Source organism: Luteolibacter algae, assembly GCF_042683045.1.
GTDB classification, from domain to species: Bacteria; Verrucomicrobiota; Verrucomicrobiia; order Verrucomicrobiales; family Akkermansiaceae; genus Luteolibacter; species Luteolibacter algae.
On the sequence record NZ_JBHUIT010000001.1, the window covers coordinates 57,114 to 172,456 of the forward strand.

Annotated in this window: 105 protein-coding genes and 2 tRNA genes (2 of these 107 cut by a window edge); 58 read left to right on the plus strand and 49 right to left on the minus strand. The window is 53.2% G+C overall.

From position 1 onward, the window contains the following. The 3 genes from ACFSSA_RS00280 to sucD all read left to right on the plus strand — a co-directional run. Window positions 1-1,800 carry the 3' portion of a 4-alpha-glucanotransferase gene (locus ACFSSA_RS00280; RefSeq protein WP_386817760.1) on the plus strand. Its footprint begins 891 nt before the window's first position, so the window shows 1,800 of its 2,691 coding nt (coding positions 892-2,691); its start codon lies beyond the left edge, outside the window; its stop codon occupies window positions 1,798-1,800. 110 nt (window positions 1,801-1,910) lie between these two features. Next, on the plus strand, window positions 1,911-3,092 hold the full coding sequence (gene sucC, locus ACFSSA_RS00285; RefSeq protein WP_386817761.1) for an ADP-forming succinate--CoA ligase subunit beta: 1,182 nt from the start codon (window positions 1,911-1,913) through the stop codon (window positions 3,090-3,092). 35 nt (window positions 3,093-3,127) lie between these two features. Next, window positions 3,128-4,024 (plus strand): succinate--CoA ligase subunit alpha, encoded by an 897-nt coding sequence (sucD, locus tag ACFSSA_RS00290; RefSeq protein WP_386817762.1) that lies wholly within the window; start codon window positions 3,128-3,130, stop codon window positions 4,022-4,024. 77 nt (window positions 4,025-4,101) lie between these two features. Here the strand turns inward: sucD and kdsA are convergent, their stop codons facing one another. Both kdsA and ACFSSA_RS00300 read right to left on the minus strand, forming a co-directional pair. Beyond that, window positions 4,102-4,923 (minus strand): 3-deoxy-8-phosphooctulonate synthase, encoded by an 822-nt coding sequence (kdsA, locus tag ACFSSA_RS00295; RefSeq protein ID WP_386817763.1) that lies wholly within the window; start codon window positions 4,921-4,923, stop codon window positions 4,102-4,104. 8 nt (window positions 4,924-4,931) lie between these two features. Then, window positions 4,932-5,207: a DUF1844 domain-containing protein gene (locus ACFSSA_RS00300; RefSeq protein ID WP_386817764.1), complete on the minus strand. Its 276-nt coding sequence runs from the start codon at window positions 5,205-5,207 to the stop codon at window positions 4,932-4,934. Window positions 5,208-5,368: 161 nt separating this feature from the next. Here ACFSSA_RS00300 and accB point away from each other — a divergent pair, with 161 nt between their 5' ends. The 5 genes from accB to ACFSSA_RS00325 all read left to right on the plus strand — a co-directional run bounded on the left by accB (window position 5,369) and on the right by ACFSSA_RS00325 (window position 11,673). Continuing rightward, window positions 5,369-5,848: an acetyl-CoA carboxylase biotin carboxyl carrier protein gene (gene accB, locus ACFSSA_RS00305; RefSeq protein WP_386817765.1), complete on the plus strand. Its 480-nt coding sequence runs from the start codon at window positions 5,369-5,371 to the stop codon at window positions 5,846-5,848. A gap of 29 nt (window positions 5,849-5,877) precedes the next feature. Next, window positions 5,878-7,230, plus strand: a complete 1,353-nt coding sequence (accC, locus tag ACFSSA_RS00310) for an acetyl-CoA carboxylase biotin carboxylase subunit (protein WP_386817766.1) — start codon at window positions 5,878-5,880, stop codon at window positions 7,228-7,230. Beyond that, a complete protein-coding gene (gene thiE, locus ACFSSA_RS00315; protein ID WP_386817767.1) occupies window positions 7,227-7,883 on the plus strand; it encodes a thiamine phosphate synthase in 657 nt (218 codons plus the stop codon). The genes accC and thiE overlap by 4 nt, the downstream gene beginning before the upstream one ends. Before the next feature lie 122 nt (window positions 7,884-8,005). Further along, the gene (locus tag ACFSSA_RS00320) at window positions 8,006-11,491 is read left to right on the plus strand and encodes a hypothetical protein (protein ID WP_386817768.1); all 3,486 of its coding nucleotides are present in this window, start codon (window positions 8,006-8,008) and stop codon (window positions 11,489-11,491) included. Continuing rightward, window positions 11,488-11,673: a hypothetical protein gene (locus ACFSSA_RS00325; RefSeq protein WP_386817769.1), complete on the plus strand. Its 186-nt coding sequence runs from the start codon at window positions 11,488-11,490 to the stop codon at window positions 11,671-11,673. Before ACFSSA_RS00320 ends, ACFSSA_RS00325 begins: the two co-directional genes overlap by 4 nt. A 116-nt stretch (window positions 11,674-11,789) precedes the next feature. On the opposite strand, the gene ACFSSA_RS00330 is transcribed toward ACFSSA_RS00325, so the two are convergent. Then, on the minus strand, window positions 11,790-12,683 hold the full coding sequence (locus ACFSSA_RS00330) for a LysR family transcriptional regulator (protein WP_386817770.1): 894 nt from the start codon (window positions 12,681-12,683) through the stop codon (window positions 11,790-11,792). A gap of 115 nt (window positions 12,684-12,798) precedes the next feature. On the opposite strand from ACFSSA_RS00330, the gene ACFSSA_RS00335 reads away from it, so the two are divergent. From ACFSSA_RS00335 to ACFSSA_RS00370, 8 genes are all read left to right on the plus strand, one after another. Further along, window positions 12,799-13,515: a pirin family protein gene (locus ACFSSA_RS00335; RefSeq protein ID WP_386817771.1), complete on the plus strand. Its 717-nt coding sequence runs from the start codon at window positions 12,799-12,801 to the stop codon at window positions 13,513-13,515. Between the two features lie 48 nt (window positions 13,516-13,563). Next, window positions 13,564-13,950, plus strand: a complete 387-nt coding sequence (locus tag ACFSSA_RS00340) for a hypothetical protein (protein ID WP_386817772.1) — start codon at window positions 13,564-13,566, stop codon at window positions 13,948-13,950. 105 nt (window positions 13,951-14,055) lie between these two features. Beyond that, window positions 14,056-14,580, plus strand: coding sequence for a sigma-70 family RNA polymerase sigma factor (locus tag ACFSSA_RS00345; protein WP_386817773.1), 525 nt, complete (start codon window positions 14,056-14,058; stop codon window positions 14,578-14,580). Beyond that, the gene (locus ACFSSA_RS00350) at window positions 14,577-15,887 is read left to right on the plus strand and encodes a discoidin domain-containing protein (protein ID WP_386817774.1); all 1,311 of its coding nucleotides are present in this window, start codon (window positions 14,577-14,579) and stop codon (window positions 15,885-15,887) included. The genes ACFSSA_RS00345 and ACFSSA_RS00350 overlap by 4 nt, the downstream gene beginning before the upstream one ends. A gap of 31 nt (window positions 15,888-15,918) precedes the next feature. Next, the gene (locus ACFSSA_RS00355) at window positions 15,919-18,810 is read left to right on the plus strand and encodes a PSD1 and planctomycete cytochrome C domain-containing protein (RefSeq protein ID WP_386817775.1); all 2,892 of its coding nucleotides are present in this window, start codon (window positions 15,919-15,921) and stop codon (window positions 18,808-18,810) included. 27 nt (window positions 18,811-18,837) lie between these two features. Beyond that, window positions 18,838-20,316, plus strand: a complete 1,479-nt coding sequence (locus ACFSSA_RS00360) for a DUF1501 domain-containing protein (protein WP_386817776.1) — start codon at window positions 18,838-18,840, stop codon at window positions 20,314-20,316. 28 nt (window positions 20,317-20,344) lie between these two features. Next, window positions 20,345-21,628 carry an adenosylmethionine--8-amino-7-oxononanoate transaminase gene (gene bioA / locus ACFSSA_RS00365; RefSeq protein WP_386817777.1) on the plus strand — a complete coding sequence of 428 codons (1,284 nt, stop codon included), beginning with the start codon at window positions 20,345-20,347 and terminating at the stop codon, window positions 21,626-21,628. Between the two features lie 37 nt (window positions 21,629-21,665). Continuing rightward, window positions 21,666-22,784: a redoxin domain-containing protein gene (locus ACFSSA_RS00370; protein WP_386817778.1), complete on the plus strand. Its 1,119-nt coding sequence runs from the start codon at window positions 21,666-21,668 to the stop codon at window positions 22,782-22,784. A gap of 36 nt (window positions 22,785-22,820) precedes the next feature. On the opposite strand, the gene metE is transcribed toward ACFSSA_RS00370, so the two are convergent. After that, complete coding sequence (metE, locus tag ACFSSA_RS00375; protein ID WP_386817779.1) at window positions 22,821-25,166, minus strand: 5-methyltetrahydropteroyltriglutamate--homocysteine S-methyltransferase; 2,346 nt, start codon at window positions 25,164-25,166, stop codon at window positions 22,821-22,823. A gap of 92 nt (window positions 25,167-25,258) precedes the next feature. On the opposite strand from metE, the gene ACFSSA_RS00380 reads away from it, so the two are divergent. Beyond that, the gene (locus ACFSSA_RS00380; RefSeq protein ID WP_386817780.1) at window positions 25,259-26,173 is read left to right on the plus strand and encodes a LysR family transcriptional regulator; all 915 of its coding nucleotides are present in this window, start codon (window positions 25,259-25,261) and stop codon (window positions 26,171-26,173) included. Window positions 26,174-26,250: 77 nt separating this feature from the next. On the opposite strand, the gene ilvD is transcribed toward ACFSSA_RS00380, so the two are convergent. From ilvD to ACFSSA_RS00415, 7 genes are all read right to left on the minus strand, one after another. Next, window positions 26,251-27,951: a dihydroxy-acid dehydratase gene (gene ilvD / locus ACFSSA_RS00385; protein WP_386817781.1), complete on the minus strand. Its 1,701-nt coding sequence runs from the start codon at window positions 27,949-27,951 to the stop codon at window positions 26,251-26,253. Between the two features lie 158 nt (window positions 27,952-28,109). Beyond that, complete coding sequence (locus ACFSSA_RS00390) at window positions 28,110-31,121, minus strand: DUF5060 domain-containing protein (protein ID WP_386817782.1); 3,012 nt, start codon at window positions 31,119-31,121, stop codon at window positions 28,110-28,112. A gap of 143 nt (window positions 31,122-31,264) precedes the next feature. Next, the gene (locus tag ACFSSA_RS00395) at window positions 31,265-32,026 is read right to left on the minus strand and encodes a glycerophosphodiester phosphodiesterase (RefSeq protein WP_386817783.1); all 762 of its coding nucleotides are present in this window, start codon (window positions 32,024-32,026) and stop codon (window positions 31,265-31,267) included. Continuing rightward, entirely contained in the window at window positions 32,023-32,601 is a 579-nt protein-coding gene (locus ACFSSA_RS00400; RefSeq protein WP_386817784.1) for a thioredoxin family protein, read from the minus strand. The genes ACFSSA_RS00395 and ACFSSA_RS00400 overlap by 4 nt, the downstream gene beginning before the upstream one ends. A 103-nt stretch (window positions 32,602-32,704) precedes the next feature. Then, on the minus strand, window positions 32,705-34,252 hold the full coding sequence (locus ACFSSA_RS00405) for a hypothetical protein (protein WP_386817785.1): 1,548 nt from the start codon (window positions 34,250-34,252) through the stop codon (window positions 32,705-32,707). Further along, on the minus strand, window positions 34,249-35,781 hold the full coding sequence (locus ACFSSA_RS00410) for a sulfatase family protein (RefSeq protein ID WP_386817786.1): 1,533 nt from the start codon (window positions 35,779-35,781) through the stop codon (window positions 34,249-34,251). Before ACFSSA_RS00410 ends, ACFSSA_RS00405 begins: the two co-directional genes overlap by 4 nt. A gap of 46 nt (window positions 35,782-35,827) precedes the next feature. Continuing rightward, the gene (locus ACFSSA_RS00415; RefSeq protein ID WP_386817787.1) at window positions 35,828-37,324 is read right to left on the minus strand and encodes a sulfatase; all 1,497 of its coding nucleotides are present in this window, start codon (window positions 37,322-37,324) and stop codon (window positions 35,828-35,830) included. Between the two features lie 266 nt (window positions 37,325-37,590). Between ACFSSA_RS00415 and ACFSSA_RS00420 the strand changes: the two genes are divergently transcribed. After that, window positions 37,591-39,348 carry a sulfatase-like hydrolase/transferase gene (locus ACFSSA_RS00420; protein WP_386817788.1) on the plus strand — a complete coding sequence of 586 codons (1,758 nt, stop codon included), beginning with the start codon at window positions 37,591-37,593 and terminating at the stop codon, window positions 39,346-39,348. Between the two features lie 73 nt (window positions 39,349-39,421). On the opposite strand, the gene ACFSSA_RS00425 is transcribed toward ACFSSA_RS00420, so the two are convergent. Continuing rightward, window positions 39,422-41,110, minus strand: a complete 1,689-nt coding sequence (locus ACFSSA_RS00425) for a sulfatase-like hydrolase/transferase (protein ID WP_386817789.1) — start codon at window positions 41,108-41,110, stop codon at window positions 39,422-39,424. Window positions 41,111-41,144: 34 nt separating this feature from the next. After that, entirely contained in the window at window positions 41,145-42,500 is a 1,356-nt protein-coding gene (locus ACFSSA_RS00430; protein WP_386817790.1) for a sulfatase family protein, read from the minus strand. 297 nt (window positions 42,501-42,797) lie between these two features. Between ACFSSA_RS00430 and ACFSSA_RS00435 the strand changes: the two genes are divergently transcribed. Then, entirely contained in the window at window positions 42,798-43,529 is a 732-nt protein-coding gene (locus ACFSSA_RS00435) for a PEP-CTERM sorting domain-containing protein (RefSeq protein ID WP_386817791.1), read from the plus strand. 102 nt (window positions 43,530-43,631) lie between these two features. Here ACFSSA_RS00435 and priA read toward each other — a convergent pair whose 3' ends face one another. Continuing rightward, window positions 43,632-45,953: a replication restart helicase PriA gene (priA, locus tag ACFSSA_RS00440; RefSeq protein WP_386817792.1), complete on the minus strand. Its 2,322-nt coding sequence runs from the start codon at window positions 45,951-45,953 to the stop codon at window positions 43,632-43,634. A gap of 137 nt (window positions 45,954-46,090) precedes the next feature. Here priA and ACFSSA_RS00445 point away from each other — a divergent pair, with 137 nt between their 5' ends. The 6 genes from ACFSSA_RS00445 (at window position 46,091) to ACFSSA_RS00470 (ending at window position 53,154) form a co-directional block, all read left to right on the plus strand. Further along, the gene (locus tag ACFSSA_RS00445) at window positions 46,091-47,347 is read left to right on the plus strand and encodes an aspartate aminotransferase family protein (RefSeq protein ID WP_386817793.1); all 1,257 of its coding nucleotides are present in this window, start codon (window positions 46,091-46,093) and stop codon (window positions 47,345-47,347) included. 72 nt (window positions 47,348-47,419) lie between these two features. Then, the gene (gene mutL, locus ACFSSA_RS00450; protein WP_386817794.1) at window positions 47,420-49,162 is read left to right on the plus strand and encodes a DNA mismatch repair endonuclease MutL; all 1,743 of its coding nucleotides are present in this window, start codon (window positions 47,420-47,422) and stop codon (window positions 49,160-49,162) included. Between the two features lie 329 nt (window positions 49,163-49,491). After that, a complete protein-coding gene (locus ACFSSA_RS00455) occupies window positions 49,492-50,289 on the plus strand; it encodes a hypothetical protein (protein WP_386817795.1) in 798 nt (265 codons plus the stop codon). A gap of 276 nt (window positions 50,290-50,565) precedes the next feature. Then, a complete protein-coding gene (locus ACFSSA_RS00460; RefSeq protein ID WP_386817796.1) occupies window positions 50,566-51,504 on the plus strand; it encodes a hypothetical protein in 939 nt (312 codons plus the stop codon). 54 nt (window positions 51,505-51,558) lie between these two features. Further along, complete coding sequence (locus ACFSSA_RS00465; protein WP_386817797.1) at window positions 51,559-52,107, plus strand: hypothetical protein; 549 nt, start codon at window positions 51,559-51,561, stop codon at window positions 52,105-52,107. Between the two features lie 9 nt (window positions 52,108-52,116). Then, entirely contained in the window at window positions 52,117-53,154 is a 1,038-nt protein-coding gene (locus tag ACFSSA_RS00470) for a hypothetical protein (RefSeq protein ID WP_386817798.1), read from the plus strand. 8 nt (window positions 53,155-53,162) lie between these two features. Here ACFSSA_RS00470 and ACFSSA_RS00475 read toward each other — a convergent pair whose 3' ends face one another. Continuing rightward, window positions 53,163-53,564, minus strand: coding sequence for a hypothetical protein (locus ACFSSA_RS00475; protein ID WP_386817799.1), 402 nt, complete (start codon window positions 53,562-53,564; stop codon window positions 53,163-53,165). A gap of 213 nt (window positions 53,565-53,777) precedes the next feature. On the opposite strand from ACFSSA_RS00475, the gene ACFSSA_RS00480 reads away from it, so the two are divergent. Genes ACFSSA_RS00480 through ACFSSA_RS00490 form a run of 3 tightly spaced genes read left to right on the plus strand, consistent with a single transcriptional unit; the run spans window position 53,778 to window position 57,006 of the window. After that, window positions 53,778-54,287: a hypothetical protein gene (locus ACFSSA_RS00480; RefSeq protein WP_386817800.1), complete on the plus strand. Its 510-nt coding sequence runs from the start codon at window positions 53,778-53,780 to the stop codon at window positions 54,285-54,287. Beyond that, entirely contained in the window at window positions 54,284-54,811 is a 528-nt protein-coding gene (locus tag ACFSSA_RS00485) for a type II secretion system protein (protein WP_386817801.1), read from the plus strand. Before ACFSSA_RS00480 ends, ACFSSA_RS00485 begins: the two co-directional genes overlap by 4 nt. Further along, the gene (locus ACFSSA_RS00490; RefSeq protein WP_386817802.1) at window positions 54,808-57,006 is read left to right on the plus strand and encodes a hypothetical protein; all 2,199 of its coding nucleotides are present in this window, start codon (window positions 54,808-54,810) and stop codon (window positions 57,004-57,006) included. The genes ACFSSA_RS00485 and ACFSSA_RS00490 overlap by 4 nt, the downstream gene beginning before the upstream one ends. Window positions 57,007-57,114: 108 nt before the next feature. Here ACFSSA_RS00490 and ACFSSA_RS00495 read toward each other — a convergent pair. Continuing rightward, window positions 57,115-57,189 (minus strand) — tRNA-Val (locus ACFSSA_RS00495). Window positions 57,190-57,440: 251 nt separating this feature from the next. Between ACFSSA_RS00495 and ACFSSA_RS00500 the strand changes: the two genes are divergently transcribed. From ACFSSA_RS00500 to ACFSSA_RS00520, 5 genes are all read left to right on the plus strand, one after another. Continuing rightward, on the plus strand, window positions 57,441-57,818 hold the full coding sequence (locus ACFSSA_RS00500; RefSeq protein ID WP_386817803.1) for a hypothetical protein: 378 nt from the start codon (window positions 57,441-57,443) through the stop codon (window positions 57,816-57,818). A 230-nt stretch (window positions 57,819-58,048) separates the two neighbouring features. Beyond that, window positions 58,049-59,152: a ribosome small subunit-dependent GTPase A gene (rsgA, locus tag ACFSSA_RS00505; protein WP_386817804.1), complete on the plus strand. Its 1,104-nt coding sequence runs from the start codon at window positions 58,049-58,051 to the stop codon at window positions 59,150-59,152. Then, window positions 59,142-61,523 (plus strand): mechanosensitive ion channel domain-containing protein, encoded by a 2,382-nt coding sequence (locus ACFSSA_RS00510; protein WP_386817805.1) that lies wholly within the window; start codon window positions 59,142-59,144, stop codon window positions 61,521-61,523. Before rsgA ends, ACFSSA_RS00510 begins: the two co-directional genes overlap by 11 nt. Window positions 61,524-61,551: 28 nt before the next feature. Further along, a complete protein-coding gene (locus ACFSSA_RS00515) occupies window positions 61,552-62,508 on the plus strand; it encodes a YheT family hydrolase (protein WP_386817806.1) in 957 nt (318 codons plus the stop codon). A gap of 43 nt (window positions 62,509-62,551) precedes the next feature. Then, window positions 62,552-62,626 (plus strand) — tRNA-Arg (locus ACFSSA_RS00520). 144 nt (window positions 62,627-62,770) lie between these two features. Here ACFSSA_RS00520 and ACFSSA_RS00525 read toward each other — a convergent pair. From ACFSSA_RS00525 to ACFSSA_RS00535, 3 genes are all read right to left on the minus strand, one after another. After that, a complete protein-coding gene (locus ACFSSA_RS00525) occupies window positions 62,771-63,583 on the minus strand; it encodes a PEP-CTERM sorting domain-containing protein (RefSeq protein WP_386817807.1) in 813 nt (270 codons plus the stop codon). Window positions 63,584-63,717: 134 nt separating this feature from the next. Further along, a complete protein-coding gene (locus ACFSSA_RS00530) occupies window positions 63,718-66,090 on the minus strand; it encodes a substrate-binding domain-containing protein (RefSeq protein ID WP_386817808.1) in 2,373 nt (790 codons plus the stop codon). 92 nt (window positions 66,091-66,182) lie between these two features. Next, entirely contained in the window at window positions 66,183-67,703 is a 1,521-nt protein-coding gene (locus tag ACFSSA_RS00535) for a sulfatase family protein (protein WP_386817809.1), read from the minus strand. Window positions 67,704-68,173: 470 nt separating this feature from the next. Here ACFSSA_RS00535 and ACFSSA_RS00540 point away from each other — a divergent pair, with 470 nt between their 5' ends. After that, window positions 68,174-68,488, plus strand: coding sequence for a hypothetical protein (locus ACFSSA_RS00540; RefSeq protein WP_386817810.1), 315 nt, complete (start codon window positions 68,174-68,176; stop codon window positions 68,486-68,488). Window positions 68,489-68,599: 111 nt separating this feature from the next. Here ACFSSA_RS00540 and ACFSSA_RS00545 read toward each other — a convergent pair whose 3' ends face one another. The 5 genes from ACFSSA_RS00545 to ACFSSA_RS00565 form a co-directional block, all read right to left on the minus strand. After that, the gene (locus ACFSSA_RS00545; RefSeq protein ID WP_386817811.1) at window positions 68,600-69,415 is read right to left on the minus strand and encodes a hypothetical protein; all 816 of its coding nucleotides are present in this window, start codon (window positions 69,413-69,415) and stop codon (window positions 68,600-68,602) included. A 43-nt stretch (window positions 69,416-69,458) separates the two neighbouring features. Beyond that, complete coding sequence (locus ACFSSA_RS00550; protein WP_386817812.1) at window positions 69,459-69,683, minus strand: hypothetical protein; 225 nt, start codon at window positions 69,681-69,683, stop codon at window positions 69,459-69,461. Then, a complete protein-coding gene (locus tag ACFSSA_RS00555) occupies window positions 69,684-70,118 on the minus strand; it encodes an esterase/lipase family protein (RefSeq protein WP_386817813.1) in 435 nt (144 codons plus the stop codon). It lies immediately after the preceding gene. 15 nt (window positions 70,119-70,133) lie between these two features. Next, on the minus strand, window positions 70,134-70,475 hold the full coding sequence (locus ACFSSA_RS00560) for a histidine triad nucleotide-binding protein (protein ID WP_386817814.1): 342 nt from the start codon (window positions 70,473-70,475) through the stop codon (window positions 70,134-70,136). A gap of 126 nt (window positions 70,476-70,601) precedes the next feature. Beyond that, window positions 70,602-71,561 (minus strand): choice-of-anchor A family protein, encoded by a 960-nt coding sequence (locus tag ACFSSA_RS00565; RefSeq protein ID WP_386817815.1) that lies wholly within the window; start codon window positions 71,559-71,561, stop codon window positions 70,602-70,604. A gap of 161 nt (window positions 71,562-71,722) precedes the next feature. Between ACFSSA_RS00565 and ACFSSA_RS00570 the strand changes: the two genes are divergently transcribed. Further along, window positions 71,723-72,364 (plus strand): hypothetical protein, encoded by a 642-nt coding sequence (locus tag ACFSSA_RS00570; protein ID WP_386817816.1) that lies wholly within the window; start codon window positions 71,723-71,725, stop codon window positions 72,362-72,364. Continuing rightward, complete coding sequence (locus ACFSSA_RS00575; protein ID WP_386817817.1) at window positions 72,365-73,540, plus strand: lysophospholipid acyltransferase family protein; 1,176 nt, start codon at window positions 72,365-72,367, stop codon at window positions 73,538-73,540. On the opposite strand, the gene rnhC is transcribed toward ACFSSA_RS00575, so the two are convergent. The 6 genes from rnhC to ACFSSA_RS00605 are packed head-to-tail and all read right to left on the minus strand — an operon-like array spanning window position 73,532 to window position 78,893. Then, entirely contained in the window at window positions 73,532-74,455 is a 924-nt protein-coding gene (gene rnhC, locus ACFSSA_RS00580) for a ribonuclease HIII (RefSeq protein ID WP_386817818.1), read from the minus strand. The two genes, ACFSSA_RS00575 and rnhC, sit on opposite strands and share 9 nt — an antisense overlap. A 10-nt stretch (window positions 74,456-74,465) precedes the next feature. Further along, window positions 74,466-75,347 (minus strand): helix-turn-helix domain-containing protein, encoded by an 882-nt coding sequence (locus ACFSSA_RS00585; protein WP_386817819.1) that lies wholly within the window; start codon window positions 75,345-75,347, stop codon window positions 74,466-74,468. 56 nt (window positions 75,348-75,403) lie between these two features. Further along, entirely contained in the window at window positions 75,404-76,225 is an 822-nt protein-coding gene (locus tag ACFSSA_RS00590; protein ID WP_386817820.1) for a type IV pilin protein, read from the minus strand. Continuing rightward, the gene (locus tag ACFSSA_RS00595; RefSeq protein WP_386817821.1) at window positions 76,222-77,298 is read right to left on the minus strand and encodes a hypothetical protein; all 1,077 of its coding nucleotides are present in this window, start codon (window positions 77,296-77,298) and stop codon (window positions 76,222-76,224) included. The genes ACFSSA_RS00590 and ACFSSA_RS00595 overlap by 4 nt, the downstream gene beginning before the upstream one ends. Next, complete coding sequence (locus ACFSSA_RS00600) at window positions 77,279-77,965, minus strand: hypothetical protein (RefSeq protein WP_386817822.1); 687 nt, start codon at window positions 77,963-77,965, stop codon at window positions 77,279-77,281. The genes ACFSSA_RS00595 and ACFSSA_RS00600 overlap by 20 nt, the downstream gene beginning before the upstream one ends. Window positions 77,966-77,975: 10 nt before the next feature. Beyond that, the gene (locus tag ACFSSA_RS00605) at window positions 77,976-78,893 is read right to left on the minus strand and encodes a DUF6607 family protein (protein WP_386817823.1); all 918 of its coding nucleotides are present in this window, start codon (window positions 78,891-78,893) and stop codon (window positions 77,976-77,978) included. Between the two features lie 117 nt (window positions 78,894-79,010). On the opposite strand from ACFSSA_RS00605, the gene ACFSSA_RS00610 reads away from it, so the two are divergent. The 6 genes from ACFSSA_RS00610 to ACFSSA_RS00635 all read left to right on the plus strand — a co-directional run bounded on the left by ACFSSA_RS00610 (window position 79,011) and on the right by ACFSSA_RS00635 (window position 84,033). Continuing rightward, the gene (locus ACFSSA_RS00610) at window positions 79,011-79,784 is read left to right on the plus strand and encodes a hypothetical protein (RefSeq protein WP_386817824.1); all 774 of its coding nucleotides are present in this window, start codon (window positions 79,011-79,013) and stop codon (window positions 79,782-79,784) included. Window positions 79,785-79,848: 64 nt separating this feature from the next. Beyond that, on the plus strand, window positions 79,849-80,355 hold the full coding sequence (locus tag ACFSSA_RS00615; RefSeq protein ID WP_386817825.1) for a hypothetical protein: 507 nt from the start codon (window positions 79,849-79,851) through the stop codon (window positions 80,353-80,355). Between the two features lie 39 nt (window positions 80,356-80,394). Beyond that, on the plus strand, window positions 80,395-81,606 hold the full coding sequence (locus ACFSSA_RS00620; protein WP_386817826.1) for a class I SAM-dependent methyltransferase: 1,212 nt from the start codon (window positions 80,395-80,397) through the stop codon (window positions 81,604-81,606). A 50-nt stretch (window positions 81,607-81,656) separates the two neighbouring features. Then, on the plus strand, window positions 81,657-82,526 hold the full coding sequence (locus ACFSSA_RS00625) for a rhomboid family intramembrane serine protease (RefSeq protein ID WP_386817827.1): 870 nt from the start codon (window positions 81,657-81,659) through the stop codon (window positions 82,524-82,526). Window positions 82,527-82,529: 3 nt separating this feature from the next. Continuing rightward, the gene (gene mazG, locus ACFSSA_RS00630; protein WP_386817828.1) at window positions 82,530-83,339 is read left to right on the plus strand and encodes a nucleoside triphosphate pyrophosphohydrolase; all 810 of its coding nucleotides are present in this window, start codon (window positions 82,530-82,532) and stop codon (window positions 83,337-83,339) included. A gap of 82 nt (window positions 83,340-83,421) precedes the next feature. Beyond that, window positions 83,422-84,033: an HNH endonuclease gene (locus ACFSSA_RS00635; protein WP_386817829.1), complete on the plus strand. Its 612-nt coding sequence runs from the start codon at window positions 83,422-83,424 to the stop codon at window positions 84,031-84,033. On the opposite strand, the gene ACFSSA_RS00640 is transcribed toward ACFSSA_RS00635, so the two are convergent. Next, window positions 84,034-85,041, minus strand: coding sequence for a polyprenyl synthetase family protein (locus ACFSSA_RS00640; protein ID WP_386817830.1), 1,008 nt, complete (start codon window positions 85,039-85,041; stop codon window positions 84,034-84,036). Window positions 85,042-85,150: 109 nt separating this feature from the next. Between ACFSSA_RS00640 and ACFSSA_RS00645 the strand changes: the two genes are divergently transcribed. The 3 genes from ACFSSA_RS00645 (at window position 85,151) to ACFSSA_RS00655 (ending at window position 87,589) form a co-directional block, all read left to right on the plus strand. After that, entirely contained in the window at window positions 85,151-85,942 is a 792-nt protein-coding gene (locus ACFSSA_RS00645; protein WP_386817831.1) for a 3-keto-disaccharide hydrolase, read from the plus strand. Window positions 85,943-86,022: 80 nt separating this feature from the next. Further along, on the plus strand, window positions 86,023-86,895 hold the full coding sequence (locus ACFSSA_RS00650; RefSeq protein ID WP_386817832.1) for a hypothetical protein: 873 nt from the start codon (window positions 86,023-86,025) through the stop codon (window positions 86,893-86,895). Window positions 86,896-86,992: 97 nt separating this feature from the next. Beyond that, window positions 86,993-87,589, plus strand: coding sequence for an N-acetylmuramoyl-L-alanine amidase (locus ACFSSA_RS00655; protein WP_386817833.1), 597 nt, complete (start codon window positions 86,993-86,995; stop codon window positions 87,587-87,589). A gap of 372 nt (window positions 87,590-87,961) precedes the next feature. Here ACFSSA_RS00655 and ACFSSA_RS00660 read toward each other — a convergent pair whose 3' ends face one another. Further along, window positions 87,962-88,309, minus strand: a complete 348-nt coding sequence (locus tag ACFSSA_RS00660) for a P-II family nitrogen regulator (protein WP_386817834.1) — start codon at window positions 88,307-88,309, stop codon at window positions 87,962-87,964. Window positions 88,310-88,512: 203 nt separating this feature from the next. Here ACFSSA_RS00660 and ACFSSA_RS00665 point away from each other — a divergent pair, with 203 nt between their 5' ends. After that, on the plus strand, window positions 88,513-88,959 hold the full coding sequence (locus ACFSSA_RS00665; RefSeq protein ID WP_386817835.1) for a plastocyanin/azurin family copper-binding protein: 447 nt from the start codon (window positions 88,513-88,515) through the stop codon (window positions 88,957-88,959). A gap of 96 nt (window positions 88,960-89,055) precedes the next feature. Here ACFSSA_RS00665 and ACFSSA_RS00670 read toward each other — a convergent pair whose 3' ends face one another. The 4 genes from ACFSSA_RS00670 to ACFSSA_RS00685 all read right to left on the minus strand — a co-directional run bounded on the left by ACFSSA_RS00670 (window position 89,056) and on the right by ACFSSA_RS00685 (window position 92,974). Beyond that, window positions 89,056-90,318 (minus strand): Glu/Leu/Phe/Val family dehydrogenase, encoded by a 1,263-nt coding sequence (locus tag ACFSSA_RS00670; RefSeq protein WP_386817836.1) that lies wholly within the window; start codon window positions 90,316-90,318, stop codon window positions 89,056-89,058. A 46-nt stretch (window positions 90,319-90,364) separates the two neighbouring features. After that, complete coding sequence (locus ACFSSA_RS00675) at window positions 90,365-90,886, minus strand: tetratricopeptide repeat protein (RefSeq protein ID WP_386817837.1); 522 nt, start codon at window positions 90,884-90,886, stop codon at window positions 90,365-90,367. A gap of 59 nt (window positions 90,887-90,945) precedes the next feature. Continuing rightward, complete coding sequence (locus ACFSSA_RS00680) at window positions 90,946-91,887, minus strand: UDP-glucuronic acid decarboxylase family protein (RefSeq protein WP_386817838.1); 942 nt, start codon at window positions 91,885-91,887, stop codon at window positions 90,946-90,948. A gap of 298 nt (window positions 91,888-92,185) precedes the next feature. Next, window positions 92,186-92,974 (minus strand): SDR family NAD(P)-dependent oxidoreductase, encoded by a 789-nt coding sequence (locus ACFSSA_RS00685; protein ID WP_386817839.1) that lies wholly within the window; start codon window positions 92,972-92,974, stop codon window positions 92,186-92,188. Window positions 92,975-93,099: 125 nt separating this feature from the next. Between ACFSSA_RS00685 and ACFSSA_RS00690 the strand changes: the two genes are divergently transcribed. The 7 genes from ACFSSA_RS00690 to ACFSSA_RS00720 all read left to right on the plus strand — a co-directional run bounded on the left by ACFSSA_RS00690 (window position 93,100) and on the right by ACFSSA_RS00720 (window position 99,831). Further along, window positions 93,100-93,987 (plus strand): LysR family transcriptional regulator, encoded by an 888-nt coding sequence (locus ACFSSA_RS00690; RefSeq protein ID WP_386817840.1) that lies wholly within the window; start codon window positions 93,100-93,102, stop codon window positions 93,985-93,987. 201 nt (window positions 93,988-94,188) lie between these two features. Continuing rightward, window positions 94,189-95,154, plus strand: coding sequence for a tryptophan--tRNA ligase (gene trpS / locus ACFSSA_RS00695; protein WP_386817841.1), 966 nt, complete (start codon window positions 94,189-94,191; stop codon window positions 95,152-95,154). Between the two features lie 40 nt (window positions 95,155-95,194). Next, a complete protein-coding gene (locus ACFSSA_RS00700) occupies window positions 95,195-96,274 on the plus strand; it encodes a lactonase family protein (protein ID WP_386817842.1) in 1,080 nt (359 codons plus the stop codon). A gap of 58 nt (window positions 96,275-96,332) precedes the next feature. Further along, window positions 96,333-97,385, plus strand: a complete 1,053-nt coding sequence (locus ACFSSA_RS00705; protein ID WP_386817843.1) for a ThuA domain-containing protein — start codon at window positions 96,333-96,335, stop codon at window positions 97,383-97,385. Window positions 97,386-97,432: 47 nt separating this feature from the next. Next, on the plus strand, window positions 97,433-97,966 hold the full coding sequence (locus tag ACFSSA_RS00710) for a DJ-1 family glyoxalase III (protein ID WP_386817844.1): 534 nt from the start codon (window positions 97,433-97,435) through the stop codon (window positions 97,964-97,966). A gap of 102 nt (window positions 97,967-98,068) precedes the next feature. Continuing rightward, entirely contained in the window at window positions 98,069-99,016 is a 948-nt protein-coding gene (locus ACFSSA_RS00715) for a permease (protein ID WP_386817845.1), read from the plus strand. Continuing rightward, on the plus strand, window positions 99,016-99,831 hold the full coding sequence (locus ACFSSA_RS00720) for a TIGR03943 family putative permease subunit (RefSeq protein ID WP_386817846.1): 816 nt from the start codon (window positions 99,016-99,018) through the stop codon (window positions 99,829-99,831). The genes ACFSSA_RS00715 and ACFSSA_RS00720 overlap by 1 nt, the downstream gene beginning before the upstream one ends. Window positions 99,832-99,863: 32 nt before the next feature. Here ACFSSA_RS00720 and ACFSSA_RS00725 read toward each other — a convergent pair whose 3' ends face one another. From ACFSSA_RS00725 to ACFSSA_RS00755, 7 genes are all read right to left on the minus strand, one after another. Then, window positions 99,864-101,747, minus strand: a complete 1,884-nt coding sequence (locus ACFSSA_RS00725) for a DUF4340 domain-containing protein (RefSeq protein ID WP_386817847.1) — start codon at window positions 101,745-101,747, stop codon at window positions 99,864-99,866. A gap of 6 nt (window positions 101,748-101,753) precedes the next feature. Next, entirely contained in the window at window positions 101,754-103,304 is a 1,551-nt protein-coding gene (locus tag ACFSSA_RS00730; RefSeq protein WP_386817848.1) for a DUF7088 domain-containing protein, read from the minus strand. 48 nt (window positions 103,305-103,352) lie between these two features. Next, window positions 103,353-104,105, minus strand: a complete 753-nt coding sequence (locus ACFSSA_RS00735; RefSeq protein ID WP_386817849.1) for an ABC transporter permease — start codon at window positions 104,103-104,105, stop codon at window positions 103,353-103,355. 241 nt (window positions 104,106-104,346) lie between these two features. Next, complete coding sequence (sufD, locus tag ACFSSA_RS00740; protein WP_386817850.1) at window positions 104,347-105,591, minus strand: Fe-S cluster assembly protein SufD; 1,245 nt, start codon at window positions 105,589-105,591, stop codon at window positions 104,347-104,349. Between the two features lie 69 nt (window positions 105,592-105,660). Next, complete coding sequence (gene sufB, locus ACFSSA_RS00745) at window positions 105,661-107,103, minus strand: Fe-S cluster assembly protein SufB (protein WP_386817851.1); 1,443 nt, start codon at window positions 107,101-107,103, stop codon at window positions 105,661-105,663. Window positions 107,104-107,149: 46 nt separating this feature from the next. Beyond that, entirely contained in the window at window positions 107,150-107,902 is a 753-nt protein-coding gene (gene sufC / locus ACFSSA_RS00750; protein ID WP_386817852.1) for a Fe-S cluster assembly ATPase SufC, read from the minus strand. 70 nt (window positions 107,903-107,972) lie between these two features. Next, on the minus strand, window positions 107,973-108,392 hold the full coding sequence (locus ACFSSA_RS00755; protein WP_386817853.1) for a Fur family transcriptional regulator: 420 nt from the start codon (window positions 108,390-108,392) through the stop codon (window positions 107,973-107,975). A 271-nt stretch (window positions 108,393-108,663) separates the two neighbouring features. Here ACFSSA_RS00755 and rplU point away from each other — a divergent pair, with 271 nt between their 5' ends. Both rplU and rpmA read left to right on the plus strand, forming a co-directional pair. Continuing rightward, on the plus strand, window positions 108,664-108,975 hold the full coding sequence (rplU, locus tag ACFSSA_RS00760) for a 50S ribosomal protein L21 (protein WP_386817854.1): 312 nt from the start codon (window positions 108,664-108,666) through the stop codon (window positions 108,973-108,975). Between the two features lie 28 nt (window positions 108,976-109,003). Continuing rightward, window positions 109,004-109,252, plus strand: coding sequence for a 50S ribosomal protein L27 (gene rpmA, locus ACFSSA_RS00765; RefSeq protein WP_386817855.1), 249 nt, complete (start codon window positions 109,004-109,006; stop codon window positions 109,250-109,252). A 97-nt stretch (window positions 109,253-109,349) separates the two neighbouring features. On the opposite strand, the gene ACFSSA_RS00770 is transcribed toward rpmA, so the two are convergent. The 6 genes from ACFSSA_RS00770 to ACFSSA_RS00795 all read right to left on the minus strand — a co-directional run bounded on the left by ACFSSA_RS00770 (window position 109,350) and on the right by ACFSSA_RS00795 (window position 113,509). Further along, window positions 109,350-109,760, minus strand: coding sequence for a DUF2452 domain-containing protein (locus ACFSSA_RS00770; protein ID WP_386817856.1), 411 nt, complete (start codon window positions 109,758-109,760; stop codon window positions 109,350-109,352). Between the two features lie 118 nt (window positions 109,761-109,878). Further along, window positions 109,879-110,568 carry a type II secretion system protein gene (locus ACFSSA_RS00775; RefSeq protein WP_386817857.1) on the minus strand — a complete coding sequence of 230 codons (690 nt, stop codon included), beginning with the start codon at window positions 110,566-110,568 and terminating at the stop codon, window positions 109,879-109,881. A gap of 157 nt (window positions 110,569-110,725) precedes the next feature. Continuing rightward, window positions 110,726-111,154, minus strand: coding sequence for a hypothetical protein (locus ACFSSA_RS00780; protein ID WP_386817858.1), 429 nt, complete (start codon window positions 111,152-111,154; stop codon window positions 110,726-110,728). Between the two features lie 9 nt (window positions 111,155-111,163). Next, window positions 111,164-111,883, minus strand: a complete 720-nt coding sequence (locus ACFSSA_RS00785) for a S1 family peptidase (protein WP_386817859.1) — start codon at window positions 111,881-111,883, stop codon at window positions 111,164-111,166. Window positions 111,884-111,977: 94 nt separating this feature from the next. After that, the gene (locus ACFSSA_RS00790; RefSeq protein WP_386817860.1) at window positions 111,978-113,012 is read right to left on the minus strand and encodes an A/G-specific adenine glycosylase; all 1,035 of its coding nucleotides are present in this window, start codon (window positions 113,010-113,012) and stop codon (window positions 111,978-111,980) included. Beyond that, window positions 113,012-113,509, minus strand: coding sequence for a Fur family transcriptional regulator (locus ACFSSA_RS00795; protein ID WP_386817861.1), 498 nt, complete (start codon window positions 113,507-113,509; stop codon window positions 113,012-113,014). Before ACFSSA_RS00795 ends, ACFSSA_RS00790 begins: the two co-directional genes overlap by 1 nt. Before the next feature lie 141 nt (window positions 113,510-113,650). On the opposite strand from ACFSSA_RS00795, the gene ACFSSA_RS00800 reads away from it, so the two are divergent. The 3 genes in view from ACFSSA_RS00800 to ACFSSA_RS00810 are tightly spaced (each overlapping or abutting the next) and all read left to right on the plus strand, a layout consistent with a single transcriptional unit that may run on beyond the window. Then, window positions 113,651-114,313, plus strand: coding sequence for an RNA polymerase sigma factor (locus ACFSSA_RS00800; RefSeq protein ID WP_386817862.1), 663 nt, complete (start codon window positions 113,651-113,653; stop codon window positions 114,311-114,313). Continuing rightward, window positions 114,300-114,911: an anti-sigma factor gene (locus ACFSSA_RS00805; protein ID WP_386817863.1), complete on the plus strand. Its 612-nt coding sequence runs from the start codon at window positions 114,300-114,302 to the stop codon at window positions 114,909-114,911. Before ACFSSA_RS00800 ends, ACFSSA_RS00805 begins: the two co-directional genes overlap by 14 nt. Then, window positions 114,908-115,343, plus strand: partial view of a hypothetical protein gene (locus tag ACFSSA_RS00810; RefSeq protein ID WP_386817864.1) — the 5' portion only. 71 nt of this gene lie beyond the right edge of the window; the window shows 436 of its 507 coding nt (coding positions 1-436); the start codon lies at window positions 114,908-114,910; the stop codon falls past the right edge of the window. The genes ACFSSA_RS00805 and ACFSSA_RS00810 overlap by 4 nt, the downstream gene beginning before the upstream one ends.

Below are 115,343 nucleotides of genomic sequence, written 5' to 3' on the forward strand. Positions count from 1 at the left end.
ACCTGGACCGATAGCTACCCCTATTCCGCAATCAGTGTCTATGCGTTGCATCCGCTATATCTGCGGATAGATGAAATGAGTTTCCCGCTCACTGATCCCGAGGCTTTTACCGAGGAAAAATGCGCTTTGAATAAAGCCAGGCGGGTTGATTACGAGGCGGTAATGGAAGTGAAATGGCGCCGCACGCGGGAAGTTTTCGAGAAAAATCACGATGCGATTCTGCGGGATCCGGGCTTCGTATCCTTTCTACAGCGGAATCGTGACTGGGTGCTGGACTACGCGGTTTTTTCGGTGAAACGCGATGAGTTCGGCACAGCGGTTTTCTCCGAATGGGGCGATTGGGCGGTGTATCAGAAGGCAAAGGCCGACTCTTTCGCAATGAACCCGGACGTGATGTATTACGTCTGGTTGCAATTCGAGCTGGATCTCCAGCTGTCCGCTGCGGTGGATTACCTGCACTCGCTGGGAGTGGGCCTGAAAGGGGATTTACCAATCGGTGTGGACCGGGATTCAGTGGATGCATGGGTGGCACCCCACCTTTTCAAGATGAATGCCCAGACAGGGGCGCCACCGGATGCGTTTGCGGTAAAGGGCCAGAACTGGGGATTTCCGACTTATGATTGGGATGAGATGGCGAAGGACGGCTACGCATGGTGGAGATCCCGTTTTGAAAAGCTCAGCCGTTATTTCGATGCCTATCGAATCGATCACATCCTGGGATTTTTCCGGATCTGGCAGGTCCCCTTCGAGCACCTGGATGGCATCATGGGCTGGTTTGATCCAGCATTGCCGGTCACCTTGGAGGAGTTTGAAAGGCGTGGAATAGCATTTGATTACGATAGGTTCTGCAAGCCGTTCATACGTGAAAAGATGCTCAAGGAAAAGTTCGGCAAGTTTGCGGACGGCGTGCTTCAGGACTTCCTCAAGGATTACGGGCTTGGCTGCTATGGAATGAAGCCGCAGTTCGCTACCCAAAAGGGAATCATGGAGTTTTTCTCTGAACTGAAACCCGGCGATTGGGCGAATCAGGAATGGTTGCGGGATGGCCTGCTGGATCTCGTGAGCGAAGTGCTTTTCTTCGAGGTGGAAGGCTCCGGAGGGACGGAGTTTCATCCGCGGATGAGGATGGAGGACACCCTGTCTTTCAAGGATTTGGATGAAGGAACCCGGATCCGGCTAAAGGAACTTTACGAGGATTACTTCTTCAGCCGCCAGGAAGCTTACTGGGAGGAAAAGGCTTATGAAAAACTTCCCGCGATGCGTGCCGCTAGCGACATGCTGCTCTGTGGCGAGGATTTGGGGATGGTGCCTGCCTGCGTGCCGGGTGTGATGAGCTCGATGGGTATGCTTTCCCTGGAAATCCAGCGCTGGCCGAAGGTCTACGGCTCGGCGTTTTTTCACCCGGCGCACGCTCCCTACATGAGCGTGGTCTCCACAGGCACTCACGATATGGAAACGTTGCGCAGTTGGTGGCGGAGTGATGAGAAGGTTCGCGCGAATTTTGCCTGGGCGATGTTTGGCGTGGCCTTTCCTGAAAAGGATCTCAGCGGTGAAATGGCGCGCCGGATCATCGAGCAGCACCTATGGTCTCCGGCAATGTGGGCGGTCTTTCCGTTTCAGGATCTGCTGGCGATGGACGAGGAGCTCCGCAGTAATGATGTGGAGGGGGAACGTATCAACGTGCCGGCAATCATCCCTTTTTATTGGAGGTGGAGGATGGAAATGACGGTTGAAAAACTTTCCAAAGCCGCAGAGTTCAATGCGAAGCTACGGGATCTCATTTCAACAGCTGGGCGATAAAAACGCCAACATCCGCGTATGAAGGGAAGTCATGCAAGTTTTTCACCGCGTTGCTTGACCCCCTGCCCTGACGGCAGCTACGTTTGCGCGGTTTTTGCCTGCCTTAATTTATGAATATTCACGAATACCAAGCGAAGGAGCTGTTTGATCGTTTCCAAGTGCCAAGCCCGAAGGGCAAAGTCGCCGGATCACCTGAGGAAGCTGCTGCGGCAGCGAAAGAATTCGCCGGTGCCAAGCTGGTGATCAAAGCCCAGGTTCACGCCGGTGGCCGTGGCAAAGGTCATTTTAAAAATGGCTTCCAAGGCGGTGTCCACCTGATCGAGAGCCCCGAGCAGGCTTCCGAAATCGCAGGCAAAATGCTCAACGAAACGCTCGTCACCGTCCAAACCGGCGATGCTGGCCGGCTGGTCCGTAAGGTAATGGTGGCGGAGGCTGTCGACATCACCCACGAGTATTACCTCGCGATCCTTATGGACCGCGCCACGTGCGCTCCTGTGATCGTTGCTTCCACAGAAGGCGGAATGAGCATCGAGGATGTCGCGCACGATACTCCGGAGAAAATTTTTCGCCAGGTGGTTCATCCACTGCTCGGTCTGCAGGGCTATGAGATCCGTAAGATTTCCGCAGAGCTAGGCCTCAGTGGAGACATTGCCAAACAATTCGGCAAGCTTCTGAAAAACCTCTACAAGCTATTTGTTGATTGCGATTGCTCAATGCTCGAGATCAACCCGCTTGTTACCACTCCAGATGGCCGCGTGCTGGCCTTGGATGCGAAGTTCGGCTTTGATGACAATGCGCTCTATCGCCACCCGGATATCGTGGCAATGCGCGATAAGGAAGAAGAAGATCCACGCGAGGTGGCTGCTTCCGAGTATGATCTCAATTACATCGGCCTGGATGGTAATATTGCCTGTCTCGTGAACGGAGCAGGTCTCGCGATGGCGACGATGGATATCATCAAACATTACGGCGGGGAGCCTGCCAACTTCCTCGACGTAGGTGGCGGTGCGACCAAAGAACAGGTGACCGCAGCTTTCAAAATCATCCTGGGAGATCCGAACGTCAAAGGTATCCTGATCAACATTTTCGGCGGTATCATGGATTGCAACGTCATCGCGGAAGGTGTGATCGCCGCCGCGAAGGAAACCGGCCTGCCCATCCCGCTGGTCGTCCGTCTGGAAGGAAATAACGTGGAAGCTGGAAAGGCAACTCTCGCAGCCTCCGGCCTGAATATTGTAGCCGCGGACGATATGGCGGATGGAGCCCGGAAGATCGTCCAAGCCGTCGGATAAAAACCTGAACCAAACAATTTTAAAGAAATACTCTTATGGCCATTCTCATTGATGAAAATACCAAGGTTCTCGTGCAAGGTATCACCGGCAGCTTCGGTGGCAGACACGCACAGCTCTCCCTCGACTACGGGACAAAACTCGTCGCCGGTGTGACACCGGGGAAAGGCGGGCAGAAGTTTGGAGACATCGTGCCCATCTTCGATACCGTTTCCCAGGCGGTGAACGAAACCGGAGCGACAGCTTCCGCGATTTTCGTCCCACCTCCGTTCGCCGCGGATGCGATTCTTGAGGCAATGGATGCCGGCGTGGAGCTGATTGTAGCAATCACAGAAGGGATCCCGGTCATGGATATGATGCGGGTGAAAGAGGCGCTGAAAGGCTCAAAATCACGCCTCATCGGTCCGAACTGCCCTGGCGTCGTAACGCCGGGCCATGGGGAAAAAAGCCACGGCGGTTGCCGCATCGGCATCGCTCCCGGATATATTCATAAACGGGGCAACGTCGGTGTTGTTTCCCGCTCCGGCACCCTCACCTACGAAGCTGTTTTCCAGCTTACGCAGATGGGCTACGGGCAGAGCACCTGCGTTGGCATCGGCGGGGATCCTATCAATGGAACCTCCCATCTTGATGTGTTGGAAATGTTCAATAATGATCCGGAAACCGAAGCGATTATTATGATTGGAGAAATCGGCGGCACGGCCGAAGTCGAAGCCGCGCGCTGGGCAAAGGAAAATTGCAAGAAGCCGATTGCTGGGTTCATCGCGGGTGCGACAGCGCCTCCGGGTCGCCGCATGGGTCACGCCGGTGCGATCGTCGGCGGAGAGGAAGACACTGCGGAAGCTAAGAAAAAGATCCTTGCCGAATGCGGAATCGGCGTTGCCGAAACTCCTAGCGAGATGGCTACCAAACTGATGGAAGTTTGGGGTAAATAGTCTTCTTGCCCAAATCCTTCCAATAAAAAGGCAGCCGTTCGATCGAAGGGCTGCCTTTTTACGTTTTCCGCAGATTCTTAATGACTTGCGTGATGAATGGCGAGGAGTTTGATCAAGAGATCCTCGATGAACTCTAGGGGAATTTGGTTTGGTCCATCGGAAAGGGCGTTCTCTGGATCCGAGTGGACTTCCATGAAAAGCCCGTCGACGCCGGTGGCGACAGCGGCACGTGCTAGCACAGGGGCCAGCTCACCATCGCCGCCGGTGGCTCCGCCGAGGCCGCCGGGCCGTTGGACGGAATGGGTCGCATCGAAAATAACAGGGATACCTTCTTTGCGCAGAATGTGCAAAGAGCGCATATCGACCACCAGATTGTTGTAGCCGAAAGTTGTGCCCCGTTCCGTGATAAGGAATCTTTCACAGCCAAAGGCTCGCATTTTATCGGCGATGTTCACGCAATCCCACGGAGCGAGGAACTGACCCTTCTTAACGTTCACAACGCGACCGGTCTTTGCAGCTGCCTCCAGAAGATCTGTCTGGCGGCAGAGAAATGCGGGGATCTGCAGGAGATCGATATGTTCTGCCGCGATCTCCGCTTGCTCGGAAGTATGAATGTCCGTGGTGACAGGAATTTTCAATTCCTTGGAAATTTCACCGAGAATGCGGCAGCCTTCCTCAATGCCCGGACCACGGAAAGACCCGACCGAGGTGCGGTTTGCTTTGTCAAAGGATGCTTTGAAAACAAAAGGAATGCCGGTGCGATCCGCAATTTCCTTGAGGGAGCGGGCCATTTCCCAGGCGAAGGTCTCTGTCTCGAGCGCACAGGGGCCGAGAATGAAAAACGGAGCCGGTCCGCCTACCGGAACGTTGGAGATTTGGAAGGGTTGGAAAGATTTCATAACGTAACTTATTCGGAATCGGAATTATCGAGAGCGGTTTTATACAGCGGAATGAGATTTTTTAACGCCATTTCCAAAAGTTTCTCTTCTTTTTCAGTGAGGTTTCCCACGGTTTTTGCTCTCAGCATGCCCAGCGAATCGATGACAGATTTCGCGGCACGAAGATTTACGGTGGGTTTCCCTGTCTGGGGGTTCGGAATTTGGCCGAGAAAAAGACCGGCATTCTGCGCTTGGAGAAGGACGAATTCATTGAAGCGTGGATCGGCTTCGGGACTATGGGGCATGGCTGGAATTTTGCTTATTGATACGGGAAGGTCAAACACGGAACCGCAACTCCCTGCAGGGATGATGCTTGACGAAGATTGCAGTGCGTTTCTAACCTTCGCAAGTGTCGGAGTCGCGGTGATTCCCTCACGCCAATTAATAATTTAAGAACTTACTCTCCGTGGACCTCCAAGAAATCCGTCGCATTGTGGAATTGATGAATGAGCATGGGCTCACCCATTTCGATCTATCCAAGAAGGATTTTCATCTGAAATTGAAAAAGGGTCCGGATTTGGAGGAGTTGAGCGGCCTACTTGCCAGTCTTCCGTCCGCACCTGCCGCAGGCGCTGCTCCCGCGCAGTCCTATGCCGCTCCTGCTCCAGCTTCTTCATCAGCTGCGGCTCCTGCAGCCGCTCCAGCTTCCGAAGGCACGGAGATAAGCTCTCCGATGGTCGGCACCTTCTATCGGAAGCCCGCACCGGACGCGCCGAATTTTGTGGAAGTAGGCACGACGGTCTCTGAGGGGCAGACACTCTGCATCATTGAGGCGATGAAAGTGATGAATGAAATCAAAGCGGAAAAATCCGGCACCATCTGTGCGATCGTGGCAGAGGATTCGAATCCTGTGCAATTCGGTGACGTGCTTTTCCGCATCAAATAATATTTTCCGGCCAATTCCATTTTACTGAAATGTTCAAAAAAGTCCTGGTAGCAAACCGCGGAGAAATCGCTCTTAGAATCATCCGTGCATGCCGTGAGCTGGATGTGCAGTCGGTGGCTGTTTATTCTGAAGCAGACATAGACTCCATGCACGTGCAGCTTGCGGATGAAGCTGTTTGTATCGGGCCCGGTCCTAGCAAAGACAGCTATCTCAAGCCGGATCGCATCATCGCAGCGGCTGAAATCACCGGTGCGGATGCCATCCATCCCGGTTATGGATTTCTTTCTGAGAACGCCCGTTTCGCTGATATCTGCACCAGTGCGGGGATCACGTTCATCGGTCCCTCCGCGGATGTGATCCGCATGATGGGCGATAAGGCGACCGCTCGGGCAAGCGCCGTGGCAAATGGCGTGCCTATCACTCCTGGCTCGGATTTGCTCACCGATGAAGATGAAGCCTACGCAAAGGCGATGGAAATCGGTCTGCCAGTGATGATCAAGGCAACTGCCGGCGGCGGCGGCCGCGGGATGCGCCCTTGCTTCAAAGCGGAGGAGTTTCGCTCGCTTTTCAAAGCTGCATCAAACGAAGCCCAGGCATGTTTTGGCAATGGCGACTGTTATCTCGAAAAGCTGGTTCTCAATCCTCACCATATTGAGTTTCAGATCATCGCGGATTCCCATGGGAATTACATTCATCTGGGCGAGCGCGATTGCTCAATGCAGCGCAGAAACCAAAAAATCATCGAGGAATGTCCTTCCCCATTAATCTCCCAGGAAATGCGCGAGCGCATGGGAGAAGCTTCCGTTTCTTTGATCAAGGCGATCAATTACCAGAATGCGGGCACAATCGAATATCTGGTCGATGAAGCGGGTGAGAATTTCTACTTCATGGAAATGAATACCCGGATCCAGGTGGAACATCCTGTGACCGAGGAAGTCATGGGTTGTGAGCTGATCAAGGAGCAAATCCGGGTGGCCGCAGGAGAACCGTTATCCCGCCACGTTCTTGAAGCAAATCCACGTGGGCATTCGATTGAGTGTCGCATCAATGCCGAGGATCCATACAACAAGTTCATGCCGAGTCCCGGCACGATTTCCCTCTGGTATGCACCGGGCGGAAAGGGAGTCCGCGTCGATACCCATGTTTACTCCGGCTACTCTGTGCCGCCGTATTATGATTCGATGATTGCGAAGCTGATCGTCACCGGTGCCACCCGGGAAATTGCTATTGCCCGCATGAAGCGTGCGCTTGGAGAATTCATGATCAAAGGCATCAAAACCACGATCCCTTTCCAGCAGGAAATTCTTAATCATCCGGATTTCGCAGCTGGTAAATATGACATCGGATGGGTGGCAAGATTTCTCGAAGAAAAAGGTCTGTGACGCTCGATCAACGCAGGAATCTTTTGGCTGAGGCGGTTCTCTACGGAATCGTCGATTTCGGCTACGTCTCGGAAAAAGACATCCTGGCTGTTACCCGTGGCCTCCTTGATGGAGGCGCGGATATTATTCAGTTGCGCGCCAAAGGTATCGGTCTGGAGACGATACGCGCCGCCGCTGAAGCCATGATTCCGCTGTGTAAGGCTGCGAAAATCCCATTTGTGCTCAACGATTTCCCAGACCTGGCCGTCGAGCTGGGTGCGGATGGAGTCCACATTGGCCAGGATGACGGAAAAATTTTCGAGGTAAGGGAGCAGGTGGGCGAGGAGATGCTGATCGGCAGATCCACCCATAGTCTGGAGCAGGCGGAGAAGGCCATGCTGGACGGTGCGGATTACATAGGCTTCGGGCCACTTTTTCCCACACCTACCAAAGCTGGCAGGCCGGCGATCGGCTTGGAAGAAGTCGCGAAGATGGAGGCAAAGGTCGGAAAGCATCTGGCGGCATTTTGTATCGGAGGAATCAAACCGGAAAATCTCAGGCAAATCATCCACGCAGGAGCCAGAAGGTGCGTGGTGGTCTCATATTTGCTTACTTCTCCCGATATTTGTCGCGCGACTCGCTTTATCCGCGCGGAATTGGAGGCCAATCCGTAACGATGTATCTTTTCCGGTTGATCCCATCTTTCTCAATTTCCCCACAGCCTATGGTTGCCGCTCCGGCTTGTAGCCACTAGTCTCCGCACGCCCTCGGAAGGGCAGAAAACTCGAATCATATTATGCAAACTCTTAAAGACCGAATCGGTTTCACCCCTGAGGGCCCGGCAACCTCTTCTGTAGATGAAGAAAATCGCCTGCGCGAATTTGTGAATCTCAAGCTGGCAGCCAGAGGATATCCGATCGTCGGAAAAGAGGAGGATTACCCGTTTCTTGATCTGGGGCGTTCTTTGATTGCGAATTTTCAGGAAAAATCCCGTCTGCTTTCCGATTATCTTTGCCCGGTGGATCATTCCATCGATGCATTTCTCCGCTCATATCTCGGCGATGAGATCATCAACGAAGTTTTCCCGGAACATCAGTCGCTGTTACCTGCCGGAGCTTTGATCACAGAGCGCCACGGGATATCCCGTATGCTTTCGCTTCCTCCGGACAAAGATGAGTTCAAGTCATCGATTCTTAGCTCATACCGCGTCAATCAAGGAGTCTGTCACAATCCTGCTTCTGATCGACGCACAACCGAGGGAGTTTTCCACGTTGCCGAAGGTGGCCTGCCAGTCCCGGCCGACAAAAAAGAAGTTCCGAAGATTACTTTCGCAAAACTCCTACGCGCTGCCTTGAATCCACCGGAGGAAATCATGACTCTGCCATTCACCGGCACAAGTGAAGCTCCGGCAAAGGTTTTCGTTTCATTGCTTCTTCGTCCGATGGTCATGACGGAAGTCCCTGGCTTTTCTCCCGAGAAATCCATGGAAGTCCGCTTCTTTGCCCCGGGAAATCTAGTAAGTAATCTGGATTTTGTGGAAAGCATTTTTGGAAATGCCGGTGATCCGTATCTTCCGGACAATGACGCCCGGCTCGATACGGTCCATTGGTCCGGACACAGTGGCTGTGTGATTCTCGCTCCCCACCTGGTGACAATGACGAAAAAGGAGCTCGGGCTTCCGAATATTGCGGATGCGACAGACCGACAGAAGGCAGATGGCATGTGTTGGTCTTCACCGGATGAAAAATACAACGACGGTGGAGCTTTCAAGATCACCTGCCGCGACAAACGCGGGGTGGTGGTGACGCTCATCGCGGACAACTACTACGGTTACTGCAAAAAAGAGGTCAAAACCCAGCTCTCCTATGCGGCAAACCTTTTCGGCAATGCCGAGGAAGAGCATGCTGGCGGAGCCATCGCATTCCCGAGCTTCGACTTGGGGGAGGATTTCACACTCAGCCAATATTCCCGCGAAGTGGATCACCGTTTCTCCGATGTCGTGGAGCTATATGGAGATCTTTTTGATCTTCAACCGGAAGGTTATGGAATTGATAAGAAATTCCGGAATCTTTTCTATGTGCCGGAAGATGTTCATATCGATCTTCACAATCAGTCCGTCGAGTGGACAAACAATGATGGCCCGCAGAAAATTTCCCTGCAACCGGGTGTCACCTACATCCTCCCGTCCGGCTATAAAGTGGAAATGGTCAAGCCATCCACCGGCCAGCGTTGGCGCCTGATTGGCACGAACGCCGAGGGCACCTTCTGCCACAAGCCATGCACAGTATCGGGTGGCGGCAAGTCCGAGATTTCGAAATCCCTTTCGGACGCGATGATTTCCGGGCCAGTCCTCGTCGGTGATATCCGCAAGGATCTCGATGCTGCTGAAGCGATCATCAATTACGATTTTTCCAATCGATACAAAGTCCGCCACGATCCATCGAAGGCCGGGCGCCCTCTCCTTAGTGAAGAGCGGTCATTGGGATCCGTGCTGAGGCTCTTCACTCAGAATCCTGCCTACACAGATGAATATAATGCTTGGATCGAGACGATCGATCGATCGGTGCGCGATCTGGTGCTGGTCATCAAGCGCTTCTACAAATCCGATTGGGGCAGCGACTGGAAAAAACGCTTCACGGTTGATCTCATCAACGGCAGGCCTGGCCATGAACTAAGCTACCGCCGCCAACGTTTGGTCTCCCAATACCTACGGGTCGGTTTTACAGAAGATGACTCCTGGCGGACTTTCGGGATCCGCAAAGATTTCGCACCAGCAAAGAAAATCCAGACAGAGGATGATATTTCCGCCTCAATCGTGGTTCCCAGAAAAGCGATTCCGGGGCTTCATCCGGGTCTGAGGAATGAGTCGATCAAGTTTGTGAAAAACTGTGAATTCCGCCTTTTCCAGCGTCCCGACGATGCAATTCACCGTGGATATGATAAAAAGACAGAGAGTGATTTCTCCCAGTTCGGCACATTCTTTTCCAACTACGAGCCGATCAATCGCCCGGATGCGAATACGATGGTCAAAGACGCAATCCGCTTCGAGCAATTCACAAAGCCTATGCGGAAAATGCTGCGTGAATTCACCCGCAAGCAAAGCCCGGACTATGTCATCAGCTCCCACCAGCCGCGTATCGTCGATGGCAAGCCAACCAAGAATCCACGCTACCTGCAGAATCGTCCGGATCTCGAAGATCCACGCTCTGGGTATCTGGCTGAGTTAGGTGCACGTTTCATCCGCCGTTTGCCACTGGACGCACCAGTGCCGATGCCGGTGAATTCCGTTCTTGCAGGCCGCCGCAACAATCCACCGGATGAAGCAGCTGGAATCCGCGCTCTGGCGGTTTACAACCCGATTCACTATCAGGAACTTCCCGAGTTGTTCATGGATTTCATTGCTTCCCTCACCGGCAAAAGCCCGTCAACGACCGGGGCCGGCAGCGAAGGAGCACTGACGAAGGGTCCTTTCAACGCAATCCTCCCGATTCACGATGTCAATGCCGCATTGGTTTCCTACCTTCTCACCGGCTACTCTGGCTTTACCTCGGCGGCTGGCCACATTGGCAGGAAATATCGGGTAGATCACGATATTTCACTGCTGGTCCCCGAGGTTTGGTCCCGGATGTTTATCGAAGAACGGGAGCCCGCTTATCTTATCGAGAACGGCTTCTTGGAGAAAATCGAAGACTTCGAGCACGAAGGTAAGAATATCGAAGCCAGCCGCCTCGGTTATCGTATCACAGAGAGCTTCGTGACCACATTCTTCGGACGGATGTTTTCCGCGCCGGGAAGCGTCTTCACTGAAGATATGCTCAAGCCTGAGCTGCAATCCATGGATGACTATATCGATGGTATCGATAACATCACCAGCACCCAAAGAAAAGTCGCTCTGAACTACTTCAAGGATGGTAGTATCGATGTCGCCTGCCCGCCTCTGAAGGCTCTGCTAAATATCATGGCGTATGGAAACTATGAGGGTAAAACGCTCAATGATTCGTCCATCCGCAGTATGTTCACCTATGAATCCCTGATTGCATCGGATTGGTATCAGGCCCGGATTGATGCAAAGGTGGTTGTTGATCGTTCCCTCTGGGAAAGACATATCGCTTACCTTACAGATTTCCTCAAAAAGCCGAATTACCAGAGTGAACTGGAGCGTTTGAAAGTCTCCGAGAGACTCTCAAATGCCCGGGAAGAGCTGAAAAAGATTAACACGCCGGATTACCGCGAGAGCCTTATCGGCACCTTGGGCGCGGATCCCGCACTCGTCCAATTATGATAAAGCTCGAACAAGGTCAGCTCTGGAAACAGGGCGAAAAATACTTCCGTATCGTCATCTGGGAGCGTCTCGCGATCCAATATAAGGAGACTGCAAGCCCGGATGCCGCAGAGGGCACACTGCATGCGGTTTCCAAAAAGGAATTCTGCCGTCTGATCAAAGGCGCGGAATTGGTGGAGTAGTCAGGCAGGGTAATTACGATCGCTCTAATTTTATAGCCGGCGCTTGAAAATACCGGCAGCCGATTCGGAGGTTTCATCGGGCCCGGAATCCAAACGATTTCGGGCTGGATGGACGATCAAAGTTTGGTAGCACGCTCCATGAGTAAAGCTGCCAAGCTCTCCATTTCTTTGGAAGTGTTGGATTTTGGTCGCACCAAAAGAAGCTCGGAGTGGATTGCCGGGGTAGCCAGCGGAATTAGAGCGCAACCAGCGTGAGGCAATTTCGCAGCATGCGCAGGCATGAGTCCGACCCCTCCCCCGGTGCCGATTTCCGCGAGCATCATCGGCAGGGAATCAGCTTCGGAGACGATGTTTGGAAGGAATCCAGCCGCCTCGCAGATCGAGAGGAGAAATTCACGGCGTTTTGGGAAAAAAGCGTTTGAGAGCGATACCCAATTGTCTTTCTTCAATTCGGCAAGTTTGATGGATTTTCGTTTTGCAAACCGATGATTATCCGGAAGGACAGAGATGAAGCGGTGCTTTGAGAGCCGTTTCACATGGAAGAGGGATTTCTCGTCATCCTCCAGGTCTCCTAGGATCACGGCATCCAATTCGCCCAGGCGAAGCCGATCAAGCTGTGCGCGTGGAGGCAGATCGAAGAGGCTGACTTTTGATTTCGGATGACGTTGTTGGAACTCGCGGACAACAGGTGCGACCAAGTCATCGAGAAAAGGCGAGAGAAAGCCCAGGCGCAGGGTTCTTCGAACATCGCCAAAATTTTCCTGCGTCTGCTGCACCGCGAGTTCCGCATCGCAGAGAAGCTGTCTGGCCTTCAATAAAAAGAAGCGTCCCGCTTCGGTGAGATGGATCCGTTGTTTGATCCGATCAAACAAGAGGAGTTCGATTTCCTCCTCCAGCAAGCGGATCTGGCGGCTTAGCGCAGGTTGGGAAATATGAACTCTCTCTGCGGCACGTGAAATACTCATTTCCTCTGCCGCTGCCACGAAATACCTCAGCTGGTGGAATTCCATATCCGGCAACATGCTTATCAGAAAGATATATAGCAAGGTTATAACCTTAAGGCATCAAGTTCGGAGCTAAGTGATATTATGCGAAACCATCAGCCCGTGACATTCTGATCCCGTTATGAAAACGAATACTCCTTCACTCCTTATCCGTAGATCAGAAGAACGTGGGCATGCCCGCCATGGCTGGCTCGATAGTTATCACACATTCAGTTTTGCGGATTACTACGATCCCGGACACATGGGCTTCCGCAGCCTGCGCGTGATCAATCAGGATACCGTCAGCGCTGGAGCCGGATTTCCCACTCATCCTCACCGGGATATGGAAATCTTCAGCTATGTGCTCTCCGGCGTGCTCGCTCACAAGGATAGCATGGGAAACGGCAGGGAGCTCAAGCCAGGGCAGATCCAGCTCATGAGCGCAGGCTCCGGTGTGTCGCATTCCGAGTTCAATCCATCGAAAAGCGATCCGCTCCATTTCCTGCAAATTTGGATCAAGCCGGAATCGACCGGTCTCCAACCGAACTACACGGAATGGCATCCGGGGAAAGATACCGAAGACGCGGCGAAGGTCTTGGTCATTTCCCCGGACGGCCGCGAGAACTCCGCAACGATCCGCCAGGATGCGGATGTTTATCGTCTGCGGGTGAAGGCAGGGGAAAGCGTGAGCCACGAGCTCCGGGAAGGACGTGGGCTGTGGATTCAGCTTATCAAAGGAACCTTGGCGAGTGGAGGAGACAAACTACTGGCAGGTGATGCCGCCAGCTCTGAAACCGCAGGAAACATCGCTTTCACTGCTGTGGAGGATGCCGAGGCGTTATTGTTCGATCTCGCTTAAGCCACACCCGGAGATCCAAGAAAAATGATCAACAGAAATATCAAAATTATGAAAAATATATCAAATGTCATCGGTGGCCTACTGGGCTTGTTATTCCTCACCTTCGGGATGAATTTCTTTCTGAAATTCATCCCGTTACCGCCGCCGGAGGAAGGATCCGCAGCCGCGTTATTCATGAGCGCTATGTATACCACAGGTTATCTGGCGTTTGTGAAGTGCTTGGAAATCGTCGGTGGTATCCTCGTGGCTATACCGAAGACCAGAAACTACGGGCTCCTTGTTCTTGGTCCGATCATCATCAATATTCTGGCCTTCCATGTCTTTCTGGCAAAGGGCGGCGGCTTGTTCGACCCTCCGGTCGTGCTGATCTCACTGCTTTCGCTTTTTCTGCTATGGAGCGGCCGCAGAGCGTTTCTTGGGCTTTTGAATCCATAAGGAAGCTCATGTTGTCGTCCACTCATTGGAGTTATTCCAGTGGGCGGATTTTTTTTGCACCAAAGTGGAAAGATTTCGGCTGAAGCTGGTAAGACTTAGTAGAGAATGGTAGCGAAAGACCCACATCCCGAGGACCACATTGTCAATCTGATCGTCCAGCATCAGCGTGATCTGAAGCACTATATACTTTCGCTGCTGCCGGATGCCGCGCTGGCCGCGGATGTGCTGCAGGAGACGAATCTCGTGCTGTGGAACAAAGCGGATGAGTATGATCGCGGCCGACCTTTTCTGCCTTGGGCGTTAACGATTGCGTGGTTCCAGGTGAAAGCCGCCCGACGCGATAGCGCACGGGACATCCATGTTTTCGATGATGACCTGCTGGAGACTCTGGCCGCCGAGAGTGAGATCCCCGATGGGGAATTGATGGAAAAGGCCCTTGAGCACTGCCTCGGAAAGCTGAGCGCCCCGCAACGAAAGCTCATTCTTGCCCGCTACCAGCCGGGTGCCTCTGTGCAAGAAATGGCTGCTGATTTTTCGCAAACCCCCAACGCGCTATCTCTCGGTCTACTACGTATCCGAAATGCCCTCAAAAGCTGTATCGAACAACAACTAAATCTTTCATCCACATGACTCCGGATCGCCTGGAAATACTCATTCAGAAACTCTTCGACAGCCGGTTGACGGAAGATGAGCGCATTGAGTTTAACTCATTGTTGAAAGCCTCGAGATCCGCCCGTGACCAATACCGGAAATCGATGTCACTGCATGCAGCATTGATGAATAAGTGCGATGACGGATCAGCTGCCGGCCCTTTTGCACAGCTGGCGGACAGACCTGTGGCGGAGAGAAGAAAAATCGCCCCATTTGTCCCCAGGGTTCTATTGGCAATCGCTGCGATGATCGTGGTTTTCGCAGGTTTGAATATGATTTGGAGCGAACCGAAGGCGATGCTGACCGGTGGAGAGTTTGAAGCTGTCGGCGGAGCAGGAGCACTCACCCCTGGTAGGATAAAAGCAAAAACGCCTTTCGAGATCCATCGCGGCTCTTTGACGCTCACTTATCCGAGCGGCGCGGAAGTCACCTTGGAAGCTCCCTGCCGTTTCCAGCTTGATCGCAAGGAAGCGCTGACCGTGGCACACGGTAGAGCATCCGTTCACGCACCTCCCGGAGCCGAGGGGTTTGAGCTCGATACCCCGGGCGGGAAATTCATCGATCTAGGCACCCGATTCGGTGTGGCGGTCGGCTCCGATGGCTCGAAATCCGTGGTGCTCACCGAGGTTTTTGAAGGAGAGATCAATGTGGAGACATCCGAGAGCAAGACGACCCGCCTCCGCCACGGAGAGTCCAGGGCGCTCCTATCCAACGGGAATGATACAGAACTGGTTAGCGATCTGGACTCCTCTCCCATCCGGCTTTCCCGTGGTGTTTCGAGTGCGCCTGCGGATCGGGATAATCTCGCGTTAGGGAAACCGGTGTTCAGTCCGGGTTATTGCGTAAGAGCGCATGGCTCGATTTTCCCTCCGGAAAATGTTACCGATGGACGGCTTAATGATTCCGGAGTTCCGGGAGACTGGAGTTTCTGGCTGGCACCCGACGGTGAGGATGGGGAATTCACCGTGGATCTATTGGAAAGTCAGGAGTTTTCCAAAATTTCCCTGCAGAATACTTCCAATCGACTCATCCATGATCGTGGCGTTGAAAATTTTGAGATTCTTGTTTCCGAGGATAACAAAATCTTTTCGCCCCTTCTCGAAGGTTATTTACCACGCATCGATTATTTGAACCGGGAGGATTCCTTTCCGTTTCATGATTTCACGTTTAGCCCGGTTACCGCGCGTTATGTGAAGCTGGTGGTGCTCAGTCATTACCGTCATCCCACACCGAGAAGAAACGATCCCCATTCCGGCGGCATCAGTGAGATCCGCATCTTCCGCTGAGCTTTTTTGCTAATTCCAACGTTTAGATTTTTTGAAAACTCTCCCTCTCATATTTGCCCTTATTCCGCTTGCTCCGATTTCTTTGTATGGAGAAATCGACTTCACCCGGGATGTTCAGCCTATTCTCAATTCCAAATGTGTTTCCTGCCACGGTGGTGTGAAGGAAGCGGGTGGCGTTTCGTTCATTTTCCGTGATCAGGTTCTTGGGAAAGGGGAGTCGGGAAAAGCTGTCGTTGTTCCAGGGAAACCTGGGGAATCGGAATTGATTGCCCGGATTGTGACTGATGATGAGGATGATCTGATGCCGCGCCCGGATCACGGTCCACGTCTCAGTCCCGCAGATGTCGAGACCTTGCGTCAGTGGATTTCCGAGGGTGCGGAGTGGGGTGAACACTGGGCATTTGTGGCACCAAAGCGTCATGATGAGCCGAGTGTCAAAAATTCGGATTGGGCGCAAAATGACATCGATAAATTCATTCTGGCGAAGCTTGAGAGCAAGGGACTAAGCCCTTCCCCGAAAGCCTCTCCCTCAGAGTGGCTTAGGCGTGCATCATTCGATTTAACCGGTCTCCCCCCCAGCGCGGAGGAGCTCGATGCTTTTGAAGCCGCCGCTAAGAAAAATTTTACGAAAGCTGTTGAACAGGAAACAGAGCGATTGCTTGCCTCTCCGGGCTTCGGTGAGCGCTGGGCCTCTGTCTGGATGGACCTTGCGCGCTATGCGGATTCCGAAGGACTGGGTGTGGATAAAAAAAGGGATGTGTGGAAATACCGCGATTGGCTGATCAATGCCTTCAATCGGGACCTGCCATACGATCAGTTTACGATCGATCAGCTAGCTGGCGATCTGGTCCCGGATTCAACGTTGGAGCAAAAGGTCGCTACCGTTTTCAGCCGTCTCACGCAGTCGAACGGCGAGGGAGGAACCGATGATGAGGAATTCCGCGTGCAAGCGGTGATGGATCGGGCGACGACCACGTGGGAGACATGGCAGGGGATTTCCTTTGGCTGCGTCCAGTGCCACAGCCATCCGTATGATCCCATCAAACATGAGGAATATTACAATTTTCTGAGCTTTTTCAATAACACCAAAGACTCGGATGCCGGGAACCACTCGCCGGTCATTCCGGTGCCATATGAGGTAGGCAAATATCCCGAAGCCAATGATCTTCTGACGAAGATCCGGGAGGTGGAAGAGGAAATTTTTTCCGCGTGGAGCGAGGTCGATCAATCAAGTGAATGGTTTCCCGTGGATCAGCTAGAGGCCTCTTCGGAGAAGGCCGAGATGTCTGTGGTCATGGAAGAAGGTTATGCGGAATTTCGCGCGACTGATAATGCCTTGCCGTCGGCCGTCTATCATCTGCTCGCCCAAAAGCCGGATGGCTTGGACAAAGTTTCCGCTGTGAGGCTGACGTATCTTCCGAAGAATCTGGAAAAGGCTCTCACGGATGCGGAGTGGGGTGGCCAGCTTTCCAATATCACCGTTCATAAAATCTCTCCGGATGGCACCAGGCAGAATCTCGAATTTGCCATCGCCGTGGCGGATGAGGCACATCCTTTGAATGACCCCAATGGCTCAATCAAAAAAGGTGGATCGGGCTGGGGAACCTATTACAAATTCTTCCGCCCCCGCTTCGTGACCTTTGTTCTGAAGGAAAGCCTGGCTCTCGGGGAGGGTGATCAATTTGAAATTATTTTAGCGAATGGCGGGAAGTATAATTCCTCCTTTCCGCTCGTTGCGAAACGCGGACGTCTCGCGCTGACCGATGACGAATCCTGGATCGAGACATTCAGAGGTAAGGAATTTTGGGAGCGTTCGGGAGAACTCCGAGCAGCTTCCGCCGCATTGAGAAAGATTCCATCGGTGAAGATTCCCATCATGGAGGAGCGTGATCCCGCACATGCGCGGGTCACAACATTTTTCAATCGTGGAAGCTGGTTGGACAAAGGGGACGTCATTCCATTCTCGGACACGCCCCATGTTTTTCCTCCGCTCAATGCCGTTTCCGCCAAGCCTTCCCGGCTTGATCTGGCCAAGTGGATTGCCTCCCCGGAAAATCCGCTGACAGCCCGCGTCGCGGTGAATCGCTTCTGGCTGGAACTCTTTGGCGTGGGTATCGTGCCGACTCCGGAAGACTTTGGCAGCGCGGGAGAAAAGCCGACTCATCCGGAGCTACTGGATACTCTTGCCGTGCAATTTTCCACTGAGATGAACTGGAGTGTGAAAACGCTTTTACGGAAATATGTGACCAGCGCCGCATACCAGCAGGCCAGCGCGGTGAGCCCCGGGCTTTACGAAATGGATGCGGATAACCGTCTCCTCGCGCGCGGTCCGCGGCAGCGCCTCACCGGTGAAATGGCGCGTGATGCCGCGTTGGCTGTCTCAGGTTTGCTTACGGATAAAATCGGTGGTGCTCCGGTTTATCCGCCGCTTCCTCCCGGAGTATGGACCCCCTTCGACAAGCAGAAGTGGGAAACCCCGGCAGAAGGTGATCCACAGCGCTATCGCCGTGCCATCTACACCTTCTGGAAACGTAGTATACCGTATCCGACGTTTATTACCTTTGACGCCCCCAGCCGTGAGCTGTGCAGCAAGCGCCGCATGCCATCCAATACACCTGTGCAAGCGCTCGCGGTGATGAACGATCCCGCATTCCAGGAATGCACTGAAGCTTTTGCAAGAAGGATGAAGTATCAAACCGACGGAGCCATTGAGGATAAGATATCCCGGGCCTACCGTCTGAGCACCTCCCGGATGATCACCCGAGACCGGCTGGAGGAGCTGAAGAACCTCTTCGATGATCTGGAAGCTCAATACGAAGCCGATCCGACCCTGATGAAAAACATCGCCGGAACTCCCGATGGAGCCGCCTTCACGGTGCTCGCTTCTGTCCTGCTCAATCTGGATGAAGCTATCACCCGCTAAACCCCGAACCCCCACAGAATTTCCAATATGAATCTTTTTCAAAAACTTCTGGCAGAGAAATTGCAGCATACTACCCGCCGTGAATTTTTGCGCGATTGCACAACGGGTCTCGGCGGTATGTGGCTGGCCTCCCAAGGCATCGCCAACGCAGCGGGGCCATTGCAGATCAATCACGATCCCGCCAGCCCATTGGCGCCGCTTTCACCCTCCTTTGCCGCCAAGGCGAAACGCGTCATCTATCTTCACATGGTCGGCGCACCAAGCCAGCTGGAGTTATTCGATTACAAGCCGATGCTGAAGAAATACGATGGCAAGGATTGTCCGAAGGAGTATCTCGAAGGCCAGCGGTTCGCATTCATCCAAGGGGTTCCGAAGATGCTCGGGCCTCAGTATGAATTTTCACAGCATGGTAATAGTGGGGCATGGATTTCCGACCGCCTGCCGGAGCTGGCGAAGCATGCGGACAAGCTCTGTATCGTCAAAAGCATGCAGAGTGATCAGTTCAATCACGGACCTGCCCAGCTGTTGGTGCAGACGGGAAATGCGAATCTCGGCAACCCATCGATGGGCTCATGGGTGACGTGGGGACTGGGAACGGAAAATCAGAATATGCCGGGCTTCATGGTGTTGATTTCCGGGGGGCGGCTCCCGCGCGTGGGCTCTTCCCTCTGGGGCAGCGGTTACCTTCCCTCCGTTTATCAAGGCGTCCAATGTCGCTCCACTGGAGATCCCATTTTGAATGCTGCCAACCCGGCTGGCATTTCTTCGGACATCCGCCGCACTGCCCTCGACTCTCTCAAAAATCTAAATCAAAAGACTTATGAGGAGCTCGGCGATCCGGAGACAATCACTCGGATTTCACAATACGAGATGGCCTACCGTATGCAGACTTCGGTTCCTGAAGTGATGTCCATTGATGATGAGCCTGCTCACATCCACGAAATGTATGGCACCAGCCCGGGACGGGAGTCCTTTGCGAACAACTGCTTGCTGGCCCGCCGCCTCGCGGAAAACGGAGTCCGTTTTATCCAACTTTACGATTGGGGGTGGGATTCACACGGCTCAAACGAAGGGGAAGCGATCAACGGCGGCTTTATCAAAAAATGCCATTCCATCGACAAGCCAATCTCCGCATTACTCACCGATCTTGAGCAGCGGGGAATGCTTGAGGACACGCTCGTGGTTTGGGGAGGAGAGTTCGGCCGCACCTCGATGCAAGAAGACCGCGGCAGCAATACCGCGAAATTCCTGGGACGCGATCACAATCCCAACGCCTTCACGATCTGGATGGCAGGCGGCGGAGTGAAACCCGGTATCACCTATGGCGAAACCGATGAGATGGGCTATCAGGTGGCGAAAGATCCAGTGCAGGTCAGAGATCTCCATGCCACGATGCTGCAGCTTTTCGGCTTCGACGCAAAACGGCTTTCATACAAGTTCCAGGGGCTGGATCAGAAACTCATAGGAGTGAAACCCGCGAAAGTGATCAAAGACATCATCGCCTGAAATTAGTTAGTTCATTTTGTCGTCGGGCGTGTTTATTGCTTTCCCGATGCGTGATGCGATATCTGCCGACAAAGCCCACTGCTGGCACCCATTTACCCCTCAGGAGAGATGGTGTGCCGGGGAGCATATTCCGCTGATGATAGAGCGTGCCGAAGGCGTGTGGCTCTACGATTCCAACGGGAACAAATACCTCGATGGGAACTCCTCGATCTGGACGAATATCCATGGGCATTGCCGCCCGGAGATAGTGGAAGCGATTGCCAAACAGGCAGCGACTCTCGATCATTCCTCATATCTCGGTCTTGGCCATCCTCTTGCTTCCGAGTTGGCTGAAAAGCTGGTCGCGTTTTTTCCCGAGGGGACTCTCTCGCGGGTCTTCTTTTCGGATAACGGCTCAACGGCTGTGGAAGCTGCGCTGAAAATGTCGCTCCAATCTCGCCTGCAGACCGGGCAGGAAATGCGGAGACAATTCCTCGCTTTCGATAATGCCTACCACGGAGATACTCTGGGAGCTGCCTCCTTGGGCGGAGTAAATCGATTTTTCTCCCGCTTTAAATCGTTGGGTTTTGAGACAAACTTTCTTTCATCACTGGAGGAGCTTTCAAGGATTGATCCCACGGTTGTGACTGCTGTCGTGATAGAGCCGCTGATCCAGGGGGTGAATGAAATGCGTCCGTGGCCGGAAGGTATGCTTGCCCGCTTGCGCGAATGGGCTACTGCGAATGGAGTTCACCTGATCCTTGATGAGGTGATGACGGGATTTGGACGGACAGGAACTATGTTTGCCTGCCAGCAGGAGAAGGTGGTTCCGGATTTTCTCTGTGTGGCGAAGGGTATCACCGGTGGCACGGTGCCACTGGCTGCGACACTGGCAACAGAAGAAATCTATTCCGCGTTTCTTGGTGGGGCGGAGAATGCCTTTTACTACGGACATAGTTATACAGCCAACCCCATTGGATGTGCCGCGGCTCTGGCGTCGCTGGAGATTTTCGAAAAAGACCAGGTCTTCGCTCGCTTGCCGGAGAAAATTTCATACCTCGCGAAAAGCCTGGCGAAACTGGAATCCGAATTTTCTCAGATCAAAGAGATCCGTCAGTGTGGTCTTGTTGCGGGAATTGAATTTGAAAAAGGCCTGGGTGAGAAAATCACGCTGAAAGCCCGTGATCACGGGCTCATTACAAGAAATATTCTCGATACAATCGTGTTCATGCCTCCACTCGCAATTACTACTGCCGAAATCGATTTCGCGATCGAGGCGATTTCTCGAAGCTGCCGTTTCTGTCTGGCTTCTGGTTGTGATAGCGATCGTTAATCGCTTGATTGTTACATTTCATGGTCGAGCCTGATGCATGTCATTTTCGAAATTAGTTCATCTGCTTGCGGTCGTGGGGTGCGCGGTTGGTTTGCTCTCCGCAGAAGGTTTACAGGATCAGCTTGATGCGCGGAAAGAGGCTTTCGCCAGGCAGGCACCAGCCGAGTTGATCGAGAGTCAGAACCAGGCTCTCGCTGAGTTGGAAGAATCCGGAATTTACGGAACGGTATTGAAGGTGGGGGATAAAGCCCCGGACTTCACGTTGAGAAACCATGAGGGCGAAGAGGTGAATCTGGCTGGTCTATTGGCTAGCGGTCCGGTTGTCCTCACCTGGTATCGCGGTGGCTGGTGTCCGTATTGCAATATCGCTCTCGCAGCGCTTGCGAAGGAGAATGAGAAGATCAAAAAGCTTGGCGCGACACTGGTGGCACTGAGCCCGGAACTGCCGGATACAACCGCAGTTTCCGTGGAGGAACATGGATTGGATTTTGAGGTGCTTACCGATAGAGATCATGCGGTGGCAGAAAAATTTGGATTGGTGTTTCCTCTCAATGAAGAGACCCGGAAGCGTTATCAGGAGAAGTTCAATTTGAGCGAACGCAGTGGAATAACTGCTGCGGATCGTCTGCCACTCCCGGCAACCTATGTCATTTCATCGGACGGGATCGTCACCTATGCGTTTGCCGATGCCGATTACCGGCGCCGGGCGGAACCCCAGCGTATCCTCGATGCGTTGGATGCGCTTGAAAATGGTGCGACGGGTCGCCACCTCGTTCTTCAGTTCTGGGAAAATGTTTGGAATCCACCCTATGATCCAGGGTTAATCGATAAGCTGATGACGGAGGATTTTATCCTTACCTCGGCTGGCCATGAAGTAAACGGACGGGATGAGTTCAAGGAATGGGTTGCTAGCTTCCAGCAAAAGACCAGGCATTTACGACTGGATAATCTGGACTGCTTTGAAAGCAAAGATGGCACTAGAATCGTAAGTCGCTGGGTGGCGAGAGGTAGAAACGGAGGGATGCTCGGAACGGAGGCGGACAATCGCCCGATTGAATTCACAGGTATCGCCATATGGGAAATTCGTGATGGCAAGCTTGCCCGAAACTGGGTTGAAAGATCCGCCTGGGAACTTTACCAGGCTTTGAATAACTAAAGTGAAGGCGGCATCCGGAGATGCCGCCCGTTTCTTTTATGCAACTTCCATAACCGAATTTTTGCGAAGATTCCGGGCCGCTGTGACCATGTTTTCAAGAGATGTTTTCACCTCCGGCCAGCCACGGGTTTTCAAACCACAATCGGGATTGACCCACAAGTTTTCTGCCGGGATGAGTCCTCCAGCTTTCTCGATCAGATTTTCCATCTCTTTGACAGTGGGAACACGCGGCGAGTGGATATCATAGACACCCGGGCCAATTTCGTTCGGGTAGCGGAAATCCACAAAAGCATCCAGTAGTTCCATATTCGAGCGGGACGTCTCGATGGTGATCACGTCCGCATCCATTGCCGCTACGGCCTCGATGATGTCATTGAATTCCGAATAGCACATATGGGTGTGAATCTGGGTATCATCCCGAACCACGCTCGAGCACAATCTGAAGGCTTCCACCGCCCAGCCGAGATAGCTTTCCCAATCGGCCTGCCGCAGCGGCAAGCCTTCACGGATCGCTGGTTCATCAATCTGAATTGCAGCAATTCCCGCACTTTCGAGGTCCTTCACCTCATCACGTATTGCCAGTGCAATCTGGCGCGTGGTGATGTCCCTGGCTTGATCGTCTCGGACAAAGGACCACTGAAGGATCGTCACGGGGCCGGTCAACATTCCCTTCATGGGCTTATTGGTCAAAGCGCTGGCAAACTCCGCCCAGCGGACGGTCATCGGCTTCGGTCTACGGACATCACCGTAGATGATCGGGGGCTTCACACAACGGCTTCCATAGCTTTGCACCCAACCATTTGAGGTGAATGCAAAACCTTCCAGCTGCTCGCCGAAATACTCGACCATGTCGTTGCGCTCGAACTCTCCGTGGACCGGCATGTCGATCCCGATTTCGTTCTGAAATTCCACACAGCGCCGTGTTTCCTGCTCAAGAAAATGCTCATAATCCTGTCCGCTTAGGTCTCCCTTTTTCCATTTCGCACGGGCAGCCCGCACCTCGTCGGTTTGTGGAAATGAACCTATTGTTGTTGTCGGGTAAAGCGGGAGCATGAGCTTCTTGCGTTGCAGTTTCCGGCGCTCGGAAAACGGCGACTTGCGGCGGGAGTCCTCGGGGATGATGAAGCTGGTTCTCGCTTTTACCCGCGGGTTGTGGATCTTGGTGCTTTCTTCCCTACCTAGCTGGGAGGCGCGGTTCAGTTCGAGTTCGGCACTAACGCTCCCACCGGAAAGTGCGCGAGCCAGCACCGAGAGTTCCATCAATTTTTCATCCGCAAAGGCGAGCCAATCGCGAATCTCCGGATCGAGTTCTGCTTCATTTTCAAGCGTAATCGGCGTATGTAAAAGCGAACAGGATGGTGCGATCCATAATCTCTCCGGACCGAGCTTTTCCTTGGCTCCCTCGAGGATGGAAAATGATTTGTCGAAGTCGTTCTTCCAGATATTCCGCCCGTCCACAATTCCCAGTGAAAGAATTTTATCCGAAGGAAAGCCGGAGATCAGCCGATCGATTTCCTCCACGCCGCGCACGGCATCCTGATGAAGTGCGGCGACCGGGAGTGAGAGAAAAAGAGGGAGATTATCCCGGAGTTCACCAAAATAATTGGCGACAATCAGCTTTGCTCCAGAGGCGGCAGTGCGGAGCCGCTGATAGCTTTTGTGTATTGCGGATCGCTGCAGATCGCTGAGATCCAGTGAAAAGATCGGCTCATCGAGTTGAATCCATTCGGCACCAGATGCGGCAAGCTTTGCGAGTATCTCCTCGTAGACTGGAAGAAGTTTTTCCAAGAGCTCGAACCGATCGAAATCGGCGCCATCTTGAACCTTGCCCAAAGTCAGATAACTTACAGGTCCGAGCAAAACGGGTTTTGCCCGATGTCCGAAAGCAGTTGCTTCCAGGAACTCATCGAAGATTTTGGACGAGCTGAGCTTAAAGGTGGTATCACTCCGGAACTCGGGAACAATATAATGATAGTTGGTATCGAACCATTTCGTCATCTCACTTGCGAAAGTGCTGACAGTTTGGGACTGACAATCGCAGGTGGCTTCCGATGTATCGGTAGCCTTGGTTTGGCCGCGGGCGATGAGGAACGCGGTATCGATGCTGGTTTCATTCCCATCCCAGCGAAAACGCGGCGGAATATTTCCCAGTAGGCAGGTGGTATCGAGAACCTGATCGTAAAAGGAAAAGTCGTTGCAAGGAATGAGATCAATCCCGGCTTTGGATTGTTTCCGCCAGTTCTCAGCCCGTAACCTTGCGGCGGCTGCTTCGAGTTCCGGCTTTGATATACGGCCTTTCCAGTAGGATTCGGTTGCTCTTTTCAGCTCACGTTTTTCTCCGATTCTCGGGTAGCCGAGGTTGTGTGTCAGGATGCGGTTCATAGTGAGTCCATCATGGAGGATCTATGATTATTCGCATAACGCATTGTTTTTAGGATCGTCATTCGAAATGCTTATGATTAGGAATTTGCCAAATGATTGAAATACGACACCTTCGCGCACTGATCGCCGTTGCGGAAACCGGGAACCTCTCAAAGGCGGGAAAGCATCTGAACCTTTCGCAGCCTGCGCTTTCCCAACAAATGAAAGCCTTGGAGGAAATGGTAGGAGCGGAGGTTTTTCACAGAAAAAGTAATCCGCTGCGGCTCAGTCCCGTGGGCGAGCGCCTCTTGTGTAGCGCGTATGAAATCGAAAAGACACTGAAGCAGACGGAACGCGATGTTGCGAGAATTGCGGAAGGAAAGGCGGGCCAGCTTCGCATCGCGGTCGAGTGCCATTCCTGCTTTGATTGGCTGATGCCGAGTATGGACGCATTTCGCGAAGGCTGGCCGGAAGTAGAGATGGATCTGGTCTCGGGTTTCCAACCGGATCCGACGGGGCTGCTGGCTGAAGGTCAGGCGGATTTGGTTATCGTGTCCTCCGCAAAGCCCCGGAGTGGTGTGGTCTATCATCCTTTGTTCCGATACGAAGTGCTGGCTTTGCTTGCGAGAGGGCATCCGCTCGCTAGAAAAGCTTATCTGACTGCGCGGGATTTCCGGGATGAAACGCTCGTCACCTATCCGATTCCCGACGAGCGGATAGATGTAATCCGTGAGGTTTTGAAGCCAGCAAGTATTGATCCTCCACGGCGGATGACAGAACTAACTGTAGGCATTTTGCAGCTTGTAGCCAGCCGTAGAGCGATCGCGGCGATGCCTGGTTGGGCGGTGCAGCCGTTCCTGGACCGCGAGTATGTGAGTTCGCGCCCGATTCGGAAAGGTGGCTTGTTCGCCAATCTATATTCCGCGACAACCGCGGAAGGTGCCGGAGCTGCCTATATGCGTGAGTTTTTGGAAACCATGCGCCGGATTAGTTTTTCCGAGCTCAAAGGCATTACCGAGATCCATTGAATCCTTAGTGCTCGGGCACAAAAAAAGGAGCGGTGGGTTTCACCGCTCCTTTTTTATGAATTGGACCCGCCGGGTGCCTATAAGCCTTTGTCCGTTACCGCGCCTTCGCTGGCGCTTGTCACGAGTTTCGCGTATTTGGCGAGAACTCCATATTTGTAGCGGGGCTCTGGCTTGACCCAGTTTGCCTTACGGGTGGCGATTTCCTCGTCCGAAAGATTGACGCTGATGCGGTTGTCGATGGCGTTGATTTCAATCTCATCTCCATCCTGAAGAATACCGATGGTGCCGCCTTCGTAGGCTTCCGGAGTAATGTGACCGACGACGAAGCCGTGGCTGCCGCCGGAGAAACGTCCATCCGTGATGAGCGCGACTTCCTTGCCAAGCCCCATGCCCATGACGGCACCGGTGGGTCCCAGCATCTCGCGCATGCCAGGACCGCCTTTAGGACCTTCCATGCGGATGACGATTACGTCGCCTTTGCCGATTTTCTTGGCAAGAATCGCTTTCATCGCTTCATCTTCGGAATTGTAAACCTTCGCGGTGCCTTTGAAAATCTCGCCTTCTTTTCCGGAAATTTTGGCAACCGAACCCTGCTCGGCAAGGTTTCCGTAAAGAATCCGCAGGTGGCTGTCTTTTTTGATCGGGTTGTCGAGAGGGCGGATGATTTCCTGGCCTTCCGGGTATGGCTTGGCAAGTTTCTCAAGATTTTCGCGGAGCGTGCGGCCGGTGACTGTCATGCAGTCACCATGCAGCAGGCCTGCATCAAGAAGCATTTTCATCAGAGGAACCGTGCCACCGATGCGAACGAGATCGACCATGGCATATTTGCCGGAAGGCTTGAGATCAGCCAGAACCGGGGTTCTTTTCCCGATGCGCTCGAAGTCATCCAATGTGATATCGACACCGGCGGAGTGAGCCATCGCCGGAATGTGAAGGCAGGCATTGGTGGAGCCACCGAGGGCGATGAGGACGGTGATGGCGTTTTCAAATGCCTCTTTCGTCATGATGTCCCGTGGCTTGATGCCGAGCTTGATGAGATTGAGGACTGCCGCACCCGCATCGAAACAATCGCGCATTTTGTCATCGGAAATGGCTGCCTGGGATGAGCTGTTTGGCAGGGACATGCCGAGCGCTTCGATCGCGCTGGCCATGGTGTTCGCCGTATACATGCCGCCGCATGAGCCCGGGCCCGGGATTGCACAGGACTCGACGTGCTCCAGCTCTTCATCGGAGAACTCGCCATTGGCGTGTTTGCCGACAGCCTCGAAAATGGAAACGATATCGAGATCCTTCTCCTCGCCCTTGATTTTGCCGCAGCCAGGGAGAATCGTGCCGCCATAGACGAATACCGACGGGCGGTTCATACGACCCATGGTCATTACGCAGGCAGGCATGTTCTTATCGCAACCACCGATGGCTACGAAGCCGTCCATTCCTTCACAGCCTACAACGGTTTCAATGGAGTCTGCGATGACTTCGCGGGAGACAAGCGAGTATTTCATCCCTTCGGTGCCCATGGAGATACCGTCGGAAATGGTGATGGTATTGAAAATGACACCTTTACCACCAGCTGCATCGACGCCTTTCGAGGTCTCGATGGCAAGCTTGTCGATGTGGATGTTGCATGGGGTGACTTGGCTCCAGGTGGAGGCCACGCCGATTTGCGGCTTGGAGAAATCTTCTTTTTTAAAGCCTACGGCATATAGCATTCCCCGGCTAGGGGCGCGGTCCGGGCCATCAAGCATCAAACTGGAATAGGGGCGTTCTAGGTCACTCATCGGGCGGGGATCATCCGTCCGCCCTGCCCTTCACGTCAAGTCAGGATCGGTGCCGGGATGTATTGATATGGTGGCAAAATCGCTCTGGTGCCGGGGCAAAAAAAATCCGCCGGACTCCGATGAGGGAATCCGGCGGATCAGGGAATTACCGGGGTGGCTTACTTCCTGCGAATGATGGCCAGCCAATCCTCCTCGTCGGGAGCTGAGAGTTTTTCTCCGCTAAGGTCGGTTGTTGCCTGCATTTCGCCATTGCGGGGATTGAACCAAGCGGATGTAAAATCACCCTCCGGGAGCTGGATCTCCGTTGATCCACCCTTGGGCAGATAAACGAGATAGAGCTCGCCATCTTTTGCCAAACAGAACTTGGAGTTATCCTGTTTGGTATTGCCAAGCAGTTCATCGCGGCAGGTCATGTCCTGGAAAGGAATTTCCTGCTCCCGGAAAAATGAGAGAGCGATGTTTGCGTAATTCCAGGACTTTTCGCGCGAGCGCCAATCCTCCGCGATGAGATCGTTCTGGGCCAGCTTGTAGCCGAAGTAGTATTCCACACCTGCGCCGCCAGCCATGAGATTGCCCCAAAGGGTGAGCTTGCGGATATCGTCGATGCTGTGTTTTGCCTTTGTGTTGCCTGGATAATCCGGATCCGGTGGCACGCCTTCCACAGCGGAGCCCTGTTCATCGTTCGCCGCCACCCATGGATTGCCGGCCTTGTCGGAAGCTTTGATCCATTTTGCCGTCAGATTATGGACCTTGCTCCACTCGTTTTGGAGAGATACGCCGGACAGCCCCTTGTAGCCGAGCAATGGCTCGTATTGCCTGTCCTGCTGATTGGGAAAGGTGTGGAGGACAACGTGATGCTGGTAGGGATCGGTCGCCCGGATGTAAGCGATCATATCCTTGATTTCCTGTGTGGACTGGGTGTTTTCCTCCCCGATGTTCCAGTTGAGCGCAAGCTCGTGGCCGTAGCGGGCGATCAGCTCCCGGCAGTAGAGCATGCGCTCCGGGCCGAGTTTTCCACCATCCAATGAGGCTGCGACAGGGCCTCCGCCTTCTTTTTGGCCGAGTCTGTCATCGTCCATTTCGTTTTCCTGGAGTTTGAAATGGAGGTAGAGACCTTTCGCCGTCGCGTGGCTGAAAACGATTCCCCATTGATCGAGTTTGCTGCAGTCGTAATGAAATTTGTCGGTTGGTGCAACGAATGGCCAGATGTTGTCACCATCCCCGGACACGTTGTAGGGAAGGAAGGAGAAGGCATTCATGCCTTTTTCCGAGAGGTAGTTGAGAGCACCGATGAGGCCCTTGCCTTTGCCGTCTTTCCAAGTCGGGTCACCGTTTTTCCAATCCTGAAGGTGAGGTGCCCAGGTTTTCAGAGGGACGTTTTTCTTACGTGCCTGGGTATTATCGAATTCGGTGTAAGCGAGGAGTGTCTCCGGTGCGTCCGCTCCGGCTTTCAGGAAAAAGGACTTATCTCCCTGAAACTGTAGATGATGCTTGCCCACGTATGCCAGGCGTCCGCGCGCTCGGAAGTCCGGAAAAGATTTGTCGCTCTCGCCGATGGTGAAGGAGCCGGTTTTCCCGTCGAAAGGAGCAAGTGCCTGTCCTTCCCCGGGGGTGAAAGCCGCCTTTTCTCCGCTGCGGAAGGAAATGGTGTAATTCCATGTTCCCGCCTTGTCCGGAGAAAGATTGGCGACCCATTTCGTCCCGGATTCCGCGGAGCTTTCAGCGGCATTTCCATCAGCAGCGAAGTAGCCCGGGACGGTGTAATTCGGTTCGCCGGATTCGTGGGTGAAGGTGACCCAGAAGGATTGATCGGTGAAAGGGTTCGGCGAGTTGTCCAGCTCGTGGGCGTATGGACCGCTGAGTGTGAGGGAAACTTTGTGCCATTGTTTCATCTCGCCGGAGATGGTTACGGCGCCATCGCCATCGGGTTGGCGCGGTTGCTGGAGGGCGGGACCAGTTGGTTTTGCCGCCATTTCACCGGCGGGAGCTTTTTTCATGGCCGCGGCAGTCGCCGCATCAGCGGGAGCAAAGCTCAGACCGGACCAACGAGCACGCGACCATTCCTTGCCATCTGCGGAAGCAACCGTGGAGCTGACTTCGATCACGTCTCCGGGCTCAATGGTGATTCCCTTGAAAGTCGCATGGTATTTCTCACCTTCGTCGAAAGTCTCGTCGGACATTGGGCAAGTGTGATCGCCGATCTTCCTGCCGTTGACGAAAACGCTGTAGGTCGAGCTGCCGTCGCTTTCTCCGACCGATTTCAGAGTGACATCATATTTTCCAAGCGGGAAGGGGGATGCGGTGGCAATTTTCGCGGTTTTGCGTTGCTCTGGGTTGATCGCCAGCCATTTGCCTTGATCCAGGTAGTAGCCGCTCCCGCTGACATCGAAGGAATCCGCGGAAATTTCCGCCTGCGCGTCGTCGTGCCGGGCAGGTGCTTCTGGGGCTTCCGGTGCCTCAGCTGCTTCGACGAATTCAAACGCGGCGGGTGCTTTTCCGGACTTGATCACTGAAGCTGGACCGAGACCGTCCGGGGAAAATTCCCGGGTGTTCGCCAGAAGGATTTTATCGAGGGCGATCCCGTCCTCGCGCATGGAGACCTGGATCGTGTGGACGCCAGCGCTCGGGACATCCAGGGTGAGGATGCCGGGGACGCCGATGTGGACTTTCTCCGTGCGCTGTGCGGAGCGCCAGTGCCATTTGTTCTTCGTGACTGTCTGCCAGCGCTTGGCGGTATCCGGCCATGTGCCATCAATGCCAAAGTGGAGGCCATTGTCCTCGGAAGTGGTAGTGAAGGTGCGTGCCCATAGCCAGTATTTGCCTGGGTTGTTGAAGTGGACCTTGTAGGACAGGACTGCGATTTTTCCCTGCAATTCGGTAAAGTTTTCCCCTCCAATCAATTTGTCGGCATGTGTTCTGCGGGTATCCGGCAGGATCTCCAGATAGGCACCGCCGGATGCTCCCGCGATAGAGCTGGGATCCCCATCGGGTGTGATGTCTGGAGTTTGCGCCTTGGTGGTAAGATACCAGGCACGCTTGTCGATCAGCGTCTGCTCGATAAAATGCTCCGCCTCGATTGAGACTACCCCGTCTTTTTCCTCAAAAACGAGATCGGGAGAAGCAATAGGTTTGGTCAAATCCTCCGCCAGCAATGCTGTAGGTAGAGCCATAAAGGCTATTAATCGTGAATACATAGGGTTTTTAATGGTGTTAGGGAATGATTGAATACGTCTATCGGAAGACATATTTCGCACATAAATACGTGTTATCGTAAATAATCCATCATCAAAAAGCCTCAGACGGGCGGAATCGGCTAATAACCGGCGAGCAAATCCTCCCGCAGCTTGCCCGGTAGGTTCGTCGTGAGAGAGGAGACCCCCGCAGCGATGAATTTTCCAGCGGTGGCGGAATCGTCGACTGTCCAAACATGATAGTCGAATCCGGCAGTGATGATCTTCTCTCCGAAATCCGCGCGGAGTATAGGATGTGCTTCACCGCTTAGCCCGTCAGCGCTGATTTTTTTCAATGTTCTGATGATCATCTCAGGGCCGGGCGTCAGTGTGCCAGAGGGATCAAGTCGGAAGTCGGTGATCCAATTGGCACGGATGCCGGGCGCAAGCTCTTTGAAGCTGCGGATCACATCCTGATGAAAGGAAATTATGGTGAACCGCTCAAGTCCCGCTTCTCCGAGGAGATGTTCAGCGAGTGTTTCCACGATTTCCACGCCGCATTTAACCTCGATGAAGAGCCGCTTGCCCGGCGGGAGATCTGCCAAAATTTCACTCAGCCGGGGGATCCGGGTCCCAGGTTGGGAGGGTTTGTCCGGATTGCCAGGCATCAAGTTTTCCAGTTGTTGCCAATCACTCTCCGCGATGATTTTCCGAACCCCGCAGGTCCGGAGTGTGTCGGCATCATGAATGGCGACGATTTCGCCGTCCTTAGTGAGGCGGATATCGATTTCGATACCATCCGCTCCTTGTCGCCATGCTTCCTCGAAAGCGGGCATCGTATTCTCCGGGGCGGCGGCGGAGGCACCGCGATGCGCGATGATCAGCGGGATGGAAGACGAGTTCATTTACGAGTCATGCCAGCCGGTAGCCAGTCCTTCTCCATAGGCTTTAGGATTTCCTTAGGCTCGGTTCCGGTGGTTTCATCGGGAGGTGTTTGCTTTGGCGTTTTTACTTCGGGTAAATTGGCGGAATATTTTTTGATCAATGAATCGATCTCCGATTTTGGAATCGCTCCGATGAATTTGTGAACCATTTTCCCATCAATGTAAAAACGGACATCCGGGATCCCGTCAACGCCGACTTCCGAGGCAATTGTGCGGGATTGATCGATATCCACCTTTCCCAGTTTTACCGCGCCCGAAGAAGCGACGGCGGACTCCAGATCCGGGCTCAGCTTCTTGCACGGGGCGCACCAATCCGCATAGAAATCGACGATGTTCAAGGTCCCGGGCTGGGAGATGAAGCTCTTGAACTCAGCATCGCCGATCTTTTGGATTTTCGAATCCGGTAGCTCAATAGTGGCCTCCGATGAATTGGTGGTGGCGTTTTTCAGATCCGCGACTTTGCCAGCAATGGTCTTGACCCGCTCGCAGGAGCTGAGGAGTGAAATACATGTGAGGGCGAGTGCGAGGCGCTTCATGACAATAGGGTGCCCTCATATTGATGCTCTGTCTAGTTTCTGAGACGGGAAAGCCGGTTTGAAGGTCCGGGCCCAAGCGAGGAATCATGTCGCGGACTGGAGACTAATCTTTCTGGAAGTCGATCGCGGACAGATTCTTTTCCGCGGGATCCAGCTGATGAACCGCTTTCCAGCTCTCGTGTGAGGCAGTGATTTCTCTCTTTCCGATGACCAGGCCTTCGAGCGAATAGCTGCCGTCCGGCCTGGTGTGGGTAAAATGGGTTGGGCCGCTTTGTAGAAGGACACCTCCGATTCCTTTCCCATTTTTATCAACGACCTTGCCGGAAATCGTCATCGTCCCCGGCTTTTTAGCGACAGTTTCCGCCAGCCATTCGCGCAGTTTTACCGTGGAGGGCCTGTTTTCCAAAAACATGGTATCAGTATGTGCGCCGAGATCCGATGAGGCATAAGTCACCGGGAAGGCAAGTTTTTCAAAGAGGATGCGGAGATCTTTTTCGTCTCCGTTATCAGTATGGAATGTCGGGCGGCCTTTGATACGTGGTCCGCGTTCGGCGAGCGCTGTTTCGAAACTGGCGCCCCCGTAGCCGTCACCATCAAAGTGCTGGCATGAATGAAATGCCAGCCATACATCCGCCACCCGGTCATCCCGCAGCCCGATGTAGCCACAGGCCACGGCGCCGCGGGAAAATCCAGTTAAAATCACCGCGGAGGGATCTCCTCTGTAGTTCGCGGAAACATGGTTCACCAGATCGATGGCGTAGCGGGCAGTGGCATCGGGATCGCCCCAGCCATTGAGTGCCTGGGTTTTCCCGGAAAAGTCCACAAACGGAGCATTGACCCAGATGTAGCCCTTTCCTTCCGACATTCCATAGCCCATCCGGGAACCTTCCGGGCTGCCAATCGAATGGCAGGGCGGGGAAAGCCAGCGATTTCCAGCGTATTCGACAATGATCGGATAGCGTTTCCCTGGCTTCCAGTCGGTGGGCAGGTAAAGAGCATGATATAGTTCTGTGTTCTGGAACTGTGGCAACTGATCCCTGACACGGCGGCCCGCGGCAGGCGATTCCGCCGTCATATCCGGGACATCCAAGCGCTGGAAATCCGGCGGGGCGGAAGCCGTTTCCGATGTTTTGCCCCTCAAGGAAATGGGTGACATTTCCAGCGCTGCACCGGATGAATTTTTACCGAGCGAAACCCGGAGGTAGCGGATCTCCGACGAATCGATTTTCCCTACCAAGCCGCCTTTCCAGCGCTGCTGGAGATCAATACTGAAGAGTCTGCTTTCGCCCGGCGAGAGGCTTGCGGAATCAACGGGTGCGTCCCAACCAGGTGCACCTACCGCCCAGAATGCCAGATCGATTTCAGCTTCTCCGATATTTCGGAAAGTCGCTTCGATGAAGCGCCGCCGGGAAAGATCCCGAGAGTTCTGGGGGAGATTGATCAGCAGGGAAGGGAAGCTGAAGGCATCGCTGGAACGCCCGATCTTCAGCAAGGTTTTACCATCGCCGACTGGCTCCGCCCGGGTGCCCTCGAAGAAAAGCTCCTCAGGGCTGATTTCCGAAATCCATGCTTCCTGCGCAAGCGCTAGAAAACTCCAGATTGCGGAAAGAAATATGAATCTGAGAAACCGGCCCGAAGCGCAGAATGTCATTTCTTTGCCTTATTTTTCTTGGATTTCCCCTGTCCGATGATCTCGCCGGTGCTGTAATCCAGCTGCTTTCCTACATACGGGTATTCGTCAAAAACGTCACCGGTTCCCAGCATTCGGGGGTCTTTCTGCTCAGTGAGCTGACGCTCCATCCTATCGCGGAGTTTCTTGATCGTGGGTTGATATTCTGGGTCTTTCGCCAGGTTATCCAGATTGTGCGGATCTTTGCGAATCTGGTAGAGCTCCTCCTCAGGGCGCATGCCAAAGGACATTTCATAAAATTTGTAGTCCGCATCGCCGGGTTTCAATGCCGTGAGGTAGTCCTTCGTGGGTGAACCATCGGTATTTCTCCAGCCGAATTCCGGGTTCCCCGCAGGCCAGCGATCCGACTTGATGTTATGGACATAGAAAAAATCCTTCGTGCGGATCGCACGCACCGGATAGGAGAGATCCGTTCCGTCTTCGTTGGCGGTGCCGATGTCGTGGCGCTCTTTGCCGAGGAGGACGTGATCCCGCTCAGGATCAATCTGACCTGATTTTTCTGACTTCAGGACATCGAGGAAGCTTTTACCCGTCATTTGCTCATGGGGCCTCAGTCCGACTGCTTCCATAATGGTCGGAGCAACGTCCGGGAAATTGACAAAGTCTTCGATCACGCGGCCGGGTTGGATCACGCCTTTCCAGTAGGCAATCATCGGCACGTGCACGCCTTCTTCGTAGAGCTGGCCTTTTACTCGCGGAAAGGGCATCCCGTGGTCCGAAGTGACCAGGATGAGCGTATTGTCGAGCATGCCGCGCTCCTCGAGTGCCTGGATAGCTTTGCCCAATTGGGTATCGACCCATTTGACCTCGAGTGCGTAATCGAGAATATCGCCGCGGACGATTTCGTTGTCCGGCAGGAATGGCGGGACCTCCGCGTCTTCGAGCTTCATCCCGGCCTTTTTCCAGGAACCTTTCTCGTAGGCACGATGTGGCTCATAGGTTCCGAACCAGAAGCAGAATGGTTTTTCCGCCGGTTTCCCATCGAGAAATTTCTCGAAGTTTGCCGCATAATTGATCGGGTGCATCCCTTTGTAGGGAGGCGTGAGGGTCTCCTCATTGTAGGCTGGGCCAGCGGGATTTATTTCTCCTTCGAAGGTGCCGGGACCCCAGCCTTTGCCGGTATGGCCCACGTGGAATCCTTCTTCCATCAGCAGATGCGGATACCATTTGAATTCTCCCGGGAAATGGGGGAAATGGTTGCCTGCCTCTTTGAGCTGCCAGCTATACATGCCGGTCACGAGGCAGGCACGGGCCGGTGCGCATTTCGGATTGCAGTTGTAGGCGTTCTGAAAGATTGCTCCCTCTTTCGCCAGCCGATCGAAGGCGGGCGTCTCAATCATTTTGCCGCCGTAGGCTCCGAAGGTGATCATCGAGGCATCATCGGCGATGCAGAACAAAATGTTCGGTTGCTCCGCAGCTGGGACCAAGGGCGCAATGAACAAAAGGCCGAGAGCTGAAAAGGCTGTTGGGAGAAATTTGCTGGATTTCATGGCTATTCTTACGAGGGAATGATGAGCAATTGTGCAAAAACGGATGTTATTTCAGCGTTTGGAGGTCACGGGTTGGCTTGATGGTAGGATCGGGCTCGGCATCGACATAGTTGGGCGGCTTTTTGAAGTTGGGCACCTTGATGGATTTCCGCTCTTTCGGCACCCATTTTCTCATTTCCGCGACGATTTCCGCATATTCCGGCTCACGAACTAGGTTTTTCCATTCGTTCTCATCCTTGCTGAGATCATAAAGCTCTTCCGTCCCGGAAAGGTAACTGATGTAGTGCCAGCGCTTGCCTAGCACGGAGGTCCCGCTGTTTGAGACGGTGACGCCGGGGTATTCCCACTCAGCATCGGGATTGCTGAGCAATGGTGAAAAATCACGGCCGTCCAGCTCTTTTTCCGGCAGTCCACAGAGGCTGATAAGCGTCGGATACATATCGATGAGGGAGACCGGAGCCTTGCAGTAGCTCTGCCCTTTTTTGCCGGGCATGCGGACAAAAAACGGAGGCTTCACGGCGCGGGTCCAAAGGGTATTTTTCAGATAACGTTCCTTTTCGCCAAGATGCCAGCCGTGGTCTCCCCAGATCATCACGATAGTGTTATCGGCTTTGCCGCTTTTCTCCAGAGCATCGAAAACAATCCCGAGGCAGGCATCCACGTAGGCAATGTTTGCGAGATAGGCACGGACGGCGTCTTTTTCCAGGCCATGCTTTTTCACCCAGAGGTAATCCGCGGAGGGTCCGAATGCCTGCTTGCCACCGGGGGTGAGGATGTCGGCGAGATCGCCATCGGTAACTGGCGGCAGCTGGATGGTCTCGGGATCGAATTTATCGAAAAACTCTTTGGGAACGAACCACGGGAGGTGCGGTTTGATAAAGCCGACCGCCATGAAAAACGGTTTGTCCGAGGGTTTGGAAAGCTCCTGGCGGGCCCAATCGGCCACGCGGTAGTCCACGGTTTCTTCAAAAGTGCTCTTCGTCGGGCCCCAGCTTAGCTTTGCTGCCTTGTCCTTGTATTCAGGTTTGCTCTCACCCCGGATGGTTCCGGAGCTACTGGTGAGGAATTTCTTGTCCGGTCCGTCTTTGACTCCACGGCGGGAGTCCGCATAGGTGTCAAAGGCCCAGTGGCCGAAGTCGACGCTGACTTCCGTGGCATGCTTGTGGAAAATTTTGCCATTGGAGAGGGTATGATAGCCGTTTTTCGAGAAATACTCAGGTAGCGTGGCGTGGGTTTTCACCAGATCCGAATAAATCATATTTGTTGCATTTCCGTAGACTCCGGTGCGGTTCGGCATGAAGCCAGAGAGGACGGCGGAGCGGGACGGGCCGCAGATAGGGGCGGCACAAACAGCGTTTTCAAAGATTACCGATCCTTCCTTGCAGAATTTATCCAGGTTCGGGGTAAGTGACTGCGGGTGGCCGCGCAATGGCCCGACCCAGTCATTTAGGTCATCGATCGCGATGAAAAGAACATTGGGTTTTTCCACGGCGCCTGCGAAGGAGCTCAAGCACAGAAGGGTTAATAGGACGATATTTTTCATGTTTCAGTCAGATTTGCGTCATATTCAAAAGAGGTTATTCGGAATACACGACTATTTATTTTGTTAACAATGTCGCGGCGTCCGTTGACAAACGGCAAGGGCTGAATCTGTCAAAAAATCAACAGACATCCGGCGAGTTGTTTTTACTTCTACGAAACTACCGATCAGTAATTGGTCGGGAGAGGACCGATTCCTGATTTATTTTGTAATTTGAAATAATCCCCATCGTTCCGGGTATCCTCTTCCTCAAATACCGCGTTAACACCATGATTCGAAATTTCCTTAGCAGTCTGATATTTGTGGCATCCTGCTCGTTGCTGACCGCCGCGCCCCAGCCAAATGTCATTTTTATTGTATGCGATGATCTGAACGACTCCATCGAGCATTTCGGCGGGCATCCGCAGGCAAAAACGCCGAACATGGACCGGCTCGCGGCAACAGGAGTCCGCTTCCAGCGAGCATATTCCAATGCTCCGATATGTGGTCCTTCCCGCGCTAGCTTTATGACAGGGATTTATCCAGCGACCTCCGGGAACTACGGTTTCGACAAATGGTGGGACAATCCGACGCTCGCAAATTCCAAGACGATCATGGAATTTTTCCAGGAGAATGGTTACCACACCGCCGGCACGGGAAAAATGATGCATGATGTGCGGCCGGAGGAGTGGATGGAATTCGGGAATACCGTCAGCTACGGCCCGTTTGCCCACGATGGGACCGATTTTGTTCCCGTGCCCTCGGTTCCGGAACCGTTCAGAAAACTCGGCCTGCTGGATGGATCCTTTGGACCGCTCTCGGATGTGCCGTTCGGCGGGAAAGATGGGAAAGGCTGGTCGCTGAGTCGCAAGCTGGGTGTCATGCACTATGTTTCGGAAGAGGATCGTGAGGCGACTCCGGATGAGGCAAACGCCAAATGGGCGGCTGATTTCCTGAAAAATTATCCAAAGGGCGATAAGCGGAAGCCGTTTTTCCTGGGAGTGGGTTTTGTGCGCCCGCACACGCCGATGGTAGCGCCGAAAAAGTTTTTCGATATGTTCCCGCTTGATTCCATCCAGACGGTGAAGCGCTTGAAGGGGGATGCGGATGACACGCATTATGCGGAAGTCATGGCGCCGTTGAATGTGGGCCCACGGGCCTATAAGGCGCTCATCGAAAGCTATGGCTCGGAGGAAGCCGGGCTGAAGGTGCTGACGCAGGCTTATCTGGCATGTGTGGCCGCTGTCGATGAGTGCGTGGGGGAAGTGCTCGATGCGCTGGAGGAAAGCGGGATGGCAGAAAATACCATCGTTATCGTGACGAGCGACCACGGTTACAGCCTGGGTCAGAAAAATTATTGCTATAAAAATTCCCTCTGGGAGGAAAGCACGCGGGTGCCGATGATTGTGCGCGCTCCGGGAATGGGTCAGCCGGGGACAGATGCCAAGCATCCGGTTTCCTTGATCGATATTTATCCAACGCTGGTGGATCTCTGTGGTCTCAAGGGCGATACGAGGAAAAATGAGAAAGGGCATGCCCTTGAGGGCTACAGTTTCCGCCCCTTTATCGAGAATCCGGTATCCGGGAAATGGGAGGGGCCGGAGGGTGCGCTGTCCGTTGTCACCAGCGGCAAACCGGTGAATGGCTCGAATCATCAATGGAGCCTCCGCACAAGCAAGTGGCGCTATATTCTCTACGCTAACGGCAAGGAAGAGTTATACAATCACGATGCCGATCCGTCCGAATGGAAAAACCTCGCCGACTCCCCGGAGCATGCTGCGATTAAGGAATCTTTGCTGAAGCAACTGACCGAACTCCGGGGGACGGTGGCTCCTCCGGCAGAGGAGTGGGATTGGTTCAAGGCAATGGATACGAATCGAAACAACAGGGTTCCAGAAAAGGAATGGCTGGCATGGTCCAAGCAATCCGATGCGAACAACGGTAGAAAATACGATGAGGCAGAAAGCAAAAAGCGCTTTGCCAGGCTCGATGCGAACAAGGATGGAGCGCTAACGCGCAAAGAAGTGGAGACTTCCAAGAAGAAGTAGGCAAGCGGAGCCACCCGGAGAAATTGCTGCAATGTCCTCACCTTCCGGGGTGAGGACATTTTTTGCAAAGGGATCAATCGTGGAAGGTTCCTCCGCCGCTTTCGGCCATGCTGTCATTGGTATAGCGGTGGATTTCCGGCTTGCCTTCTCCACGTGCTTTTTTGATCTCCAATTCCCAGACTTTCCGGAGCTTTTCGAGCTGACCCGAGTGAGCTGGATCCGCCGCGAGGTTGGTGGTCTCATCAGGATCTTTGGCGAGGTGATAAAGCTCCTCATAAACCGCCGGCTCGCCATTGAGCGGCCCCTCGACGTAGGTGCGATACAGGGCGATGTCGGGATCGTGGACTGCGTATAACATCGAGTTGATGTTCATTCCCACAAGCTTGGCTGCGCTTTCTTTCGCCGAGGCTCTCATGTTCTGATTTTTGTAATAGCGGATGTATTTCCACTCTTTGTCCTGAACGGATTCACAGCGTGGATTGCCGAATTGGGTGGACCACAGATTTTCCGTATAAAGATGTTCACGCACGGAGCCGACCTTTCCTTCAAGCAACGGCTTGAGCGATTTTCCCTGGAAGGTTTCCGGAGCTTCGATCCCTGCGAAATCCAGCATGGTCGGCGCGATATCGATGCTCTGGACCAGTTCACCGGAGGTTCTCTTTTCGCCCGTGGATTTGTCTTTGGGATTGTAGATGATAAGCGGGACATGCGTGCAGACCTCATAGCAAAGTGCTTTGCCACCCAGGCCGAACTCGCCCCACATCAGGCCGTGATCTGAGCTGAGGACGATGATGGTGTTTTCCGCCAGTCCTTTCTTCTCAAGGGTTCTGCGGAGGTTGCCGACCATCTTGTCGATGCCGGTGACTGTTTGCATGGAGCGGATCATCATTTCCCGCAGGGTCTGCTCTTCGGACACCATGTTGTAGCCGGATTGTCTCTCTTCCGGAAAGTGGATGTCCGCAGGCAGTTTTGGCTCCCGGATCGAGTCCCACGTTACAAAGTTCCGAGGAAACGGGATGTCTTTATCGCGGTAAAGCGAGCGATAGATTTCCGGGTCGCTTTCCTTTTGCTTCATTTCCTTCACTGCGGCTCCGTGCGGGACATTGAGACAGATGCTCAGGCAAAAAGGCTTGCGATCCGGACGCTCGTCGAGGAAATGCCGGGCGCCTTGCAGAGTATGTTCGTTGGCCAGGAAATCCTGGATTCCCTCATCGAGGATTTCCACTTCGGTATCGGCCTTGGCACCTTTGAAAATATCATTCGCGAGCTTTGAATAAAAGCGGATGTGTCCGTGCCCGGCATACCAGTAATCGAAGGATTTCTCCATCACTCCGCTCTCATAGCCGCCTTTGCCGATAGGTGCGTGATTTTTGCCGATGTAGCCGGTGTAATAGCCGTTTTTTCGCATCACGACAGGATAGGATTGCTCCCATGCTGCTTCGGAAACGCTCGTTCCCGAGTTGAAGTTCACCCCGTGTTTCCGCTCGAATTGGCTGAGGAGAATTGAGACGCGGCTTGGGGTGCAGATGGCGCTGGTGACGTGGGCATTTCCAAAAAGGACGCCTTCAGCGGCGAGTTTATCGATCTCCGGAGTCTGGATGATCTCGTTGCCGGTGCAGCCAAGCTGGTCGTAACGTTGGTCATCGGTGAGGATGAATACGAAATTCGGGCGGGTGATGGGCTCCGGTGCCTGCGACCAGGCATGGTGGGAAGAGTTGAGGAAAACTGCTGCTGCGAGCAGTGACAAGCGTGGGATGGACATGGGAGTGGATTTTCAGGGATCGAAGGTGTGGAGGTTACTTGGTCTCCGCTGCGCGTTCTTTGGCGACGTTTTCTTTGTGTGGATCGCTCCACAATGGCTCAATGTTTTTCGCATTCCATTTTTCGTATAGTGCCTGCATGCGATCAATGACTTCAGGGTGGCCTTTCGCGGTATTGTGGGACTCGCTGAGATCCGCCTCAAGATTGTAGAGCTCTTGGCGATCCGACCAACCGGGCTTCACCATTTTGTCTTTCCTCTGACGCACGGCATAGTCCCAGCCGCCGGCGACGCGCCAGAACAGCACGTCATGTGGTGCTCCGGAGTCCTCTCCGGTGACAAACGGGAGGAGGTTCACACCTTCCGTGTCATCAAGGGAAGCACCGGCAAGAGCCAGCGCGGTCGCGTGGATATCCAGCGAGCTGACCGGATGTTCGTAAGTGATGTTTTCCGGGATGTGGCCCGGCCATGATGCCGTGAACGGGACGCGCACACCACCCTCGAAGGTGTAGCCTTTATGTCCGTTGAGGGGTTGGTTGTCCGCTGGGCCGGTGCGCCCGCCGTTGTCGCTCAGGAAGAAGACCAGGGTTTCCTTTTCCTGGTTCGTGGCTTTCAGCTCCGCCATCACCTTGCCGATTGCGTCATCCATCGCGCTGATCATCGCCGCGTAGGTTTTGCGATTGCCTGTCAGGTTCGGGAAGCGATCAAGGTATTCCTGCGTTGCCTGATCCGGTGCGTGGGGAGCATTGAACGATAAAAACAGGAACCACGGCTTGCCCTTGTGGCGTTGGACGAAGTCCACCGCTTCGTCACCGAAAGTGTCCGTGAGGTAGGTGATGGATTCCGGGTCTACGGCTTCCTCGTTCCGATAGATCGGCGCACCCTCTTTTCCGGGCTGTCCGAAGTAGTTATATCCGCCGCCGAGAAAACCGAAAAATTCATCGAATCCACGGTTGAGCGGCTTGAACTGGTCTGCGACGCCCAGGTGCCATTTTCCAATGAGTCCGGTGGTGTAACCTACCTCTTTCAATCTGGCGGGGAGCAAAATCTCACTTGTCGGAATGCCGTCGTTGTTCGTCTCGGACGCTTCCTGCGGATTGTGTTCGTGGCCAAAACGCTGCTGGTAACGTCCTGCCATAATCGCCGCTCTTGATGGGCTGCAATATGGGTGAGTGACATACCCTGATTCAAATTTCACTCCCGCCTTTGCGATGGCATCGATGTGTGGAGTAGGGATGTCCTTACTGCCATTGAAGCCCACATCGGCGAAGCCCAGATCATCGGCAAGTATAAGCAAGACGTTGGGTTGCTCACGTTTATCCTCCGCAGAGGCATGGATTATCAGAAAGGAGGTGAGGAGAATTTTCAGGGAGAATAGGGAAATTTTCTTCATGTAATTAGGAATTGATGTTCGCTGATAATAACGCCCCCGCGAGGCCGGAAGGTGATGCGGATATGAAAAGCCAGATGGAGGTTGTATGACAGCTTTTGTGGTCTTTTGCTACGCTAGAGATGGCGGATTTGTTTCCGGGATCATGGCAAATCTTCGAACGGATGCGCCGTGGCGGGATTGGGTTTTTCATTGACCCTCCACAGCTTTACTTGGTGGTATGGGTCAAACGGTAAATTGTCAGCATTCTCATTGTCGAGTGTTGAGCCGTTTTCCAAATCCCAATAACTCCCATTACCCATGAAAAATACCCCATCAGCCCGTTACCTTTTCCCGGTCCTTGCCTCGTGCTCCATTTTGGCGAGCCATGCCGCCACATTGACAATCGATGGTCTGGAAGTCCGCAGTAATACCACCAATAACAACGAGAATGCTTTCGCAACTTCTCCGGCCTCATTGGATCTCAATGCGACGGAACCCGCAACGGGCTCAACCACAAGCTTTTCCACCGTGACATGGAACAATCTCGATCTCGACGGTATTGGCGGAAATGACGACATTCTCACCTTTGATCTCAATATCGATGGCGGCTCGAACAATGTGACCTGGGGCGGGCTTGGATTCGGAGCCAGTGGAGCATTGGGAGCTGGCGAGACCATCACCTTTACGGTCAGTAACGTATCGGTGAGTGGCGGGGCTGCCGGATCAATCATCGCCACCTTCGACGGGTTCACCCGGGGTGGATATATTTCCTACGGATCAGATATCGATCGGGTTGGATCAGTGGATATCAACGGAGAAACCGTTTCGGTAAATGCGATGTCTACCGGGACAGCATTCCAAAGCGAGGTCAATGAAAGCAGTGTGTTTCAACTCACTGATTCTGTCGTTTTTAGTAACGCGGACATGACCTCGGGTGCCGCCCAAGCGCGCAGACTGGATCTCCAGTTCAATACAGAAACTGTTCCGGAGCCATCAGTGGCTCTACTGTCCGCTCTAGGCCTACTCGCCTTGGCTAGACGCCGCCGCTAACCTTCACAGTTGTAAAATATCAATCGCCAGAAGACCTCCCGGGCAGGGAGGTCTTTTTTTTGGGAGAAGGAATGGTAGCTGACTAAGAATAACGGACCGCATTCACGAGAAATTATACGCATCCATGTCGAAGACGACGGTGACGTCCTCGGGGAGGGTGGTTTTTTGGAGGATGGTCTGGACGTGATTGGTGAGAGGGCGGGCTTTGTGGGAGCGGAGTGTGATCTGGAAGCGGAATTGGTCGTGGGAGCGGATGAGTGGACTAGGGAGGACTTCGCCCAGCGTGACACCTTCCGGGAGCCTTTCCTTGAGGCGGAGGTGAAGTGTCTGGAGGGTGAATTCCGCACGCCGCTCGTGGGTGGAGCGGGCGGTTAGGACTCCACAATGGCCGAAGGGCGGGAAGTGGAACTGGCGGCGCATTTCCATTTCCTGTTCCGCGTAGCCATCGAAATCGTGCTTGCGGGCAAACTGGATGCTTGGTGAATGTGGGGTGAAGGTCTGGACGATGACTTCCCCCTCCAGTTCGCCCCGTCCCGCCCGCCCGGCGACTTGCGTTATGAGTTGGAAGGTGCGCTCGCCGGCGCGGAAATCCGGGATATGCAGGCCCAGATCCGCATTAAGAATCCCAACCAGGGTGACGTTGGGGAAATGGAGGCCCTTGGCGATCATCTGGGTGCCGATGAGGATGTCGATTTTGTGGGATTTGAAGTTTTTCAGGATATCCCGAAGGGCATTTTTGCGGCGCATGGCATCGGCATCAATCCGGGCGAAGCGTGCCTCCGGAAGGACTTTCCGCAGCACTTCCTCGACCTTTTGTGTGCCGTAGCCCTGGAGCGCGATTCCAGGGTTTTTACATTCCGGACATTTGCGCGGGACGATGGATTGGTGGCCGCAAACATGGCAGACGAGACGCTCATCCGTGCGGTGGTAGGTGAGGGCCACCGCGCAGTGCGGGCAGGTGCAGACGTGTCCGCAGGAATGGCACTGAAGAGAGCGGGCGAAACCACGGCGGTTTAGGAAAAGGATGGATTGCTCGCCTTTTGCCAGCCTTTGCTCCAAGGCGTTCCGCAGTCTGTCTGAAAGGATGGCGACCTGGCCTTTTTGCTTTTGGGCTTCCAGGCGCATATCGATCACGCGGACGAGGGGCATCGAATGTGCGTCCGCGCGTTTGTCGAGGCGGAGGACCTGGTATTTGCCCGTGAGAGTATTTTGCCAAGACTCCAGCGAGGGTGTGGCAGAGCCTAGCACGATGACGCAAGGCTCGAAGGCCGCGCGAAGGACTGATACATCCCGGGCGTGGTAGCGGGGCGGGTTTTCCTGCTTGTAGGAGGACTCGTGTTCCTCATCGACAATGATCAGGCCCAGATCCGGAAGTGGCGCGAAGACTGCGGATCGTGCGCCGATGACGATGCGCGCCTTACCGGTGCGAATGCGATGCCATTCATCAAAACGCTCGCCTTGGGAGAGATTCGAGTGGAGGACGGCGACTTGATCATTGAGCTGGGAGAAACGGGCTTTGAAGCGGCGGACCGTTTGAGGGGTCAGAGCGATTTCCGGGACGAGAACCAGAACGGTTTTGCCGAGATCCAGCGTGGCCTGGGCGGACTGGAGGTAGACCTCTGTTTTGCCGGAGCCGGTGACACCCAGCAGCAAGAAAGGTTTTGGAGCGGTCTCCCGTTTTTGATGATCTGACGGCGGATTATCGCCGGGAAGGTCATCAATGCCGTCACGCTCCATGGTGGCCAGTGCTTTGCTTATATAGTCGAAGGCTTCCTGTTGTTGATCGTTCAGAAGCAAAGGCTTGCTTGCCACGATGGTTTCAGCTGCTTCCGGATCGCGACGGACTTCCTCTGTGGAAATAGTGATGAGGCCTTTCGTCGCCAGGCTTTTGAGAGAAGGTGCGGAGCCTTCTCCCAGGTCGGTGGTGGGGAGAGTCCGGTTCTCAGCGGCGAGCAGCAGGGTTAGGATGAGGTATTGTTTGGGCGCCCGTTTTTCGAGTGCCGCCAACTCCCCAACGGCGATGTTCTCCTTGGCGATGGCTATCCGGCGGGTTTTTGCGGAATTATCCTCTGTGCGAACCGCTTCCGGTAGAATCGAACGGATGACGGACTCCAGGCTCGAGCCGTAGTAGTTCGAGATCCAGCGGGCGATTTTCAGGAGCACCGGCGTGATTAGAGGTTCGGGATCGATCAGTGATTTCAACTCACGGACGGCGAACTCGGATTGCTCGGGAGGCGGCATGACGGCAAGAACCGTGCCAGAGGTGGTTTTCTGGCGTATTGGCACGCGCACGCGGCATCCCTCAACAACCGGCAGGTCGGCGGGAATGGCATAGTCGAAGACAAGCTCTGAGGGGCCGTCGATAAGGACGCGGGCGATCACTTGCGGGATGCTGCGTGTTTGATATGCAAAATCAAATTTCAAATCCCCATGGGGTGCAGATGGTTTCGGGCAGAGGGCATTTGCAACCGGGGAATCCCGATTCCAAGCCGTTTTATGGAGTTGTGAAAAGTTCCGCCTGAAGGGATGGTTCCGGCATGTTGCCGGAGATTTTGACAAGTGTGCCTGGAGAAAAGTCCTTGGAGCTGGGGAAGAGGCTGGCCGGGGTGGAGTGCCGGAACACCACGTTTTTGAGCGGAGATTGGCCGATTTTCTGGGAGCGTGCGGAGGGGGTGAATGTTTGGGATGCGGATGGGAATCGGTTTCTGGATATGACCAGTGGGTTCGGCGTGGCAGGAGAGGGCTACGGATTCACCGGCGAAGCGTTGCGCAGGCAGAGCGCGACGCTGATGCACGCCATGGGAGATGTGCACCCGGCCCGGGTGAAAGTGGAGCTGTGCGAGGCGTTATCCGAGATGACTTTCGAGAAGTGGGAAGGCCGGAAGGGGAAATGCTTGTTCGGGAACTCCGGGTTCGAGGCTGTCGAAGCGGCGCTGAAAACCGCTGTGGTTGCGACTGGACGCAGCGGAATCTTGTCGTTTGAGGGCGGCTATCACGGGTTAGGCTACGGAGCATTGCTCGGGGCAGGAATCGGCTGGTTCCGAGAGCCTTTCGACGGGCAGCTGGCACGTGTTACCGAGCGGTTGTATTTTCCGAAAAATTCTGAAGATATGGAGGTTTTCCGTAAGCAGCTCGCCCAGGTGGATGGGAGCGGAATCGGGGCCGTATTGGTCGAGCCAATTCAAGGACGTGGGGGAATACACGTGCCACCGGAAGGATTTTTGAAAGCGTTGCGGGCATGGTGTAACGAGGTGGGTGCCGTGCTGGTTTTCGATGAAATATACACCGGATTCTGGCGCAGCGGAAAGATGTTTGCCTGCGAATGGGAAGGTGTGGTGCCGGATCTGATTTGCCTTGGGAAAGCACTGAGCGGGGGATTCCCGATTTCAGTTTGCGTTGGAAAAGCGGAGGTGATGGATCGCTGGCCGGTAAGCGGCGGAGAGGCCTTGCATACCAGCACGTTTTTGGGAAATCCAATGGGTTGTGCGATGGGGATGGAGGCGCTGCGCCGTTATAGGCAAGCGGAGATCGAGAACATGGTCACGGAGGCTGGCGAGAGGTTGGGGCAGGCTTTGGATCCCTTGCTTGAGCTGGGTTTTGTGACAGAAATAAGAGGCCGTGGGCTGATGCTGGGAATCCAGGCCGATAGCGGCGAGCGGGTGATAGATGTTGTGAAAAGGATGCTCCGTGCGGGAGTGATCGCCCTACCGGATGGGCCTTCTGGCGATGTCCTGGCATTGACACCACCATTCTCCGTGACAGCGGATGAGATTGATTTTTCCGTCGAAAGCGTGAAAGCAGCGCTGCTGGGTGTCTAGGGAGGTGAGAGAAAAGGGATGTAGGGCGGTTTGAGAGTTGCTGATTGCTTGGCTCAGTTTCAAGATGTGGCTGTGCCAGTTATCCATGTATTGCCCGATATTTTAGCCAGCCAGGTTGCGGCAGGTGAAGTCGTGGAGCGGCCGTCGAGCGTCGTCAAAGAACTAGTGGAAAACAGTCTGGATGCGGGCGCGCGTGAGGTGATGGTGGATATAGAGAAGGGTGGGGCAAATCTCATACGGGTAAGCGATGATGGCTGTGGTATGGCACGGGAAGATGCGATGCTTTCACTGGAGAGGCATGCCACCAGTAAGCTACGGACCTCGGCGGATCTAGGAAGTATCATGACGCTAGGTTTCCGCGGAGAGGCTGTGCCGAGTATAGCCAGTGTGGCGAAATTCCGGCTGACCACACGGCGGAGCGAAGATCTTACCGGCACGGAAATCGTTGTGGATGGAGGGAAGCTCCTGGATGTCCGGGATGCAGGTGGAGCGCCCGGCACTGTTATCGAGGCGCGTAACTTGTTCTACAATATGCCGGCGCGCAGGAAATTTATGAGGGCGGATAGCACGGAATCCGCCCATGTGGAGCAGCAAATGCGGCTGCACGCCCTCGCAGCTCCGGGAGTGAGGTTTCGTTTCCGGAAGGATGACCGGTTGATTTTTGATCTCCCCGGCGTGGCTAGAACTATTGATCGCGTCCGACAGTTGGTGGGCAACGAAATGGGGGGAGAGCTTGTAACTGTGCCCGAGAGCATGGCTGCCGGGATGAGCGTGCTAGGCTTCATCCTGCCCGCGAAACACGCGCGAAAAGGCCGGCGTCACCAATTTATTTTCTTAAATGGCAGGCCCATCGAAGATGCCGCGATTTCCAAAGGCCTTGCCGAAGGTTTCCGCGGAAATCTGCAGGAAGGGCTGCATCCTGCTGCCTGGTTGTGGATGGAGATGGAACCGCAGTTAGTGGATGTCAACGTGCATCCGGCCAAAAAGGAAGTGAGATTCCGGAGACCTTTTGAAGTGAGAGACTTGGTATGCAGGGCTGTGATGCAGTGCTTGCGTCCCGCCCGGGTGGAGGTTGCTCCTTCTGAAATTACCTTCACATCAAAGATCGCGACGAATTTTTCGCAGGCACAGGATGTCATTTCACCGGAGCCGGTCACGCGGAGTGGGCCGACTTTCCATCAGGTCCAGCCATCGCTCGAAGTGAAAGCTATCGATGCCGTGCCGGGCGCCAAGCGCACGAAGGTCCCTGATTTTCGACTTATCGGAATGCTTCAGGAGCGCTACGTCATTCTGGAAAGTGCGGATGGGTTGGTGCTTTTCGATCCCAAGGCCGCGCGTGAGCGAATTATTTTCGAGCAGCTTTCAAAGGGACGTGCCAGCGGGCTGGAAACCCAGCATCTCCTGGTTCCTATACTCATTGAGGTGGAGCCACGGGATCTGGACCTGCTGCTGCGTGAGCGGATGGCGTTGATGGAGACTGGGATGGAGATCGAGGCTTTCGGAGGCAATACTCTGCAAATCAGTAGCTTGCCCCAATGCGTCGGAAACGAGGATCCACAGAAATACCTGGATGAAATTTTAGAAGAAATCCTTCACGGCGCAGGGACCGCAGGTAAATTTGCCTTCGAGCGACTGACGCGGATCCTCGCTAACAAGGCTGCTCGAAGAGTGATGCCAAGACTTTCCGAAGTGCAGGCACTTCTCGAAGAGTTATTTCAGTGCGATCTTCCTTATTGTGCTGCAGACGGCCGCCCGACGCTTACGGAATACAATCGCAAAGATATCGACCGACGGTTCGGAGTTGGACGGGCCTGAAATAGATGTCTCCCACTTTTCTAAAAACTACTTTCTGGAAGCGTTCAAAATTTCTCAAAATAGTTTGAATTTGCTGACATTTTGGAATAATTTCGCATCACTTCAGTTAAAGTTTTATGTAAAAAGGCTTTAGTTTGCCGGAAATAAAGAGCTCATGGCTGCTTTTAGGGGCGCATAAGTCGTTGATTTTCAATTGTGGGAGTAGTGCGACATCTTTTTACGGAAAATGTTCAAAAAAAGATAAAAAAATCTTGAGGTGATTCCATAAAAATTTAAGATGTCTTCACTTTCAAGTTATCGGCACGTCTCCGTGCATCCCCTAAATCGCGATGAACACTTCAATCACATTCTCCGGCTTTCTCGGCCTGGCCCTCTCGGGAGTGGTGATGGGTATGTCTCTCTCAGAGCGGTTGGAGGTGACCCACGAGGCGTTTCTGGAAGATAGGCGCGAGGCTTTGTCCGGTCTTTCTGATCCCTTCGGTGTTCCTGAGGCGGCGAGAGTCGTATTGGAGAATCCGAAAGATGCTTTCCGGAGTGAATATGCGTGGAAGAGGAATGTAGTCACAACGGTTTTTTGGATTGGTGAGCAGCCCACGCAGAACAATCCCACTCCGAATGATAAGAGTGCGTGGGATCAGAACTGGCAGCTGAATTATGGTGGCTATGATGATCCGAATCAGCGCGAAGGATTTCTCCCGAAAAATTTTATCCCGAATCTGAATCCTTTTTACGTAGCTCTTCCATATAACGATATCGGAAAAGATTTTCGGCATCGCCCAGAGGCCGCACAGGTAATCCCGTGGTTCTGGGAGCGATATCAGGGAGAAGGGATTTCTGTCTGCAAAGGCCGCTGGATAGCGATCCATCACGACGGGCGTATCTGCTACGCCCAATGGGAGGATGTGGGCCCGTTTGAGACGGACCACTACCAATATGTTTTTGGAAATGAAAATGCGCGCTCCAACCGGAATGAAGGTGCGGGACTAGATATTAGTCCGGCAGTCCGCGACTACCTGAAGATGGGTAGCGGGGAGCGTGTGGAGTGGAAATTTGTAGAGGATTACGAGGTGCCGGAAGGTCCCTGGAAGTTCAATGGAATTGAGCCTCCTCTGCCAATTCATAGATAAGGATCACCCAAGACAACTGCTGTTACCAACCCCTAAACCCGAATTCATACGTAGATAAAATCGAAGTAAATTCATCACATTTCTCCAGGAAGCGCTTTGTCCCGAAAGAGCTTCCCGGTAGCCCGGATCGGGGTTCTGTCCCGAATTGGTATGGCTGTCACGTTAGCCGCGTGAAATCCCTGCCCTTGCCCGATCCGGGTTGCCCGCCTCTCAACGAACGTCCCATTCGATGGGTTTCAGGCGGGGTTTTGAGATACACCCCCAAAACAACCAGCCATGAAAACAACCAGCCACCCGGCTGCCTTAAAGGTAGTCACCCTTGCCTCGTGCGCACTTGCCGCATGGTCCCCGCTAGCTATTGCCGGAAACGGAAATGGTAACAATGGAAACGGCAATGGAAATAGCAGTAGTAACGGAAATAGTAGTAATAGCAGCGATAGCGCGAACACCAATACCATCCCTGCAATTCCCGTAGGCTGGTTGACCGCATTCCCCACCGTGGTCCAAACTGGAACAAAGCCCACCTTGAGTTGGTCGATTACGTATCCATCGATTGTGAAAGACTATGTGGATATCATTCCGCCGGCAACGGTAGATCCCAAGGAGGAACTGGATGTGGAAGTGCGTGTATTGGGTAACGGAGTGACGGTTAGTTCCGGTTATTCGTACAATTTTGTAAACGCCGAGGCTCAGCTGAGTTTCAATGGAGGAAACTATCAAAGGATTTTTTATGGAACCAACTACCACGTAAATCCAAATACAGTTGTGTGGAGTAAGAAAAAGGTCCAGCCACATCAAACGCTTCGGTTCGGTGGTCGCTACTACTATAATGGATGGGGCACGACGTATACATCTTCCAAAGGCACACAAAATGTGCGGACTCTGGTAAATGGGGATATTCCTCCAACTAAAGTGCCAATGTATTCAGCGCCCAGCCTTGAGGATTTTATCAAGCCGTATCTGGATAAAGAGGGTCGGGTGAAAATCGGTCCAATGGATGTTATTGTCTTTATGGAGCTTACCCACTCGGATTATCAACAGTATGATCAGGGTTATGATCTTCAGGATATGGTTTTGCTCGTGACATTTACTTCCAATCAGCCGAAAAACAATAACGGACATGGAAATAACGTTGATGGGATAGATTCGAGTAATCCCGGGAAAGCGAATTTCATGGAATACGATACTGATCCGAACGTGGATGACGAGAGGTAAGCGCCTCTTTTCTCCGCATTGCGCGGGCTACTCACTTTTAAAACCTACAGCATCATGAAAACAAACCTTTTGCCTCTGCTGATCGCTTGTGGAGCTCTGACCTCTGCAGCGGCTCAAGAGCAAGGAACCAAGCCTGTTTACAGGGATGCTGAAACCCACGAGCAGATAGCGAAGAAATTACAGGTTTCTGCAGCGCATAATCCAATGGCCGCGTTGGCACCTTCCGAAGGGGAAGATCCGTCCCTGAAAAATCGGCCGGTCGATATCGTCAGCTCATCTGATGCCATCACGTTCAATGGCGTGACCACTCTGGTGCCGAAAAAGGCAATCATGCGGATCCCGGAATTCTATCAGGACAGGGTGAATAACCACACTCCGGGGGCACGAGTTGTCGGCTGGACGGAATTTTATACTCTCAACCGAGGCTGGATTACGACTGTGGAGGTTTCCCGTTCTCAAGCGGAAGGGAAGGTAGCTTTACCGGAAGGGCTTACCGAGAACCTTAAGAAAAACCGCAACCTGATTATTGCGACCTATTCGACCGGCCCGATTTCTCTATTGCCCTTGAAGGAAACCGGGGAAAAAGACCAAGCCCCCAACTAAAAAGCCGGCATGAAATTCCCAGAAATATCCACTGCCTGCCTTTTGGCACTACTCTCATTCTCTGCTGGAAAGGCAGAAAACGAAGATTTTCAGAATTTCATGCGGCAGGTTCAGCTGCCATACGATGGAAGCGAAGGGATTGTCTGGAACGTGCCGGTGGAATCTTCCGGTGAGCAGCTTTCGCCTCTTGAGATTAATCCCGGTGGTGCTCGCTTTGAGCTCCATACCGTGCTTTCGGATCCATTCAAAGGTTATCTTCTGGATACCAAATATGTCGGTGCGTATGTCCCGGTTGCCGAGGTTCAGATCCGCACGGAAGATCCTTATGAAACGATTCCCAGAACCCGGGCCGACCGTCCTTTTTATGTGCAAATCACAACAAATGGCATGCGCAATGGTGCTGATGATCCGGAAGCCTCGAAGAAGGTGAAGGTGCTTCACCACGTGCAATCCTACGGGATTGGCGGGGATGGCTCCGGTGTGGACCGCACCCAAGCGATCCTGCACGGACAGGGTTACATTGAGAGCAATGGAGAGCATACACTCAGCTACCTGGTGAGTTCGGTGCCTGGGGCCGATCGATCGAAGATCCGTGGAGAAGAAAGGTTTTCGGTTTATTCCCTGGAGGATTACCAGGCTCCGGAATCCCATCTGGACTCCCTGTTTGTTCAGATCTGGCCGGTTGCGGATGGGCAAATTACGGGGATCGAGCAAGGGCAGTTGATAAAATTCGAAGCTCCTCCAATCAATATATCGGTAAATGATATCTATCCCAGTGCCACGATCTATGCCCAGGTTTACCAAGGTGATCAAAATCTCGGCACGGAAGGCGCGGTCGTTCCCGGCTCATCCGTGGTGGTCAATGAGGCAGTGCCGCAAAGCCGTATCTTACAACTGCAAGAGTGGGATCACGTGATTACGGGGGATGGCAAGTGGACCCTGGAGCTGCTAACGTCCACTCCGTTCGGCATAGATCGTCTCGACTGGATCACCTTCGAGGTGGACCGCACGATTTCAGTCAATGGCTCGGTGACGACTGTTGAATGAACAATTTTCTATTCCGCTGATTTTTTAGCCAATTCCATTTTATAATTATCATTCCTATAGATTAGAGAAAACTTAGCCTCTTTGGATTTCCGCAAAAGGTCCTCCATTTCTGTCCAAGCTATTAATAGGAACACCCCCCGCACTGGTTCCCGATGAAAAGACTGCGTCCTAATCACAAATTGATCTTCAACGATTTTTCGTTGTTGATTGGGCAAGAGCGTTCCCTGCTCCAAGGTGATTTGCTTCCTCATTTTCTCAAATCTCGTCTCCATCATATCAACGGTGGCAGAGGGATCGCTGTAATGAACGGTCATTTCAAAAAGGCCTCCATTGAGGAATTTGCCTTCCACGGAGGAAGCGGGAGAACCTGGCAGCAGGCCCTGGCGCGGCTTAATGTTGAGAATGCGCAATCCAGGTTGATCCCCCGGGATGGAAATTGTAAGGTCCAGCGAATGTTTGGAGGACCAAGATATCAACTTTTCCGGAGAATCGCCCCATTTCAGGCCAAAGGGAGGATCAAGAATCGTCCGGGCATTGCAGATCGAAAAGCTGACGAAAAGGAAGATCACGAAAGCGAAGCTCGCGCGGAATTTCCATCCTGGTCCCGTATCGGCAATTCTCACGTGAAGACCTTCTCTCGTTCGGCATTGGTTCGCAAGCCACGAACGCAGAGAAGTGGCTTTGCCTTGGTAGAGGCAACGCTAGCCCTTTCAATTTTGTCTGTCGTGGGGCTGCTGCTGCTTAAGCTTTCGCTCAATGTGACTCAGCCCCGCCAATACGCGTTACAACAGATTTTATCCGACTCTTACCTAACATTTGAACGAGCCAGAGCGGAGCGTATCTCTTTTGAGGAGCTCGTCGGTGAGGATTCGCCATGGCCAGTATTTCCCGATGTGGCCGTGGAGAATGTGCAGATAGGAGCTCTTCCAGGCGGAGTGCCCGTAATGGGGGAAGTGACCCGGACCCGTGTGGCGGATACAAATAATTATCCGCCTGATGGGGATAGAAATAGTGTCGGGACTGTGGAGACCAATCCGGCAGCGATGAAAATATGGAAGGTGCAGAGTGTTCTCCGCTATCAAATTTCAGAAAGAACCTATCTCAAATCCAGAACGCTTGTTCGAGCGCAATGAAAATCAAGACCCAACAAAAACGCAAAGGTTTCACACTTTTGGAGCTGACTGTGGCGATCATGGTTGGCATGTCGATAGGCGCGATGGTGCTGGCTATGCTGAACCAGCAGATCGCCTTTCTGAGAATTTTCAGAGCACAGAGCTTTTTGAACGAAGAGGCACCGCTCATTAGCGCGCATGTATCCAAATTATTGATCAATGCGGAGCGTTTCAGTCTTTACGGTTCATTGGACGACGCATTAGCAGCACGGAATCCGCGGCTGGGGGATTCTCCGGTTATGGTGCTGAGGTTCCGCCAGCCGGATGGCTCTATCCGTGAAGGGATCCTTTCGTGGGACGATCTAGGGCAAGGAGACGCGCTTTACTATTACGTGAGACCTCTCGCAGGCGCGTTGGGCGAGCCGGAATGGGCAGTGACCAATAAGCCCACGAGGGTTAGTTTTTTCGTGGAAGATGGAATAATCCGCACGCTTTTGGTAGGCCCGGCTCGTGAACAGATAACTTTTTCGGGAGCAATGCAATGAAGACATCTTTACATAAAAAATATCCTGCAGGTTATGTATCACTGCTTGTAGTGGTTACAATGAGCCTGTTCATGCTGCTGATGATGGTTTTCGCCTATAAGCGTGCGCTCAATGTCCAAGCTGTGCAGGCGGATATACAGACCCAGACAGACTATCGGGAAAAGGAGGAGACAATCCTCCGCTCCATTGTCGCAATCACGCCGAACCGGGCCATCGGTGCGATGCAGGACGGTTCAGGAGCCGATGACGGTGCAAACAGCCGGTCTCTGCGGTTTGTAAATATTTTCAGGGAAGCGTTGATACAATCAAACGCAGCGACATCAGTTTCGCCGGAGCTGCTGGAAAGCATGGATTTAGCAGACGTGTATACTGGAAATACCGGAGATTCCCGTTTGAATGCCACGGGTCGAATGTTCAAATCGATCCTCCGCAACACTGGAAATGTGACGTCCGGCTTGAACCGGAGCGCCGACGATCTGGGTGAAGGGTTTCCTCCAGCCTTGAACTCGGACAATACAATATCCGATGACGATATTTACCCGTTGATCACCGACGAAAAGAAATATGGCGCCCTGGCGTTGGCATCCGATCCCGATCTCCTGGATCCGGACGACGATGAGAGATATGAAAAATTCAACTTGCTCCGATATCCCCAGATAAACTTCGGGTATTCGCGGCCCGGAGATCCCTTCGTGGCTAAGCGAAATTGGTGGGCATTTACCATGGATCTGGCTGATCACGATGATAATGTCACGCGCTTGGCTCGCTTCCGCCGTCAATTTGTCCTCTCAATCTACGAAATTCCGTCCCAGCTACCGATCTCGGCGAGCTCCTTCATGGCTCTGGGGCAACATGCCAGCGGTGAAGCCTGGGATCAGAATAGAGTGAATATCGAGGGGAATATCTTTGCCGGTCGTGCCCAGGTAGAGGGGGATACAGCCTTGGAGGGTCTGGCCAGTCGACGTGGTTTCGAGCTTGATAATAATTCCACGATTGGCGGGCAGAATTTCACGGGAAATCCATTCGAACCGGGGGTTAGGGAAAGATTCCGGCTGACGGAGGGCGATTTTTTCCCTGTCTCTTTGTCGTCAGAAAGCGGGAAAGCTGCTTTTGTTCCAATCAACCGTGGGGAAGATTATTTTGATCGATTTGCCCATATTCCGGCAGTTGATACCTTATCTCCCACATCGTGGGATGACTATTCCGTTGGTGCGCTGCAGTGTAAAATGCAACTGGATATAAAAGATGCTGCGCCGGATGGGAGTATCACAGAATTAAGGTTTTCTTATTATAGGAACGGGAGGCGGCAGAGTTTGGATATTCCGGTAGCGGCCGGTGTGGTCTCGGATTTGCAGGAAGGCTATACTCGCTCGGTCGGGGAAAATTACTCCGCGACGTTTACGACGCCGGTTGACCTGGCTTACGGAGAAAACGGTCATTACTATTATATCTATAATTTCACTGGAACGGTGAGATTCGACAACTCAACCTTCGGAGATCCCATCCGCGGAACCTACAAATATGGCTATTGGCGAACGCATATCCCGATGCCGTTTGAAAAGAAGACTCTCGATCACAATCTCCAGCCTTGTATCGCGATTTATCCGCAGCGGTTCAGAGCTTATCTGGCGGCGCTGGGAGCCGATGGTCTGGACGTAAATAATTCATTGGTCATCAATGTGGATTATCCCGGGAGCTCCAATCTGGCTCCGCCGCAAACAGCCTCCGGGCACGGTGCTTATCGCCAGGAAAGCGACTACGGCTTGATTCTTCAGGAATGTTCGGATCTGACGGACTTTTCCACGGGTTTCTCGCTGGTCACGAACCTTCGCTTGTATATTGGAGATGATTTCAATGTCACTCCTGCGACCCAGATCCCTGATGGTTATACTCCTCCGACGGGAAGGATCTATTATCCTCCGTGTTCGCTCTTTTCACCGGAGAAGCGTTACGGTGTCTCATATGCTCCCTACGCGGTAGAGCTTTCGGGGCAGATTGGCTCGGTAGCCAGCGAGAATGCCGTTAATCCTGTCCATCCTCTGGATGCCACCGATGTAACCGGCAGTATAATGGAAGCAGAGCGCCTTAGGGTGAATCTTTCAACGATCAGTCATCCTGCTGAGCTGCCGCCCATCACTATGATGAATTGGCTTATCCTGTTGGAAGAACGGCGGGCGGAATTCTACGGAAACTAAGAAGGTCTGACGTGATTTCTAGTCTCACCAATAGGTAGAGAAATTGTTGGGCAGACTAAGATTGATAGCTGCGGGTAAATACGCGGAAGATGCGTAAGTGGCTGGAAATGGTACACGAGGACGGGATCGAACCGCCGACCGACCCGGTGTAAACGGGTTGCTCTACCGCTGAGCTACTCGTGCGCTCCAGCGGCGATAGCTTTCAGATGAAACGAGGTTCTTTGCAAGCTATTATTTGTTAATCTGAGCATTTTTTCGGTGCGATCCGGCAATCCCGATTGGTTGACAGCTTTGTCACAGGGAGTTTTTGGAATAAATGGGGCACCTGACGTTTCTTTCCGGTGACATTCGGGAGAAAATCACGCTGGCACGCAAGGTGCTAAAGATCTCCTGAGTATTGAATTACACTGTCACTGCTTGCACTGATTATGAACATGAATCATTACCATATCCCGTTGCCAGATGTGGCGACGGTCACACCGGAGCTGACGATGTCAGATACCTGGGACGTGGAGGCTGTTTCCTCATTGGTTCGCTCAAAAAGCAACCACGATGAAACTCCGGCCTTCCTATTCCTGGGAAAAAAAGAAGCTGAGTTGCTCAAAAAGCATCTCGCCGATGTATTCGGAGCGGAATCGGTTTCCACCTTAAACGATACCTATTACATGGGACTCGATGTCGTGGAGATTGATTGCGAGTCGTTCCTCTACGCAGGAGGTCGCAAGGCGGTAAGAACGCTTCAGGATCCAATTTCACGAAGGCCCGCGTGGCGCGATCGTGAATCGGATGGCCTGTGGCAATTACGGCTTTGAGGTTTACCGTTGTGTCCGCGAAAATTTGCAAAACTGGCGCGGCATCGGCAGAAACTAACTAGAGCGTCTGCCGATTCCGCTTCAAACGAAGTAAATTTCCCCGTGGCACATTGGACCGCGAATCAAAAGAGTGGAGCCAGGTGCCCCACTCTTTTTTCGTTTCATCGGATCCCGTCATTTCACCGGAAAAACTCGAAATTCGGCAAAACGCCGCTATGCTTTGCGAACGCATGACATTAGAGGAACTCGGTTGGAATCCAGAACTTGAAGCAGCATTTGAACCCTTTCGCGTGAAAGGCTTGGTTCCTGCTAGGCTGATCCGGGAGACATCGATCAATTTTTCGGCGTTCCTGGAAGGCGGAGAGGAGATCGATACGATACTTTGCGGACGTTTGTGGAATGCCGCAGCAGTGGATTCAGATCTGCCGGCTGTTGGGGATTGGGTGGCAATCGAGCTCGGGAATGATCAACAGCCACATATCATCCGGGGGCAGCTCCCCAGGAGGACGATTTTTTCCAGAAAAATGCCGGGCAATAGTAGTCAGGCCCAGGTTATCGGCACGAATATTGATATCGTTACGGTGGTTACCGATGCTGGGGCCGATTACAATCTCCGGAGGATGGAGCGGTATTTTGCGCTGATTCATCGGAGCGGAGCGGAGGCGGTTGTGCTTTTGAATAAATCCGATTTGTTTTCCAAAGAAGAACTCAGCCGGGCTGTTGATGAAATCTCGGCACTTTCGCCTGATGCGAAAATTCATATCACTTCCGCATTAAGGGGAGAGGGCCTGAAGGCAATAAAATCGCACCTGCGTCCCGGTATTACGATGTGCATCGTAGGATCCAGCGGCGTGGGCAAGTCGACTCTGGTGAACCAGCTTTACGGGGAGGAATGGCAGTGGACTAGCGAGGTGAACGAAGCGACCGGAAAGGGGAGGCACACGACAACGTGCCGCGAGCTGGTCCCGCTGGAAACCGGTGGAATGCTGATTGACAATCCCGGGATGCGGGAGATCCAGATGTGGACGGATGAGGAAACGCTCAGAGGCAGTTTTGAAGATGTTGAACGTCTTTCTGCAGAGTGTAGATTTTCTGATTGCAGCCACGGGAATGATGCCGGCTGCGCGATCCGTAAAGCGGTGGAGAGCGGAGAGCTTGATGCTGCCCGTTATGAATCTTATTTGAATCTTGATGAAGAAATCGAGGCCTTGAGAAAACGTGCGAAGAAGCGCCAAATGGCGACAGAACGTTGGCATAAACGAACTCATCGCGTTAAGGCCCGTAATCTCGACGATCGTATCCAACTTGAAAAAGATGCCCGTGGTGAAATTTAAATCTCCGGCAGCCGTCTTCGGGCTGCTTTTTAGCTTTTTGCTTGTGGCTTTTTCCATGGCGGAAATTGACGCCACAAAGCTGCTCAAGGGCGATTTCTCAACATCATCCGCCCCGGAGAAAACGGAGAATGCCGTAGAGCTCAAGGAGCAACTACAAGTGTGGAAAGCGGAGGCAAAGGCGGCTTTGGCGAAGCTAACGGAGATCGATCCCAAGACGGATTTGCCGGAGGGAGTCAGCCCGGCTGATTTATCCACCCGGATCCGCTATCTGGATAGTATCATGCTGTCCATCGGTCGGCATGACGGAGTGGTGGAAAGCATGAAGAATGCGGAAGAGGAGCTTTCCGCCGCGGAAGCACATGCAAAGGACTGGGAAGGATTTGATACGCCTCCGCCTTATTCCGTGCTGATGCTGGACCAATTGGTAAACAGCCGTGCGGCCCAGCAAGATAAGATTGCCTCCAGGAAATCATCGCTCGATATTTTCCGTTCCACTCTTGGAGCGCTTCTTACGGAGGGAAAAGAAGCAAGTGAGGCCACCAGCGCGGCTATCGCTGTGCTGGATAAAGCGGACGAAACTTCGAAGCCTGCTGCACAGTGGCGGGTAGATACTGCGAGATTGAAGCAACGTTCTTTATTCATCCGGGCTAGCGCTCTGAAATACAACATTGCCGCGCTTGAGAAACTCGAGAAGGCATCGACGATCGAGCTAGGCCTTCTGGATAGAAAAATCGAAACGGCAAAACGGAATTTTGTTTTCGATGAAAAGGATCTGGAGCAGATCAAGAAAGCCTCTGCCGATCGACAAAAAGAGCTCCGGAAAGATTCCGCGGGTATAGCCAAGCGTCTGACAAAAGCGATTTCAGAGCGTGATAAGATTTCTGGAGCGGTCGAGAAAATGAAGGCTGCGGATAATACCGATCCGACAGCGCTGGAGATGATTGAGCTACAGCTGGAGTCTGCCAATACCAGTGTTGATACGCTGCAGCTCATGCTGGAAGCCTTCGAGTTCTACGGGCAGCTGGAATCTTTCCTGCCGGATGCCTATGAGCTCCGTTATACCCTGATGACCTCCAAAGATCCCGCGGAGCGAAAGGATGCGCTGGAGAATCTGGAGGCTCTGAACAAAAGGCTTATTGCCGGGGAAGTGGTCGCCAGGAATGAGCTGGACTCTGTGAATGCGGATCTGAACAGCAAGGAAACGCGGGCGGCCGCGCTGCCTGCAGATGATCCAAAGCTCAGTCTATTGAACAATCAGCGTAACACCCTCCGGGAAAAGCGGGATTTGATCCAACGGGCCTACACGAGTGTCACCAGTCAGCGGCAGGTTCTGGCGCGATGGGTGGCGGAGTTTGAAGCAAGCGATAATCCGCGCTGGTATAAGCCGATAGTTAACGGTGTTTCCCGCGCATGGGAGGCTGTGAAGCGTGCGTGGAATGTCCCAGTCAGCAGCTATACGCAGATCACCAACGAGGGTGGATACGAGGTGAAAAATGTCCGCTATGTTAGCCTGGGAACGGTTGTAATTGCGGTATTACTTTTCATTGTGGCGTATTTCGTCGCAGCACGGATCAGCTGTAAGATTCAGAAAATTTTTGTCGAGCGGCACTACATTGGCGAGAACCAAGCGCGCACGATGAGAAACTGGCTCATGCTCGTGGTGGCACTTTTGCTGGCGCTTGCGACAATGAGCTGGCTGAGCATTCCGCTTACCGTATTTGCCTTCCTCGCAGGTGCGTTGGCCATCGGAGTGGGTTTCGGGACGCAGACGATCATCAAGAATTTCATCAGTGGAATCATCCTTCTTTTTGAGCGGAAAATTAGAGTCGGAGATATCGTCGAAGTGGACGGGACGACAGGGGTGGTCTCGGAGATCAACACGCGTTCTTCCATCGTCCGCGGGTTCAACGGGATAGAAAATCTTATACCGAACTCGCTTTTGCTGGAAAACCGGGTGGTCAACTGGACGCTTAATTCCCGCTTTCTACGGCGTGAATTGGAGCTCGGTGTGGCATACGGCACTCCGCCCCAGAAGGTGATTACCATACTGCAGGAGGCTGCCGAGCGGCACGGTCTGGTATTGAAAGATCCCGCACCATTCGCCGTTTTCAAGCACTTCGGGGATAACTCCCTGGATTTCACACTCTATTATTGGATAGAGCTCAATGATAAAACCAATGGGCTTGTTGTAGCGAGCGATCTGCGGATTATGATTGAGAAACGTCTTGAAGAATCATCCATCGGGGTGCCCTATCCCCAGCGCGATATTCATATCGGATCCCGGGAGCCAGTGCAGATCGAGGTTGTCCGCCAGAAGGCAAAGCCGCTTGAGGAAGATGCCGAAATCAAGAAATCTCCGGATCTTCCTTAGTCCGGATTTCGTCTAAAAACTCTCATTCATGCCGCTCATCCAGCATTCAAACTATCGCGCACCTGTCTGGCTGCGGGGCGGACACGCTCAGACAATTCATCCCGTCCTGTTCCGAAAAGTCGAAAAAATTACGGCCCATCCCCACCGGCTGGAGCTGGACGACGGAGATTTCCTGGATGTGGAGTGGACGGGAAAAGATCGGGAACGCCTGGCCATCATCTCACATGGCTTAGAGGGTAGTCTAGGGGCAATCTACGTTCAGGGGATGGCTACGGCACTATGGAGACGAGGGTGGGATGTGCTTGTGTGGAGCTTTCGCGGTTGCAGCGGAGAGCTAAACCGTAATTCTTCGTTTTATCATAGCGGAGCAACCCGGGATTTGGACGCGGTTATCCAGCATGCCTTCAAGTGTCATCCCGCGAACAAGATAGATCTAGTGGGGTTCAGTTTGGGAGGGAACCTCACGCTAAAATATATTGGGGAGAGAGGGGGAGATATCGATCCCCGGATTGTTGCTTCCGCCTGCTTCTCTGTTCCATGCGAGTTGGCCAGCTCGTCTGCTGAGCTGGCAAGATGGGAAAATAAGATCTACATGGAGCGATTCCTTAAATCGCTGCGATCGAAGGTCCGCGAAAAGGCAATGGTTTATCCTGATGTGCTGGACACGAGAGGAATCGACGGACTCAAAAGCTTCGCGGAATTCGATGAGCGCTTTACTGCTCCCTTGCATGGTTTTTCCAATGCGGAAGATTACTGGATGCGTAGTAGCTGCAGGCAATTCCTGCCGGGTGTAACTATTCCCACATTATTGGTAAGCGCTGCGAATGATCCCATACTGGGGAAGGATTGCTACCCATATCCGGAGGCGGAAAACAGTGACTCGTTCTATCTCGAGGTGCCCCGGCAGGGAGGACATGTGGGCTTTGGCCCAGGCTCTGAGTATTGGTCGGAAACACGTGCTGCCGAATTTCTTGCACTGCGTTAGCTCTTGCACAGCCGCCCGCCAGAGACTAATAATTTTTTCGTTCGCTCCCGTAGTTCAACGGATAGAACAAGGGTTTCCTAAACCTTAGATACAGGTTCGATTCCTGTCGGGAGCACCAACTTCGAAATCGGGCGGAAAGTATAAACAGCATGAGAGCAGCTTTGTGAATGTGAAGTGACTCTCATTTGGCAAAGAAAAACCCCTGCCTAATTTCCGGCAGGGGTTAAAAAAATATGAAACCAAATCTGGAGAAAACCGATCTCTAGCGACGGCGCCGTGCAAAGAGACCCAACGCACCAAGGCCGAGAAGTGCCACCGAACTAGGCTCCGGGACAACACTCATACTATCTACCGCAACACCGCCAACCGCATTTACACCACCACCACCGGCAGATCCGGTGAAAAATACAGTGCTGTCGTTATAAAGAGCTGAATTTGTAATTGTGCTCGTGTTTCCCACTGCATTTCCATCGAAGAACAGTGCGACGACGAATTCGTTGGTTGTGGCCGTCTTGGTAATCGACATCGAAGCCGTGTGTGAATTTGTGTCCCGCGTCCCGAAGTAGTTGACTGTAGATGCCCCGTTGATCAGTGACATATTCCACTGGGTGCCGGTTCCGTCGCCCGAGGGTGTGGGAGTTGCGCCCAAAGCATTCGCGCTACTTCCTAGATTGAAACCGAGGTTGATACCACCCCCAGCTCCACCAGAAAAACCAATACTCCAGGCATTCGCATCAAAACTAGCGGCGTTGGCATTTCCAAAGGAGAAGGTGGTAGAAATTGTGATAGTTTGGCCGATCTCGAAAGAGTCTGAGGCGCTCTTGTAAATTTTCTGGAAATTTTGAGTCGCGGGAACAATGGACAAATATCCATCGCCGTTGACATCGGTGGTTGTCATATCCGCCTCCGGATCTGTGGCCGGTAAGGCTGTCAGAAGCCAGCCGTTTATACCTGCAGGAGATGAATCGTCCGTATAGCCGGTAGTGAAGCTGTCGGTAAATGTTGCAACAGCTGCAGATGAAGAGAGCGCAGTCCCGAGGAAGGTGGAAAGGAGTAATATATCTAGTTTTTTCATAAGGACACTAAGATCTGAGTGGAATGGTTTAGAGGTTTGAAGTGATTCCCAGCGGTGAGAATTTAGACAACTATAGTCGAAGTATCTCTTAAGGAAAGACGTTGAGTCGACAATGTATACAAATATTGCGCAAATTAAGCGCGTTTTTTACGGATTTTCCTAAATTCCAGAGGAGTGTAGAAATAGCTCTGTTTGAACAACTTGCAAAAATATCTGCTGGATCCGAAGCCAGTGCGCCCGGCGATTTCCTGAACAGAAAGAGAAGTTTGGGTAAGTAAATCGGCGGCTGTATGAAGACGGGCAGCGGTGAGATAAGTGGTGATCGTTTGGCCAAGATGAAGCTTGAAACGGCTTTCCAAAGTGCGTCGGCTAACGCCGCTGGCTTTTACGATGGCTTGAGTCTGAATGGGAAGCGTGTGATGGGTGCGGATAAACTCCGTCGCGGCCATCAATGCGGAATCGGGCTTCCCCAAGCTATGCGTGCTGGTCCGCTCAACGACCATGCGGGGAAGAATTGTGCCGGAGCCCTGTGGAGCGGTGACTTCACCTTCAAGGATTGATGTGAGCGTTTGCATCGCGTGGTAACCCAGCTGTGTGAAACGCATATCGACACTGCTGAGCGATGGGTGGGTGCGGTTGGTCAAAAACTCGTCATTGTCCACTCCGAGAATTGCGAGATCCTGTGGCACACGGATGCCGAGCTGGATGCAATGACGTAGCATAAAGACCGCAAGAGCGTCATTGAAGGCAAAGAGCGCCGTGGAAGGTGGCAGTTCTTTGAGCCAGTGGCAGGCTGTATTATCGTCGGAAAGCTCTAGAATTTTTATCGAGGTGGAGGGGATCCCTGCATCAACAAGGGTGGTAAAAAATCCATCGAAGCGCTCCACGTAACGTTGATCGGGCATTCCATCAGTCGGGGGCTTTGCATGGCTCCCCCAATCACAATAGCCGAAACTGGAATAGCCCTTGCTGAGAAAATGTCGGGCGGCAAGGACCCCGGCATCCCGGTTATCGGTATCGACCTTCCACGATTTAGGATGATGGTGTTCCTCACTGAGATAGACGGTCGGTTTCAAGCCGATGAGTTCCTTGGGGAGCGGAGTGCTTGTCGCGACGATAAATCCGTCATGATTGGTCAGCGGTGTGTTGCCGGACGAGGCGAGAGTGAGGGCGCCGCCTTTTGATGGAACCACATGGAGCGTAAGATGAATGCTGGGATGCTCCCGGATGAACCTTTCGATGCCTTGGAGGCTTTCACGTGCCGCCTGCCCCTTCAAATTGGTAAGGAAGCAAATGGAATGGCTGCGGAAAACCTCGCGCTCCGTCCCAGGCTTGTGAGGGTATTCCGTGGCATTGATCGACTCCCGGTATGCGCCGGGAGACTGGCCCTCGATCTTTGAGAAGGTCTGTCTGAGACTGGTGGCCTGTATCCCTAGCTTTTCGCTGATTCGTTCGAACGTTAGATTCGTGGTCCTCAGCAGACGCTTGGCATGCTTGATACGAGCCTTGACGATGCTGCTCCGCATAGTGCAGTCGAGCTCTTGCCGGAAGAGTGCCTCCAGCCTTCTGAGGCTGATTCCAAGCTGGGCGGCAATGTGAGGAGGCGAAGGGGGAGCTGTCGAGTCACTATCGATCAGGTCCATGGCTGCGCGAACGGTGGCGCGGCTGGAGGTGGCGTGCCCCGTGGATTCGCGCAACTCGGCCTTGGGCTCCGGGGATGGAGTGGGTGGAGTAAAATCACTTTTCTCCAAATGGGCGATCAGACGGGCGGTTTCCATGAAGCCCAGCGCTTCATTTCCAGGATCAATACTGGATAGAAACGGATAGTTGAGCGAGCACAGCAGACGGTCATTGTTTACGCCGATAACGGAAACATCCTTTGGAATTGCCAGACCGAGATGGCGGCAGGCTTCGACGATCTCCAGGCTTCCCAGGTCATTGAGAGTCAGAATGGCAGCTGGTTTCGGCAGATTATTGATCCATTGACCGAGAGTGATTGGATCCACCGGGCCGCAAGTCATGAGGCGGGTGTCAATGTCAACGACACCCAGAGATTCCAACCCAGCGCGGAATCCGGAGAGTCTGGCCGCGCTCCGGCTGTTGGCGATGGGGTGGCCGTCCTGAGCGCCATCATAGTATCCGTAACTTACCGGTCCCAGACTGTGGAGAATTCCCGCAGCTAAGCTGCCGATCTTGTGGTGGTCGATCGGCGTGAATCCCAGAGCAGTGGGACTGGCGATGTGGTCCAGCTGAATCGTGGGGATGCCAGGGGGAAGCTGCTCTACATGAAAACCAGTGGCGCATAGTAGAAGCCCATTGCAGGTATTGATGAAGCTATAGGATAGAAGAGACTCGGCGGTGAGAGGTTCCAGCTCCACATCCGGCCTGTGGTCCCGGACGTAGCGGGTGGCACCGCGGATAGTATTCCTGCCGAACGAAATCTGCGGATTGGCCATGATGCCAATCCGCAGCGGCTTTCTAGTGCTATCGGTGGGAGGAAAAGGCATTGTTAATCTTCGGATAAACTTTGATACCAATTCCTTCGGATAGCCGGGAAATTCATGGCCGTCGGCTCAAAAACTTCCCTTGGGATATGTGGTTACTGGCGGCCCGGAGCCGTGGGGCGACCGGATTCGAGAATGTCCATATAGTCTTTGAACATTTGATCGGTCCGCTCTTTGAGCTCGGGATTAGCAATAAGGTTCTTGGACTCACGAGGGTCCTTTTCAAGATGGTAAAGGGCTTTTGGCTTATATTTTGTTCGCTTGAAATCGCTCTGGATGACGAGTTTCCAGCCGTCTTTACGGATCATTAGCTCCTGATTGGCGCCGGCTTGATTGACCCAGTAATCGCGCTGTTGAAAAGTGCCCGATCCCGTCAGAAGCGGCAATAGATTATTGGAATCCTGAGCCTGTCCCTTTGGGATCTCAGTGCCTACCAAAGCGGCGAACGTGGCGACCATATCCTGGTTCACAGCGAGCTCATCGGTAATGCCTGGTTTGATATGGCCCGGCCAGACGGCGAAAAATGGAATCCTGTGGCCACCTTCCAATGGAGAATTTTTGGTGCCGCTCCATTCTCCGCCTGGGCGATAGCCGAGAGCACTCGCTTCTTTGTCGCCGAGGCCTCCATTGTCAGAAGTGAAAACAAAGAGCGTGTTTTCGTATTCACCGGATTCCTTCAATGCATCGACGATTCGTTTGATTTCCATGTCCAGCTCCACAACCATATCGAGGTGATCGGTGGGTGCCGCGCCTTTGATTTTCTTGCCATCAAAGGTATCCGGCGGGCAATGGGGCACGTGCACCATGGGCGCGCAGTAGTAGAGGAAAAACGGCTTTTCTTTTTTTGCGCTGGTCTGGATGAATTCGACAGCTTTTGCGGAAAGAATATTGCCTAGCTCACGCGCATCCCAGTTGGAATCTCCCATGCCGGCTCCTTTGTCGCTTACATCCTTCGGTCGTTTGGCTGTTTCCTTATTGAAAAAGATAATTTCCGAATCCTTCGCCCATGGATACCATGTTTCATTTTCATAAAGCAGATACAGGGGGCCCTGGATTCCACATGGAGTGGTAAAGTCATAATCAAATCCGCAGAACTTCGGCCCGCTGCCGGCCCATTTCGTGAGGTCGACCTCGCCTGTAAGATCTCCATCCTTTTTGCCGCGGTAGATCTCATCTTTTCCGGGGATTTTGAAATCTCCTCCGAGGTGCCACTTTCCAATAAAGCCGGTGTTGTATCCGGCCTCTTTGACCACGGAGCCGAGAGTGGCTTCACCTGGTTTGAAGGCGGTGGGGGCGAAAGTGCTCCAAACTCCCGGAGGGGCATAAGAGCGGTAATTGTTGTTCCCGCTCATCACCGCGTAACGTGTGGGAGCGCATAGCGAGGTGGCCGAGTGTCCGTCTGTAAACCAGAGGCCTTCCGCCGCGAGGGCATCTATCGCCGGTGTATGCACAAGAGGTTTCTTTTTTTGTATACTATTTGCATAGTAGCTTATGTCACCCAGTCCTAGGTCATCGGCCATGATGAACACGATATTCGGCTTAGGCTCTGCGGCTTTGCCGCAGATTGGTAAGAGCAGTGCGCTCGATAGGAGTAATATTGATGTCTTTACGTTCATATGTCTAAAAAGGGGGTTCATCTGCCGTTGGTTCAAGCCAATAGGAGCGTGTAACCGGTAGAATCCTTTAGCGCCCGATTGGATCTGTTGCCCAAGTCATCTTCGTTTTGATCAAGCCGATCACTTTTTCTACTGAGTATGGGATTCACGGTTGCTGATCTTTTGGTGGAAGGGTGGCTCGGGAAGGCGGATCTTACTTCATTGATGCTCTAAAATTATACAGAAAAGCGCACGAATTATACGTCGATTGCGTCGCGAACTATCGCGGAAATTGCAACGTTGCTGGGTAATAGGCGATTCCGAGGGCGGGAAGATCCAGCGGATCAATCCTATTTACACGGATTTTTCGTGAAGACTTTGAGCGTGGGGGAGAGTTGCAGGCAGAAAAAATCTGAAAAATCTTTTCAAGATACGTGAATAATTTACGCAGAGGAGAGGTCGAAGCTTGCGTAACGAAAAATTACCAAGCTATGAAAAAACTGATTACTACTCTCGCTGTTGGGGCTTTTGCCTTCGTTGGGACCGCTGTTGAAGCCGATGCCCGCCCGCACCGCTCGCATCATGTTCCTGCTAGTCAGGTCTACATCAGCGGCTATCACCACGGTCGTCCGATCTATACGGAAAAATATTTTATCGGTTACGATTGTCACGGGCATCCGCGCTACGGATATCGCACGGTCTCCGCGCCGCGCCGTGGATATGATCGCTGCGGAACCGATTATCATCGCGGAGGTGGCGGATACCGCTCTTCAGGCACCCGCGTGAGCATCAGCTTCGGGCGTTAATGGGATCTAACTTTTGTGTGCCGATTGTGTCTGGTCGGGCTCCCCGTGAGTGAAAGCTCCGGGGAGTTTTTTTTGTCGTTGAAGCTTGGAAATATTGGATCGCTGTGGCTTTCAGAGCGGCCGAGCGTATGTGTCGCAGCGGTTGTGCCAGCCTGGTAGCCATTTTCCTTCATTACGATCCGCCGGAGCATTTGCCACACGGCGGGAAAGCATTCGCTTCGCCGATGCCGCAAACTCGCGGGCAGCATCCGGCCCCGCGGATACGGAATTCATGCCGCCCAGAACCTGAAGCAAGCCCCAGCCCTGGCCATTGTATTTCTCGGTGGATTTGATGCCCTCACCCTTGAAATTCACGTAGTCAATCAAGGCGTATTGTCCTTGGGCGGTCGTGGCCACTTTCTGGTAGTTTGCCTGAATCTTTGCCCGCTCAGAAGCAGGGGCCGCTGCCAGCATCTTTGGCAATGAGGCGCGCGAGCGGGCGATGATGAAATCGGTTTGTAAGCTAACGTTGGATGCCAGCCATTTACGTAGCCCGGACATCTCCGGAGAATTGAACTGCGCCTGGAATTCCGCTCTCGTGCGCCATGGGCTGAAACGGTGCTTTGCGACCGGGGGCGGATTTGCTCCCTCACGTGCCGCAAATGAGACAAATGACGGCCAGCTTTCCTCGAACGGACCATTAAAGCCGGCCGGATACCAGATAAAATGACCAATGCCGAGCGAGGGAAACTCTTCTCCCGCATTCCAGGCTGTTAGGCCACTAACCGATCCCCCACTTTCATTTTGCCAGATTTTCCTACCGATCGTTTCTTTCTGGGCAGCGCTCAAATTGCTGGCTGCGGCGGCTCCGGCGGACATGGGAGGGCTTCCGGGAGCGCAGGCGACGAGGGAAATTGCGATGGCGAAAGCGAGTTTTTGAAATTTCATAGGGGTCTGTTGAAGGAATTTTTGTGGATGGGTAGGAGGCCGCTTATTTAGTGAAGCGTTTTTCGATATCGTCGAGAACGGATTTCGTATGGAGCATCAACGGATGTAGGGCGACTGAGTGAGAGCGGTTCTCGGCCACGGACCAGACCGAGGACTCGGGTGGTAGTATGATAAGGTCCATTGGCGTGTGGTAGGAGACGATGGGGATATTGCCGAGGGTGTGATCACTTTCATTCAGTTCCCTGAGGAATTCACTACCGGGACGCATCTAGAGGGCTCCTCTTCCCGGGAAAAACCGGGCGGCTTTGGTTCCATGGTGGGGAGAGGAGATGGTGATGAATGTTTCACAGCGTCTTGCTCCATCAAGCTTCTGTAGATAATAGCGGGAAACCAAGCCTCCCATGCTGAAGGCAACGATTGCAATCGGGTCTTCCATGCCGAATTTTTCGTCGATATCGCACTTAAGGTTTTCCGCGAGGGTATCAAGGCCGCTCGATCCGGTATTTGGCTTCAGCCTTGGGACAAAGCACTCGATGCCGTGCGTTTCCAGCCGGGTTTTCAAGGACTCGAAAGCTTTCCCATCCTCCAGAATCCCATGGACAAGGACCACACGTTGGTAGCGCGGCTCGGACGGTTGCGGATGGCAGGAAGCTGCGGTTGCGAAGATTCCTGTGAAAAGCTGGAAGAAACGAGCGGTGATCATACTCCGTGGGATCTGCTAGCCGGGAGGCCATGTGAGCTGCCTGCCACCGAGCAGGTGAACGTGCAGATGGGGAACCGTTTCCCCGCCATGCGGACCGTTGTTGATGACAAGGCGGTAGCCGCTTTCCTCGATGCCGACTTTTCTGGCAACCTCCGCCGCGACGAGCAGCAGATGCCCAAGCGTGGCGGAGTCATCGCTCGTCGCTCCACCAATGCGTGGAATCGGATGTCGGGGAGTAATCAGAATGTGTGTGGGCGCCTGCGGGGAAATATCGGGAAATGCGCAGCAAAGCTCATCGCGGTGGATGATATCCGCGGGAATTTCACCATCGTAGATTTTCTGGAATAGCGTTTTCACAGAGCAAGACCTTGGCAGGGAAAATCCGTGGTGCAAGTAAGTGCTGAATGGATAAGAACAAAAATGGCTCAAGCTCCGGGGGAGAGCTTGCGCCATGGCTTGGGAAGTATTTCCTAGAATTATAAATCAGGCGTTCCGCTTACGGCGTAGCAGCAGGGCTGTTGCACCCAATAGGCTGAGAAGTGCCGATGAAGGCTCTGGAACCACAATGTTTCCATCGTAGCTGGGAAGATGGACCTCGCTGGTAGTCGTCAGGTTCTTCGCGTAGATGGAGCCGTCGATCACACCGGAAGTGGTGACCGAGGCATTCGGCGCCAGCACCTGGCCCTGCATGTTCTTGGAGCCGAAGTTGATATCTGTCGCCTCATAAAAGTTCCAGATGACGCGTTTGCTCCATTGATCCTGGGTGAGATCGCCTACGATGTTTCCCGCTGTCCAGTTGATGACCGCTCCGGCGACATTGATGAGAATGTCTGCCGCATTGTTGGTGATAAGCTCGATCTGCTGGACTTTGTTGTTCCCGAAGATGTCAGATGCGGACAGGGAAAAAACGGCAAGACCGTTTGAATCCGGAGCAGCAGTCATTTTGAAGGGACCCGGCTGGCCCGGCGAATTCGCGATCAACATGCCTTTGCTATTCGCGCTCAGGTTCGAGAGGCTTTGGCTGGCGGCGTTGAGATCATTGAAAATGCCTGAATAATCCGCATTTGGATTGGAGATCAGGGAACCGCCACCATTGTAATTGATTCTACGGCCATTGCTGGTGCCGCCTAGCTCCAGGCTGCCTGCATTGAGCTGTAACGGATTGCCGCTGGCGATGTTTCCTTGGACACGCAGAACAAGATCGGTTTTTGGAACTTTGTTCTGGAGGCGGATGCCGAAGTTGGCACTGCTCGATGAAGTAAGGTTGCCCCCAACAAGGGTGCGTCCTTCGACATCGGAATTGGTGGAGAAATTCCCGCTAACGATGACACTATAGTCCGAAAGAGGGGTGAGATTTTGAGCGGATGCGACACTACCTAGGCACGCGAGGGCCCATAAGGAGAGTGACAGCAATCCACCGCGAGGGGGGGATGGTGAATGCATGACGGCCGGATTCTACCCTATAAAAACTAGTTAGCAATCCGGATATTGTGACAAATTTATATATTTTTCATTAATTTTGATTAATAATCAGGCTTTGATGGTTTTTCTATCGAGGCTTCATCAGCCTTGCCAAGGGGTCGAAATCCGATTTACCCAAACGTGTGCCAAATTCTCCAAACCATAAAACCAGCCAGGGTTCTTGGAAAAAAACGCTGTTGCGTGGAGTGCTGGTTTGCATCGGCTCCGTAACGATTCTTCTACCCGCGTGGCTGCCGAATCGCCCGGGGGCCCCCTTGGAGCGGGGAACGGTCGAGCTACTTCAGGCAGGTTTGCTTGCTGCATCGACGGCAGTCATGATTGGGGCGCTGGCCCACTCGGGAAACCGGCGGGCGGTTTGCCGGGTTCTGGCTTTGGGACTCGCGGCGGCTTTGGTGGGTGAATTGGAAGACTTTATTTCCGGGATCATGGAGTGGCGGTTTCCTGATGCGTGGGTGATCGGGATTCTGCTCTTTGCTGCTCTGATCACCGCGTTGCGGCACCGCAAGGTGATGGTCAGGTTTTTCGGAACCATGGGCCATCACGCCGGAGCAGGATTTATTGGTGCCGCGTTGTTGATTTTGTATGTCTTCAATCGGGTGGTAGGTGCCCCACAGTTCTGGCAAGCCTCGTTGGGCGAGGATGCGTTTTCGGCTGAAATCCCCCGGATTTGTAAAAGTTATCTCGAGCTGCTAGCATGTTATTTCATTTTGGTCGGCTCTGTGGGCTTGGCGATTACCCTGGGTAGACGGGAGGAGCTGAGTTAGATGGCGGCGGGATTCACAAAAAAACTTAGCTGGAGGATTGAGGCGATCGCCCACTCATTGGTGGCGATGGTGATGCGGCAGCTGCCTGCGGAGACGGTTTTCTGCGTAGGTGAAGCCATGGGAAAGATGATCTGGCCCTTTATGACGCGGAGGCAGCAAACGATTTCCAGGAATCTCCGGGTAGCCTTGGCCGGAGAAGAGCTTTCGCTCGATGAAATCGCAGAGTTTGCGAGGAATTCCTTTATCCGGACTACGGCGAATCTTGTCAGTTCCGCGATCACCTCAAAGGCATCCAAAGAGGGTCTCGGCGATCTGCTGACTGTTGAGAATCCGGAAGTGATGGACGCTGCGGTGGCAAAAGGTCGGGGAGTGGTTCTGTTGCTGGCGCACATGGGGAACTGGGAGCTGCTGACACGAATGCACCGGACCTTTCCCGAGGGGACAAAAAGCGGCGCTTTCTACCGTCCATTGAACAATCCCATTCTCAACGAGCGTGTGCTGAAGGAGCGTGAGGCGGATGGGACGCGGTTATTTTCCAAGCGGGACAGTCTGCATCAGGTTGGTGGTTTTTTAAGGGAAAACGGAGTGATTGGGATTCTCGCCGACCAGCGGGTGGGAATGCAGGGAGAGAATGTCTCGTTCTTCGGTAGAATCACCAAAGCAAGTCCGCTGCCGAGCCTTCTGGTTCGTCGCTGCAAAAGCGAAGTCCTGGCGTTGTCTTTGAAAACAGTGGCTCCGGGGAAATGGAGTGCACGTTATCACAAGGTGGAAAAACCTTATAACTCTTCCAACTGCATGAGGGCTCTGGAAGAGGCTATGAAAGTCTCCCCCTTGGATGTGTTTTGGCTACAGGAGCGCTGGAAACTTTATATTTCAGGTGAAGTGCCATTGCGTGAGTGGTTATCAAAGGAGGAATTACGTGGTGAAAAACCGCATCGGGCAGTCATCTGGACAAAGCCTGGTGAAGAAACGCGATCGCTGCCCGAAGGCTTTCAGCATGGAGATGTTCACTACGAAAGGGTATCGGGAAAAAGTGTCGATGAGCTCGGGGATCTTGATCAATCGAAGCTGCTTCCCATCGATTTTGTGCTGACGTTTTCGGCCGATGACGAGTTGTGGAAGCGCGGCAAAGAGCTGGGAATTCCGGTCTATTCGTTGGAAAACGCCTCAGAGTAATCCGGTGACTTGTTGGGTGGTCTTGAAGTGAAGTTTTGCAAATTTACCGAGCACTTCTTTGCCGTGTAGTGAGACGAGTTTCTTCCCGGTGGTGACAACGCCTGGAGAGGCACCAAGCGGGATCGTGAAGCCGACTTTTTTTGTCGCCGCATCCATCCAGTCGATGAACCGTTCCCTTGCCAATATGGATGCCGCAGCCACGGCGGTGTCGGATTCTCCTTTGGTTCGTTGCTCCAGCCGCAGGGTAATTTTTTTGTTCTTCAATGCCGTTTGGAGGACATCGGCACGGGCAAATTGGTCCGATAACGCGCGTGGGCAGTCAGGTTTCAGCTCAATGAGTTTTTCGATGACGGTCGCATGTCCCCAGGCGAGCATCCGGTTGAGATTGCGAAAGGAATCATAAATCTCGTTATAACGTTCCGGACGTATGGCGATGATATCGTAGGCGATATCCGGTGTCGCCTTGATCAGTGCTGCCAGCTCCCGGATGCGGGCCGGGGTGTTGATTTTTTTGGAGTCCATGATGCCATTTGCAATCAAATGGCGGGCGATCTTCTCATCGGTATAAACTCCGGCAATGACCAGCGGGCCGAAGAAATCTCCTTTGCCACTTTCATCGATTCCAAAATGTGGGGCAAAATGTTCATCATCTTCATTCGCCCCGGGTTCCGCATGTCCGCCGGGTGACGCAATTCCGGTGACTTCCGGCTCCAGTATGAAGTGAACAAACTCCTCCGTGTCTTTCCCTTGGATGAGAACTTTCGGGCCTTTCTGATAGACGCTGATGCTTAGTTTACCCTTTTTCGCAGCGTAGATTGTGTAGGGCTTCTCCATGAAATCAAACCCGCGATCCTCTAAAATCTTCCGAAGTTTGGTCGCTTGGGCGATAGATAGCGGGGCGGTGTGAGAAGTCATTCGCGGAAAACTAAGCGGTTTTTTTTTGCGAAGCCAGCCATTCACGGGGCGATGTGCCGACTTCTTCCCGGAAGGCTTTGGCGAAGTGACTGAGGGATTGGTAACCGACTTCCAGAGAGGACTCCGTGATGTTCGATTTTCCTGATGCCAGCAGCTCGCAGGCCCGCTCGATCCGCAGGCGCCGGAGATGACGCTGCAGGGTGGAGCCTGTCTCTGCCCGGACTTTCCGGGAAAGGTAATGCGGCGCGATGCCTGAATGCCGGGCGAGGGCGGGGAGATCCAGTGGCTCATCGAGATGTGATGCTAGATGGTCCAAAGCACGCCGGACGGGATTTTTGTCGCGGATGCTTGCACAGAAGCTCGGCACCTGGTCGGTGGGTGATGTCCGGAAAAGCCTCACTGCCGCCCACTCCAGTATTTTTGCTTCGGCGATGAGTTTTCCGGGTGCCGGGCTGCTTGCGATTCGTCCCAGAGCATGGCCAAGTTCGTTTTCCCAGACGCCCATCAGACCGCAGAAGGCGACGGGACATCCCGCGGAAAGCCATTTTTTCATTTCCGGGTGGAGCAACGCCCGGCCCAGCCGGGATGCAAGCCAGGTGGGATCAATCTTTACGATATCAAGGTGATGCTCGCCCGGATATCTCAGGCACATCCAGTCGGACGGATCGCCGCCGCCGGTCAGCGCATACATTCCGGGCTTTAGAATGAAGCGGTCCTTGCTGCCCCAGATCAATCCGTTTCCCCCATGGTTCATCCACAGCCAGATCTGGCCCTTGGAGGGAAATTGCCACCTCAGGCCAGCATTGTTGATCCGTGTGCGGAATCCGCCAGTGATCAGGCCCGGAGCTAGCAGGCTCCAGCTTAGATCGAGGTTATCATCGGTATCAGGCACACGGCATCGATAGTCTTATTGAGATCTATTCGCAATAAGAGTTTCATTTTTTATATTTAGTTCGATCCGACACGAATCAGGAAATCAGGATCATTTTCGATTGCCGCCTGGTTCGACCAATGGCGCATGTCCCGCATTTCGTCCTCATCCATCAGTTGAACATTCCCTGCAAGGCAGGCGGTTACTGTTTTCCCATCGTAACGGAAATCCACAAAACCATGGCTGGATGCCGGGCTGTCCTCGCTAAATTCTGTGGAAGACCAGATCGGGCGGGTGAGTTTTGGCGAGCGTATCTCGAAATAGCCCGGGCTGTCTTTCCCGGAGCGTGCCGAGGAGAAAACGATCAGTTCCTCCGGGGCGTGAGCCTCCGCGAGATGGGTGAGATGAAATTTTCCATAGGCTTCCAGCAGCCGTGGGGATGGAGGGAGCGGGCTGCCACTCCCGAAGTGTCCGCCGAGAAAGACGGCATTGATACCCAGATTTGGTTTCACGCTGACAAGGTAGTCGCTGTTTTGTTCGTCCAGGGCGGTCTCGTTGCCGTTGAAAAGCATGACTCCATCAATGCGCGGAGCGTTTGCGGCGAGCCGCCACGGGTAACGCGCATTCATCGGGGAGGCCAATGGCCTGCCATCAAGATCTGTGACTTCTGGATCGGATTGGTAGCCGGGCATCACCTGGCCATTATGATCGGAAGGGTAGGAAAGATAGGCTGTGATCAGATTTTTGGCGGCGTTGATTTCCGTGACCATTCGCGCTTTCTGACGCAGGCTGAGATAGCCTGTCGCGGAGATGCCAGCAAGGGTGGCAATGATCGCTGTGGTGACCAGGAGTTCTAAAAGTGTGAAGCCGCTTGCGTGGGGGCGTATGCGTTTTTTCATAGTGAAAGGGGTGTTCTGGAGAGGCGGAAAAACCGTTTTTCCTGAGGTGAATTCTGTTGCCAGGAGAAGGACCTGGCGGTCTGCGTGGAAAAGGTTTCAAGATCCATCCACGAGTTTTCCGTCAGGTCGGGACTCGCTTGGAGCACATAGCTGAAGCCCGGGAGGGCGACAAAAGAGAGGGCTACCTCCCCCGAGCTCTTCCGCTCGAAACTATTGAAGCCAAGCTCCGGTAGATTGTAGCTGATGCTAAGGCGGGGTGCGGAGTCTCCGAAGAGCTCGTGGACCGGATCTTCCTTGGTGTAGTAGGATACGAATTCGCCACCCTGCTGGAGTGCCGGATGAAGTGAGGTGACCGTCAGCCAGATAAACCCTTGGTTCAGGCTCTCACGGAGGTAACGGCCGATATCCGCCTGGCCATGGGAAATATGGTAGATCACCGTGGTGTCGACCGGGACCAGATCACCCGTCGATAGGCCGGAAATTTCCGCGATTGCCCAGGGCGCCGGTTCAAACCCATCGGTCACATTGTTGCTGACGTCACGAGGTGCGCCCGAGGGATCGAAGCCCAGCGCGTAGGCATTGCGTTTTCCTCTCGAAGCATCTCCCATCGGCGAAGTTTCCGTGAAAGTCGATGCCTCGTTTTCGTTACGAAAACCAGTGCCGAAAAGCTCCAGCGGACGCCCGCTATCAGCATCGGGAAGCGCTAGGTAGCCATAGGTAGACCAATGGTCCTCGCTGGGATCATAACGGAAAAGTCTGTCCTGGGCGATGACTGCCGAGAGTGAAATACTGTTTATTTCGTAGTTTTCCGCTCCCAGTCCGGTAGGGATTCCTGCCGACTCGGTATCGAATTTCACGATAAACTGGCCGAAGCGATCGTCCTGATCTCCTGCGGCAGGAAGAGCGCTGAAGGTCGATGCCTGGGCGCGGAATCCCGGCGTGCCATTGGAAGGATACATCCAGCGGTCTTCGGATGGTTCCAGGATGGTGAGTGTCACGCTCTCCCCAGCTGCCGCCGAGCAAGTGAGGAGAGCGCCTAACAACACGGAGAATCTAGTAATTACTGCTTTCACGGCGACGCTTGAAGCTGAGAAGTGAAAACGAAAGAAGCGCGAGCAAAGGTGCTGCTGGCTCCGGGACGACTTGGGTGAAGCTATCGGCTACGGCGAGATCCAGCTGGTAAATCGTGCCGTGCGGAGCAGTGGTCCACTCGATGGTGTAGCTGGAGATATTTTCAGGCGCCGAGGATAAATCCCATTGCCATGCATAGTTGGTCGAGGGCACTGGCGGCCCACCGAATCCGCCGGAGAAATTCCCTGTCGAAGTGCCGGTGTGGCTGGCGGCGATGGATTGGGCGCCTCCGTTGAAGCTGAGCACCGGATCACTGCCAAATGCGGAACCTAGATCTGCCTGGAAAATGATCGTTTCCGGATTCAAGGAAGTGGTGCCCGAGATACTGAAGGTGCCGGGTGTGCCTGCATCATAAAGGGAAGACGAGGCAAAATAGCCACCACCGGAGACTTTATTGAAGGAGCCGTTAGCGGTCGAGCCGGAGTCTGGATCGATCGCTGCCGGCCAAGGATTTGTCGCTGTAGGGTAGGATGGGTATCCGCTTGCCGAGGTGTAGTTTGTGGCATTGAGTCCAGTCCAGGCTGCGGATTCCGAATTTCCCGGAAGCGTGAAGCTGATGGCGGCATGCAGTGGTGAGGATAAGGCGAGAAGCAAAACGTGAAATTTCATATTTTTTGGATCAGTTTATGGTGAGATAGGGGCGGAGGGTCTTGGCGGTTTCCGTAGCTCCGGGTGCGGTTTTCTGCAGATCGCTCAGAGCTTGTGAGAGACCGGTGCCGCTGTGGGAGGTGGTGTAGGAGAAGGTCTTTTCCGCTGAATCACATGCGCTGAGCCAGAAGGCGCGGATATCCTTCCAGGCAGTTTGGTTTTCCCGCCACCAGTTGAGCGCGATTTCGGCCCTTTCGGATTCCACGCGTGTGTAGCGGTTCAGGCCCGTTTCGTGTGCGATCGCTTTGCTGGGATTGCCCCGGTCAATAACTTTCAGGTTGTCCTGGAAATGAAGCCAACCGGTCCCGGAAACGGTGTGGGTATTGGTGCCGAGCAGGTAATCGTAATCGTCTCTTACCGAGTATTCCCGGCGCGGCAATGGACGGCGTGTATCGGCGCCCCGCCATGTGGAAATACCGAGCCCGTGGCTCCATTTTCCCGATCCTTCATAGCGAGGGGTATCATCTACACTGGTGACAAGCTGAGTCCATCTTCCTGCGGAATCCTCCTTCCGAAGGGTAATCCTAGTCCATTCATCAATGCCGTCCGCACCGCTGTAAGCGAGCAGCTCGCTATCCTGCCAAGTCCAGATCTGCGCCCAGTGCTTGATGACCATATCGGTCTTCTTCTTCGAGTGGTTTACGACAAGAAGATGCTGGAGAATGATTCTCTCCGGGGTGTTTTCCGCGACCACGACGACTTCCAGGGCGTGCTCGTGATAGGGCTTGCTGGCTATCGGGTAATTCTCGGTGAAACTGGAGTCTTCTGTGAAATTGAAATCGACCTCGAAGGTGCCGGCCATCGAGAGGATGGCTTTGCGGTCGGCCTCTGGTGGAGCTGCTTGCAAATTTAGAGCGGCTAGAAATAGGGAGCTGAGTATTGCTTTCACGGACAGAACCATGCGCTGGTCCTCGATTTCCCGCTAACGCCCGGTTGTCACAGATGAGCGGTAGCTTGTCATTGCCGCGTGACACGGAGGGGCGCTGGCGTAACATCCGCGACTGTGATGAAAATTAAGTCCCATTACTGCCGGAGCTTGGTTCTGAGTATTCCGCTGTGGCTCGGTGCGATGATTTCCTGTGCCTCCCAAGCATCTTTGCCAAGCCCCTCATTGCCGGCTCCGAAGGCTCCTCCTCAGATTTTTTCCGAGTATAGTGCTGATAGAGATGCCACAATGGCGGGTGGATGGACGCGGGGAATGGATATGTCCGGAGTGGCTTTCGATGATACACGCACTGCGACTCTGATCACTCCCAGGCACGTTGTGATGGCGAAGCACTATTCCCGGAATGTGGGCGATGCCGTGATTTTCCATGATCGGAATGGCCGCCGCGCCGTGCGCAGGATTCAAGCTTTGATGGCGACTTCTTCCGATATTATGGTTGGATTGCTCAATGAGCCCCTGCCAGCCGCGTATCACAGCTATGCGCTGCCCTCCGTTTCTCCGAATACTGCGGACTTAGTAGATCGGCCGGTAATAGTCAGTGATCAAAAAAGGTCTCTTTTCATTCATTTGATTTCATCTATCCACGGTGGAACGATCGCTTTCAAGCAGGACGAGTCAGATCGGTATGGGTGGGGTAAGAATCTGGTGGTTGGAGACAGTGGTAACCCATCGTTCATGATCTCAGGTGGCGAGTTGGTATTGCTGGAGACCCATACCTATGGGGGCGCCGGATCCGGGCCGTTTTACGGGGCTGCTTCCGTCCAGACGGAGATTCGCGAAGCGATCACGAAGCTGGATCCCGGCTATCGGATTCGGACGGTGCGGATTCCTTGAAGATTGTCCCGCAGAGCTTCTCGGAGCTTGAGTGCCGGAGTTTATCAGCTACTTTTCCGGGTAGATGGATTTCTTTTTCGACAACATTATCTTTTTCCTGGCCGCAGCTGCCGGGCTTGTGCAGTGGTGGAAATCCACCCAGGAAGCCAAGCAGGAAAAATTGGCGGAAGAACAACGGCGTGAGCAGATCAAGCGGTATCTTGCCGAGCAGGAGGCTGGAAGGACCGAAGTGACAGCTCCGCGTGCGGCAATTCCGCCCCCGATTCCGAAATCCGCTCCGGTGGCCGTTGTTCCTGAAAAGAAGGTCGGCAAGCCACTTGCGAATGCTTCAGGAATGAAGATGCACGATGAGCTGGAAAGGCAACGGGCCATCGCCGATAGGCTCGCGGAGATCGAGCAGCGCAAACGATCGGAAAAAACAAAAATGGGCGGGAAAGGGAGCGAACACCAGCAGTATGTATCCGGGCCGTGCATCGGCGTGAAATCCAGGCTCCGCAACATGAAGGAGCTAAGGCAGGCGGTGGTTGTGAAAGAAATTCTCGACTCTCCGGTAAGCTTGCGCCAGCTCTGAGCTTGATTTGCCCACTCCTCTGGGGCTTTCTCCCAAGAGATGAGCGGTGGCGAAAAAAAGGTGGGAAGACTGAGATTGGAACTTTTTCCGAGAGCTGAGGCAGCAGTCAGAAGTGGTCATCCCTGGGTCTACGGGGATAGCATCAAAAAGCAGAACCGGCAAGGAGCGACCGGAGAGTTGGCCGTGATGTATGACAAGCGGGATCGCTTTCTGGCTGTAGGTTTATACGAGGCGGAATCCCCCATCCGTGTCCGGATTCTCCATTGTGGGAAGCCCGCAATGCTGGATCACGATTGGTGGCTGGAGAAGGCGCGGTTGTGTCTTTCCAAACGTGAAGAACAAGTCCTTGGGTCCGGAACAGACGGAGCACGAATGATCAACGGGGAAAGCGAAGGGTTTCCCGGTATTGTAGCAGATAGATACGGGGACACCCTGGTGGTGAAAGTTTATGCGGCCGGTTGGTTCGCGCTCTGGGAGGAAATCGAGGCGGTTTTCCGTGAAGTATTTGCTCCACAGTATCTCGTTCTGAGAATGAGCCGCAACATTGTGGCCAAGGCGAAGGAATATGGCTTGGAAGAAGGCTTCCGTGGCGAGGCCGGCGCTGAAATTGTGGTGTTCTCTGAAAATGGAATCCGTTTCGAATCCGCCGTGCTGAGAGGGCAGAAGACCGGGTTTTTCCTCGATCAGCGCGATAATCGTTCTCGTGTTGAGCAACTTGCAAAAGGGCGTGACGTGCTGAATGTGTTCAGCTTTTCAGGAGGGTTCTCCCTTTATGCTGCCCGTGGGGGTGCCGATTCGGTGACTGACCTCGATATCAGCGCACATGCGCTGGAAAGCGCTGCGCGGAATTTTTCCCTCAATTCCAGTGATCCGAGAATCGCGCAGGTGACGAAGTTTTCCGTGCAGGCGGATGCCTTTCGCTGGATGGAGGAAGATGAAAAGATGTTTGATCTGATCATCGTGGATCCTCCCAGCCTGGCCAAAAGAGAGTCGCAGCGAGAGGGTGCTGTGCGGGCTTATACGAGGCTGAATTCCAGAGCGATGGAGCGGTTGAAGCCGGGTGGTGTATTGGTGGCTGCCTCTTGTTCCGCGCATGTTTCGGCAGAAGAATTCCACACTTTGGTTGAGCAATGCATCCAAGCGGATGGCAGGCGCTGGCGCGAGCTATGGCGGCACGGGCACGCGCCGGATCATCCGGCGAATTTCCGGGAGGCGGAGTATCTGAAAGCGGTGTGTCTGGAAATGATCTGATGCGGGGGAAGCACTTGCCGAATCAACGAACGCATCAATAATATCCACTTATGTCATTTGCAGAACGCCGATTTCCTTCTGACCGTGGCGATATCATGCCGCAGCTTACGCCGGTGGTGAAATGGCTCTTGATTCTGAATCTAGGGATCTATTTCACCGATCTGCTTTTTTTAGACCATAGCATCCGGAATGAGTTTGCATTCACTATTCATTCAGCAGTTCACGAACGGAGAATCTGGGAGTTTGTAACCTTCCAGTTCATTCATGGGAGCGTAGGACACGTGGTTTTCAATTGTATCGGTCTGTATTTTTTCGGCCCGTGGATGGAGCGGTGGTGGGGGGCTGTGCGGTTCACATCCTTTTATCTCATCTCCGGTATCGGGGGAGCATTGTTCTATATGCTCTTAAAATACATCCATGTGCTGCCGAGCGTTACCGATACTTCCGGATTGGTGGGTGCTTCGGCAGGGATATACGGCATTCTTGTAGGAGTTGCAATGATTGCACCAAACTTGCGCGTCTCGCTGCTATTCCCGCCGGTTACGCTGAGCATCAAGCAAATGGCGCTTGCGTTGATGGCCATTTCCATCGGGTCCATTGTGTTTAAAATCGGCGGAAATGAAGGCGGGGAGGCCGGCCATATGGGAGGCGCGATTGTTGGCTTTTTACTGATGCAACTCGCGAAGTGGCAAGGCTGGATCCGGAGCGGGGGAGGGCGGGAACCCGCCGCTTTTCGCGGTATTCCCGGGAACAAAACCCGGGAAATCGGGCCCAAAATCCGGCCACGGACGCGGGTCGATCTACGCTCCTCGACGGAGGTTGATAAGATATTGGATAAAATCTCAGAGCATGGATTCCAGAGTTTGACCGCTGAGGAGCGGGATTTGCTTCACCGCGTGGCGAATCGCGATAAGGATTGAGCTATGACGGATGAGGAAATGATCAATTGCTGCGAGCCGGGTAAGCAAATGGAAAGATTGCGTGCTGTGATGCATCGGTTGCGTGCGCCCGGTGGATGTCCGTGGGATGCGGAGCAGACGCATGAATCCATCGTGCCGAATCTGATTGAAGAGGCATATGAGACGGTCGACGCAATAAAGCGGGGAGATGATGCGGACATGGTCGAAGAGCTAGGAGACTTGCTCTTACAGGTGGTTTTCCACAGCGAGATTGCCGAAGGAGACAAACGCTTTGATTTTGAAGAAGTGGCACGAGGAATTTCCGAAAAACTCATCCGCAGGCACCCTCACGTTTTCGCCACATCCACGGCCGACGATGCCGATGCTGTCCTGAAGCAGTGGGATGAAATCAAGCGGAAGGAAAAAGGTGAGAAGGAGGTCCCTTACCTACACGGCGTCGGCAAGGGTTTGCCGGCACTTGTCCGGGCGGGAAAACTCCAGAAGAAGGCGGCAAAAGTCGGCTTTGATTGGCCGGTCGAGACAGGAGTTCTGGCAAAGATCCGAGAGGAGTTGTGCGAGTTGCAATCCGCGGTGGAGGAAAGAAATATGCACGCCGTGGAGGAGGAACTGGGCGATCTTTTGTTCTCTGTGGTGAACTTGGCCCGCTTCCGGAATATCGATCCGGAGATACTAATGTCTCAAGCGAATGCCAAGTTTGAGCGTCGTTTTGGCGCGATGGAAAAAGAACTCAAGGAGCGCGGTCGCTCGCTGGAAGAAGCGGATTTGGTGGAAATGGAAACCGCCTGGGTGAGGGTAAAAGAGCAGGGATTTTGAGGAAATAGCGCATTTTTGCTCCTTTTCCATTGCCCGATGGAAAAGGTTTGTTAGCTTTCCCAACGTTTTGCTGGGAAAGGATATGAGTGCTCCTCTTGAATTACCTGTGCTTGTGTTGAACCGTTATTGGCAACCGGTCCACACTTGTTCGGCCAGACGTGCCGTCCACCTTCTTTGTATCGGCCACGCTCATGTGGTGCAGGTCGATGGCGAGGAAAAATTCACAACCCACGATCTAGGCTCTTGGATCGGTCACTCGAAAGGCATTGTCAGCGAGGAAATGATCCACAGCGTGAGGCTGGCTTTGCTGGTGCCCAAGATCATTGTTTTGTCGATCTATGACAGCCTGCCCAGACTGGAGCTGAAGTTCACCCGGCGGAATGTATTTTTAAGAGATAAGTTCACCTGCCAGTATTGCCTGAAAGTTTTACCGGAAAACAAACTGAATCTGGATCATGTCATTCCACGGGACAAAGGCGGTAAAACAACCTGGGAGAACATTGTTGCCTCCTGTGTGAAGTGTAATACGCGCAAGGCGAACAAGTTTCCCCAAGAGGCGAACATGTATCCGGCAAACAAGCCTTTCGCTCCCAGATGGCGTCCGCTTTACGGGCTGCAGGAAAATGGATTGGGGGATGAAAGCTGGGCCCACTTTTTGCATTTTGGCAAAAAAGAAAGCCGCAAGACCGCGTGATTATTTACGGCTTTGCTGGAGCAGATTTTCGAGGAAATATGTGATCTGCAATAAGGCGTCTTTGTATTCGGAAGATACCAGGACATCCAGATCCTGGCGGCAGCCTTCCAATAATTCGAGCGCTGTGCCCACCGCACCTTCCAGGGCGAGGTCATAGGCACCCGGCCCGACGAGGTCCGGAAGATCGATCTCCTTTTGCTCCAGGATCCGGTTGTTGATCTTTTGCCGCTGTTCTTCACTGGCCGCTTCCAACAAATTAAGGATCGGCAGGGTAAGTTTTCCTTTTGCCAAATCCGTCCCAAGCGTTTTGCCGACGATTTCTTCGGATCCGACCAGATCGAGGCAGTCATCATATATCTGGTAAGCGGTCCCGAGTTTCATCCCATAGGAGGCGAGGGTTTTCTCCGCGTTTTCATCCAAGCCGGAGACGGCAGCCGCCAGACCTGTGGCAGCGGCGAAAAGTGCGCCGGTTTTCATTTCGATCACGCGGAAATAGTCTTCCTTGGAAAGCGTGAGATCGAAGCGGCGTTGTGTTTGGATGATCTCACCCTGGCAAACCTCACGCGCTGCCTGTCCGACCTTGCGGCAGATATCAATGGAGTTGAAATCCGTAGCCAGCGTAAGCGCGTGGGAAAAAAGTGCGTCTCCGAGCAGGACCGCCAGGGCATTTCCCCATTTTGCGTTTGCCGTAGGCATGGAGCGGCGGGCAATGGCGCCGTCGATGATGTCGTCGTGGACGAGGGTCGCCATGTGGATCAACTCAAGGATCACGCCGATCTTGCGATGATCTTCAGTGACTTCACCTACCGCACCGCCAATCAAAATAGCAAGGGCCGGGCGGATACGCTTTCCTGAAGTATTGCAGATATAAGCGATATATGGCTCGACTGCGGAATCGAAGTCACGAACCTGGGCGCGGATAGCGGTCTCGACTTTTTCCAGATCTGGCCGGACTAGTTCGAAAGGGAATTGATCGTTGTTTGGCGAGGTGGCGGTGAAGGTGGCCATAGCGTCCGGAAAGCTATCCATGGATCAGCCTTCTCGGCAACCAGCATTCGGTGATAAATAAAAAAGAGACTTGAAAGATGGAAAGAGCAATGGCGGTTTAGTTAAGCATATGAAGAAACACACGATGTGGATGTTTGGCGGGGCGATGCTGGCGGCCGGTGGTTTGCAGGCAGGTGAGGGTTTGGGATATCAGGATACACCCATCATCACCGGCACCTCCTATCATGTCCACGATGGCGAAAGACCCCAGCCCCGCATCATCGAGACCGCCGGTGCGGTGGTGGTAACCCCCCCTTCCGATGCAACGATTCTCTTCGACGGGAAAAATCTCGATGCCTGGACTACTGACGGCGGAGAAGCCGTTTGGGAGATCAAAGACGGAGCGATGGTTGCAACCAAAAAGGCGATCAGCACCAAAGAAAAATTCGGAGCAATCCAGCTACACGTCGAGTGGCGTCTACCTGCGGAGCGGAAGGTCAACGGCCAGAAAGGTGGTAATAGCGGGATTTTCCTGATGGGAAGATACGAAGTCCAGGTCCTCCAAAGCCATAACAACAAGACCTATCCGGACGGTCAGGCAGGTGCGCTTTACGGGCAGCTGCCCCCTCTCGTGAATGCGACTTCCCCACAGGGCGAATGGAATAGTTATGACATTATCTTCGTTCCGCCTGTATACGAGGGAGATAGCGTTAAGACACCTGCGAAGGTTACGATTATTCACAACGGAGTGGTGGTGCAGAATGCGGAATCATATTTGGGACCTACCAGTCACAAGAAGCTCGCCTCATACCCGAAAACCCATCCGGACACCGCACCAATTGGTCTTCAGTTCCATGGGGACCCGATGGAATACCGCAATATTTGGGTGCGCCCTCTCGGCGAGCGGGATCAGCCGAACTAATTGATTGAATATATGCCTATGTCGGGAAATCGTTCCGTTGGATTGACTACGCGGTTTGGTCAGCTATTGTCGCGGGTCTGATGATGCGTATTTTCCCCATAGTCGCGGTTCTGGTTGGCTCATGCATGGCTTCATACGGCCAATTGGCAACGTCGCTGAGTCTCAATAAAAAGAATTATGTCGCAGGGGAGCCTGTCATCGCGGAAGTGATTATTACCAATCACAGCGGGCAGGACCTTACGCTTTCCTCGACCCGGGAGCTGCCATGGCTGGCGTTTGTGGTGACAAATTCCAGAGGAAACCCTGTCACGACCCGTAAGCTGAATGCCTTCGGAGCCTTGAAGATCAAAGTGGGTGAGTCGCTCGCTAAGCGGGTGGACCTCAGCGAATATTTCATGCTCAGCAGTCAGGGCAATTTTGCGGCATCTGCTGTGATTCGGGATCCCCATGGAAAGGTCAACGGCTCTTCGACGAACCGGTTGCTCTTCAATCTGAATCCGGGACGCACCTATTGGACGCAGAAGGTCGGGGTCAAAAACGATCGGGGCGCTGAAACCCGCGAGATGCGTTTGATCACCTTTTCCAATGGGCAGAAAACCCAGCTCTACGCGCAGGTTACCGATGGCCATACAGGTGTGCCTATGAGAACATTTCTCCTTGGGGACGCTATGATGCTGCGCAAACCTATGGTGACTTTGGACTCAGCTCAAAGAATGCACGTCATGTTTCTGGCGACTCCATCAATGTGGGTGCATTGCCAGGTAAGCGCTGATGGCAAGCTGGTCGATCGGGATATACACCAGCGCGCCTCCCAAGGCGATCCCGTGCTGATGGCTTATGGAGACGGGTCTGTCCGGGTCGTGAATAGTATCCCCTATGATCCTGAAGCGGTCAAAAAAGAGCAGTCCACAATACGCAAGGCATCAGACCGACCGCAAATTCCGGCTCAGTAACTGGAAATTCTAAAATTCCGAGAAAATTTTAAAATAGTCTTTACAGAGTAGCGGGATTCATCAATAAGACTTAATAATCTTTCATGCCTTACTAATTATGAAGACGCTTTTTTTCACTCTTCTGCTTGGGCTCGTATTTTCTACTGTTTCCAGCGCCTACAATTTTAGAACTGTCATTATCGATCCCGGTCACGGCGGGCATGATAAAGGCGGGCAGTGGGGGCGGGTATACGAGAAACATCTGGCGCTCGATACTTCCATCCGCTTGGAATCCCACCTCAAGAAAATGGGATATAACACGGTTCTTACCCGCCGTAGTGACTACTTTGTCTCGCTGCCAGGTCGTATGACGGTAGCGAACAAATACAAGAATGCGATCTACATCTCGATCCACTACAATTATACTTGGAAACAACAGGTCAGCGGCATTGAGACCTTCTACCATACCAAAGAGAGCTACAAGTTGGCCAAGGACGTCCATCGCGGTGTGATGAGTCGGGTAAAGGTTGTCGATCGAGGAGTGAAATATGCGCGCTACTATGTGATCCGTCACTGCAATCTTCCGTCAGTGCTTGTTGAAGGTGGTTTTGTCAGTAACTCCAACGAGCGGAGCCGTATGAAGACCGCATGGTTTCGTGATGCCATCGCGAGAGGCATCGCCGACGGGGTGCAGGACTTCCGAAGAGGAGGCTGATTCATTCGCTCAATACTTATCCGCTCTCCCGGCACGGACGCTGTTCGTCTCACGTTGGGTTTGATCCCCAATCAGGAAAGGCCTCAAAGGTCTTTCCTCTTTTTTGTCAGCATCCAATCGGACTGAGGGACAAAATATCGAGTCAGTCATCAGCATCTTCAATCTTTGTGTGCCGGAGGTATTATCGCTCTCGATAAAAATGAGCCATTCGTGAGGGTCGGGTTGCTACAAGTCTGATTGACCTCTACTCCGAAAGCTGCCTCTCCGAATCGCCGGAGTATCTCTAGGCCAGACGTTTGACCGTAAAAATATAAAACGCCACTTCCGTCTCCAGAAGTGGCGCTAGTTAAAGTGATGGAATCTTTGGAAAGATCAGTTCACCGCAACAGCAGAGGATCCGGTCTCACCTGTCCGGATCCGGATCGCTTCTTCCACATTGGATAGGAATACTTTACCATCGCCGATCTTTCCTGTGTTAGCGCTTTTTACGATAGCCTGGGCAACTCCCTCCGCTTGCTCATCGTCCACGACGATCTCGATTTTGACCTTGGGAAGGAAATCTACGGTATACTCGGAGCCACGATAGATTTCTGTGTGCCCTTTTTGACGTCCGAACCCTTTTACTTCGGTGACGGTCATCCCTTGGACTCCGACCTCTGCGAGGGCCTCTTTGACTTCTTCAAGCTTGAATGGTTTAATGATAGCTTCGATTTTTTTCATATTGCGGCGGATTGGTAGAGCGATAAGAGCAAGCGGTGTGCCAACTTTTTAAAATAGGTTGGGTTAAACCTGTGCGAATTTAAGCATATCTGAATGTGGTTGCTAGGGGAAATATACGTTCAACGTGAAAAATTCGTCGGATGGAGTTGCGATTTCGTGAAACTTGTTCCAGCTTCTGGCCGTAAAGTTCTAATCAAACAGCTATGAAAAAATTTATCGTCACTCTATTGTCCGCAGTTATTTGCCAGTTTGCTTCCGCAGAGGATGCTAAAGTGGAAATCACAGGTAACGACCAGATGCAGTTTAGCACCAAAGCGTTCGAAGTTACCGAAGGTCAAAAGGTGGTGCTTACTTTCAAACACATCGGCCAACTTCCAGCAGTAGCGATGGGGCACAACGTGGTAATTCTGAAACCGGATACTCAAATCCCGGCATTTGCCGCCAAATGTGCGCCTGCCAAGGACAACGGATACATCCCGGAAGATGCTGAGTCCAAGGAACAAATGGTTGCGCACACCAAGCTTATCGGCGGTGGCGAGTCTGATGAAATCACGTTCACAGCCCCTGCAGCTGGTGACTATCCGTTCATTTGCTCTTTCCCTGGTCACTTCGCCATCATGCAAGGAGTGATGACCGTAAAGGCCAAATAACATTTTCCATGTGACTTTGAAGCCGTCTGCCGGATTTCGGTAGACGGCTTTTTTGTTGAGATGCAGGTGGAAGGAAAGGGAGCCTGCGAGAAGGCACTACGGGAAGAGTCCGCGGGTCTTTTTTGCTCCTGCAACGGTGCTGATTGCAATCGCCTGGGCGGCCATCCGCATGGGAATATTGTTCCGCATCGCAAAGCCTGTGACCTGCTCGAAAGCAGCATTGAGCTTGGTTTCCAGCTTGCTGATCACTTCCCGCTCGGTCCACTGGAAGCGCTGAAGATTCTGAACCCATTCGAAATACGAAACTGTCACCCCGCCGGCATTGCAAAGCACATCCGGTATTACAAAAACATCCCCGCGCTCCTCGATCACTCGATCGGCTTCCGGGGTTGTAGGACCGTTGGCGCCTTCTGCGAGGACTTTGCACTTGATGGCTGCAGCATTAGCCTTGGTGATGACGCCTCCGATCGCACAGGGAGCCAGAATATCGCAGGGACGGAGCAAGAGCTCGCCGGATGGGATCGATTGTGCACCGGGGAAATTTTCGATAGTTTGGTGTTTCCCCGTGTAGGCCATGAGTTTCTGGATATCTATCCCTTCCGGATTCCATAACGCTCCACTGACATCCGAAACGCCAATAATTTTGATTCCGTAGGAGCTCATGGTGGCAGCGGCATGCATGCCTACATTTCCGAATCCTTGGACAATTGCAGTGGCTTCAGCGCTTTCCACGCCCAGTTTTTTCAATGCATTGGAGGCGAGGAAGGCAACCCCATGACCGGTTGCGCGTGTCCGTCCGGCAGATCCTTGAAGGGTGAGTGGCTTGCCTGTGACAATTGATGGAACAAGATGGCCGGAATGAGTGGAGTAAGTATCGGTAATCCACGCCATGGTCTGCTCGTTGGTTCCCATATCCGGAGCCATCACATCAATTTCCGGACCGATGAAGGGGATCATTTCCATGGTGAAGCGGCGGGTCATTCGCTCAAGTTCGCCTTCAGACATTTCCATCGGCTTGCAGCAAATGCCGCCTTTTCCGCCGCCAAAAGGTAGATCGAGCAACGCGCATTTCCAGTTCATCCACATGGCCAGAGCTGCCACTTCCCCGACATCGACGTCGGGATGATATCTCAATCCGCCTTTGACGGGACCTCTCGTGAGATGGTGCTGAACCCGGTGGCCAAAGTAAACTTCCGTGGTTCCATCATCTTTTCTGATGGGAACAGTAACGGTGATAATCCGTTTGGGCCATTTACACCGCTCCCGAATTTCCGGAGATAGCTGCAAAAAATCAGCAACTCTATCGAATTGCTCAATCGCCATGGAGAAAACGGGATTTTTGAGAAGTTCTTCACGCATATTTCAGAATCATGCGTGAAGAATAAAAGAAGTCCAGAAATCAGGACTACCTTGCGAGAATAACAACAGCGTGCTCATCGTAGCGCGCCTTGGTATTCGTCTGGCTATGCAGATAATCCAAAATGGCTTTTACCGGCACGTTCCTTAGATTGATGGTGACCCGCCTGTCAGCCAGTTTGTTTTGCGGATCTTCAATGACGAAATTTGGTGAAATTTCGCCATCATTTTGTTTGCTCATTGCAGCTGAGAGAGCGTCGATGGCCTCCTGGACGGTGGCATCCTCGAGTTGGTAAACCGAAATCATCACAGCTCCTATTTTTGCTTGGGTGGCAGATGATTTGATTGCGGAAGCATTGATTTTCACTTGGCCGGCACGGTAGCGGGCATTCGCATGATTGGGGAACAGCTTGAGCGCGGCGTTGTAGGCTGCGCTGGCAGTCGCGGGGTCACCGGCTTTCTCTGCTGCCAAGCCTCTTTGGTAGTAGGCTTCCGCCTTCTGGCCGGCGGATTGAGCGAGAGCCAAGGAGCTGCCGGCGGCCAAAGTCAAAAATACGACGAGGGTTTTCATAGTTTCCGAAAATAGATTGAAAACCCTAAAAAATCCAGAAGGGAATTGCTACAGCCCCATTATGCCTTGCCCTCGGCAAGCAGCTTGCGGAAGTAGTCTATCGTGGGATCCAGTCCGTCCTCTAGTTTCACTTTTGGTTCCCAGCCGAGTTCCTGTTTTGCCAAAGTGATATCCGGTCGGCGCTGTTTCGGATCATCGCCCGGGAGAGGATGGAAGGTAAGCTTTGATTTCCCCCCGACCTTTTTGAGAATCAACTCGGCAAGCTCCAGCATCGTGAACTCTCCCGGATTGCCGATATTCACAGGACCGGTAATACCATCCTTGTTCATCAGGCGGATGAAGCCTTCGATCAAATCATCCGCATAGCAGAAGGAGCGCGTCTGAAGTCCATCACCGTAGATGGTGATATCCTCGCCCTTCAATGCCTGAACGATGAAATTTGACACTACGCGGCCATCGTCGGGCAGCATGCGGGGACCGTAGGTGTTGAAAATTCTTACGACCCGGATATCCACATTGTTCTGGCGGTGATAGTCAAAGAAAAGAGTTTCAGCACAGCGTTTCCCTTCATCATAGCAGGCGCGGATGCCGATGGGATTTACCGAGCCTTTGTATGATTCCGGCTGGGGATGGATTTCCGGATCACCATAGACTTCCGAGGTGGAAGCTTGGAATACCCGTGCACCAACACGTTTTGCCAGGCCGAGGCAGTGGATGGCCCCAAGAACCGAGGTCTTGGTGGTTTTGATCGGGTTATGCTGATAGTGAGGGGGGGACGCCGGACAGGCGAGGTTATAGATTTGATCCACCTCATATTTGAATGGTTCCGTAACGTCGTGACGGACCAGCTCGAAGTATGGATTATTCAAAAGGTGGGCGATGTTTCTTTTCCGACCGGTGAAGTAATTATCCATACAGATAATCTCGTTTCCTTCGTTGAGAAGGCGTTCGCAGAGGTGGGAGCCGAGGAATCCGGCTCCGCCGGTGATCAGGATGCGCATGCTGCGGTTTAAACCCTAAATTTCAGAATTTAAACTCTAAATTGAAGAGACGATTCACGCCATGGGTTGGAGATTTACAGGAGGAGATCCAAGCCTTTGAAAAGACTTAGTGCGGTTGCCCACCGATCACAGCTCCGAAAAATGTTCGACTATGCCGTGCGCAAGGGCTGACCGGTTTCGATGCCCCGCACTCGTCCCTGCCGGCTGGGGCATATGAAAAGCTGACCACGCTTCGGAATAGTCGTGATCGCGATTCCGTAATACGTGGTGGCAGCGGCGTATTTCTCTGCGCAGTGGGTCAGAACGCGCTCTGCACCATTCCTCCTTCGGCGCGGATGTTGCTTCCGTTGATCACGGAGGCGCGGGCACTGCTGACGAAGGCGACGATGTCGCCGATTTCCTGCGGTTTGATCAGCCGCTGGATCAATGAGGTGGGGCGGTTCTCCGCGATGAAGCGAGCCTCAGCTTCTTCGGCAGAGAGGTCGGGGAAGACATCGGCGATGAATTTCTTCACTCCTTCGGTGAGGGTGGGGCCGGGCAAGACGCAGTTCACCGTCACTTGGGTGCCTTTGGTGAGTTCGGCAAGCGCACGTGATATGCCCAATTGCATCGTTTTCGTCGCGCTGTAGTGAGCCATTTCCGGCGCGGCCTTGATGCCGGATTCACTGGAGATGAAGATCACCCGTCCCTCATTGCGGTCGAGCATGCCTTTCAGGTAGTGCCGCGCCAGGCGCACGCCGCTCATGATGTTCGTTTCGAACAAGCGCTGCCAATCCTCGTCGGTTTCGTCGAAAAATCCGACCGCCTCGTAGATACCGAGGTTGTTGACGAGGATGTCGATTTCGGGAAAGGCCGCCAATGTCTGTTCGGCGCCTTCGGCGGTGGCGTTGTCTGCGACAAGGCCTTCGAGCTTCGCATCGGGCAGCTGCGCACGAATGTCAGCGCAGGCTTCGTCCACCCGTTTCTGGCTGCGTCCATTGATGATGACACGCGCGCCTTCGGCAGCGAGCGAGCGGGCAATTTCAAGGCCGATTCCAGCGGAGGAGGCGGTGACAAGGGCAGTTTTTTCGTTTAGTTCAAGATTCATGATTTATCGTAGGTTGTGGCCGTTGAGTGCCTTCCAAAATGAGCGCTCAATCGGTTGTTGGCTTGACCTTAGGGAAATTTCACGGATCATACAAATGATGCAAATCATACGGACGTATCAGTATTATGATTAATCTCGAGTGGCTACGAAGTTTCAAAACGATCTATGAGCGCGGTAGCATGACCGCAGCGGCGGAACACCTGTTCATCTCGCAGCCTGGAGTCAGCCTGCATCTGAGCTCTCTGGAGAATCATGTGGGTTACAAACTTTTCGAGCGCCGCCCGCGTCTGCTGGTGCCGACCGAGCACGGGAAACAACTCTACAATGCCATCGTCGATCCCATTGCGCGGCTGGAGGAAATCGAAATCAAGAGCCAGCGCAGCGCCTCCACGGTGCGGCCGACGATCAGCCTCGGGATGTGTTTCGAGACCTTTCAACTGAGTTTGGAAGAAGCCGTGCCGGACTTGCCATTCAACCTCGTTTTGGAGTTCGGTGAATATCGGGAACTCTTGAAAAAGCTCGAAGACCAAGTGATCGACCTCGTTGTGACGCCTCACAGTCCGGAGCTGCGGGGAATTAACTATGAGAGATTTTCGCAGGAAAAGATCGTTTTGGTTGCGGGCAAAAATCTTGATGTGAGCGGATTTGATTCCACCGATCCGGTTGCGCTAAGGGACTGGTTGCAGCGGCAAGCCTGGTATGGCATTGCCGGGGACAACGATCACATGTTGCGTTTCTGGAAGCAGAATTTCAAGAGCTCCCCTGACTTCCGGCCAAACTACATCGTCCCGAACTTTCACTCCATCCTCAGGAGCTTGTCACGCGCTCCGGGTCTGGCGATTGTGCCGGATTTTCTATGTATGCAAGTTCCCGGGGTCACCGTTCTTTGGGAAGGCTATACCCCACTCGTCAATCATCTTCACTTCGCCCGTCACAAGAAGAATCCGCACGAAGCGAACTTGCAGCGAATCATGAAACTTGTCCGGAAGAAGATGCCGCCGCTCATTGACTGAAATTGACCCTGTCGGATCAAGGTATGCCCAGCTGGAGATGGTGGGCTGGCCGGTGAAGGATTCGGATTCCATATGCTCGATGATGTTCGCAGTGCGGAGCATGAACGGACGGGAGTGAATTTCCAGTGGGCGGAATCAGCCTTTAACATTCAATGTTCTGACGCTTGACGGTTTCCGGAGGTAGTGGGCATGGTTTTGCCAATGAGAATTTTGACGGGGCTGCAGCCAAGCGGAAAACTGCATGTGGGAAATTATTTTGGTGCGATGAAGCCTGCCGTGGAGCTGCAGGGTGAAGGAGATTCGTTTTATTTCATTGCGGATTATCACTCGATGACATCCGGGCAGGATGCGGAAGCGCTACGGACCAATGTGCGGGAGCTTGCCATCGATTTCCTTGCCTGTGGACTGGATCCAGAGCGTTCTGTTTTCTTCCGGCAGAGTGCGGTCCCTGAAGTGAATGAACTGGCATGGATTCTTTCTACTGTCTGCCCGATGTCGCTATTGGCGAAATGCCATTCATATAAGGATAAAACGGCCCAAGGTATTGCCGCGAATCATGCGCTTTTTGCTTATCCAGTGCTAATGGCGGCAGATATCCTGATGTATGATGCGAACAAAGTCCCTGTAGGAAAAGATCAGAAACAGCACCTGGAGGTGACGCGGGATCTGGCTGTCAAGCTCAACGAGGCCTATGGCGAGAACACCGTGATCCTGCCTGAGCCTATCATCCGTGAGGAAACCGAGACTGTTCTTGGACTCGATGGCCGGAAGATGAGCAAAAGCTACAATAACACGCTGCCCATCTTCGGCGATGAAAAGAAATCCAAGAAGCTTGTGATGAAGATTCCTACGGATTCCACGCCGGTGGAAGAGCCGAAGAATACGGAAGGCTCCACGATTATCGCACTATACAAGCTTTTCGCGAACGAGACGGATGTGGCCCAGATGATCACGGATCACCAGAGCGGTGGTTTTGGTTACGGCGAATTCAAGAAGCGTCTGGCAGAGGCATACTGGGACTGCTTTGCGCCGATGAGAGCACGGCGGGAGGAAATTCTTGCCGATCAAGGATACGTCGAGGATGTCTTGAAAAATGGTGCGGAACGTGCGCGAGAGGAAGCAACCAAAGTTCTGGACCGGGTGAAAAAAGCAGTGGGTCTGATCTGATTTTCTGGAGCTTCCGGCTGGAATTCTTCTAACTGGAGCGATGATAAAACATTTCCTGCCTGTTTGCCTCCTTTCTCTGCTTTGTGGGGAGCTGCACGCCGCGCCACAGAGCCTGTATCTCGCTGCCGGCGAGAAGATATCGGTATATACGATCTCGCCGGAGACAGGAGAGCTGACTCCTTCAGATGGTGTGGATCTGGCCGGTGTCGGGCCGTTTACTTTTTCTGCCGATGGCTCGAAAATGTATGCCAGTGCCAGCGTCAAGGGCGACAACCGGATCGCCACCCTGGAACGTGCCGGGAACGGGGCTCTTGAAGTTATCGATTCCGCACCGGTGACAGTGAATGCAGGCTACCTGGATCTGGATAAGACTGGAAATTACCTTGCTGCAAACAGTTATCAGGATGGCACCGTCTCTGTCTGGAAGCTTGAGGATGGAGTTTTCCGTGGTGAATTGGTTCAGGAGTTGGCGCTGGAACAGCATGCCCACGGAGCGAATTTTAGTCCTGACAACCGCTGGCTGTTGGTCCCCGCCACCAGCCCCAACAAGGTTTTTGTCCAAGCGTTTGACGAAAATACTGGAGAAATCGTCCCCAATAAGCCTGCGTTCGGTCAGGGGCCAAAGGGCGAAAAGGAGGCACGCAATCCGCGTCATCTGATCTTTCATCCTGCGAAGAATGACATCGCCTACACAACAAATGAGAAGTATGAGCCAGGTGTATGTGTCTGGAAATGGAATGGAACCGATGGCACCCTGACTCCGATACAAAATATCGTGACGATCCCGGAGGAGTTCTCCGCTGCTGGCTCCACCGCGACATTGCGCTTAACCCCGGATCACCGTTTTCTCTATGTTTCAAACCGCCGCAGAGACGGAAAAAGCAGCATAGCTGCCTTTCGCGTGGATTCAGAGAGCGGCCGTTTGCAGCTGATCAGTCACACGCCGTGTGAGAATATGCCACGTTCGTTCTGCATCGATCGCACCGGCAGCTTCATCTATGTCGCCGGACGTGAGGACGGTTTTCTAGGCGTTTACAAAATCGATCAAAACAGCGGAGCGCTTACAAAGGTGACCCAGTATGAAGTAGGGAAAGGCACCCGCTGGGTCGAGGCTAGGTAAGTTCGTTGTAAGGCATTGGGAGGACGGAGGGTATTGATGGGTCGAAATTGTTCCTCCTATGAATTTATCGCCAAGATTCGCTCATTCTGCCCTAGCCGCCGCCCTGCTGTCTCCTTTGATGGCGGATCCCCTTGAATACAAGGCTGAGCGGGATATCGCGAAGGATAAGCATCTTGTTCTCATCGCGAGCGATCATGAGTATCGCAGTGAGGAAACATTACCTGCGCTGGCACGAATCCTGGCGAAGCGGCATGGATTCGATTGCACTGTGCTTTTTGGCGTGGACGATGATGGCTTCATCAAAGCCGGCGAGCCAAACATAAAAGGCCTGGAGGCTCTCGGCTCTGCGGATGCGATGATAATGTTCACCCGCTTCCAGGCATTGCCTGATGAGCAGATGCAGCACATTGATGACTACCTGAAGCGCGGTGGACCAGTGATGGGGCTTCGGACATCCACCCATGGTTTCCGCTACGACGGGAAGTCCGGCCCGTATGCGAAATATGATTTTCAATCGAAGGTCCAAGGTTATGAAGGCGGCTTCGGCGAGCAAATCCTCGGTCAATCCTGGGTGGGGCATTATGGGAAAAATCATGTCCAGAGGACTCGTATCAAAGTTCTTCCGGAGAAAGCTTCCCACCCGATCCTCAGAGGAGTGGAGGGAGTGATGCATGTTTATGCCGGGGGATATAATGCCGAGCCGAAATCCGACTGGGAAGTTCTGACAATGGCGCAACCTCTGACGACCATGGCGGCCGATTCCCAGCCAGATGCCTCCAATCCGCCGATGGCCAGTGAATGGACACGGGAATACCGTGCGGAAAATGGTAATAAGGGCAGGGTTTTTACCTCGCTATACGGGGCTTCCGAAGATCTCACGGATGCCGGTTACCGGCGGATGCTGATAAATGCAACTTATTGGTTATGTGGGCTTGAGGATCAGATTAATGCGAACTCCTCCGTGGATTTTGTTGGCCCTTACCGTCCGAACACATTCGCCACCGGGAAATACGCGGTGGGCATCAAGCCTTCCGATTATGCGGGCTTTGAAAGCCAGATCCCCGCAAATGATCATTTGGCGCAGCCTATGCCAAAGAAGAACAAAAAGTAACCCGGCTTACGTTTTGCAAGTGAAAGCGTTTCGCTTAGAGTTCCGCTATGAAACGAGTGTTGTGCATTCTTGAAAACGGCTTTGAGGAAATTGAAATGGTCACCCCGGTCGATCTTCTCCGTAGAGCCGGAGTCGAGGTTGTCCTGGCTGGTGTTTCAGGTATGGAGCTGACTGGCCGCTCGGGTATCACCGTAAAGGCGGACTCGCTATTTTCCGAGGTGGCCGGGGAGCGGTTTGATGCCCTTTTTTTACCGGGTGGACCCGCTGTGATGGAGCTACGGAAGCAGGAGGATGTGGTTGCTCTGATACGTGCGTTTCATGAGAGTGGGCTTTTGATCGCCGCGATTTGCGCTGCGCCTCTGCTTCTAAAGGATGCGGGCCTTGTGGATGGCAAACGGATTACGGCCCATTTCAGCACCGAGGACGAGCTGCCGGGCAATACCGGAGAACGGCTGATTTATGATGGAGAGTTCCTCACCTCCAGAGGAGCCGGCACCGCACTGGATTTCGGATTCGAGTTTGTGCGTATTCTGGTGGGGAAGGAAGCTGCGGACAGCGTTTCCGAAGCGGTGATGACCTAATATTCAATCTGCTGTTTCGATTATGATGGTAGTGCATGGGGATATGGTTTTGCTTCAGTTCAGATGAGTCCCGACGCGCGACAGGATTTCGCTTTGGCGTTTTTGAGTATCCTTTTTGAGGGGGCTCCTTTCATTCTGCTGGGCACGTTGATCAGTGGCTTTATTGACATTTATCTGCCATCGGGAGCGATGGATCGGTTTCTGCCCAAAAACAAAACGCTGGCGGTCATGGTCGCGGGGCTGCTGGGTGCTATTTTCCCGGTTTGCGAATGCGCGGTGGTGCCGGTGATTCGCAGATTGGTTGGCAAAGGTCTGCCGATGAGCTGTGCGCTGACTTACATGCTTGCTGCGCCAATCGTGAACCCCATCACGGCACTCAGCACTTGGAAAGCTTTCCAAGGGCAATCGCCGTGGATGATGACAGGAGGGCGGATGCTTCTCGGCTACTTTGTCGCGGTGGCAGTGGGACTATTGGTTGCCAAAGTGTCATTGAGAAGAGTGCTGAAAAAAAGTTTGGTGGAAAAGATTGAGAATGAGTCACCTGTCGAAGTCCATGATCACAGTTCCTGCTGTGGCAGTCACGGGCATGATCATGAGCATCCACACCATCACCACTCTGAAAAGGAACCGGATGACCGGCGTCTAATTGCCGCGATGCGCTCAGCGATGAAGGACTTTGTGGATGTGGGTGTTTATTTTACAATCGGGGTCGCGATTACCGCACTTTTCAATACTGGTATCGCCCCGGGAGCAGAATGGCTCGATGGGCTGGCGGGGAATCCTATCGCCGCACCCGCCGCGCTAATGGCACTGGCATTCATTCTCAGTCTCTGTAGTACATCCGATGCATTCATTGCGGCGACTCTGGCAAAATTCACTTGGGGGGCTAAGCTCGCTTTCCTGGTATTCGGGCCGATGCTGGATGTGAAACTGTTGTTTTTGTATCAGACAGTGATGCGTAGAAAGTTCATTGCCGTTCTCGGGCTCGGCCTGTTCCTAACCATTTGGCTAGCCGCGATTGCCATTCAACAGTGGGTCGTTAAAATCTGATGAAACCGGAGATTCGCAGAATTTTGTTCTCACTTGCGGTGCTGCTTTGGGCGGGCTGCCTTTTGTATTTCTACGGCTCAGGGCGGATCGTGAAATACCTTGCTCCGGATTTCAGGCCTATCGCTTTGGCCGGAGGATTGGGACTGGCGGTGATGGGTCTGTTCAACCTACTGACAGCTTTCCGTGAAGCCGATTGCGGACATGATCATGGTTCCGACGGACATGATCACGAAGGGGGCGATATGAACCCGTGGACGACATTTTTGATCATGGTTGTGCCGATTGCCTGCTCTATCGCGTGGACGAAGGATGGATTTTCGGAATCAACCTTGGCGAGAAAAGGATTATATGAGGATGCCGCCCCTGAGAGCACGGTTTTTCTAGGATCGGTTTTGCCACCGCTTACGATGGAGGAAATCGAAAAAAGCCATAGAAAGACTTCCGATGGCTTTTATGAATTCAGCCTCATGGAGCTTTTTTTCGCCACGGGGGACAGGGAACTCCAAGGGTTGCTGGAAGGCTTGAAGGTCGAAACGGAGGGACGAATTGTGGAAGAAAAATCCCGGAATGAGAGCGGAACCCGTATGCGTCTCTATCGTATGTTCATGACGTGCTGCGTGGCAGATTCCCGAGCGATCCCGATCGTGCTGGAGTTTGGCAAAGAGCCCCCTTTGTTACCTCAGAACGGCTGGGTTCGCGTTGCGGGCACGATGACATTCCCCGAGGAAAACGGAACTCTCCAAGCAGTGCTTGAGGTGGAGCGGGCCACTGCTGGTGAAGTTCCCGCAGAGGAAAAATTCCTGATCGGACGTTAAGCCTGTAGCTGATGGTCTCCGTTCCGGACTGACTATTCGTTATCCAAGAGCGAGATCGAAAGCTTTAGAAAGAGCTCCGGAGCAAGGGTAAAAAGAGACGATTCTCCACTGAGTCTGCCATACACATTGCGGGATTTCGGATCCACCGCCAATGATAGGGTCTGGGATTTTTCCCCCGTGGGATCGCCAAATTCATCCACCGTGTTTTCAGTGAGAACAAAGGTGAGCAAGGGACTATCCAAAGCCTGCAACGCATCTTCGTCGTTCGGCCCAAGCCATTGGCTGACTTCGATATTTTCCAATAGCCCGAGTAGGAAATTGGCGCGTGCGGGATCCAGATTGGAAGTGACCTCCTGTCCGCTTTGATAGGCTTTCCAAGTTTCTCCCAGGAAATCATATCTGAGCTTGAGGGGAGGCTGCCCGTCCGCATCCCGGATCAGTGTTTTGAGGTCCACGCGATTGACGGACCATAGGCGGGCATGCCGCCACTCGTGGGGCCGCACTGCGATTTTTTCCAGGAAAGAATTCTCCAATCGCATGATTGTCGCGCTGTCTTTGCGCTTGGCGAAGAGGTTGCCTCGGGTATCGAGACCGAAGGCGATACCGAGAGTTTGATTGTTTTCCGCAAGAAAGGTGAGTGAGAGAATTGGCTTGTCCAGGCCCCATGGAGAAAGGTCTTCCGGCGCGGCATCGGTCTCGAAGGCAACGGCGCGTGTATCTGTGATGGCCTTTAGCAACTCGTAAAGCCGTTGCTCGTTGGCCGGCTCCTCTCTGCCGGCGATCGTTGCCATCCACGGAGAGGGAGGCTGGCGGGAGATAAGTATGAGCGGCGAGGTGGATGGCTCAATCGCGATGCCACGTATTGAGGCGATGTTCAGGTTGCTCAATGTGGGGTCCCTTAGATCATTCACCGTCAGAGGAAGATCCGAAATGGAGATCAGATTTTGCTCTACCTTCAATGGGAGGGTGAAAAGCGTCCCGGGTCTATCGCTTATGATCGCTTGGGTTTCCCGGGAATCACTGGAATCCGGTGGAAAAATCTCAAGCACGGTTTCTTTTTCCGCGCCGAACGGAAGCAAGGCGATCTGGCTGTTTTCCATCGCTGTGTCGCTGGAAGGCAAAGTGACGTCCGAGCGATCGCTCAACTTCGTTGCCTGAAGCTCGAAAAGTCCTTCGAGTAATTTTTTCACCGCCGCCGGATTTGTAGGTAGCTCCAGTGGCTTGACGATTCGCCAAGGGGATTGCGCCGTTTCGCGTCCGAGCGTGAGTTCGCCCTGACTGGTCCGGATTCTGATCTTCTGCAGAGCAAGGGGATTGAAGTAAAATGGGCGATGATCGCGGAGAAACTTAAAGCCATCCTTGAAGAGAGGAAGAATATCCCCGGTAGCTGCGTAGACGTGGGTTTTTCTACCACTTTCCAGAGGTAGAAGGTAGGTGGTGGGGATTGGTTGTGGATTCTCGCCCTCGGGTAAGTTCAGCCAGGGCGTGCGGCGACCTAGGCGGAAGAAGGCCAGGGATTCACCGTCTTCATTCTCAAGCCGAACCTGACTATTGCCAGTATCCAGGCCTATCAACGAGGGATCCAGGTCATCACGGGGAGCACGGTCTTCTACCGATGTGGTATTGGCAAATGTCAGTATGGCCAATGCCGCGCGTGCGTCCATGCGATCGGTCCAGGGACTGGTTGCTTCCCAGCCTGTCTCGCTTTTGACAAAGCGAGCGGTCTGCTGCCCGGTGGTGATAATTATCCTGGCCACTTTTTCCGGCTGGAAATCCGGATAAATTTTCTCACCGATATCCGTCGGCGGAGTGCCTAGGATCCGCTCCAAGCTCCCTTCCTTCAATTGCCACGTGGCAAAACCGCCGAGAACTGTGGCGATGATCAGAAGGAGCAGTGTGAAAAACAGCGAGCGCATCGTGAATTAGCTACGGCGTGAGGAGAAGACGAGACCGCCGATCAATAGAAAGGCGAGCGGAGCAAAAAACAGATTCAGGCGGTTGATGAAGGATACCTGGGCGTCAAGAAGAGGCATTTTATAAGTCCCGATAGTCCGGGGGGACAGACCTGTTAGGGAATCGCGCCCAACAAGCCAATTCGCGGCAGAGGCCAGAAAATCAATATTTTCAGCGCGTTGGCGGTCGGGATCCAAAAAATCTGTATTGGAGACGACAATCATCCTGGAAGTTTCTGCCGCAAAGCGATCATCGTTGGCAGCTCCGCGTGTTACCGAAGCCGCGAGGTAGAGGGGAGCTGGATTGTCACGGATCGGGTCAAAATTTTCTCCTTCTTTCGCATCTGCCGTATTCTTGCCGAAATCGGTTTCTCCCCAGAAGCCATCTGAAATGCGAATCAGGGGCGTCGGGTTGATTTTACGGACGATCAGATCATCGGCGTTTTCACGTATCTGGAGGGAGGATGAAGCTCCTTCGAAAACCGCTGCCTGACCGGCCAGATCCTTGATGAAACTGACTCCCTCGGTGAAATTGCCCCGGGCGGTGGTTATCAAGCGGGTAGTATCTTTTGTGATAATACGGTCCCGCTGGGGAGTGACACCTTTAGAGCGGAGAAACGTCCTGAGCTTTGGCGGGCATTCACCGGCATCAAGCAAGATCAGGAGAGCGGCGCGTGGCGTGTTCCAGTAAGCTTCCAGAGTCTCGATTTCCGCATCGGTGAAATCATATTTCGGAGCAATGATTGCGAGGCCATTGATCACATCTGGTATCGTTTTCAACCCCGCGAGGTTGGCCGGGGTGATCTGGATATTCTGGTATCGCAGCGTTGCCGCAAGGTTGTTCCAGGGTGAGTCATCGCCTTCGGTGTCGATCCTTGATTTGTCCGCGAGGAAAAGGAAGGTCCGGGGTTTTCCCTCGATGGCCTCTACCAGACGGGCTGTGAGAAGGTCTTCCGCGCGGAAGGTATCGGGCCGGCGCTGCCCGCTCTCGTCCATAATGTAGGTGAGCATTTCCTCTGCCAGGGCGAGTGTGATGTGGGGGTTGAGCGCTGGTGTGCCAGCTGTGTTTTCCGTAACAATCGGGGTCTCCTCGCTGGGCCGGGCATCGATCAAGATCAAATCCCTCACCAGTGTGAGATTATAGGCGGCGGTAAACTGCTGGGTCCTGTCCGGCGAACGCAAGGGATCGATAATCTCCAGCTCGATCCTGCCGTTGGAGCTGCGTGCGTATTCTTCCGCCAAAGCCCGCACGCGCTCGTAGAAAGGCGAGGAGCGGCGGAAAAGCATGGTCCACTTTATGGGGCGCTCGCGCGTTTCGATGACATCGCTTTCCAAGTAGCTCTTCGTGGCAGACGAGAGCGTGTAGTCCCCACTTCGGGAAAAGTCCGCCCGCATGTGATTTTCCGAGGCCAGATAATTGGCGAAAACGACGGCGGCCAAAAAGATGACAATCTGTAGAATAGATAGAAACCCGAGGCCGAATCGGTTTGGGCGCGAGGGACGTTTTGGTTTGTCTGACATTCCTGTAGGGAAATTTTTGTAAGATCTGGGAGAAATCTGTTCTGCGGGTTATGGCCTCCAACGGCGCAGATCAATCACTTGGTAGGTGAGAAACAATATGAATGCGGAGAAGGAAAGGTAATAGACCACAGGACGGCTATCGAGCAGCCCATTGCTGAAATAATGAAGATGCTGCTGAGAGGAAATATAGTGGAAAAATCCGGCACCTGCGAAGGATTCACCCCAGATCACCGTTACGAAGCCGAGGAAATAATGAATGACAAGAATCGTGATGGTGATAATCCCGGCAATGATCTGGCTGGAAGTCAGAGCGGAGGAAAGACATCCGATCGCCGTGAAGGTGGAGCCCATCAGGAGAAGAATGGCAAAACTACCCAGTAGGGCACCTTCGGAATAAGCGGGAGGGATTTCCGTAAACCATGAGAAAGCCTTGAACTGGAAATAGGCGGGAATCCAAAGAATCACATAAAAAATCATCGCAGCAAAGTATTTGGAAAGAACGACCTGCCAGGTGCGGACCGGAGCCGTGAGCAAAGTTTCCAAAGTGCCGCTGCGCTCTTCTTCCGCGAACAAGCGCATGGTGATAAGCGGGAAAATGAAGAGGAAAAAGAACCAAAAAAGCGGAGTGTGGAAGGTCACATAAACCAGACTGTCCTTCACCGGCGTGTCGCGGAATCCTTTCATTGCGGATGAGAGGGAGAGCCCCTGCATCAGCACAACAAAAGCTAGAACGACCCAGCCGAAGGGACTGAGAAAGTAGGTGTTGAGTTCCTTTCTGGTAAGGATACGGAGGACGCGCATGGGTGGGAAGATTGAACAGGCATGGCAGAACGTCCAACATAGAAATGCAGGTTCTCCCAATCAATCGCACGGGGATTCGGGGAATGAGCCGAAAGAATCCGGGAGGGCTGCTCCGGGGATGGCGGACGATCTAAGAAAATATGGGTATCGAATGAAGGTGGCCGCTATTCCTTCAGATAAAACAAGCTCTGCGGAGAGGGCCCGCAGAGCTTGTTAAGAAGCCGTAGCTATGAGGTTTCCCTCAGCCGATGTGGGCAAACTTCTCGTCCACAAACTTCAGCACGAGAGTCTCGACTTCCTCATTTTCAAGGCGTTCGATGGCCTCGATGGAAAAGCCACGTGCGATAAGCTGTCGAGCTGTCAGCGGATCAATTCCACGAGCGCGGAGATAGAAAATTTCTTCATCCGCGATCTGGGAGGACGTTGAGCCATGCGAGCATTTTACCTGATCTGCATTGATCTCCAGCCCGGGCATGGAGTTTGCCTCGCAGTGGTCGGTCATAAGAAGATTCCGGCAGGTTTGATAGGCATCTGTGTGATGTGCTTTCTCATCGACGAAAATCAGACCCGAGAAAATCGTTTTCGAATGGCCGTAGAGGGTGTTTTTGTAAAGTAGATCCGAATAGGCACCTTCCGAGATATGGTGCTGGAAAGTCCGTTGATCATACTCTTGTTCGCGATCCGGGACAGAAACCGAAAGCATATCCGAGCGTGAGCCGGCACCTTCGAGGCGGGAAAGTGATTCGTTACGTGCCCAGGATGCCCCGACGTTCAAGATGAAGCCCTTGGCGCGGGCATCTCTCGCCGTGGAAGTTTCGTTGATCGAAATGATGCGGGTTACCTCGTTGAGAGACTGGATCGCAATGTAATCGAGCTGGGAATTCTGACCCGCATAGATGTCGTTGAAAGCGATCGCCAGAGCAGGCGTCACATCATCCACAGAGCGGAAAATATCCACCACACGCACCTTTGATGACTTTCCTGTTATCACCAGGGTATGAGGAAAAGTGGTGGTTTGCCCGGAAATCCAGTGATGCACCTCAATGACTCCTTCGATTTCCGTATCATCAGGAATGTGAACGAAAAGGCCGTTTTTCAGAGATGCTTCGTGGAGTGCCGAATATTTTGCAGAACCGAGACGGGTCTCCTGCTTCATGAAATATTTTTCAACGAGATCGGAATGTTGCTGCAGTGCGTCCGCCAGTGGCAGACAGATGGCTCCGGCAGGTAACGTCGATTCCGAAGCGATAACCGCGTCATTGTGAAACACGAATTTTGCCGCCGGTTTTTCCACGCCATTGGAGCGTGAAATAAGCGCTGCGTTTTCAACTGGCGGAGTTTCGCCGGAAAGGTTTTCGAAATTGAGTTGTTTGATGTTTGCAAAGCGCCATTGCTCGTCACCTCGTTTTGGAGTCGGAGTGGTTTCGAAACGCTTTTTCGCAGCTTCCTGGCGGGCTTGGAACCAAGCGGGAAAAGTAGAAGTCATTATTTGGAAAATAAAAGTGAGAGAAGATCGGGGGTGGAAAAGCCGGCAGCCATAGGGCGACCTTGCGGATTAGCCGACGGAGCCTTCCATCTCGAGATCGATCAAGCGCTTCAGTTCCACGGAATATTCCATAGGGAACTCGCGGACGAGATCATTGATGAAACCGTTGACTGCAAGTGACATCGCCTGCCCTTGGTCGAGACCGCGCTGCTGCATGTAGAAAAGCATTTCCTCGGAAACCTGTGAGACGCTGGCTTCGTGCTGCGTGGCGTGCCTATTGCCTTTTACGGTTATGGCCGGGTAAGTGTCTGTGCGGGAGTTGCTATTGATAAGCAGGGCATCGCACTCGGTGTTGTTTTTGCAGCCTTTGAGATGCTTTGGAATGTGAACCTGGCCACGGTAGGTCGAGCGGCCTTCGCCAACGGAAATCGATTTTGAAACCACATTGGAGGTCGTGTTGTCCGCCGCATGGATCATTTTTGCGCCAGTATCCTGGTGTTGACCCGAGTTTGCGAGGGCGATGGAGATAACCTCTCCGCGAGCGCGCTCGCCTTTCATGATCACACCCGGATATTTCATCGTCAGGCGGGAGCCGATATTGCAATCGATCCAGCGGACTTCGGCATCTTCCATGGCCAAGCCGCGCTTTGTAACGAGATTGAAAACGTTGGAAGACCAGTTTTGCACGGTGACGTATTGGATTTTCGCACCTTTCAGGGCGACGAGTTCCACAACTGCGGAGTGGAGCGTGGCTGTCTCAAACTTTGGTGCGGTGCAGCCTTCCATATACATGACTTCAGAGCCCTCGTCTGCAATGATCAAGGTGCGCTCGAACTGTCCGAAAGACTCCGAGTTAATGCGGAAATAAGCCTGAAGCGGCTGCTTTAGCTTCACGCCCTTCGGGATATAAATAAAGGAACCGCCGGAAAAGACTGCGCTGTTGAGGGCCGAGAATTTGTTGTCACCCGTAGGGATAACTTTTCCAAAGTAGGGACGGAAGATTTCCTCATGCTCCTTGAGCCCTTCAGCGGAGGTGACAAAGATGACACCTTGCTTTGAAAGCTCCTCCTTCATGTTGGAATAGGCGGCTTCGGAATCGTATTGGGCTTCCACACCGGCGAGGAATGCACGCTCCTGCTCGGGAATTCCGAGACGCTCAAAAGTCTCCAAAACCTCGGCAGGAACTTCATCCCAGGTTCTTTTCGGTTTTTCACCGTCTGACAGATAGTAACGAATTTTATCGAAATGGATGTTGTTGAGATCCTCTGTCGCCCAATTCGTGGGCATCGGTTTACTCTCAAAAACTGCGAGCGCCTTGTGGCGGAATTCGCGGACCCAATCCGGATCCTGTTTTACATCGGAGATGTAATCCACTGTGGCGGAGGATAGCCCCCAGCCAGCATCAAATTTATGGCGTTCGGGGAAGGTGAAGTCCCCTTTTGTGCGATCCACGTCGATCGCATCTTTGGTTTCCTCGTCGAGGACGGCGGAAGCTGTTTCTTGAAATGACATACTAAATAGGTGGTGTGGTGTTCTCAGGTCCCTGAAAACAGGGCGTTTAGGCGGTCGCGGCCTCCTTGAGGAATTCGTAACCGTCCTTTTCTAGCTCTAGCGCGAGTTCCGGGCCGCCGGAGCGGACGATGCGGCCCTCTGACATGACGTGCACGTAGTCTGGCTTGATATAATCGAGAAGGCGCTGGTAGTGCGTGATGAGGAGCATGCCGCGATCTGCCGAACGCATTGAATTCACGCCCTTGGCGACGATTTTCAGCGCATCGATATCCAGGCCGGAATCTGTCTCGTCGAGGATACAATACCTTGGGTCCAACATGATCATCTGAAGGATTTCATTGCGCTTTTTCTCACCACCGGAGAAGCCTTCGTTGACTGCCCGTGCAGTGAACTTCCGGTCCATCTCAAGAAGGTCCATTTGGGCGTAGAGATTCTTATAATATGCCACAGCATCGATTTCCTCTCCTTTGGGAAGGCGGGCCTGCAGTGCGGCGCGGATAAAATTTGCGTTCGAAACGCCTGGCACCTCGTTGGGGTATTGGAATGCGAGGAAGATGCCCTGGCGGGAGCGCTCGTCGATGGATAGGTCGGAAATGTCCACACCGTCGAGTGTGATGCTTCCGGAGGTGGGGATGTAACCTTCGTGGCCGGCGATCACCTTGGAAAGCGTGGATTTCCCCGAGCCGTTAGGGCCCATAATGGCGTGAATTTCCCCGGCAGGGATTTCGAGGGTTACACCCTTGAGGATTTCTGTGCCGTTCTCGAGAGTAGCGTGGAGGTCTTGGATATTAAGGCTCATAGTGGAGATTAAGAAAAATTATTTGGTCGATTGAATATCTGGTAAAAGGGCAAGGTGGAATGAGGGCCGATCAGCTCATCTGGCCGCGGAGGGTGATCTCAATGTCTTTGATGACGGTATTGGGTGGAAGATCGAGGATATCGGTCAGTTGTATTCCCGGTTTGAATTTCACATCATGGATCGTGCCGGTTGTTTCGTCGTGAAAATGTCCGTGTTCGTCCAGATTCGGGCAATAGCGGGAGGGTTCTCTGTCGAAATTGACCTGACGGATGATTTTGTGCTGCACGAGCGCTTCCAGGCAGTTGTAGACGGTAGCCAATGAAATGGTGGGTAAAGACTCCTTGATGCGCATGAAGACCTCATTTGCAGTCGGATGGGTGCGCTCGCCCATCAGGAAGCGATAGACTTCCTGCCTTTGGCGGGTCATACGGAGGCCGTTGATCTCCTCGGGGACAGTTAGGCTGTTTGTGCTGGAGGGTTGGGCTGTCATCTCTCAGGGAAATTAGAATCATTCTTGTTTGTATCAAGAACTATTCTAATTTTAATTTCATCCAAGTGCCGTTTTTTCTTTCCGGGTGGTTCCTTGCTGCCTTTATCCGCAAGGCGGCGTCGGGACTGGGCGTGTCATGAGACAGCACAAAGAGAAAGAATTTTTTTAATACTTTGGGGGTAAAGGCAAAAAATACTTGCACGCAGTCCGGATCCATGTTGGTTTCCCCGCCCGCCCACTAAGCGGACTTAACTTTTTTCCTTATCCGGCCATGGCCTACGCAGTAATCAAAACAGGCGGTAAACAATACCGCGTCCAAGAAGGCGACACACTCGACGTTGAGAAACTCGACGCAGCAGTCGATTCCGAAATCACTTTCAACGAAGTTCTCCTTCGCGGCGAAGGCGACAGTGTCACCATTGGTGCGCCTTTCATCGAAGGTGGTGCGGTGACCGCTAAAGTTGTAGATCAAATCCGTGGCCCTAAAGGTGTTGCGTTCAAGTTCAAGCGCCGCAAGGGCTTCCATAAAACCATCGGCTTCCGCCGCCATATGACCAAATTGGAGATCACCTCCATTGGCTAATTCCCGAAAAATTAACTGATCAAATCTCATGGCCCATAAAAAAGGACAAGGATCCGTCAAGAACGGACGTGACTCACGCAGCAAGCGCCTTGGCGTTAAGAAGTTCGGCGGACAAGCCGTAATCGCTGGTAACATCATCATTCGCCAGCGTGGCACCAAGGTTCATCCAGGTGTGGGTGTAGGTTGCGGCAAAGACCATACGCTTTTTGCGCTTACAGATGGCCAAGTGAAATTCGATCGCGAAGGCGGCCGGGTAAACGTCGTCGCTGCAAATTAAGCGTAAAGCTTGGTAATCAAACTTTCGAAAGCTCCGAAACGTAAGTTTCCGGAGCTTTTTTGTGTCCGCAAATCTTGAGCTTCACTCAGGTATGGCTTTATGCCGAGGTGTCTTTGAATAACTCGATGGAGTCGATTGCTGCGGAAAGCTCGACCAGCTTCCACTGACGATCCATGTTCAGACGTATCGTTGCAAGATGCTTGTGATGCCATTGTCCGGGATCGATCATGGAAACAAGGTTTCGTCCGCGGACCTCGTAAAGATGGTAGGTTTCCCCTACGATGGGTTCGAAGTTGATATCCGCCTCATAAATCAATTTATTCCAATTGAAGTGATCAATTGCGGCGAGGTATTGTTCGCGGATTTCAGAGAGCTTTTGTTGAAGCTCTCTCTCAACCTGGGATATCCCGCGGGACTTGAACGAGCTGAGATCGGAAGGAATGATTCGCGGGCTCAGCGTGGCTACGGGATATGGCATGAATGCCGATGACTTCGGGGGATCTGACATCGAATAGGGGCTAGTAGTTGCTTTTCGTCTTGGAAATCCAACTTCGCAAATAAAAAAACCGGGCGACCACAATGATCGCCCGGTTGAGGGATGGGTTTTCTAAGATTGTAAGTAAATGTTACTCGGATGGAGCGACGATTGTCGGGGTGATGGAGGTGCCCCAAATGGTGTCAGCCCCAGATTGGGTGAGAGTTTTACCTCCACCAAGAAGAGCCTCGCCATCATTGTTAATATTTACAGATGCAACGCTGTTATCGATGCGAAGCAATACTGCCTTCTTATCGAAGGGATCAGGATTGAAGTTTTCTCCGCCTTCGGCGAGAGGCGTCATAGCAATAACGCGGGCAGGGTTTCCAGCGGTGCTTAAGCCGTTCTCAGTATTAAGCATGTAACCGAAGCCTACTTCACGATCAGCAAGTGCTTCCACACCGTTGATGTCTCCATCGGGTTTCTTGGTGAGGCCGGTTTTCGCATAGAACATCTGTTCGGACTGAGTGATGTTCGCGCGGAACAGCTGACGGAAATAGCCATTGGAGTCCTCGGTGGTTGGATCAACAGTGCCATCCGGATTGTTCTCAGTTACTTCAGTCGCTGTTTCGGCATCCGGAAACGAGCCGTATTCTGTCTCGAACTCGAACATTGCGAGGCCGATTTGGCGTGCGTTTGAGGTCGCTTCAGTTTGATCAGCTTTTTTCCGTTGGCGAATGACCATCGGGGCTGTCAAGCCGGCCAGTGAGGCAATGATCACGATAACGACGAGGAGTTCCACAAGGGTGAAACCACGTCTTTGGGTTGGATTGGTTTTCATTATATTGTATTATCTATGGGTTTGTATTTTGGGCAAGTGCCCGGTAGTATAACCTAGAAAACGAAATGTCGTTCCGAGGTTCTAAAAACCTACGATTCGTGAAAGCGGATGCAAGCTATAAATTCGTAAGAGCATCTGTTCACAGCCGATTCCCCATTTACGGCCGGACGGCAATAGACGCTTTGTCCCGGAGCTTGGCCAAAGTTTTTGCCTCGTTATCGGTGATCGGATAAGGGCCGGAAAATTCCACCTCATGGGATCTGCCGATTCCACTGCGGCAGGCAAACGCCTTGCGGGCGTTCAGGTAATAAATAATGAGATAACGGTTTTCGCCTTTGTTTGTCTCTGCGAGAAAATCCGGATGACCCTGCTGGGCAAGAAAAACCCCTAGATCCGGGTAGTAACTGGCCAAGGCATCGAGACGGCGTTGACCGAAGGTGGGGGGATTCTCCCGCACGAGCATGATGTTGTCATTTGCTGCAGAAGTCGTCTGTCTTAGATACCGCGCGCTTTTGTCGGGCTGGCAGGCTGCGGCAATAAGCAATATCGCGGATGCAGAGAGGGTATTGCGAAGGATGCGCTTCACTGTGGGAAATCAGTTTCTGTAATTATTATTTCTATCCTTCTGAATGATGCCCGCAATTTTTTTAGTATTCGGGCGATTTCCTTCGGAATCGATGAAAATGGCTGTTTCCAGCGGCACCAAAAACTCAACGGCGGAGTTTATCCCGACCAGGTTGCCAAAAGCATCCACGACAGGGCCGCCGCTATCACCGGGCTGGAGAGGAATATCGATTTTGAAACTACGGTTTCCGGTGAAGCTATTTTCTGGAGGTAGTGCGGAACGGAGCCTCCCCGGGGAAGATTTGAAACCAGTGGCCATGCCACCATGAATGATGCCGCGACCGGGTGAGAGCCACTGATGGGGTGGCGTCCACTTATAGAAATAGGTTGTTTTTACCGGAATGTGGAGGATGGCAAGATCATCATGGTAGGATCTCCATACGATGCGCGCCTTGCTGGTGGTAATGCGCCCACCGTTACCATAGATAATGAATACATTGCGCCCGGAAGCGCGTGCCAGAACATGATCAGCAGTCAGGAAATAACCATCCTCGGTAATGGGAGCGGCTGAGCCTCCATCCGCGTCCTTGGGGGCGTTCTCCATGGAGAAACGCTGATTGACCCAGCTGCCCAGTTCGTTGCGGCGTGTCACGACGACTGCTGATAGCCTCTCGCGGACTATCTGGCTGGCGACTTCCCCGGGAATGGTAGTGTCCGCTGCCGGTGGGGACGCCAATGGTGAACAAGCCATGGATATCGTTCCTAGAACTACGGCAAATAATTTTATGAAAAGTCTATCCATCCGCACACAGAAAAGCACAGCCGGTGCCTCGCGTCACATGATTTCATGAATTAAGAAACAAATGTTCGACGGCTTTGCGAAATGGCGCTGCCAGAGGAAGCTCTGCCAGCCGGTGCGGGGAGATCCATTCATCTCCCTCGTGTATTTGATCCGTGCTCCGGTTTCCGTGATAGACCCGTAGCGTTACCCGGTAGCGGGTGATCGGATAGGTGCTCTGATATGCCAATTCCAGACTGGCGCATTCCGCCGGGCTGCGCAGTGGAAGTTTCCATAGGCCATTGCGGCGGCTGCCATTTTCCTGGTGGAGTAATATTCCGCGCTCCTCGTCCAGAAGCCAGACAGCGTATTCGGAAATATCGGTAAGTTTTGCCCGAGGTTTCTTTAGGGGGAGATTTTCCGGGACGACTGTTTTGCACCATGGGCTAACCGGACACGCTTCGCAGTGAGGAACGCCCGGGCGGCATATGTTTTGGCCGAGTTCCATCATGGCGTGGTGATGTCTCGCCGGTCTCTCGGGATCGCAAAGTGTGCGGGCCCATTCGCGGTGCTTCCGGATTCCCGGAGTCGAATCAATAGGGGTTTCGTCGTCCATCAGACGGGCGAGAATTCTTGAAACATTGCCATCGACGAGAGCCGAAGGTTGGTTGAAAGCGAAGGCTCTCAATGCGGATGCTGTGTAGGGGCCTATTCCCGGAAGGGATAGAAGAGTAGATTCATCGCCCGGAAAAGTTCCCCCATGTTTTCCCGCGATAGCCCGGGCGGTGTCCCTGAGCATGCGGGCTCTCCGGTAGTAGCCGAGACCTTCCCAGGCTTTTAGCAAACTCTGGTCGTCAGCAATAGCCAGCGATTCGATATCCGGAAATTTCTCAAGAAAACGTGTATAAAAGCCTTTTCCCAAAACTGTGGCGACCTGGGTTTGCTGGAGCATCATCTCGGATACGAGCACAGGATATGGCTCGGAGGTCCGGCGCCACGGGAAATCCTTTCCCACACGGTCGAACCATTCTCCGAGCGCATTTCGGAACTTCGGGGCTGCGTCCAGAGCGCTGCGCTCGAAGCGCGGTTTGAGAAAGCTCATCAGCGTTTCTTGCGGAGGCGTTTGCCGGACAAACGTGTTGCGATAAGATTCGGGCAGCGTCCATTAAGCCGGAGCTGTTCACAGCTAGCTTCGATCTTTATCGATTGCCGGACCGTTCGGAATCCAAGGCGGCGGGTAACGCAATCTGTCTGGATATCAACGTTCCCGTCCTCGAATTCAATGATCTTGCTGCAATCAATGCAGACGAGATGATTGTGGGATGGTTTATCGAGGAAGTTGGGATCGTAGGTGACCTGGTTTTCTCCAAGATCGATTTGCCGCAGTAAATCCGCTTCGACCAAGAGCGAAAGCGTGCGGTAAACTGTCGCCCGGGAGGTCTCTCCGTCCACCTTTCTTACTCGGTCGAATAGTTCTTCGGCGGTAAAATGTTCATCGCGTGAAAACACAACCTCGGCGATCTGATCCCGTTGCACAGTCCGCCGAAGGCCCTTCCGCCTGATGAAATCATCCAGCCTTTCTTTGATCGCAGCCTCCATTTCCGCGTGATGCTAAATGTAAGAAAGAAAAAAGTAAACAATGAGCCTGCTGTGGGAATGAGGATTCTGACATTGCACGCCCAAGCTTCCCGATACAAAGTCCCGTCAGGCATTATTGCCTGATCATTTCTTCTTTTTCCCATGAATAAACCCCGCGGTGCTCCGTCCTATCCAGTGCAAGATCCTGCAGGATCCGCGGAAACGGATTCACAGGCGATAGATCCCGCAGAGGATCTGCGTTTGGTAGCTCTTGCCCAGAAAGGCGACATGAGTGCTTATGATGAGCTCATCATTCGCCATCGAGGAAAAATTTACGCAATGATTCGCAATATGGTTAAAAACGATGCCGATGCCTGGGACCTGTCCCAGGATGTGTTCATCAAGGCTTGGAAGGCTCTTCCACGCTTTGAGGCACGGGCGCGTTTTTCCACCTGGTTGTTCCGGATCTCTCACAACGTGGTATACGACTGGGTCCGAAAGCGGAAAATGGAGAGCGCCGGCGAGCTCAATGACGAAATTTTCGACCGCGATAAAATCGATCTCTCCGCAAAAACCGCGCCGGCTCATGTGGAATCGCCGGATGATGCACTCTCGAATACCGAGTTACGCGAAAAAATAGAGACCGCTCTCGGCAAATTGAGCGAAGAACACCGGGAAGTGGTTGTTTTGAAAGACGTGCAGGGCTTATCCTACAAGGAAATTGCCGAAGTCATGGATTGCACCCTTGGCACCGTAATGAGCCGCCTCTTCTACGCCCGTCAAAAACTCCAAACCCTCCTGAAAGATGAATATGAATCCCGATGAAACTACATTAGCTCTCTGGCTGGATGATGAACTCCAGGGTCCGGAGCTCGCGGAGATGAACCTCTGGGCACAAGATCATCCTGATCAGCTGGCTGCCCGCGAGGAGCTCCGAGCTTATCGTGAAATGATGGCAGGGAATATTCCCGCCAGTGAAGAGCCGCCATTCCCGGACTTTTTCCTCAGTAGAGTGAATCAGGGGATTCGTGACCTTCAGCTTGAGGAACAAAAGGCGGTCTCTTTGGCCCGTCCATCGGAGAAGCGCGCTTTTTGGAAGTCTTGGCTCATGCCCGCTGCCGCTTGCGCAGGGATGGTATTTGCCTTTGGCATCGGACGGAAAACCAGTGATGGGACCTCGGCTTCTGTAGCCCAGGCACCTGCATCCCAGGTCTCATCCCCGATGGTATACACTCCCGAGGAAGGCGTTAATGCACATTGGTTTGCCAGTAATCAAGCTGGAGCTGCGGTAATAGTGCTGGAAGGTGTCACTGCTATTCCTGATTCCACGGATTTTTCCGAAACGGTTTATGTGCCTACGATCCGGGAAGCAGACCGGACAGCGACTCATGATAACTTTCAGAAAACCTTTGAAAATCAATGAATCTCCGTTTCCCGCGTAACTTTTGGCTGTGGATCTGTGTGGTGATGGGTCTCATGACGGCTGATTTGCCTGCCCAGAAGGATCCCGGTAGAGAAGCTGTCGGGAGCTTGGAGGTGACGGTTTATTATGCGACCAACGGCGATCCAGGAGCTGCCGGGACACGTGCGCAGGAAATCTCGGAAAAAACTGCCGATAGATTGCGGAGTGAGAGTCGCCTGGACTTCACGCATTACAGGGTACTTGGCGCGGAAACCCAGCCAATCCTGAGAACATACGAAAACTGGGCGCAGCCGCTCAAGCCTTCTGATGAGATTCTGGTTCGTTTTGAGACAAGAACGCAGCCCAAGGATGATGAGTACATTCTCGATCTGGAATTATGGGTGAGCCGGAAAAAAATCCTCAAGACCGATGCAAAATTACGTCCGGGGCAGC

Bases quoted from the DNA above. Each gene is read 5' to 3' on its own strand.
- ACFSSA_RS00430 (WP_386817790.1), bottom strand. From the start codon at position 42,500: ATGAAGAAAATTTCCCTATTCTCCCTGAAAATTCTCCTCACCTCCTTT.
- ACFSSA_RS00390 (WP_386817782.1), bottom strand. From the start codon at position 31,121: ATGGCTCTACCTACAGCATTGCTGGCGGAGGATTTGACCAAACCTATT.
- ACFSSA_RS00515 (WP_386817806.1), top strand. From the start codon at position 61,552: ATGCCGCTCATCCAGCATTCAAACTATCGCGCACCTGTCTGGCTGCGG.
- ACFSSA_RS00335 (WP_386817771.1), top strand. From the start codon at position 12,799: ATGAAAACGAATACTCCTTCACTCCTTATCCGTAGATCAGAAGAACGT.
- ACFSSA_RS00325 (WP_386817769.1), top strand. From the start codon at position 11,488: ATGATAAAGCTCGAACAAGGTCAGCTCTGGAAACAGGGCGAAAAATAC.
- ACFSSA_RS00535 (WP_386817809.1), bottom strand. From the start codon at position 67,703: ATGAACGTAAAGACATCAATATTACTCCTATCGAGCGCACTGCTCTTA.
- ACFSSA_RS00410 (WP_386817786.1), bottom strand. From the start codon at position 35,781: ATGAAATCCAGCAAATTTCTCCCAACAGCCTTTTCAGCTCTCGGCCTT.
- rplU (WP_386817854.1), top strand. From the start codon at position 108,664: ATGGCCTACGCAGTAATCAAAACAGGCGGTAAACAATACCGCGTCCAA.
- sucC (WP_386817761.1), top strand. From the start codon at position 1,911: ATGAATATTCACGAATACCAAGCGAAGGAGCTGTTTGATCGTTTCCAA.
- ACFSSA_RS00485 (WP_386817801.1), top strand. From the start codon at position 54,284: ATGAAAATCAAGACCCAACAAAAACGCAAAGGTTTCACACTTTTGGAG.
- ACFSSA_RS00795 (WP_386817861.1), bottom strand. From the start codon at position 113,509: ATGGAGGCTGCGATCAAAGAAAGGCTGGATGATTTCATCAGGCGGAAG.
- ACFSSA_RS00530 (WP_386817808.1), bottom strand. From the start codon at position 66,090: ATGCCTTTTCCTCCCACCGATAGCACTAGAAAGCCGCTGCGGATTGGC.
- ACFSSA_RS00690 (WP_386817840.1), top strand. From the start codon at position 93,100: ATGATTAATCTCGAGTGGCTACGAAGTTTCAAAACGATCTATGAGCGC.
- metE (WP_386817779.1), bottom strand. From the start codon at position 25,166: ATGAACCGCATCCTGACACACAACCTCGGCTACCCGAGAATCGGAGAA.
- ACFSSA_RS00645 (WP_386817831.1), top strand. From the start codon at position 85,151: ATGAAGAAACACACGATGTGGATGTTTGGCGGGGCGATGCTGGCGGCC.
- ACFSSA_RS00435 (WP_386817791.1), top strand. From the start codon at position 42,798: ATGAAAAATACCCCATCAGCCCGTTACCTTTTCCCGGTCCTTGCCTCG.
- ACFSSA_RS00525 (WP_386817807.1), bottom strand. From the start codon at position 63,583: ATGAAAAAACTAGATATATTACTCCTTTCCACCTTCCTCGGGACTGCG.
- ACFSSA_RS00490 (WP_386817802.1), top strand. From the start codon at position 54,808: ATGAAGACATCTTTACATAAAAAATATCCTGCAGGTTATGTATCACTG.
- rnhC (WP_386817818.1), bottom strand. From the start codon at position 74,455: ATGACTTCTCACACCGCCCCGCTATCTATCGCCCAAGCGACCAAACTT.
- kdsA (WP_386817763.1), bottom strand. From the start codon at position 4,923: ATGAAATCTTTCCAACCCTTCCAAATCTCCAACGTTCCGGTAGGCGGA.
- ACFSSA_RS00590 (WP_386817820.1), bottom strand. From the start codon at position 76,225: ATGAAAAAACGCATACGCCCCCACGCAAGCGGCTTCACACTTTTAGAA.
- ilvD (WP_386817781.1), bottom strand. From the start codon at position 27,951: ATGAGTGACCTAGAACGCCCCTATTCCAGTTTGATGCTTGATGGCCCG.
- ACFSSA_RS00300 (WP_386817764.1), bottom strand. From the start codon at position 5,207: ATGCCCCATAGTCCCGAAGCCGATCCACGCTTCAATGAATTCGTCCTT.
- ACFSSA_RS00565 (WP_386817815.1), bottom strand. From the start codon at position 71,561: ATGCATTCACCATCCCCCCCTCGCGGTGGATTGCTGTCACTCTCCTTA.
- ACFSSA_RS00345 (WP_386817773.1), top strand. From the start codon at position 14,056: ATGGTAGCGAAAGACCCACATCCCGAGGACCACATTGTCAATCTGATC.
- ACFSSA_RS00700 (WP_386817842.1), top strand. From the start codon at position 95,195: ATGATAAAACATTTCCTGCCTGTTTGCCTCCTTTCTCTGCTTTGTGGG.
- ACFSSA_RS00725 (WP_386817847.1), bottom strand. From the start codon at position 101,747: ATGCGCTCGCTGTTTTTCACACTGCTCCTTCTGATCATCGCCACAGTT.
- ACFSSA_RS00555 (WP_386817813.1), bottom strand. From the start codon at position 70,118: ATGATCACCGCTCGTTTCTTCCAGCTTTTCACAGGAATCTTCGCAACC.
- ACFSSA_RS00415 (WP_386817787.1), bottom strand. From the start codon at position 37,324: ATGAAAAATATCGTCCTATTAACCCTTCTGTGCTTGAGCTCCTTCGCA.
- mazG (WP_386817828.1), top strand. From the start codon at position 82,530: ATGACGGATGAGGAAATGATCAATTGCTGCGAGCCGGGTAAGCAAATG.
- ACFSSA_RS00705 (WP_386817843.1), top strand. From the start codon at position 96,333: ATGAATTTATCGCCAAGATTCGCTCATTCTGCCCTAGCCGCCGCCCTG.
- ACFSSA_RS00320 (WP_386817768.1), top strand. From the start codon at position 8,006: ATGCAAACTCTTAAAGACCGAATCGGTTTCACCCCTGAGGGCCCGGCA.
- ACFSSA_RS00625 (WP_386817827.1), top strand. From the start codon at position 81,657: ATGTCATTTGCAGAACGCCGATTTCCTTCTGACCGTGGCGATATCATG.
- ACFSSA_RS00720 (WP_386817846.1), top strand. From the start codon at position 99,016: ATGAAACCGGAGATTCGCAGAATTTTGTTCTCACTTGCGGTGCTGCTT.
- sufB (WP_386817851.1), bottom strand. From the start codon at position 107,103: ATGTCATTTCAAGAAACAGCTTCCGCCGTCCTCGACGAGGAAACCAAA.
- ACFSSA_RS00500 (WP_386817803.1), top strand. From the start codon at position 57,441: ATGAATCATTACCATATCCCGTTGCCAGATGTGGCGACGGTCACACCG.
- ACFSSA_RS00575 (WP_386817817.1), top strand. From the start codon at position 72,365: ATGGCGGCGGGATTCACAAAAAAACTTAGCTGGAGGATTGAGGCGATC.
- ACFSSA_RS00330 (WP_386817770.1), bottom strand. From the start codon at position 12,683: ATGGAATTCCACCAGCTGAGGTATTTCGTGGCAGCGGCAGAGGAAATG.
- ACFSSA_RS00655 (WP_386817833.1), top strand. From the start codon at position 86,993: ATGAAGACGCTTTTTTTCACTCTTCTGCTTGGGCTCGTATTTTCTACT.
- rsgA (WP_386817804.1), top strand. From the start codon at position 58,049: ATGACATTAGAGGAACTCGGTTGGAATCCAGAACTTGAAGCAGCATTT.
- sufC (WP_386817852.1), bottom strand. From the start codon at position 107,902: ATGAGCCTTAATATCCAAGACCTCCACGCTACTCTCGAGAACGGCACA.
- ACFSSA_RS00650 (WP_386817832.1), top strand. From the start codon at position 86,023: ATGATGCGTATTTTCCCCATAGTCGCGGTTCTGGTTGGCTCATGCATG.
- ACFSSA_RS00730 (WP_386817848.1), bottom strand. From the start codon at position 103,304: ATGTCAGACAAACCAAAACGTCCCTCGCGCCCAAACCGATTCGGCCTC.
- sufD (WP_386817850.1), bottom strand. From the start codon at position 105,591: ATGACTTCTACTTTTCCCGCTTGGTTCCAAGCCCGCCAGGAAGCTGCG.
- ACFSSA_RS00660 (WP_386817834.1), bottom strand. From the start codon at position 88,309: ATGAAAAAAATCGAAGCTATCATTAAACCATTCAAGCTTGAAGAAGTC.
- trpS (WP_386817841.1), top strand. From the start codon at position 94,189: ATGAGAATTTTGACGGGGCTGCAGCCAAGCGGAAAACTGCATGTGGGA.
- ACFSSA_RS00620 (WP_386817826.1), top strand. From the start codon at position 80,395: ATGAGCGGTGGCGAAAAAAAGGTGGGAAGACTGAGATTGGAACTTTTT.
- ACFSSA_RS00340 (WP_386817772.1), top strand. From the start codon at position 13,564: ATGAAAAATATATCAAATGTCATCGGTGGCCTACTGGGCTTGTTATTC.
- ACFSSA_RS00680 (WP_386817838.1), bottom strand. From the start codon at position 91,887: ATGCGCATCCTGATCACCGGCGGAGCCGGATTCCTCGGCTCCCACCTC.
- ACFSSA_RS00775 (WP_386817857.1), bottom strand. From the start codon at position 110,568: ATGAAAACCAATCCAACCCAAAGACGTGGTTTCACCCTTGTGGAACTC.
- ACFSSA_RS00420 (WP_386817788.1), top strand. From the start codon at position 37,591: ATGATTCGAAATTTCCTTAGCAGTCTGATATTTGTGGCATCCTGCTCG.
- ACFSSA_RS00675 (WP_386817837.1), bottom strand. From the start codon at position 90,886: ATGAAAACCCTCGTCGTATTTTTGACTTTGGCCGCCGGCAGCTCCTTG.
- ACFSSA_RS00785 (WP_386817859.1), bottom strand. From the start codon at position 111,883: ATGGCTTGTTCACCATTGGCGTCCCCACCGGCAGCGGACACTACCATT.
- ACFSSA_RS00710 (WP_386817844.1), top strand. From the start codon at position 97,433: ATGAAACGAGTGTTGTGCATTCTTGAAAACGGCTTTGAGGAAATTGAA.
- ACFSSA_RS00735 (WP_386817849.1), bottom strand. From the start codon at position 104,105: ATGCGCGTCCTCCGTATCCTTACCAGAAAGGAACTCAACACCTACTTT.
- ACFSSA_RS00350 (WP_386817774.1), top strand. From the start codon at position 14,577: ATGACTCCGGATCGCCTGGAAATACTCATTCAGAAACTCTTCGACAGC.
- ACFSSA_RS00640 (WP_386817830.1), bottom strand. From the start codon at position 85,041: ATGGCCACCTTCACCGCCACCTCGCCAAACAACGATCAATTCCCTTTC.
- ACFSSA_RS00370 (WP_386817778.1), top strand. From the start codon at position 21,666: ATGTCATTTTCGAAATTAGTTCATCTGCTTGCGGTCGTGGGGTGCGCG.
- ACFSSA_RS00615 (WP_386817825.1), top strand. From the start codon at position 79,849: ATGGATTTCTTTTTCGACAACATTATCTTTTTCCTGGCCGCAGCTGCC.
- ACFSSA_RS00600 (WP_386817822.1), bottom strand. From the start codon at position 77,965: ATGAAATTTCACGTTTTGCTTCTCGCCTTATCCTCACCACTGCATGCC.
- ACFSSA_RS00400 (WP_386817784.1), bottom strand. From the start codon at position 32,601: ATGAAGCGCCTCGCACTCGCCCTCACATGTATTTCACTCCTCAGCTCC.
- ACFSSA_RS00635 (WP_386817829.1), top strand. From the start codon at position 83,422: ATGAGTGCTCCTCTTGAATTACCTGTGCTTGTGTTGAACCGTTATTGG.
- ACFSSA_RS00540 (WP_386817810.1), top strand. From the start codon at position 68,174: ATGAAAAAACTGATTACTACTCTCGCTGTTGGGGCTTTTGCCTTCGTT.
- ACFSSA_RS00465 (WP_386817797.1), top strand. From the start codon at position 51,559: ATGAAAACAAACCTTTTGCCTCTGCTGATCGCTTGTGGAGCTCTGACC.
- ACFSSA_RS00610 (WP_386817824.1), top strand. From the start codon at position 79,011: ATGAAAATTAAGTCCCATTACTGCCGGAGCTTGGTTCTGAGTATTCCG.
- ACFSSA_RS00790 (WP_386817860.1), bottom strand. From the start codon at position 113,012: ATGAGCTTTCTCAAACCGCGCTTCGAGCGCAGCGCTCTGGACGCAGCC.
- ACFSSA_RS00360 (WP_386817776.1), top strand. From the start codon at position 18,838: ATGAATCTTTTTCAAAAACTTCTGGCAGAGAAATTGCAGCATACTACC.
- accC (WP_386817766.1), top strand. From the start codon at position 5,878: ATGTTCAAAAAAGTCCTGGTAGCAAACCGCGGAGAAATCGCTCTTAGA.
- rpmA (WP_386817855.1), top strand. From the start codon at position 109,004: ATGGCCCATAAAAAAGGACAAGGATCCGTCAAGAACGGACGTGACTCA.
- ACFSSA_RS00470 (WP_386817798.1), top strand. From the start codon at position 52,117: ATGAAATTCCCAGAAATATCCACTGCCTGCCTTTTGGCACTACTCTCA.
- ACFSSA_RS00770 (WP_386817856.1), bottom strand. From the start codon at position 109,760: ATGTCAGATCCCCCGAAGTCATCGGCATTCATGCCATATCCCGTAGCC.
- ACFSSA_RS00685 (WP_386817839.1), bottom strand. From the start codon at position 92,974: ATGAATCTTGAACTAAACGAAAAAACTGCCCTTGTCACCGCCTCCTCC.
- ACFSSA_RS00405 (WP_386817785.1), bottom strand. From the start codon at position 34,252: ATGACATTCTGCGCTTCGGGCCGGTTTCTCAGATTCATATTTCTTTCC.
- ACFSSA_RS00670 (WP_386817836.1), bottom strand. From the start codon at position 90,318: ATGCGTGAAGAACTTCTCAAAAATCCCGTTTTCTCCATGGCGATTGAG.
- ACFSSA_RS00665 (WP_386817835.1), top strand. From the start codon at position 88,513: ATGAAAAAATTTATCGTCACTCTATTGTCCGCAGTTATTTGCCAGTTT.
- sucD (WP_386817762.1), top strand. From the start codon at position 3,128: ATGGCCATTCTCATTGATGAAAATACCAAGGTTCTCGTGCAAGGTATC.
- ACFSSA_RS00395 (WP_386817783.1), bottom strand. From the start codon at position 32,026: ATGAACTCGTCTTCCATCCCGCTGATCATCGCGCATCGCGGTGCCTCC.
- ACFSSA_RS00455 (WP_386817795.1), top strand. From the start codon at position 49,492: ATGAACACTTCAATCACATTCTCCGGCTTTCTCGGCCTGGCCCTCTCG.
- ACFSSA_RS00425 (WP_386817789.1), bottom strand. From the start codon at position 41,110: ATGTCCATCCCACGCTTGTCACTGCTCGCAGCAGCAGTTTTCCTCAAC.
- ACFSSA_RS00460 (WP_386817796.1), top strand. From the start codon at position 50,566: ATGAAAACAACCAGCCACCCGGCTGCCTTAAAGGTAGTCACCCTTGCC.
- ACFSSA_RS00545 (WP_386817811.1), bottom strand. From the start codon at position 69,415: ATGAAATTTCAAAAACTCGCTTTCGCCATCGCAATTTCCCTCGTCGCC.
- ACFSSA_RS00550 (WP_386817812.1), bottom strand. From the start codon at position 69,683: ATGCGTCCCGGTAGTGAATTCCTCAGGGAACTGAATGAAAGTGATCAC.
- ACFSSA_RS00380 (WP_386817780.1), top strand. From the start codon at position 25,259: ATGATTGAAATACGACACCTTCGCGCACTGATCGCCGTTGCGGAAACC.
- ACFSSA_RS00805 (WP_386817863.1), top strand. From the start codon at position 114,300: ATGAATCCCGATGAAACTACATTAGCTCTCTGGCTGGATGATGAACTC.
- ACFSSA_RS00755 (WP_386817853.1), bottom strand. From the start codon at position 108,392: ATGACAGCCCAACCCTCCAGCACAAACAGCCTAACTGTCCCCGAGGAG.
- ACFSSA_RS00800 (WP_386817862.1), top strand. From the start codon at position 113,651: ATGAATAAACCCCGCGGTGCTCCGTCCTATCCAGTGCAAGATCCTGCA.